This window comes from Ralstonia sp. Ralssp135, from assembly GCF_047304345.1.
GTDB classification, from domain to species: domain Bacteria; phylum Pseudomonadota; class Gammaproteobacteria; order Burkholderiales; family Burkholderiaceae; genus Ralstonia; species Ralstonia chuxiongensis.
This window is the reverse complement of the sequence record NZ_JBGLYZ010000017.1, coordinates 1-106,075: the sequence shown is the minus strand read 5'-3', so window position 1 is coordinate 106,075 and position 106,075 is coordinate 1. Positions and strand designations below refer to the sequence as shown.

The 106,075-nt window shown below is 63.1% G+C and carries 98 protein-coding genes and 1 pseudogene; 66 read left to right on the top strand and 33 right to left on the bottom strand.

Annotation, left to right across the window (positions count from 1 at the left end):
- The 19 genes from ACCD03_RS13800 to ACCD03_RS13710 all read left to right on the top strand — a co-directional run.
- Window positions 1-1,053 (top strand): amidase family protein (locus ACCD03_RS13800; RefSeq protein WP_413412004.1); only part of this gene is annotated, 1,053 nt, incomplete at its 5' end.
- Between the two features lie 39 nt (window positions 1,054-1,092).
- The gene (locus ACCD03_RS13795) at window positions 1,093-1,575 is read left to right on the top strand and encodes a hypothetical protein (RefSeq protein ID WP_024977055.1); all 483 of its coding nucleotides are present in this window, start codon (window positions 1,093-1,095) and stop codon (window positions 1,573-1,575) included.
- Window positions 1,575-2,537, top strand: a complete 963-nt coding sequence (locus tag ACCD03_RS13790; RefSeq protein WP_413412002.1) for a dienelactone hydrolase family protein — start codon at window positions 1,575-1,577, stop codon at window positions 2,535-2,537. Before ACCD03_RS13795 ends, ACCD03_RS13790 begins: the two co-directional genes overlap by 1 nt.
- Before the next feature lie 77 nt (window positions 2,538-2,614).
- Window positions 2,615-4,081: an Asp-tRNA(Asn)/Glu-tRNA(Gln) amidotransferase subunit GatB gene (gene gatB, locus ACCD03_RS13785; protein WP_413412000.1), complete on the top strand. Its 1,467-nt coding sequence runs from the start codon at window positions 2,615-2,617 to the stop codon at window positions 4,079-4,081.
- 8 nt (window positions 4,082-4,089) lie between these two features.
- Window positions 4,090-4,776: a DUF484 family protein gene (locus ACCD03_RS13780; RefSeq protein WP_260803820.1), complete on the top strand. Its 687-nt coding sequence runs from the start codon at window positions 4,090-4,092 to the stop codon at window positions 4,774-4,776.
- A 7-nt stretch (window positions 4,777-4,783) separates the two neighbouring features.
- The gene (gene xerC / locus ACCD03_RS13775; protein WP_253535887.1) at window positions 4,784-5,770 is read left to right on the top strand and encodes a tyrosine recombinase XerC; all 987 of its coding nucleotides are present in this window, start codon (window positions 4,784-4,786) and stop codon (window positions 5,768-5,770) included.
- Window positions 5,771-5,806: 36 nt separating this feature from the next.
- Window positions 5,807-7,009 (top strand): class I SAM-dependent rRNA methyltransferase, encoded by a 1,203-nt coding sequence (locus ACCD03_RS13770; RefSeq protein ID WP_325653113.1) that lies wholly within the window; start codon window positions 5,807-5,809, stop codon window positions 7,007-7,009.
- 78 nt (window positions 7,010-7,087) lie between these two features.
- A complete protein-coding gene (locus tag ACCD03_RS13765; protein WP_413412011.1) occupies window positions 7,088-7,606 on the top strand; it encodes a metal-dependent hydrolase in 519 nt (172 codons plus the stop codon).
- A gap of 132 nt (window positions 7,607-7,738) precedes the next feature.
- Entirely contained in the window at window positions 7,739-9,265 is a 1,527-nt protein-coding gene (locus ACCD03_RS13760) for an FAD-dependent oxidoreductase (protein WP_413411998.1), read from the top strand.
- A 12-nt stretch (window positions 9,266-9,277) separates the two neighbouring features.
- Window positions 9,278-10,516 (top strand): lactonase family protein, encoded by a 1,239-nt coding sequence (locus ACCD03_RS13755; RefSeq protein WP_413411996.1) that lies wholly within the window; start codon window positions 9,278-9,280, stop codon window positions 10,514-10,516.
- 96 nt (window positions 10,517-10,612) lie between these two features.
- Window positions 10,613-11,140 (top strand): Fur family transcriptional regulator, encoded by a 528-nt coding sequence (locus ACCD03_RS13750; protein WP_045205138.1) that lies wholly within the window; start codon window positions 10,613-10,615, stop codon window positions 11,138-11,140.
- Complete coding sequence (locus tag ACCD03_RS13745) at window positions 11,128-12,192, top strand: CobW family GTP-binding protein (protein WP_045205137.1); 1,065 nt, start codon at window positions 11,128-11,130, stop codon at window positions 12,190-12,192. The genes ACCD03_RS13750 and ACCD03_RS13745 overlap by 13 nt, the downstream gene beginning before the upstream one ends.
- 421 nt (window positions 12,193-12,613) lie before the next feature.
- A complete protein-coding gene (dksA, locus tag ACCD03_RS13740; protein ID WP_024977044.1) occupies window positions 12,614-13,033 on the top strand; it encodes an RNA polymerase-binding protein DksA in 420 nt (139 codons plus the stop codon).
- Window positions 13,034-13,133: 100 nt separating this feature from the next.
- The gene (gene zigA / locus ACCD03_RS13735; RefSeq protein WP_413411992.1) at window positions 13,134-14,441 is read left to right on the top strand and encodes a zinc metallochaperone GTPase ZigA; all 1,308 of its coding nucleotides are present in this window, start codon (window positions 13,134-13,136) and stop codon (window positions 14,439-14,441) included.
- 100 nt (window positions 14,442-14,541) lie between these two features.
- Window positions 14,542-16,143: an ABC transporter substrate-binding protein gene (locus tag ACCD03_RS13730; protein WP_325653104.1), complete on the top strand. Its 1,602-nt coding sequence runs from the start codon at window positions 14,542-14,544 to the stop codon at window positions 16,141-16,143.
- 157 nt (window positions 16,144-16,300) lie between these two features.
- Window positions 16,301-16,837, top strand: coding sequence for an ATP-dependent protease subunit HslV (gene hslV / locus ACCD03_RS13725; RefSeq protein ID WP_045205134.1), 537 nt, complete (start codon window positions 16,301-16,303; stop codon window positions 16,835-16,837).
- Window positions 16,838-16,863: 26 nt separating this feature from the next.
- Window positions 16,864-18,195 (top strand): ATP-dependent protease ATPase subunit HslU, encoded by a 1,332-nt coding sequence (gene hslU, locus ACCD03_RS13720; protein WP_045205133.1) that lies wholly within the window; start codon window positions 16,864-16,866, stop codon window positions 18,193-18,195.
- Window positions 18,196-18,409: 214 nt separating this feature from the next.
- Complete coding sequence (locus ACCD03_RS13715; protein WP_413411991.1) at window positions 18,410-19,024, top strand: hypothetical protein; 615 nt, start codon at window positions 18,410-18,412, stop codon at window positions 19,022-19,024.
- Window positions 19,025-19,104: 80 nt separating this feature from the next.
- Window positions 19,105-19,308, top strand: a complete 204-nt coding sequence (locus ACCD03_RS13710) for a CsbD family protein (RefSeq protein WP_024977038.1) — start codon at window positions 19,105-19,107, stop codon at window positions 19,306-19,308.
- Window positions 19,309-19,341: 33 nt separating this feature from the next.
- On the opposite strand, the gene ACCD03_RS13705 is transcribed toward ACCD03_RS13710, so the two are convergent.
- Together ACCD03_RS13705 and ACCD03_RS13700 are read right to left on the bottom strand one after the other, a co-directional pair.
- Window positions 19,342-19,920, bottom strand: a complete 579-nt coding sequence (locus ACCD03_RS13705) for a response regulator transcription factor (RefSeq protein WP_024977037.1) — start codon at window positions 19,918-19,920, stop codon at window positions 19,342-19,344.
- Between the two features lie 48 nt (window positions 19,921-19,968).
- Window positions 19,969-21,315, bottom strand: coding sequence for an ATP-binding protein (locus tag ACCD03_RS13700; RefSeq protein ID WP_045205131.1), 1,347 nt, complete (start codon window positions 21,313-21,315; stop codon window positions 19,969-19,971).
- Between the two features lie 145 nt (window positions 21,316-21,460).
- Here ACCD03_RS13700 and ACCD03_RS13695 point away from each other — a divergent pair, with 145 nt between their 5' ends.
- Together ACCD03_RS13695 and ACCD03_RS13690 are read left to right on the top strand one after the other, a co-directional pair.
- Window positions 21,461-21,955, top strand: coding sequence for a copper chaperone PCu(A)C (locus tag ACCD03_RS13695; protein WP_413412009.1), 495 nt, complete (start codon window positions 21,461-21,463; stop codon window positions 21,953-21,955).
- A 46-nt stretch (window positions 21,956-22,001) separates the two neighbouring features.
- Window positions 22,002-22,223, top strand: coding sequence for a hypothetical protein (locus ACCD03_RS13690; protein WP_045205129.1), 222 nt, complete (start codon window positions 22,002-22,004; stop codon window positions 22,221-22,223).
- A 216-nt stretch (window positions 22,224-22,439) separates the two neighbouring features.
- Here ACCD03_RS13690 and ACCD03_RS13685 read toward each other — a convergent pair whose 3' ends face one another.
- The gene (locus ACCD03_RS13685; protein WP_413411990.1) at window positions 22,440-22,652 is read right to left on the bottom strand and encodes a zf-HC2 domain-containing protein; all 213 of its coding nucleotides are present in this window, start codon (window positions 22,650-22,652) and stop codon (window positions 22,440-22,442) included.
- 42 nt (window positions 22,653-22,694) lie between these two features.
- Window positions 22,695-23,288: a sigma-70 family RNA polymerase sigma factor gene (locus ACCD03_RS13680; RefSeq protein WP_253535898.1), complete on the bottom strand. Its 594-nt coding sequence runs from the start codon at window positions 23,286-23,288 to the stop codon at window positions 22,695-22,697.
- A 171-nt stretch (window positions 23,289-23,459) separates the two neighbouring features.
- Between ACCD03_RS13680 and argB the strand changes: the two genes are divergently transcribed.
- From argB to slmA, 3 genes are read left to right on the top strand one after another with little or no spacing between them, the layout of a single operon-like run.
- Complete coding sequence (gene argB / locus ACCD03_RS13675; protein ID WP_045205126.1) at window positions 23,460-24,386, top strand: acetylglutamate kinase; 927 nt, start codon at window positions 23,460-23,462, stop codon at window positions 24,384-24,386.
- Entirely contained in the window at window positions 24,386-25,243 is an 858-nt protein-coding gene (locus ACCD03_RS13670) for a pyrimidine 5'-nucleotidase (protein WP_413411989.1), read from the top strand. The genes argB and ACCD03_RS13670 overlap by 1 nt, the downstream gene beginning before the upstream one ends.
- A gap of 45 nt (window positions 25,244-25,288) precedes the next feature.
- On the top strand, window positions 25,289-25,939 hold the full coding sequence (gene slmA, locus ACCD03_RS13665; protein ID WP_045205124.1) for a nucleoid occlusion factor SlmA: 651 nt from the start codon (window positions 25,289-25,291) through the stop codon (window positions 25,937-25,939).
- A gap of 63 nt (window positions 25,940-26,002) precedes the next feature.
- Here slmA and ACCD03_RS13660 read toward each other — a convergent pair whose 3' ends face one another.
- Complete coding sequence (locus ACCD03_RS13660; RefSeq protein ID WP_413412007.1) at window positions 26,003-27,517, bottom strand: PLP-dependent aminotransferase family protein; 1,515 nt, start codon at window positions 27,515-27,517, stop codon at window positions 26,003-26,005.
- Between the two features lie 153 nt (window positions 27,518-27,670).
- Here ACCD03_RS13660 and gabT point away from each other — a divergent pair, with 153 nt between their 5' ends.
- The 5 genes from gabT to ACCD03_RS13635 all read left to right on the top strand — a co-directional run bounded on the left by gabT (window position 27,671) and on the right by ACCD03_RS13635 (window position 33,435).
- A complete protein-coding gene (gabT, locus tag ACCD03_RS13655) occupies window positions 27,671-28,951 on the top strand; it encodes a 4-aminobutyrate--2-oxoglutarate transaminase (protein WP_413411988.1) in 1,281 nt (426 codons plus the stop codon).
- A gap of 4 nt (window positions 28,952-28,955) precedes the next feature.
- Window positions 28,956-30,458 (top strand): NAD-dependent succinate-semialdehyde dehydrogenase, encoded by a 1,503-nt coding sequence (locus ACCD03_RS13650; protein WP_413411986.1) that lies wholly within the window; start codon window positions 28,956-28,958, stop codon window positions 30,456-30,458.
- Window positions 30,459-30,738: 280 nt separating this feature from the next.
- Window positions 30,739-31,953, top strand: a complete 1,215-nt coding sequence (gene metX, locus ACCD03_RS13645; RefSeq protein ID WP_325655175.1) for a homoserine O-succinyltransferase MetX — start codon at window positions 30,739-30,741, stop codon at window positions 31,951-31,953.
- Window positions 31,950-32,585, top strand: coding sequence for a methionine biosynthesis protein MetW (gene metW / locus ACCD03_RS13640; protein ID WP_045205121.1), 636 nt, complete (start codon window positions 31,950-31,952; stop codon window positions 32,583-32,585). Before metX ends, metW begins: the two co-directional genes overlap by 4 nt.
- A gap of 103 nt (window positions 32,586-32,688) precedes the next feature.
- Window positions 32,689-33,435 (top strand): tetratricopeptide repeat protein, encoded by a 747-nt coding sequence (locus tag ACCD03_RS13635; protein WP_325655177.1) that lies wholly within the window; start codon window positions 32,689-32,691, stop codon window positions 33,433-33,435.
- A gap of 74 nt (window positions 33,436-33,509) precedes the next feature.
- On the opposite strand, the gene ACCD03_RS13630 is transcribed toward ACCD03_RS13635, so the two are convergent.
- The gene (locus ACCD03_RS13630) at window positions 33,510-33,704 is read right to left on the bottom strand and encodes a YbdD/YjiX family protein (RefSeq protein ID WP_325655179.1); all 195 of its coding nucleotides are present in this window, start codon (window positions 33,702-33,704) and stop codon (window positions 33,510-33,512) included.
- 8 nt (window positions 33,705-33,712) lie between these two features.
- Complete coding sequence (locus ACCD03_RS13625; protein WP_045205119.1) at window positions 33,713-35,767, bottom strand: carbon starvation CstA family protein; 2,055 nt, start codon at window positions 35,765-35,767, stop codon at window positions 33,713-33,715.
- Window positions 35,768-35,992: 225 nt separating this feature from the next.
- Between ACCD03_RS13625 and ACCD03_RS13620 the strand changes: the two genes are divergently transcribed.
- The gene (locus ACCD03_RS13620; protein WP_413411984.1) at window positions 35,993-37,432 is read left to right on the top strand and encodes a cache domain-containing protein; all 1,440 of its coding nucleotides are present in this window, start codon (window positions 35,993-35,995) and stop codon (window positions 37,430-37,432) included.
- Window positions 37,429-38,073 carry a response regulator gene (locus ACCD03_RS13615; RefSeq protein WP_045205118.1) on the top strand — a complete coding sequence of 215 codons (645 nt, stop codon included), beginning with the start codon at window positions 37,429-37,431 and terminating at the stop codon, window positions 38,071-38,073. The genes ACCD03_RS13620 and ACCD03_RS13615 overlap by 4 nt, the downstream gene beginning before the upstream one ends.
- Here the strand turns inward: ACCD03_RS13615 and denD are convergent.
- A complete protein-coding gene (gene denD / locus ACCD03_RS13610) occupies window positions 38,070-39,053 on the bottom strand; it encodes a D-erythronate dehydrogenase (RefSeq protein ID WP_413411983.1) in 984 nt (327 codons plus the stop codon). The genes ACCD03_RS13615 and denD overlap by 4 nt on opposite strands.
- Window positions 39,054-39,184: 131 nt before the next feature.
- On the opposite strand from denD, the gene ACCD03_RS13605 reads away from it, so the two are divergent.
- From ACCD03_RS13605 to otnI, 6 genes are all read left to right on the top strand, one after another.
- Window positions 39,185-39,901: a FadR/GntR family transcriptional regulator gene (locus ACCD03_RS13605; protein WP_253535909.1), complete on the top strand. Its 717-nt coding sequence runs from the start codon at window positions 39,185-39,187 to the stop codon at window positions 39,899-39,901.
- 15 nt (window positions 39,902-39,916) lie between these two features.
- On the top strand, window positions 39,917-40,828 hold the full coding sequence (gene ltnD, locus ACCD03_RS13600; protein WP_253535910.1) for an L-threonate dehydrogenase: 912 nt from the start codon (window positions 39,917-39,919) through the stop codon (window positions 40,826-40,828).
- A complete protein-coding gene (otnK, locus tag ACCD03_RS13595) occupies window positions 40,825-42,138 on the top strand; it encodes a 3-oxo-tetronate kinase (RefSeq protein ID WP_413411982.1) in 1,314 nt (437 codons plus the stop codon). The genes ltnD and otnK overlap by 4 nt, the downstream gene beginning before the upstream one ends.
- The gene (locus tag ACCD03_RS13590) at window positions 42,135-42,779 is read left to right on the top strand and encodes an aldolase (RefSeq protein WP_413411980.1); all 645 of its coding nucleotides are present in this window, start codon (window positions 42,135-42,137) and stop codon (window positions 42,777-42,779) included. Before otnK ends, ACCD03_RS13590 begins: the two co-directional genes overlap by 4 nt.
- A 63-nt stretch (window positions 42,780-42,842) precedes the next feature.
- A complete protein-coding gene (locus ACCD03_RS13585) occupies window positions 42,843-44,168 on the top strand; it encodes an MFS transporter (RefSeq protein WP_413411978.1) in 1,326 nt (441 codons plus the stop codon).
- 23 nt (window positions 44,169-44,191) lie between these two features.
- On the top strand, window positions 44,192-44,980 hold the full coding sequence (gene otnI / locus ACCD03_RS13580; RefSeq protein WP_413411977.1) for a 2-oxo-tetronate isomerase: 789 nt from the start codon (window positions 44,192-44,194) through the stop codon (window positions 44,978-44,980).
- Between the two features lie 69 nt (window positions 44,981-45,049).
- On the opposite strand, the gene ACCD03_RS13575 is transcribed toward otnI, so the two are convergent.
- The 3 genes from ACCD03_RS13575 to ACCD03_RS13565 all read right to left on the bottom strand — a co-directional run bounded on the left by ACCD03_RS13575 (window position 45,050) and on the right by ACCD03_RS13565 (window position 49,201).
- Complete coding sequence (locus ACCD03_RS13575; RefSeq protein WP_413411976.1) at window positions 45,050-45,511, bottom strand: DUF3617 domain-containing protein; 462 nt, start codon at window positions 45,509-45,511, stop codon at window positions 45,050-45,052.
- A 109-nt stretch (window positions 45,512-45,620) separates the two neighbouring features.
- Entirely contained in the window at window positions 45,621-46,463 is an 843-nt protein-coding gene (locus ACCD03_RS13570) for a winged helix-turn-helix domain-containing protein (protein ID WP_413411975.1), read from the bottom strand.
- 869 nt (window positions 46,464-47,332) lie between these two features.
- On the bottom strand, window positions 47,333-49,201 hold the full coding sequence (locus ACCD03_RS13565) for a phosphoenolpyruvate carboxykinase (GTP) (protein WP_413411974.1): 1,869 nt from the start codon (window positions 49,199-49,201) through the stop codon (window positions 47,333-47,335).
- A 426-nt stretch (window positions 49,202-49,627) separates the two neighbouring features.
- Here ACCD03_RS13565 and ACCD03_RS13560 point away from each other — a divergent pair, with 426 nt between their 5' ends.
- Entirely contained in the window at window positions 49,628-50,656 is a 1,029-nt protein-coding gene (locus ACCD03_RS13560; protein ID WP_024977009.1) for a D-2-hydroxyacid dehydrogenase family protein, read from the top strand.
- Window positions 50,657-50,687: 31 nt separating this feature from the next.
- On the opposite strand, the gene ACCD03_RS13555 is transcribed toward ACCD03_RS13560, so the two are convergent.
- The 4 genes from ACCD03_RS13555 to ACCD03_RS13540 all read right to left on the bottom strand — a co-directional run bounded on the left by ACCD03_RS13555 (window position 50,688) and on the right by ACCD03_RS13540 (window position 54,771).
- Entirely contained in the window at window positions 50,688-51,578 is an 891-nt protein-coding gene (locus ACCD03_RS13555; RefSeq protein WP_413411972.1) for a DODA-type extradiol aromatic ring-opening family dioxygenase, read from the bottom strand.
- 101 nt (window positions 51,579-51,679) lie between these two features.
- The gene (locus ACCD03_RS13550) at window positions 51,680-53,104 is read right to left on the bottom strand and encodes a dihydrolipoyl dehydrogenase family protein (RefSeq protein ID WP_413411971.1); all 1,425 of its coding nucleotides are present in this window, start codon (window positions 53,102-53,104) and stop codon (window positions 51,680-51,682) included.
- Between the two features lie 105 nt (window positions 53,105-53,209).
- The gene (locus ACCD03_RS13545) at window positions 53,210-54,103 is read right to left on the bottom strand and encodes a patatin-like phospholipase family protein (protein ID WP_413411970.1); all 894 of its coding nucleotides are present in this window, start codon (window positions 54,101-54,103) and stop codon (window positions 53,210-53,212) included.
- Window positions 54,100-54,771, bottom strand: coding sequence for a TetR family transcriptional regulator (locus tag ACCD03_RS13540; RefSeq protein ID WP_045205105.1), 672 nt, complete (start codon window positions 54,769-54,771; stop codon window positions 54,100-54,102). The genes ACCD03_RS13545 and ACCD03_RS13540 overlap by 4 nt, the downstream gene beginning before the upstream one ends.
- A 569-nt stretch (window positions 54,772-55,340) precedes the next feature.
- Between ACCD03_RS13540 and ACCD03_RS13535 the strand changes: the two genes are divergently transcribed.
- From ACCD03_RS13535 to ACCD03_RS13525, 3 genes are read left to right on the top strand one after another with little or no spacing between them, the layout of a single operon-like run.
- Window positions 55,341-56,612, top strand: a complete 1,272-nt coding sequence (locus ACCD03_RS13535) for an efflux RND transporter periplasmic adaptor subunit (protein ID WP_045205104.1) — start codon at window positions 55,341-55,343, stop codon at window positions 56,610-56,612.
- A 15-nt stretch (window positions 56,613-56,627) separates the two neighbouring features.
- Window positions 56,628-59,780, top strand: a complete 3,153-nt coding sequence (locus tag ACCD03_RS13530; RefSeq protein ID WP_253535918.1) for an efflux RND transporter permease subunit — start codon at window positions 56,628-56,630, stop codon at window positions 59,778-59,780.
- A gap of 2 nt (window positions 59,781-59,782) precedes the next feature.
- A complete protein-coding gene (locus ACCD03_RS13525; protein ID WP_413411969.1) occupies window positions 59,783-61,327 on the top strand; it encodes an efflux transporter outer membrane subunit in 1,545 nt (514 codons plus the stop codon).
- Between the two features lie 33 nt (window positions 61,328-61,360).
- Here ACCD03_RS13525 and ACCD03_RS13520 read toward each other — a convergent pair whose 3' ends face one another.
- Window positions 61,361-62,452: a DNA topoisomerase IB gene (locus ACCD03_RS13520; RefSeq protein WP_413411968.1), complete on the bottom strand. Its 1,092-nt coding sequence runs from the start codon at window positions 62,450-62,452 to the stop codon at window positions 61,361-61,363.
- Window positions 62,453-62,701: 249 nt separating this feature from the next.
- Here ACCD03_RS13520 and rpsU point away from each other — a divergent pair, with 249 nt between their 5' ends.
- A complete protein-coding gene (gene rpsU, locus ACCD03_RS13515; protein WP_003262970.1) occupies window positions 62,702-62,914 on the top strand; it encodes a 30S ribosomal protein S21 in 213 nt (70 codons plus the stop codon).
- A gap of 340 nt (window positions 62,915-63,254) precedes the next feature.
- Window positions 63,255-63,506 carry a hypothetical protein gene (locus ACCD03_RS13510; RefSeq protein WP_325651102.1) on the top strand — a complete coding sequence of 84 codons (252 nt, stop codon included), beginning with the start codon at window positions 63,255-63,257 and terminating at the stop codon, window positions 63,504-63,506.
- 16 nt (window positions 63,507-63,522) lie between these two features.
- Here the strand turns inward: ACCD03_RS13510 and ACCD03_RS13505 are convergent, their stop codons facing one another.
- From ACCD03_RS13505 to mnmE, 3 genes are read right to left on the bottom strand one after another with little or no spacing between them, the layout of a single operon-like run.
- Window positions 63,523-63,846 (bottom strand): low molecular weight protein tyrosine phosphatase family protein, encoded by a 324-nt coding sequence (locus tag ACCD03_RS13505; RefSeq protein ID WP_413411967.1) that lies wholly within the window; start codon window positions 63,844-63,846, stop codon window positions 63,523-63,525.
- A 4-nt stretch (window positions 63,847-63,850) separates the two neighbouring features.
- A complete protein-coding gene (locus tag ACCD03_RS13500; RefSeq protein ID WP_413411966.1) occupies window positions 63,851-64,240 on the bottom strand; it encodes an NUDIX hydrolase in 390 nt (129 codons plus the stop codon).
- Window positions 64,241-64,245: 5 nt separating this feature from the next.
- A complete protein-coding gene (mnmE, locus tag ACCD03_RS13495; RefSeq protein ID WP_413411965.1) occupies window positions 64,246-65,691 on the bottom strand; it encodes a tRNA uridine-5-carboxymethylaminomethyl(34) synthesis GTPase MnmE in 1,446 nt (481 codons plus the stop codon).
- 59 nt (window positions 65,692-65,750) lie between these two features.
- On the opposite strand from mnmE, the gene ACCD03_RS13490 reads away from it, so the two are divergent.
- The gene (locus tag ACCD03_RS13490; RefSeq protein WP_260798415.1) at window positions 65,751-66,149 is read left to right on the top strand and encodes a VOC family protein; all 399 of its coding nucleotides are present in this window, start codon (window positions 65,751-65,753) and stop codon (window positions 66,147-66,149) included.
- A 73-nt stretch (window positions 66,150-66,222) separates the two neighbouring features.
- Here the strand turns inward: ACCD03_RS13490 and yidC are convergent, their stop codons facing one another.
- From yidC to rpmH, 4 genes and pseudogenes are all read right to left on the bottom strand, one after another.
- Complete coding sequence (yidC, locus tag ACCD03_RS13485; protein WP_092974192.1) at window positions 66,223-67,884, bottom strand: membrane protein insertase YidC; 1,662 nt, start codon at window positions 67,882-67,884, stop codon at window positions 66,223-66,225.
- A gap of 147 nt (window positions 67,885-68,031) precedes the next feature.
- Window positions 68,032-68,328: pseudogene (gene yidD, locus ACCD03_RS13480) on the bottom strand (membrane protein insertion efficiency factor YidD); the annotation flags it as partial.
- Entirely contained in the window at window positions 68,325-68,747 is a 423-nt protein-coding gene (gene rnpA, locus ACCD03_RS13475; RefSeq protein WP_253536468.1) for a ribonuclease P protein component, read from the bottom strand. The gene rnpA and the pseudogene yidD, both read right to left, overlap by 4 nt.
- 62 nt (window positions 68,748-68,809) lie before the next feature.
- Window positions 68,810-68,944 (bottom strand): 50S ribosomal protein L34, encoded by a 135-nt coding sequence (gene rpmH, locus ACCD03_RS13470; protein ID WP_003262958.1) that lies wholly within the window; start codon window positions 68,942-68,944, stop codon window positions 68,810-68,812.
- A 629-nt stretch (window positions 68,945-69,573) separates the two neighbouring features.
- On the opposite strand from rpmH, the gene dnaA reads away from it, so the two are divergent.
- The 5 genes from dnaA (at window position 69,574) to ACCD03_RS13445 (ending at window position 77,581) form a co-directional block, all read left to right on the top strand.
- Window positions 69,574-71,160, top strand: a complete 1,587-nt coding sequence (dnaA, locus tag ACCD03_RS13465) for a chromosomal replication initiator protein DnaA (RefSeq protein ID WP_413411964.1) — start codon at window positions 69,574-69,576, stop codon at window positions 71,158-71,160.
- A 276-nt stretch (window positions 71,161-71,436) separates the two neighbouring features.
- The gene (gene dnaN, locus ACCD03_RS13460) at window positions 71,437-72,552 is read left to right on the top strand and encodes a DNA polymerase III subunit beta (protein ID WP_092974203.1); all 1,116 of its coding nucleotides are present in this window, start codon (window positions 71,437-71,439) and stop codon (window positions 72,550-72,552) included.
- 115 nt (window positions 72,553-72,667) lie between these two features.
- Entirely contained in the window at window positions 72,668-75,196 is a 2,529-nt protein-coding gene (gene gyrB / locus ACCD03_RS13455; RefSeq protein ID WP_316678698.1) for a DNA topoisomerase (ATP-hydrolyzing) subunit B, read from the top strand.
- A 221-nt stretch (window positions 75,197-75,417) separates the two neighbouring features.
- Window positions 75,418-76,290: a bstEII gene (locus tag ACCD03_RS13450; protein ID WP_413411963.1), complete on the top strand. Its 873-nt coding sequence runs from the start codon at window positions 75,418-75,420 to the stop codon at window positions 76,288-76,290.
- A gap of 1 nt (window position 76,291) precedes the next feature.
- Window positions 76,292-77,581, top strand: coding sequence for a site-specific DNA-methyltransferase (locus ACCD03_RS13445; RefSeq protein ID WP_413411962.1), 1,290 nt, complete (start codon window positions 76,292-76,294; stop codon window positions 77,579-77,581).
- A 260-nt stretch (window positions 77,582-77,841) separates the two neighbouring features.
- On the opposite strand, the gene ACCD03_RS13440 is transcribed toward ACCD03_RS13445, so the two are convergent.
- Window positions 77,842-78,747: a restriction endonuclease gene (locus ACCD03_RS13440; RefSeq protein ID WP_413411961.1), complete on the bottom strand. Its 906-nt coding sequence runs from the start codon at window positions 78,745-78,747 to the stop codon at window positions 77,842-77,844.
- A 99-nt stretch (window positions 78,748-78,846) separates the two neighbouring features.
- Between ACCD03_RS13440 and ACCD03_RS13435 the strand changes: the two genes are divergently transcribed.
- The 3 genes from ACCD03_RS13435 (at window position 78,847) to ACCD03_RS13425 (ending at window position 81,230) form a co-directional block, all read left to right on the top strand.
- Window positions 78,847-79,551: a hypothetical protein gene (locus ACCD03_RS13435; RefSeq protein WP_413411960.1), complete on the top strand. Its 705-nt coding sequence runs from the start codon at window positions 78,847-78,849 to the stop codon at window positions 79,549-79,551.
- Between the two features lie 202 nt (window positions 79,552-79,753).
- Entirely contained in the window at window positions 79,754-80,539 is a 786-nt protein-coding gene (locus ACCD03_RS13430; RefSeq protein WP_413411959.1) for a hypothetical protein, read from the top strand.
- Window positions 80,523-81,230: a hypothetical protein gene (locus ACCD03_RS13425; protein WP_413411958.1), complete on the top strand. Its 708-nt coding sequence runs from the start codon at window positions 80,523-80,525 to the stop codon at window positions 81,228-81,230. Before ACCD03_RS13430 ends, ACCD03_RS13425 begins: the two co-directional genes overlap by 17 nt.
- A gap of 89 nt (window positions 81,231-81,319) precedes the next feature.
- On the opposite strand, the gene ACCD03_RS13420 is transcribed toward ACCD03_RS13425, so the two are convergent.
- Complete coding sequence (locus ACCD03_RS13420; protein WP_413411957.1) at window positions 81,320-81,796, bottom strand: hypothetical protein; 477 nt, start codon at window positions 81,794-81,796, stop codon at window positions 81,320-81,322.
- A 761-nt stretch (window positions 81,797-82,557) separates the two neighbouring features.
- On the opposite strand from ACCD03_RS13420, the gene ACCD03_RS13415 reads away from it, so the two are divergent.
- The 3 genes from ACCD03_RS13415 (at window position 82,558) to ACCD03_RS13405 (ending at window position 85,190) form a co-directional block, all read left to right on the top strand.
- On the top strand, window positions 82,558-82,920 hold the full coding sequence (locus ACCD03_RS13415) for a hypothetical protein (protein ID WP_413411956.1): 363 nt from the start codon (window positions 82,558-82,560) through the stop codon (window positions 82,918-82,920).
- A gap of 690 nt (window positions 82,921-83,610) precedes the next feature.
- Window positions 83,611-84,303, top strand: coding sequence for a HipA family kinase (locus tag ACCD03_RS13410; RefSeq protein WP_413411955.1), 693 nt, complete (start codon window positions 83,611-83,613; stop codon window positions 84,301-84,303).
- A complete protein-coding gene (locus ACCD03_RS13405; RefSeq protein WP_413411954.1) occupies window positions 84,300-85,190 on the top strand; it encodes a hypothetical protein in 891 nt (296 codons plus the stop codon). The genes ACCD03_RS13410 and ACCD03_RS13405 overlap by 4 nt, the downstream gene beginning before the upstream one ends.
- A 63-nt stretch (window positions 85,191-85,253) precedes the next feature.
- On the opposite strand, the gene ACCD03_RS13400 is transcribed toward ACCD03_RS13405, so the two are convergent.
- The 4 genes from ACCD03_RS13400 to ACCD03_RS13385 form a co-directional block, all read right to left on the bottom strand.
- Complete coding sequence (locus ACCD03_RS13400) at window positions 85,254-86,132, bottom strand: plasmid partitioning protein RepB C-terminal domain-containing protein (RefSeq protein ID WP_413411953.1); 879 nt, start codon at window positions 86,130-86,132, stop codon at window positions 85,254-85,256.
- On the bottom strand, window positions 86,129-87,031 hold the full coding sequence (locus ACCD03_RS13395; RefSeq protein ID WP_413411952.1) for a ParB/RepB/Spo0J family partition protein: 903 nt from the start codon (window positions 87,029-87,031) through the stop codon (window positions 86,129-86,131). The genes ACCD03_RS13400 and ACCD03_RS13395 overlap by 4 nt, the downstream gene beginning before the upstream one ends.
- A complete protein-coding gene (locus ACCD03_RS13390; RefSeq protein WP_413411951.1) occupies window positions 87,028-88,587 on the bottom strand; it encodes a recombinase family protein in 1,560 nt (519 codons plus the stop codon). The genes ACCD03_RS13395 and ACCD03_RS13390 overlap by 4 nt, the downstream gene beginning before the upstream one ends.
- A gap of 716 nt (window positions 88,588-89,303) precedes the next feature.
- Window positions 89,304-89,858, bottom strand: a complete 555-nt coding sequence (locus ACCD03_RS13385) for a 5-carboxymethyl-2-hydroxymuconate Delta-isomerase (RefSeq protein ID WP_413411950.1) — start codon at window positions 89,856-89,858, stop codon at window positions 89,304-89,306.
- 184 nt (window positions 89,859-90,042) lie between these two features.
- Here ACCD03_RS13385 and ACCD03_RS13380 point away from each other — a divergent pair, with 184 nt between their 5' ends.
- Both ACCD03_RS13380 and xopAK read left to right on the top strand, forming a co-directional pair.
- Entirely contained in the window at window positions 90,043-90,588 is a 546-nt protein-coding gene (locus ACCD03_RS13380; RefSeq protein WP_413411949.1) for a hypothetical protein, read from the top strand.
- Window positions 90,589-90,768: 180 nt separating this feature from the next.
- Window positions 90,769-91,824, top strand: coding sequence for a XopAK family type III secretion system effector (gene xopAK / locus ACCD03_RS13375; RefSeq protein WP_413411948.1), 1,056 nt, complete (start codon window positions 90,769-90,771; stop codon window positions 91,822-91,824).
- A 323-nt stretch (window positions 91,825-92,147) separates the two neighbouring features.
- Here xopAK and ACCD03_RS13370 read toward each other — a convergent pair whose 3' ends face one another.
- Window positions 92,148-92,948 carry a hypothetical protein gene (locus ACCD03_RS13370; protein ID WP_413411947.1) on the bottom strand — a complete coding sequence of 267 codons (801 nt, stop codon included), beginning with the start codon at window positions 92,946-92,948 and terminating at the stop codon, window positions 92,148-92,150.
- A gap of 1,064 nt (window positions 92,949-94,012) precedes the next feature.
- On the opposite strand from ACCD03_RS13370, the gene ACCD03_RS13365 reads away from it, so the two are divergent.
- Complete coding sequence (locus tag ACCD03_RS13365) at window positions 94,013-95,077, top strand: hypothetical protein (RefSeq protein ID WP_316678683.1); 1,065 nt, start codon at window positions 94,013-94,015, stop codon at window positions 95,075-95,077.
- 151 nt (window positions 95,078-95,228) lie between these two features.
- Here ACCD03_RS13365 and ACCD03_RS13360 read toward each other — a convergent pair whose 3' ends face one another.
- A complete protein-coding gene (locus tag ACCD03_RS13360) occupies window positions 95,229-96,917 on the bottom strand; it encodes a hypothetical protein (RefSeq protein ID WP_413411946.1) in 1,689 nt (562 codons plus the stop codon).
- Between the two features lie 843 nt (window positions 96,918-97,760).
- Here ACCD03_RS13360 and ACCD03_RS13355 point away from each other — a divergent pair.
- The 8 genes from ACCD03_RS13355 (at window position 97,761) to ACCD03_RS13320 (ending at window position 104,545) form a co-directional block, all read left to right on the top strand.
- On the top strand, window positions 97,761-98,510 hold the full coding sequence (locus ACCD03_RS13355) for a FadR/GntR family transcriptional regulator (RefSeq protein WP_325651039.1): 750 nt from the start codon (window positions 97,761-97,763) through the stop codon (window positions 98,508-98,510).
- 30 nt (window positions 98,511-98,540) lie between these two features.
- The gene (locus ACCD03_RS13350) at window positions 98,541-99,368 is read left to right on the top strand and encodes a transporter substrate-binding domain-containing protein (protein WP_413411945.1); all 828 of its coding nucleotides are present in this window, start codon (window positions 98,541-98,543) and stop codon (window positions 99,366-99,368) included.
- Between the two features lie 68 nt (window positions 99,369-99,436).
- Entirely contained in the window at window positions 99,437-100,168 is a 732-nt protein-coding gene (locus ACCD03_RS13345) for an amino acid ABC transporter permease (protein ID WP_413411944.1), read from the top strand.
- On the top strand, window positions 100,165-100,818 hold the full coding sequence (locus ACCD03_RS13340; RefSeq protein WP_037031833.1) for an amino acid ABC transporter permease: 654 nt from the start codon (window positions 100,165-100,167) through the stop codon (window positions 100,816-100,818). The genes ACCD03_RS13345 and ACCD03_RS13340 overlap by 4 nt, the downstream gene beginning before the upstream one ends.
- A complete protein-coding gene (locus tag ACCD03_RS13335) occupies window positions 100,805-101,542 on the top strand; it encodes an amino acid ABC transporter ATP-binding protein (RefSeq protein ID WP_102064220.1) in 738 nt (245 codons plus the stop codon). Before ACCD03_RS13340 ends, ACCD03_RS13335 begins: the two co-directional genes overlap by 14 nt.
- 289 nt (window positions 101,543-101,831) lie before the next feature.
- Window positions 101,832-102,107, top strand: coding sequence for a fucose-binding lectin protein (locus ACCD03_RS13330; RefSeq protein ID WP_045205063.1), 276 nt, complete (start codon window positions 101,832-101,834; stop codon window positions 102,105-102,107).
- Window positions 102,108-102,378: 271 nt separating this feature from the next.
- Window positions 102,379-103,479 (top strand): hypothetical protein, encoded by a 1,101-nt coding sequence (locus ACCD03_RS13325; RefSeq protein ID WP_413411943.1) that lies wholly within the window; start codon window positions 102,379-102,381, stop codon window positions 103,477-103,479.
- Window positions 103,480-103,603: 124 nt separating this feature from the next.
- Entirely contained in the window at window positions 103,604-104,545 is a 942-nt protein-coding gene (locus tag ACCD03_RS13320) for a bestrophin family protein (protein WP_413411942.1), read from the top strand.
- Window positions 104,546-104,567: 22 nt separating this feature from the next.
- On the opposite strand, the gene ACCD03_RS13315 is transcribed toward ACCD03_RS13320, so the two are convergent.
- Together ACCD03_RS13315 and ACCD03_RS13310 are read right to left on the bottom strand one after the other, a co-directional pair.
- Window positions 104,568-105,257 (bottom strand): AraC family transcriptional regulator, encoded by a 690-nt coding sequence (locus ACCD03_RS13315; protein ID WP_413411941.1) that lies wholly within the window; start codon window positions 105,255-105,257, stop codon window positions 104,568-104,570.
- Between the two features lie 100 nt (window positions 105,258-105,357).
- The gene (locus ACCD03_RS13310) at window positions 105,358-106,056 is read right to left on the bottom strand and encodes a Crp/Fnr family transcriptional regulator (RefSeq protein WP_316678662.1); all 699 of its coding nucleotides are present in this window, start codon (window positions 106,054-106,056) and stop codon (window positions 105,358-105,360) included.
- Window positions 106,057-106,075: the final 19 nt, after the last annotated feature.

The following is a 106,075-nucleotide window of genomic DNA, read 5'->3' as shown; positions in this document are numbered from 1 at the left end:
TCGTCGGGCGGCTCGGCGGCGGCGGTGGCGGCCGATCTGGCGCCCGCTGCCACGGGGACGGACACGGGCGGCTCGATCCGCCAGCCGGCATCGTTCTCGGGCATTACGGGCATCAAGCCGACGTACGGCCGCGTGTCGCGCTACGGCATGATCGCCTTCGCCTCGTCGCTGGATCAGGGCGGCCCGATGGCGCGCACGGCTGAAGATTGCGCGCTGCTGCTGTCTGCCATGGCCGGCTTTGACCCGCGCGATTCCACGAGTCTGGAACCTGGCCGCGGGGGCGACGTGGAAGATTTCGGCCGCCTGCTCGGCCAGCCGCTGCAAGGCGCCGATGCCGCGCGCCCGCTGGCCGGCCTGCGCATCGGTCTGCCCAAGGAGTATTTTGGCGAAGGCCTGGCCGACGACGTGCGCACCACGGTGCGCGCTGCGCTGGCAGAGCTGGAAAAGCTCGGCGCCACGCTGGTCGACATCAGCCTGCCGAAGACCGAGCTGTCGATCCCAACGTATTACGTGATCGCCCCGGCAGAGGCGTCGTCCAACCTGTCGCGCTTTGACGGTGTGCGTTACGGCCACCGCGCGGCGGAATACCGCGATCTGGCGGACATGTATCGCAAGTCCCGCGCCGAAGGTTTTGGCTGGGAGGTCAAGCGCCGCATCCTGGTGGGCGCCTATGTGTTGTCCCACGGGTATTACGACGCCTATTACCTGCAGGCACAGAAGATCCGCCGCATCATCGCGCAGGATTTCCAGAACGTGCTGGCCGGTGCCAATCGCCAATGCGACGTGATCATGGGGCCGGTCGCCCCGACCGTTGCGTGGAAACTGGGCGAGAAGACGAGCGACCCCGTGCAGATGTATCTGGCCGACATCTTCACGCTGTCGACCAGCCTGGCTGGCCTGCCCGGCATGAGCGTGCCGGCTGGTTTCGGCGCCAACGGTTTGCCGGTTGGCTTGCAGATCATCGGCAACTATTTTGAAGAGGCACGCATGTTGCAGATTGCGCATGCGTTCCAGCAGGCGACCGACTGGCACAACCGCCAGCCGGCGGCCTGAGGCCCGTTCCGACGTATCCGTTCCACGCAGGAGGCACGCATGAACCACCGCATCCGCACTGCACTCGGGCTGGCGCTTGCCGCCGGCCTGCTGGCGGCGTGCGTGCCGATTCCGCTGCCGTCGATTCCGGGCATCAGCCGCCCGTCGAAACCGCCGCCGATCTCCGACCGCCGCATCGACATCAACGGCTACTGCAACCAGACCGAGGAAGACGGCTTCCGCGAGCAGGCGACGCTTACCGTGGCCGACAACAACGTCAGCGCAATGCAATGGCAGTTGTGGGTCGGCCGGCGCGGTTCGTGTCAGTTCGACCTGTCGACGTTCCAGCAGACCAAGCGCCGCCCCAGCATTGAGCTGCGCGAGCGCTACGGCAAATGCACGCTGATGGTCTGGCAGGACCCGCGCCGCGTCACGCTGGCACACGCCAACTGCGAGGCACATTGCACGCCCGGCATCTATGACGAAGCCTGGCCGGTGATGTTCGACCCGCAAACGGGCCAATGCGCCCGGAATGCCCGGTGATGCGTACATCGCTTCGTGTGTTGGCGGCGCTGGCAAGCGCCTTGGCGCTGCACGCTGCCGCGCAGCCGACGCCGGACGCCGAAGGCGCCTTGCCCGACATGCCGGCTGCGCGTGCGCCCTCGTCGGCGGAGCTGGGCGTGCAGACGGTGGAGATTCCGCGTGCGTCCATGAAGGATGCCGAGGATGCACCACAAACGCTGACCGCCTACTGGGTCGCATCGCCCGTCAAGGCACCTGCGACCGGCGCGCCGGTGGTGATCGCGCTGCACGGCTGCAGCGGCCTCTATACGCAGGCCGGGGCCGATGCCAAGGCGCTGGGCTCGCGGTATCGCGGGTATGCGCAGTGGCTGGGCGCGCGAGGTTATGCGGTCGTGTTTCCGGACAGCTTCGGCCCGCGCGGCAAACCGCACGGCATTTGCACTGAACGCACCGCGACGCGCGATATCAATGGCGCGGTGCGCCGCGCCGACGTGCTGGCGACGATCCGCTGGGTAGCCGGACAGCCGGGCGTGGATGCGCGCCGCATCGTTCTGCTGGGTTGGTCCAACGGCGCGCAGGCCGTGCTGGAGGCCGTGGACGCCAGCCGCGCCTGGCCCGCCGATACGCCCGCGGTCAATCGCGCGGTGGCGTTCTATCCGGGCTGTGCGTCGGCGCAGAAGCGGCCGGACTATCGGTTGAACGCACCATTGCTGCTGCTGGCCGGCGGCAACGACGACTGGACCCCGGTTGATCACTGCCAGGCGTTGCAGACGGCCGTTCTGGCGCGGCAGCCGCAGGCGCATTTCGAGCTGGACATGTTTGGCGGTGCGTATCACGGCTTTGACGGCACGGCGCCCGTCAAGGAGCGCACCGGCATCCCCAAAGGACGTCGCTATGGAACGGTCACCGTCGGTGGCGATCCGGCGGCGCGCGAAGCGGCGTTTGCGAAGCTCGCGGCGTGGCTCGATGCGCCGCACCCCTGATCGCAGCAACGCAAGAACACCTGAATACCTGAGTACCTAGACATTCACACCACAACAATCGACAGGACACACGCAACATGCAATGGGAAGTGGTGATCGGCCTCGAGACGCACACGCAGCTCTCGACGGTCTCGAAGATTTTCTCTGGCGCGTCCACCGCCTTCGGCGCGGCGCCCAACACGCAGGCGGCGCCGGTTGACCTGGCGCTGCCGGGCGTGCTGCCGGTGCTGAACAAGGGCGCCGTTGAGCGCGCCATCGTGTTCGGCCTGGCCATCGGCGCCAAGATCGCGCCCAAGAGCATCTTTGCGCGCAAGAATTACTTCTACCCCGATCTGCCCAAGGGCTACCAGATCAGCCAGTACGAAATTCCGGTGGTGCAGGGCGGCACGCTGACCATCCAGATGGAAGGCAAGAACGGCCAGCCTGGCTATGAGAAGACCGTGCAGCTCACACGTGCGCACCTGGAAGAAGATGCGGGCAAATCGCTGCACGAGGACTTTGCCGGCATGACCGGCATCGACTTGAACCGCGCCGGCACGCCGCTGCTGGAAATCGTGACCGAGCCCGACATGCGCAGCGCCGCCGAGGCCGTGGCCTACGCCAAGGCACTGCACGCGCTGGTGATGTGGCTGGGCATCTGCGACGGCAACATGCAGGAAGGCAGCTTTCGCTGTGACGCGAACGTGTCGGTGCGCCGGGGTCCGGATGCGCCGTTCGGCACGCGTTGCGAAATCAAGAACCTCAACTCGTTCCGCTTCCTGGAAGAGGCGATCAACTACGAGGTGCGCCGCCAGATCGAGCTGATCGAAGATGGCGGCACCGTGGTGCAGGAAACCCGCCTGTACGATCCGGATCGCAAGGAAACGCGCTCGATGCGCAGCAAGGAAGACGCGCAGGATTACCGTTACTTCCCCGATCCGGACCTGCTGCCGCTGGTGATCGGCGATGACTGGGTCGAGCGCGTGCGCGCCACGCTGCCCGAACTGCCGGCTGCCATGGCTGCACGCTTCGAGTCTGCCTACGGCCTGCCGAAGTACGACGCCAGCATCCTCACCGCCACCAAGGCGACGGCTGCGTACTTTGAAGCGGTTGTGGCCGATGCCGGTGCCGCGAACGCCAAGGCCGCCGCCAACTGGATCATGGGCGAGGTCGCCTCGAACCTGAACCGCGCCGACCTGGACATCGACGCCGCACCGGTCAAGCCCGCGCAGCTCGCCAAGCTGCTTGCCCGCATTGCCGACGGCACGATCAGCAACAACACTGCCAAGAAGGACGTGTTCCCCGCCATGTGGGCTGGCGAACACGGTGGCGATGCTGACGCGATCATCGCCGAGAAGGGCCTGAAGCAGATGTCGGATTCGGGCGAGCTGGAGAAGATCATCGACGACGTGCTGGCAGCCAACGCCAAGTCGGTCGAGGAATTCCGCGCCGGCAAGGAGAAGGCGTTCAACGCGCTGGTCGGCCAGGCCATGAAAGCCACGCGCGGCAAGGCCAACCCCGCGCAAGTGAACGATTTGCTGAAGAAAAAACTGGGCGCAGCCTGATGAGCACCATGAACGCACAAGACGTCGCCAACTACCTGCAGGCGCATCCGGCCTTTTTTGAAGAACATGCGGAGCTGCTGGCTGCCATTCAGCTCACCAGCCCGCACAGCCACCGCGCTGTGTCGCTGCAGGAGCGCCAGATGGAAATCCTGCGCGACAAGAACAAGCACCTCGAGCTCAAGCTGTCGGACCTGATGCGCCACGGCAACGAGAACGACCGCACGCAGCAGCGCGTGCACGCCTGGACGACGCGCCTGCTGGGCGAGGCCGACACGCATGCGTTGCCGTATGCCGTGCAGGATGGCCTGCGTGAAATCTTCGACGTGCCGGCCGTCGCGCTGCGCGTGTGGCAGGTGGGCGAAGAATTCGCGCACTTGGAAGTCGCGCAGGGGGTAAGCGAGGAAGTGCGCCTGTTTGCGGCCGGCCTGCGTGCGCCATATTGCGGCGCTAACGCGGGCTTTGAGGCCGCCGGCTGGCTCGATACGTCGGACAGCGGCGAGCCCATCGAATCGCTCGCCATCGTGACACTGCGCGTGCCCGTGCGGGGCGATGCCGATGCCAGCGCTGCGCCGGCATTCGGCCTGCTGGTGCTCGGCTCGCCGGACGCCCGCCGCTTCCATGACGGCATGGGCACGACTTACCTCGCGCAGATCGGCGAACTGGCCGCTGCCGCGCTCAACCGCCTGCGCGACTGAGCGCCGCATGCCGCAATCTGCACCCGCCGATGACCATGGCGCTCAGGCGCCGCATCCGCAGATTGCGGCGTACCTTGACGCGCTGAAGTTCGAGCGGCAGCTCTCCCCGCACACGCTCGAGAGCTACACCCGCGAGCTGGCCGTGCTGCAGCGCTTGGGTGCGCAGCACGCCGCCAATGTCGACTTGACGCAACTGCAGTCGCACCATATTCGCCGCATGATGGCGCAACTGCATGGCGACGGCCTGTCGGGCCGAAGCATTGCGCGGGCGCTGTCGGCGTGGCGCGGCTGGTTCAAATGGATGGCGCTGCGCGATGCCGCTGTCACCGCCAACCCGGTCGATGGCGTGCGTGCGCCCAAGAGCCCGAAGCGGTTGCCGAAAGCGTTGTCCGTCGAGCAGGCTGTCGCGCTGATGGAACAACTGCCTGGCGACGATGTCGAGACGGTTCGCGATCGCGCCGTCAACGAGCTGTTCTATTCGTGCGGGCTGCGGCTCTCCGAACTGGTCAGCCTGGATATGCGGCACGTGAAGGCCGGCGAGTATGAATCTTCGAGCTGGCTCGACCTAGAAGCGCGCGAGGTGCAGGTGCTTGGCAAGGGCAGCAAGCGGCGCACCGTGCCGGTGGGCACCAAGGCGGCCCAGGCGCTGGCCGCATGGCTGGCGGTGCGCGAGCAGCTGGCCAAGCCGGACGCGGCGCCTGAAGACGCGCACGCGCTGTTTCTCTCGCCGCGCGGCAAGCGGTTGGCGCAGCGGCAGATTCAATTGCGCATGAAGCGCAACGCCATCGCGGCAGGTGTGCCGGCGGATGTGCATCCGCACGTGCTGCGGCATTCGTTTGCCACGCACATGCTGCAGTCGTCGGGCGATTTGCGTGCGGTGCAGGAACTGCTCGGCCACGCCAGCATTGCCAGCACGCAGGTTTATACTTCGCTCGATTTTCAGCACCTGGCCAAGATCTACGATCAGGCGCATCCCCGCGCGAAGAAGAAGTAGCGCTGCCCGCTTTGCCGGGCGAACCATCCCAGTCGTATGCAAACCCTGATTCTCAAGCCCGGCAAGGAGCGCTCGCTGCTGCGCCGGCACCCGTGGATTTTCGCCAACGCCATCGATCGCATGGAGGGCAAGCCAGCGTCTGGTGCGACCGTCATCGTGCGGGCGCACAACGGCCAGTTTCTGGCGCGCGCGGCGTTCAGCCCCGTCTCGCAGATTCGCGCCCGCGTGTGGAGCTTTGATGAAGCCGAGCCCGTCGATCACGCGTTCTTCAAACGCCGCATTGCCGCCGCCGTGGCGTACCGCCGCGCGTGGGTGCACGACACCGACGCCGTGCGCCTCGTCATGGGAGAGGCCGACGGCCTGCCTGGCTTGATCGTCGACCAATACGGCACGGGCGAGGATGGTAACGGGGGCCAGCTTGTCTGCCAGTTCAGCGCGGCGGGCGTGGAGCACTGGAAGCAAGCGATCGTCGCCGCGCTCATCAAAGAGACCGGCTGCCCGAACGTGTACGAACGCTCCGACGTGAGCGTGCGCGAGCGCGAAGGCCTGGAGCAGATGACCGGCGTGCTGGCCGGTGCGGAGCCCGCCGCAGATCTGTCTGCCACCGAGCACGGCGTGCGCTATTACGTCGACGTGCGCGAAGGTCACAAGACCGGTTTCTACATTGATCAGCGTGACAATCGCGCACTGGTCGGTGCGCTGGCCAAGGATCGCGATGTGCTCAACTGCTTCTGCTACACCGGTGGCTTTTCGCTGGCGGCGCTCAAGGGCGGGGCACGCTCGGTGGTGTCGATCGACTCGTCGGGCGAGGCGCTGGCGGTGGCCGAGCGCAACGTTGCGCTCAACGGTTTCGATCCGGCGCGCGCCGAGTGGTTGGATGCGGACGTTTTCAAGTCGCTGCGCAACTTCCGCGCAGAAGGTCGTCAATTCGACCTGATCGTGCTGGACCCACCCAAATTTGCGGCGTCGGCGCAGCAAGTCGATCGCGCGGCACGGGCGTACAAGGAGATCAACCTGGTCGGCATGCAGTTGCTGCGCCCGGGCGGTCTGCTGTTTACGTATTCGTGCTCGGGTGCAATCGATGCAGACTTGTTTCAAAAGATCGTCGCGGGCGCGGCCGCCGATGCCAAGGTCACGGCGCGCATCCAGCGCAGGCTGGCTGGCGGCGTGGACCACCCGCTGCTGACAAGCTTCCCGGAAGGCGAATACCTCAAGGGGCTGCTGCTCCAGATCGGCTAGCAATTTGTCGCAATTTTTGGCTTGTCCCGGCAAGCCTCCATTGCGAAGATGCGGTCCTTCGTTTTCCGCATCACGTCGATGGCTTCCAATGCTGCCCATCATGCGACGGGCTGGGCGGCAGGTCTGATTGCCGCCGCCGCCGTCGCACAGGCTTCCCATACGTCTCTCGAACATCTCGGCAGCATCCTGGCGTTTTGCGCGGCGGTTGCCGGCAGCACCGCGCCTGACTGGATGGAGGTCGCCTGGTGGACGCGTGCACGCCGCCTCTGGATCACGCACCGCACCGCCACCCACTGGGGCATTGGCTGGGTGGCGGTGCTTGTTTTGTCACACCAGGCGCTGGGCCACGGCCATCTGTGGGCGCCGCTGCTGTTCGGCTTCGCCTGCGGCGGGCTGATGCACCTGCTGGCCGACTGGCCCAATCCGTTGGGCGTGCCCTGGATCTGGGGGCGCCATTCCCTGAACTTGTGGAAGAGCGGCCGCTGCGATCTGATCGTGGTGATCCTGGCCTGGGCCGCGGCATGCTGGCTGGTGCGGCCGCTGTGGGCCGCGACGGCAACCCGGGTGGTTGGATGGCTCGCCCACCAAGCGCGATGAGCCCGTTGTCGCGGTATTGTCTGATGGAAGCCGGGCTCGCGAACGACTAAGTTGGAACCGCCGGACGCCACGCGTCCGAAGCCAACTTCGTTTGCGCAACGCTTGCGCAAACGCCCTCACCGGGAGTCGTCGATGACACTGGATGTGACGCGCCAAGACCCTCGCTACAACACGCTCAAACATGGCTTCAACCTGCGCTGGCCGGCGACGGATGCGCAGGCCGCCAGCCGCATCGCCCTCATTGAAAAGCCCGACGATGTGGCGGCCGCCGTGCAGCGCATCATCAACGCGGGCCAGCGCCCGACGGTGCGCAGCGGCGGGCATTGCTATGAGGATTTCGTCTCCAACAACCCGGACGGCACGATCGTCGATCTGAGCTTGCTCGCTACGCCCGAGGTGCACGCCGACGGCACGGTGCGCATTCCGGCCGGTACGCAGAACTGGAACGGCTACCTGGAGCTGTACAAACGCCACAACGTGACGCTGCCCGGCGGCTCGTGCTATTCGGTGGGCGCGGGCGGGCATATTTGCGGCGGTGGTTATGGGTTGCTCTCGCGGCTGCAAGGGCTGACGGTGGATTGGCTCTCGGCCGTTGACATCGTCACCGTGGACAAGACCGGCAAGGCGGCTGCCCGCACGGTGGATGCTGCGCACGATCCCGATCTGTTCCGTGCGTGCCGCGGTGCGGGCGGCGGCAACTTCGGCGTCATCACCGGCTACACGTTCGCCAAGCTGCCCGCGGCGCCGCAGGAAGTCGCGCTCGCCACCGTGGCCTTCGACTGGGCCACCATGACGCCGCAGCGCTTCGCAGAACTGCTGCGCATCTACGGCGAATACTGGGAGACGCGCGGCAAGGACCCGGACACGTGGGGCATGTTTTCGCTACTCAAGCTCACGCACAAATCGTCGGGGCAGATCGTCCTGCTCACGCAGTTCTGCAACCCCGACGGCACGTGCCGCGATCTCTCTGTCCTCAATGATTTTCTGAACCGCTTCCAGGCCTGCGCGCCCACGCCGGTCAAAGGGCGCCCGCCCGGCTACGGCCCCGCGCACAAGCAGGGCGTGGGGCAACTGCTCTGCTCGAAGCCGCACACCATCGTGCAGTACGACTGGCTGACGGCCACGCAGTACCTGAACGGCTCGGGTGCCAATCAGCGCGGCAAGTACAAGTCGGCCTATATGAAACGCGGCTTAACGGCGCGCGAGGCGCAACGCATTTACGCCCACCTCACGCGGACGATGCCGGGCGTCGATCTGAGCCAATCGTTGCTGCAAGTCGATTCGTACGGCGGCGCCATCAACAAGGCCGAGCGCATTGGCGATACGGCTGTACCGCAGCGCGCGTCGATCATGAAGCTGCAGTACCAGACGTACTGGACGTCTGCCGCCGACGATGCAGGCCACCTGCGTTGGATCAGCGATTTCTACCGCGACGTCTACGGTGCGCCGGACGTGCCCGCGCCGCACAGCGGCACGCCATACCCCGGCGACCGGTACGAGGGCTGCTACATCAACTACCCCGACGTCGACATGCTCGCCTACCCGTTCTGGCCTCAGCTCTACTACGGCAGCGGCGACCTGTACGCGTTTCTGCAGGATGTGAAGCACCGGTATGATCCGAACAACATCTTCCACCACGCGATGTCCGTGCGTGTTTGATGGAGCCATCCCATGACCAATCGTCTTCGTCGAACTTTCATGCAGTGGACTGGTAGCTTGCCTTTGCTGGGCGCTCTTCCCAAAACCGTCATGGCCCAGGCGGGCGAGCAACCGGCTGCGTCGGGTGTGCAGCCTGCGGGCAATGCGCGCCCTCCCCGTTTCGCCTATGTCGGTACCTACACGTTCAACGCACCGGGCGGTACTGCCGGCGGCCCGGCTGCTCGCGGCATCTACGTGCTGGCGCCGCGCGGCGATGCGTGGACGCAGGTGCAGGTGGTCGAAAGTGCCAATCCGTCGTTCCTGGCCGTGCACCCGAATCAGCGATTCCTGTACGCCATCAATGAACTGGAGGTCTACGAGGGCCGCCCGAACGGCAGCGCCGAGGCCTATGCGATTGATCCGCACGACGGAAAGCTGACGCTGCTCAACCGCCAGCCGCTGTCTTTGTCGGGTACCAACCCTGCGCATGTGGTCGTGTCGCCGGACGGCAAGCATCTGTGCGTGTCGATCTACAGCGGTGGCGCGTACAACCTCCTGCCGATCGGCGAGGACGGCAAGCTCGGCACGGTTTCCGGCATCTTCAAGGACACCGGCTCCGGCCCCCGCCCCGAACAGGAAGCGCCGCACGCGCACATGATGTTGTTCGACACCACCGGTCAGCACGTGATCGGCACCGACCTGGGCACCGATCGCATCAACGTGTTCGCCATCGAGGGCGGCAAGCTCGCCCCGCGTGACCGCGCGCAGCTCAAGCCCGGCAGCGGCCCGCGGCACCTGGCGCTGCATCCCCAAGGCAAGCTGCTCTACGTCATCAATGAACTCGAGGGCTCAGTCGCCTGCCACGGTTACGACCCCGCCACCGGCCACGTGCAGGAAGAGCGCCAACGCATCTCCACCACGCCTGCCGACTACACCGGTCAGAAGAGCGGCGCCGAGCTGCTGATGCATCCGTCGGGGCGCTTCCTCTACGCCAGCAACCGGAAACTGAAGTCCGATCACCCGCTGGCCGACAGCGCGGCCGCGTTCAGCATTGACGCCTCGGGCAAGCTGGCTCCGCTTCAGTACTGGAGTGATGGCGTGCACTTCCCGCGCGCGATGACGATGGCGCCCGACGGTAGCCACCTGTACGTGCTCAACCAGAAGGGCGACACCATCCTGCGGCTGCATATTGACGGGCAGACCGGCAGGCTGGACCAGCCCACGGTGGTGGCAAAGGTGCCGACGCCGGTGTGTCTGGTGTTCGCGGCATAAGCGGTAGCGAAGCGCGAAAAGAAACCCCGGGCGGCGCAAGGCCGCCCAATTGCAACTCAATTGCAGCAACCTGCGCCCCGTGGGACAATCCAGCGCATGAACACCCCGGCCCCGCGCGACGATCTCGCCACTTCGCAATCCCATTCGCCTGAAGAGGCTGCCCGCGCACGCCTGCGCGGCCTGGGTAGCCGTGTGACCGAGCCCCGCGTGCGCGTGCTGGCCGTGCTGATGCAGGGCGCCGATCCGCTCTCGCACCAAGCCGTGTGCGACGCGCTGCCGGACGATTCGGGCATCGATCGCGTGACGGTCTACCGCGTGCTCGACTGGCTCGTGGCCGGCGGCATCGTCCACAAGACGGCAGGGGCGGATCGTGTCTTCCGCTTCAGCCTGGCCGAGCACGACGCCGCGCGCGAAGCGGCGCACCGCTCGCACAGCCACTTTCACTGCACGCAATGCGGGCGGGACTTTTGCCTGGAGGGCGCCGAGCCGCCGGCCATGCCGAAGGCCGGCCTGCCCGCCGGCTTCGCGGCCGACCATGCTGAACTCACCATCAAGGGCGCTTGCGCGGATTGCGCGCATCTGGCGGCCCATCACAAGACAGGAAACGCACCATGTCCAAAATGATCCCGGTCACCATCCTGACGGGCTTTCTCGGTAGCGGAAAAACCACGCTGCTCAAGCGCATCCTGACCGAACAGCACGGTATGAAGATCGCTGTGATCGAAAACGAGTTCGGTGAAGAAAACATCGACAACGACATCCTCGTGCAGGACGGCAACGAGCAGATCGTGCAGATGAGCAACGGCTGCATTTGCTGCACGATCCGCGGCGACCTGGTGCAGGGCTTGTCCGACCTGCTGACGCGCCGCGACAACGGCCAGATCCAGTTTGACCGCGTAGTCATCGAGACCACGGGCGTGGCCAACCCCGGCCCGGTCGCACAGACGTTTTTCATGGACGACGAGATCGCTAGCCGCTACCTGCTGGATGCCGTCATCACGCTGGTCGACGCCAAGCACGGCAACATGCAGCTCGACAAGCAGGAAGAAGCGCAGCGCCAAGTGGGCTTTGCTGACGCCATCTTCATCACCAAGAGCGATCTGGTTTCCGCCGACGATGTGGACGCACTGCGCCACCGTCTGCTGCATATGAACCCGCGCGCTCCGATCCGCACCGCCAATTTTGGTGAGACGCCGATCGACACGATTTTCGACCTGCGCGGCTTCAACCTGAACGCCAAGCTGGAGATCGATCCCGACTTCCTGCGCGAAGATGATCATGACCATCACCACGAGCATGATCACGACCACGCCTGCTCGGCAGACTGCGATCACGACCATGGTCACGGTCACCACCATCACCACGGCCATGCGCACCACACGGACCGCATCGCCTCGTTCGTCTTCCGCAGCGAACGGCCGTTCAATTACACCAAGTTGGAGGAATTCCTCTCGGGCGTGCTGAATATCTACGGCGAGAAGCTGCTGCGCTACAAGGGCGTGCTGTATATGGAAGGCGTCGACCGCAAGGTCGTGTTTCAGGGCGTGCACCAGCTCATGGGCAGCGACGTGGGGGGCAAATGGGACGGCGAGACCCCTTCCAACCGGATGGTGTTCATCGGCGTGGACCTGCCGCGCGAAACGATTCTGAAAGGATTGGAGAACTGCCTGGCCTGATTCCGGCGCTTTCCCCCTCCTTTTGGGTGGCCCCGCCGCGCGCTTTCAGGCAGAATCCGGGCCGGATTTCCTGTCCGTGTTTCTCCGATAGTTCAGTTAATATCGTTCAGCTACAATAGGTCGATTTAGAAGCACGTCGTCCGAAGCACGTCCGGTAGGAGAGCAGGCGATGGTGACTAAGACCAAGGAAGGACGCGGCGCCAACGGTGATGCCGGGCGGTCCGTAATGGAGTCGGCTGCAGCCCAGGCTGCGCCAGCCACCCGTAGAAAAGCGGCAGGGGGCGCCGCTGCGGGAGAGGCAAAAGGAGGCGCGCGGGGCGGCAAGTCCGCCGCCAGCCAGAACAAGTCCGACGCATCCCCGCGCAAGGACGACGCGATAGCCGAGACGGCGCGCGATTTACCAGGATCATCTGCAGCAACCATGAGCAGCAAGAAACTACTCACCGAAGCCGAAATCCTGAAGATGAGCGACAAGGATTACATGAACGAGGCGCAGCTCGCCTTCTTCAAGGACCGGCTTGTAAAAATGCGCGATGAAATTCTCGCGAACGCCAACCAGACCACCGAGCACCTGCGCGAGACTGTGATCGTGCCGGACCCGGCTGACCGTGCCACCATCGAGGAAGAGCACGCGCTGGAGCTGCGCACGCGCGATCGTGAGCGCAAGCTGCTCAAGAAGGTCGAACAGTCGATCGCACGCATCGATGCCAATGACTACGGCTACTGCGACGAAACCGGCGAGCCGATCGGCATTCCGCGCTTGCTTGCTCGCCCGACAGCCACGCTGACGCTGGAGGCGCAAGAGCGCCGCGAAAAGCGCCAGAAGTTGATGGGTGACTGACGTACGCGTCGCATTTGGTTGACGCATTCGTTTGAATTTCGCAGCCCGGTAACTCACCGGGCTGTTTGCTTTGTTGGGCCACAAACTGAGGCCACTGATCATGTCCCGTCCGCTTCCCGTTACCGTGCTGTCTGGCTTCCTGGGCGCCGGCAAGACCACGCTGCTCAATCACGTGCTCGCCAACCGCGAGGGCAAGCGTGTGGCCGTGATCGTCAACGACCTGTCGGACGTCAACATCGATGCGCAGCTCGTGGGCGACGGCACGGCCACCAGTGCGCAGCTCTCGCGCACCGACGAGCGCATGGTGGAGCTGTCCAATGGCTGCATCTGCTGCACGCTGCGCGAAGACCTGCTCGACGAGATCGCGCGCCTGGCCCGTGAAGACCGCTTCGACTATCTGCTGATCGAATCAACCGGCGTGGCCGAGCCGCTGCCGATCGCCGAGACGTTCACGTTTGAAGACGCTGAAGGCGAAGTGCTGTCCGACCTTGCGCGCCTCGACACGATGGTCACCGTGGTCGATGCCCAGCACTTCCTGGCCGACTACGATGCCGCCGATTTCCTGTCAGACCGCGGCCAGGCGCGGGACGAAGATGACGACCGCACCGTCGTCGACTTGCTGATCGAACAGGTCGAGTTCTGCGACGTGATCGTGCTTAACAAGATCGACCTCGTGAGCGATGCCGAGCGCGAGCGCTTGGCCGGCATCCTGCACTCGCTGAATCCGCGCGCGCACATCGTGCCGGCATCGTTCGGCAAGGTGCCGCTTGACGAGATCCTCAACACGCATCGTTTCGATTTCGATGCCGCATCCGCCGCGCCGGCATGGCTGGCGGAGCTGCGCGGCGAACATGTTCCCGAGACCGAAGCGCTCGGCATTCGCAGCTTTGTCTATCGCCGCCGCGTGCCGTTCCACCCGCAGCGCCTGTGGGATCTGATGCATACCGAATGGCTGCGCGAACACGGCCGCGCGCTGCGCTCGAAGGGTTATTTCTGGCTGGCCTCGCGCATGGAGACGGCGGGCAGCTGGGGCCAGGCTGGCGGCGTGATGCGCCATGGCGGTGCCGGAGCGTGGTGGGCTGCGGTGGATGAAGCCGAGTGGCCCGACGAGGAAGAAGCCCGCGCAGACATTTCCGACAAGATGCACGACAACGGTGCGCCCGCGCGCTGGGGCGACCGTCGCCAGGAACTGGTCTTCATCGGCACGGATCTGGATGAAGCCGCGCTGATTGCGCAGCTCGATGCCTGCCTGCTGACCGACGCCGAGATGGCTGCTGGCCCTGAAGCGTGGGCCACGCTGGCCGATCCCTTCCCCGCCTGGGCCTATGACGATCACGACGATGCCGACTGGGACGGCGACCACGATCACCAACACGGTGACGACTGCGACTGCGGGCACCATCACTGAGCACGCAGACCCCCCGCTTCATCGACGTTGACACCGGCGTCATCCGGTCCCGACAATCCCCGAACGTTTTGCTTTCGTCATAAACCATCGGGGAATCGTCATGCCGGTCCTGCGTCTGCTGCGCGCCGCGAACCTGGTCGCTGCGCTGTCTTTTGCCACGGCGCTCTCGGCGCTCACACCGATTGCGGCGCATGCCCAGCCGGCCTCCACGCTGGTGATTGGGCTGTCGGGCGACATCACTTCGCTCGATCCGCACTTCCATAACGTCACGCCCAATTCGAACGTGGCCGAGCATATGTTCGAGGCGCTGATCGCCAAGGACGAGAAGATGCGGCTCAAGCCGGGCCTCGCCACGTCGTGGAAAGCCCTGAGCGACACGGTATGGGAGGTCAAGCTGCGCCCTGGCGTGCATTTCCATGACGGCAGCGAATTCACCTCGGCCGACGTCGTCTATTCGCTGGCGCGCCCGGCTACCATCAAGAACAGCCCATCGCCGTTCACGATCTACACGCGTGGCTTCAAGGACGTGACTGCGGTCGACAAGCTGACCGTGCGCATCACCACGAACGGCCCGTACCCGCTGGTGCCGAACGACTTGTCGACCATCTACATGGTGTCGAAGAAGGCTGTCGAAAAAGCCGGCGCGGACGATTTCAACAACGGCCGCGCCATGATCGGCACCGGGCCGTACAAGTTCGTCTCCTTCAACCGCGGCGATCGCGTGGAACTCACGCGCTTTGATGGCTACTGGGGCAAGAAGCCGCAATGGCAGCACGTGACACTGCGCATCCTGACGGCCGACGCGCCGCGCGTGGCGGCGCTGCTGGCGGGCGACGTGCAGGTCATCGAGAACGTGCCGAGTTCAGACATCAAGAAGCTGTCGACCAACCCGGCGGTGACGGTGTTCAAGATGCCGGTGTTCCGCATGATGTATCTGCACATGGATTCGAACCGCGATGTGTCGCCGTTCGTGACCGACAAGGCCGGCAAGCCGCTGCCGAAGAACCCGCTCAAGGATGCACGCGTGCGCGAGGCGATCTCGCTGGCGATTTCACGCCAGGCCATCGTCGACCGCGTGATGGAAGGCGCGGCCGAGCCCACTGGCCAACTCGTCAACAGCGCGCTGTTCGGCCACGTGCCGGGCCTGAAGGCACCTGTGGCGGACCCGGCCGCAGCGAAGAAACTGCTCGCCCAGGCCGGCTACCCTGATGGTTTTGCCATCACGCTGCACGCCACCAACAACCGTTACCCGAACGATGACCGCGTCGCACAGGTGATCGCTTCGATGCTTTCGCGGGTGGGCATTGCCACTAAGGTCGAGACGCTGCCATCAGCGTCGTTCTTCACGCGGGCGAACAAGCTGGACTTTTCGTTTCTGCAAGCCGGCTGGGGTGCGGATACCGGCGAAGCCGGTTCGAGCCTGAAGGCGCTGCTGGCGACCTATGATCCGGCGCGCGGTTGGGGCGCGTCCAATCGCGGACGCTATTCGAACCCGGCGCTTGATGCCAAGCTGGCTGAAGCCCTGCAGACCCTGGACGACAGCAAGCGCGAGCGGCTGCTGCAGGAAGCTACGGAAATCGGTATGCGCGATTTCGGCGTGATTCCGCTCTACTTCAATATCAACGTGTGGGCGGCGCGTAAGGGCTACACGATGGTGCCTCGTCTGGATGAGCGCACTTACGCGTTCGATGTGACGCACTGAAATAGTCGGGAGCCAAGCGAGAAGCGATTTCCGACGCACAAAAAGTGTGCGCTGTGATGGAAATCAGGCTTGAAATCCTCGGGGCTGGCGTCAAGTATGAAGTTCTTTGGCCGGCCCGCTGGGGGCCGCGCCAAGCCGGACCCCTAGGAACAAGCGCATGGAACAGTATCACGGCACCACCATCGTCAGCGTGCGTCGCGGCAACCAAGTCGCGCTCGGCGGCGACGGCCAGGTCACGCTGGGCAATATCGTGATGAAAGGCTCGGCTCGCAAAGTGCGCGCCATCCACGATGGCAAGGTGCTGGTCGGATTTGCCGGCGCCACCGCCGACGCCTTCTCCCTGCTCGACCGTTTTGAAGCCAAGCTGCAAAAGCACCAGGGCAACCTGCTGCGCTCCGCCGTCGACCTGGCCAAGGACTGGCGCACCGATCGCGCCCTGCGTCACCTTGAAGCGATGCTGATCGTCGCCGACCGCGAAGCCACGCTCATCATCACCGGCAACGGCGACGTGCTCGACCCGGAAGGCGGTATTGCTGCCATCGGCTCGGGCGGCTCGTATGCGCAATCGGCAGCCAAGGCGCTGATGGAGAACACCGACCTCGCTCCGCGCGATGTGGTGGAAAAATCGCTGCGGATCGCCGGCGAGCTCTGCATCTATACCAACACCAATTTCGTGATCGAGACGCTCGAGTAACGAGCGCCCTCATCGACAGGATTCCCATGTCTGAAACCATGACGCCGTCGGAAATCGTTTCCGAACTCGACAAGCACATCATCGGCCAGCACAAGGCCAAAAAGGCCGTTGCCGTGGCGCTGCGCAACCGCTGGCGCCGCCAACAGGTGGGAGACCCGCTGCGCCAGGAAATCACGCCCAAGAACATCCTGATGATCGGACCGACCGGCGTGGGCAAGACCGAGATCGCCCGCCGCCTGGCCAAGCTGGCCGACGCACCGTTCATCAAGATCGAGGCGACCAAGTTCACCGAGGTGGGCTACGTCGGCCGCGATGTCGACACCATCGTGCGCGATCTGGCCGAGATGGCCGTCAAGCAGACGCGCGAATCCGAGATGAAGAAGGTGCGCGCCAAGGCTGAAGATGCGGCCGAAGATCGCATTCTCGACGTCCTGATCCCGCCGCCGCGCGACATCGGTTTTGCGCAGCCGGAAGAGAAGGACTCGACCGCGCGCCAGACCTTCCGCAAGAAGCTGCGCGAAGGCCAGCTGGACGACAAGGAAATCGAACTGGAAGTGTCGGCCGGCACGCCGAGCATGGACATCATGGGCCCGCCCGGCATGGAAGACATGACCGAGCAGATCCGTTCGATGTTCGCGGGCTTGGGTCAGGGCAAGAAGAACCGCCGCAAGATGAAGGTCAAGGAAGCCTTCAAGCTGCTGATCGACGAAGAGGCTGCGAAGCTCGTGAACGAAGACGAGCTGAAGCAGAAAGCGGTGGCCAACGTCGAGCAGAACGGCATCGTGTTCCTGGACGAGATCGACAAGATCGCCAGCCGCAGCGAATACGGCGGCGGCGAGGTGTCGCGCCAGGGCGTGCAGCGCGACTTGCTGCCGCTGGTGGAAGGCACGACCGTCAACACCAAGTACGGGATGATCAAGACCGATCACATCCTGTTTATTGCGTCGGGCGCGTTCCATCTGTCCAAGCCGAGCGACCTGATTCCCGAGCTGCAGGGCCGATTCCCGATTCGCGTGGAGCTGGATTCGCTGTCGGTGGAGGATTTCTGCGCGATTCTCACGCAGACCGACGCGAGCCTCACCAAGCAATATCAGGCGCTGTTGAAGACCGAAGGTGTCGACCTCGTGTTTGCCGAAGATGGTATTCGCCGCCTGGCCGAGATCGCATGTTCGGTCAACGAGAAGGTCGAGAACATTGGCGCACGCCGTTTGTACACGGTGATGGAGCGACTGCTTGAAGACCTGTCCTTTCACGCACACAAATCGTCGGGCGAGACCGTGACCATCGACGCCGCGTACGTCGACGAGCGTTTGAGTGAGCTGTCGGGCAACGAAGATCTGTCGCGCTACGTGCTGTAAGCGTGTAAGCAACGCATTCAATATGCCCTGCGGGCCGCATCGGAGACGATGCGGCCCGTTTTGTTTGGGTGCCCGCCAAGCCAGGCCTGGCAAGGGTTTGCTCAGGAACGTGCGTGGTCAGGTCCGTTATCTGCTGAAGAAGGTGGTGCCGCACAGACAATGCGCGCCGCGCACCTGGCGTGCGCGATTCCCACCACGACAAGGAGAGAAGCGTATGAAACCGATCCAACGCCTGGCCCTGTGTTGCGTGCTTGCCTGCGCCCCCCTGGGCATCGCCCACGCCCAGCTCACGCCCGCGCCAACCGGACCCGCCGGTACTTCAGCACCGAACGATGCCAAGCGCACCGCTTACGACAGTGCCGTCAAACAAGCCGATGCCAATTACAAAGCCGCCAAGGACAAGTGCGATGCGATGAAGGGCAATGACCACGACGTCTGCCGTGCGCAGGCCAAGGGCGATTACAACGTCGCCAAGGCCAATGCGATGGTCGAGCGCGACGGCACTGAAGCCGCCCGCAACCGCGCCGCCAAGGAAAAGGCCGAGGCCGATTACGACGTCGCCAAGACCAAGTGCGATGCCATGAAGGGCAACGCTAAAGATACCTGCGTGAAGGATGCCAAGGCCGCCTACACGCGTGCCAAGGGCGGTGACGAGGTGAGCCACGCCAAGGCCACGGGCACTGCCAAGGATGTCAGCGAAGCGCGCCGCGATGCCGTCAAGGACACCAACGACGCCAATTACAAGGCCGCCAAGGAGCGCTGCGATGCGATGTCGGGCGATGCCAAGACGAAGTGCCAGAACGACGTGGCCGCCAAGTTCAAGAAGTAAGCCGCACGGAAGTGTCTACACGGGCGGCCTGCGCGTCGCCCCTGCTTTGTCTCAATCTCGCAAATCGCAACGGAGGACGTATGAACTGGGACCAGATCGAAGGTAAATGGGATCAGGCCAAGGGCAAGGTCAAGGAAAAGTGGGGCCAGCTCACCGACGATGACCTCACGGTGATCCGCGGCAAGCGCGACCAGCTTGCCGGCAAGATTCAGGAACGCTACGGCTATACGAAGGAACGCGCCGAAGACGAACTCAAGGCGTGGGAGCGCGATACACGCTGGTGATGCAGCGGTGATGTAGCGCCGCGCGGCCGGCGTTTATTTGGCGACCGGCCGCTTGCCCAGCTTGCGTTGCAGCGTGCGCCGGTGCATGTTGAGCGCCCGCGCGGTGGCGGATATATTGCCGCCGTGCTCGGCCAGCACGCGCTGGATGTGTTCCCACTCCAGTCGTGCGACCGACAGCGGCGCCGGGTTCTCCATTGTCTGTTCGGCCACGGCTTCAGATACGCCCACCTGCAGCGCCAACAGAATCGAATCGACATTGGCCGGCTTGGCCAGATATTCGTCGGCCCCCAGTTTGACCGCCTGCACGGCGGTGGCAATGCTTGCGTAGCCCGTGAGGATCAGCATGCGCGCGTCGGGCAGGGCCTGGCGCAATGGGGCAATCCAGTGCAGACCGGAATCCGTCCCGCCATGGGGCATCAGGCCCTTGTCGCTCGCGGCCAAGTGCAGATCGACAGTGACATACGAAAAGCGTGTCTGGCGCGCCAGGGCCAACGCTTCCCCTCCCGTGTGCGCGATCTGCGGAGCAAAGCCGCGACGCGTGAGTGCGCGCGCCAGCGTCTGCGCAAAGACGTCGTCGTCATCGAGGATCAAAAAGGGGGCGGGCTGCTGCATGGTGTTCTCCGGGGCCGTACGTGCGCGGGGCTGCGTCAGGCCGTCTCGTTATGTGAAGAGGGTGGGTGCGCCAATGATGGGGGCGGCCGCGTGTTCCATCGGACCGCCAACCGGCAGTCGGAGTTCGGCAATGGCGCCTTGGGGCGGGTTCGGACGAAGCACCACGGTACCACCCAGGCGGCGCGCCGTGGTGGAGGCCAGATACAGCCCGATGCCGTGACCGCCATGCCGGCTTGGCACCGGCGTGCGGCCGAGCGACGTCCGCAGGTCTTCCGGTAAGCCCAACCCCGTATCGACGATGGACAGCACGATCTGCGGCGGCATATCGCGGAGCACATCCGGATTGGCGTCGATCTTGGCGGTCAGCAGCAGCGGCACCAGGTCGCGCCCGGCGTGGTGCTGGCTGCGGGCTGCGTTGTCCAGCAGGATGGTGAGGATCTGGCCGACATTCACTGCGTCCAATTCCACCGCTTGCGCCGCGGGCGACGTCTCCGTGTGGAGGCGGATGTCCGGATGCCGCAGCTGCCACGTCTGCGTGAAATCGGGCAACCATTGGCCGAGTGGCTCGGGCGCACCGTCGTTGGGTTTGCGCTGCAGGCGCGCGAGGGCGGCGCGGCACAGTTCGAGTTGCTGCTCGATGGCGCGCAGGTCTTCGCGATACGGGCCGAGCGGGGAATCGGGCTGCTTCGCGTCGTGCTGCAGCTCGCCGGTGATGACTGCTACGGTAGACAGCGGTGTGCCCATCTCGTGCGCCACGCTCGCGCCTTGCGACATCAGGGCTTCGATGCGTTGCTCGCGCAGCAGTCGCTCGCGCGCTTCGGTCAGTTGCGCATCGCTTTCGCGCAGCGCGGCGGACAGGCGCGCCGTAAATCCGGCGATCATCGCGCTGCTGGCCACGAAATCGATCCACATACCCGCCAGGTGATATGCCACCGCATCGGCCTGGTTCGCCAGCTTCAGCGGGATGTAGTTGCCGAGCATCATGCTGTAGGCGGCCAGCGCGTAGAGCGTCAGGCCAACCACGTGTGCGATCGGCAGCATGGCCGCCGCAATTGCCAGTGCCGGCAGGTAGAACGAGACGAACGGATTGGTCGCGCCACCTGTGAAATACAGCAGGGCGGACAGTGCGGTCAGGTCCACCAGAAGTTGAATGGTGATCTCAATATGCTGCACGGGCCGGTTGCGCCGCACGCGCCATCCGGTGAGCAGGTTGAACAGCGCATGCAGGCCCATCACGCTGAGCAGCGGCACCACCGGTAGTTGCACGCCAAATACCAGCGGCGCGAGCAGCATCAGGACTAGTTGAGTGGCCAGCAGACTCCATCGCAGCCAGAAGAGGCGGCGTAAACTGGATGCGTCCAGCAGTGGCGCGGCAAGAGACAGGGTGAAAAGCATGGTGGACAAGTGTAAACGTGCGCACCGCGCGGTTCTCCGCGCGGCGATGCCTCAATCAGCCGCACAATTGTGCACCCAACCTATCTCCCCACAGACGCTGTGCTTTAATGCGCAGCACGTTTGTCCCCGACAGGAGCCCTTGATGATGACGTCCCGATCGATCCGTTCTTCCGCTTGCCTGGCTGTGCTCACGGCAGGCTTGCTCGCCAGCGCCGCCGCTTTCGCACAGGTCACGGTGCAGGACGCCTGGGTGCGCGGCACCGTGCCGGGCCAGGCATCCAGCGGCGCGTTCATGACGCTGCAATCGGCCGACGGTGCCAAGGTGGTTGGCGTATCGACGCCCGTGGCCGGCACGGCCGAGATCCACGAGATGAAGATGGAGGGCGACGTGATGCGCATGCGCGCGATGCCGTCGCTGGACTTGCCCAAGGGCCAGACCGTGCAGCTCAAGCCGGGCGGCTACCACGTGATGTTGATGAACTTGAAGCAGCCGCTGGTGAAGGACACCACCGTGCCCATCACACTCAAGGTGGAGCTGGCCGACAAGCGCGTCGTCGAGCAGAAGGTTGAGGCCCGCGTGCGCGACCTGACCGCCGGCAACATGCCCGCCATGAACCATGGCGGCGAACACAAACATTGATGGCTTGCGGCGAGTGTCGCTTCAAGCCACGCAAGGGAGCCTTCCCATGGCTAACAAGACACTGGGCACTCGCCAGAAACTGACGTTTCGCATCGAGCCATCAACGAAGGCTGGCACTGCGCGCCCGCGCAACTTTCTCGTGCCGCTCGCCCGCGGCCGTAAATCCGGCGCCCATACCGAAGGCGGCCACGCTGAACGCCAGCGCGGCCGAGCCGACGTCCGTCGCGCACTGCGCACGCTCGACGACGACAGCAAAGACAAGGACTGATCAGTCAGTTGGATTCAGACGCTGCCCTTGCCTGCGCAATCGCTTCGCGCAGGCAACGCTGGCAGCGGCAGCCCTGTCCCGGGCGCCGCGCGCTGGCAGGCAGCGTTTCTTCGGTCGTGCACCAGCATGTTGTGTCGGGCTGCTTGCCGTCGCCGATGGCTCCGCAGCGCATCTGCGCGGCGCAAATTGCACAGACGGCGTTGGCGGCCGACGAGGTCACGCTTGGCTGCTCCCGTCGTCGTCTTGCCCGAGCTTGTGCATCGCCTGGCGCAGAAACCCCATCTGGTGCGAGAACCGCGTACACGCATCGCAGGCAAACAGATGCACGCGCAGGCGTAGCCGCTCGCCCGTGGACAGGTCGCGGTCCATTTTCAACACCAGCATGCGGTGGGCTTCTTTGCAGGTGGGCAGTCCCCAGCGGTTCGGCATGGTTGTTCTCTGTGATGCGGCTCAGGTGCGCCTATGTGCGATTCAGGCGGCGGCGGGCTGATTGCCAAACCAGTGCAGGTCAAGGCACTCGCGCAGGCGCATGCGGGCACGGTAGAGCAGCGCCCAGGCATTGGTCGCCGTGATCTGCAATTCCTGACAGATTTCGTCGGTTTCCAGCTCCAGCCATTCGCGCATCATGAAGACGCGGCCAACGCGCGGCGGCAGGCGATCGACGCACATCTGCAGCACGTCGAAGAACTCCCGCCGCGACAGCGCGGCATCTGGGTCCCCCCAGTCGGACGGCGGGCTGTTGTAATGGCCGTCGGCGGCGAAGAGGCTATTGAAGACGTCCTCGTCGGAACGCATGCCAGCCTCGTCGGATTCACCGCCCGCAAGCAGCGAGACGCGCACTTCGCGCCGTCCTGAGCGGATCGCGTCGATGATCTTGTGCTTGAGGATGCCAATCACGTACGTCTTGAGCGAGGCGTTGCCGGCAAAGCGCTCCGGGTGTTCGAGCACCGCCAGGATGGTGTCAGCCACCGTGTCTTCAGCCAGGGCCGTGTCACGCAATTGAAGTTGCGCAAAGCGCAGCAGGTGAGGGCGCAGCGCGTCGAGTTGGTCGGGTGCGATGGCCATGTTTCCCCAGGGTGTTCTTTCGTGGCAACGGTATGGCAGGCACGCAAGGTGCGCCATCAGACCGTAGCGCCTTTTCTTGTAAAATCGCGCCTGCCGAAAATGGGCTGCTTCGTTTTTGTAGCACGCGACATTCGGCGTTCCATCATACCCGCCCAACCGGATGTCACCGTCATGACCGCTTCTGCTGCCCCCGACCCTGCTGGCCTCGCCCCCGAACTCGCGCACGTTGCGCCGGCGTTGAAGGCTGAAATTCTCGCGCAGGCCCTGCCTTACATTCGCAAGTTTCACGGCAAAACCATCGTCGTCAAGTACGGCGGCAACGCCATGACGGAGGAAAAGCTCAAGCACGGCTTCGCGCGCGACGTGATCCTGCTCAAGCTGGTCGGCATGAACCCGGTGGTGGTGCACGGCGGCGGCCCGCAAATCGACGAAGCCCTGAAGAAGGTCGGCAAGCAAGGCACCTTCATCCAGGGCATGCGTGTGACCGATGAAGAGACCATGGAGGTGGTCGAATGGGTGCTCGGCGGCGAAGTTCAGCAGGACATCGTCATGCTGATCAACCAATACGGCGGCCAGGCGGTCGGCCTGACCGGCAAGGACGGTGGCCTCATCCGCGCCAAGAAGCTGAAGATGCCGGACCGCGAGCGCCCGGGGGAGTTCATCGATATCGGCTTCGTGGGCGACATCGAGACGATCAATCCGGCCGTGGTCAAGGCGCTGCAGGACGACGCATTCATTCCGGTCATTTCGCCCATCGGCTTCTCTGACGAAGGCCAGGCCTACAACATCAACGCCGACGTCGTGGCCGGCAAGATGGCCGAGATTCTGAAGGCTGAGAAGCTGGTCATGATGACCAACATTCCCGGCGTGATGGACAAGCAGGGCAACCTGCTGACCGACCTGTCGGCACGCGAGATCGACGAGCTGTTTGCCGACGGCACGATTTCGGGCGGCATGCTGCCGAAGATTTCGTCGGCGCTGGATGCTGCCAAGAGCGGTGTGAACTCGGTGCACATCGTCGATGGCCGTATCGAGCACTCGCTGCTGCTGGAAATCCTGACCGAACAGGCGTTCGGCACGATGATCCGCTCGCACTGATGCGAACCACTCGGGCGGTGCGGGTGCGCCATGCTGCGCGCGCCTTCCCGCGCGAGGTGCCGGCGGGCTCCCCACCCGCCCGGCAGCCGGTCTGGCTGTTCGACCTCGACAACACCCTTCACCACGCATCGCACGCGATCTTTCCGCAGATCAACCGGCTGATGACGGAGTATGTGGCGCGCGTGCTCGGCACGGACGACGCCACAGCCAGCCAGGTGCGCGTGGATTATTGGCGCCGCTATGGCGCCACGATTCTGGGCATGGTCCGCCATCACGGCGTCGACCCCGCTGATTTCCTTGCCGAGGCCCACCGCTTTGAAGACCTGCGCGCCATGGTGCGCGCGGAGCGCGGCCTCGCCCAACTGCTGCGCGCCCTGCCGGGGCGCAAGATTCTGCTGACCAACGCGCCGGCCGCCTACGCGCGCGAGGTGCTGCGGCTCATTGGCCTGAAGCGCGCGTTCCTACGCGAAATTGCCGTCGAGCACATGTGGGTGCACCGGCGCTTGCGCCCGAAACCTGACCCGCTGATGCTGCGCCGATTGCTCGCACGCGAACGTATTGCGCCATCGCGCGCCATCCTCGTCGAAGACACGCTTTCTCACCTCAAACGCTATCGGCGCCTGGGGATTCGCACGGTATGGGTGACGGGCTATTTGCGGCGCGTGCCGCCCGGCGTGCAGCCGACTTCCGCTGCAGATGCATTGCACCCAATGCAAGCTGAGGCGATGGGCGCGCGTGCAAATTCACCACATCAACCGGCTGCCACACCGATTTTGTTCGCCAACCGGCCCGGCTATGTGAGCGTGAAAGTAAAATCGGTGCTTCAACTAAAACGAAGGCTTGTTCGACGCGGCTAGGCAGTGGTAACTCCGCGCTCGGAACGGGAGAGGGGCCAGGAAGTCATGAGCAACGCGCAAACGGAGTTTCCGACCGCCGAGCCGGTCGCGGACGTCGCCATAGAAGCACCGCCGGTACGCAAACGCCCCCGCCCGGGCGAGCGCCGCGTGCAGATTCTGCAGACGCTCGCCGGCATGCTCGAGCATCCGCGTGGCGAAAAGATCACAACCGCGGGCTTGGCTGCACGGCTGGATGTCTCCGAAGCGGCGCTGTATCGCCACTTCGCCAGCAAGGCGCAGATGTTCGAAGGGCTGATCGAATTCATCGAACAGACCGTCTTCGGCCTCATCAACCAGATCACCTTGCGTGAAGAACACGGCCTGCGCCAAGCGCATGCCATCGCGCACATGCTGCTGTCGTTTGCCGACAAGAATCCGGGCATGACGCGCGTGCTGGTGGGCGACGCGCTGGTCGGCGAAGACGAGCGCCTGCCCGAGCGCATGGCGCAGTGCCTGGATCGCATCGAAGCGTCGCTCAAGCAGAGTTTGCGCATGGCGGTCACGCAGGGTGCCTGGCCGGCGGATGCCGACATCGCTTCGCGCGCCAACTTGGTTGTGTGTGCGGTGCTGGGGCGCTGGCATCGGTACGCCAAGAGCGGCTTCCGAAAGTCTCCGGTGGAAGGTGCGGATGCGCAGTTGCGGGTGCTGTTGGCCTGAATGTGCGTCACCCCCAAAAAAAAGCCCCGAATTGCGGGGCTTTTTTGTTGCGCGCAGCGTTGGTCAGCCGATGGTGCGTACCGCCTCCGCTAACGTGTGGAACCGCGCTGCGATCTGCTCGGTTTCCACATGGCCATAGCCGAGCAGCAGCCCAGGCAGGCGCCGCGCATCGTCCTGGTAATAACGTGAGAGCGGGCGCGTGACGACGTCATTGGCGAGTGCCAGATCAGCAACGGCCACATCGTTGGTGCCGGCCGGCAAGCCCAGCACGAGATGCAGGCCCGACGCGCCGTCATGCACGGGCAGCGCGTCGCCAAACTCGTGGGCGATGGACGCCAGCAGCGTTTCGCGCCGTTCCGCATACACCCCGCGCATGCGCCGGATGTGAGAGACGAAATGCCCCTCCGCAATGAAATCTGCCAGCACGGCCTGCGTGAGAATCTGGCCGCCGCGGAACATCTCCGACAGCCCCGTCGTAAACGCATCGGCCAGCGCGGGCGGCACGACCAGATAGCCGATCCGCAAACTGGGGAACAGCACTTTCGAGAACGTGCCCATGTAGAGCACGCGCCCGCCTTCATCCAGCCCTTGCAGTGAGGGCAGCGGGCGGCTGCCGTAGCGGAATTCGCTATCGTAGTCGTCTTCGACGATCCATGCATCGGTGGCGTGGGCCGTGGCCAGCAGCGCCCGGCGCCGCGCGAGGCTCATCACCGAACCGAGCGGGTATTGGTGCGATGGCGAGACCACCATGAGCTTCGGCGGCTTGCTGCGCTGACGCCCGCGCGTGGGGATGTCAAAGCGCATGCCTTCATCGTCCACCGGCAGTGGCACGGTGCGCACGCCCGCAGCGGTGAGTACGCTGCGCACGCCCCAGTAGCCGGGGTCTTCGATCCATGCGCTGTCGCCGGCGTCGCACAGCAGTTGCGCGATGAGTTGGAGCGACGGATGGATGCCTGCAGTGACGATGATCTGCTCGGGCTCGCAGCGCACGCCACGCGCGGTGCGCAGGTAATCGGCCAGCGCGGTGCGCAGTGGCAGGTAGCCCGCGCCAACGGGATACGTCAGCAGCGCGGGTGAAGGCTTGCGCAGCAGCCGGTTGTGCAAGCGCGACCAGATCCGCGCCGGAAACATCCGCACCTCCGGCACGCCCGGCATGAAGGCGCCCCATTGGCGCGAGCTGGCGCCCGCATCGCGCACCAGCGCCCGGCCGCGCGTAGAAAGCATCGGCGCAGACGGCGTGACCGCTTCGGTGATCGGCGCGGGCGCCACTGCGGCAACCGCTGCGGCCGGTGCGGGGGCGGCGTCCAACCGGTCTGGCGCGGTATCGGCGACGAAGGTGCCACTCCCCACGCCTGCCGACACGTAGCCTTCCACGCTGAGTTGCTCATAGACGTGGATGACCGTGTTGCGCGCAATGCCCAGCTCGGTAGCCAACTGTCGCGATGACGGCAGACGCGTGCCCGGCTGCAGCTCGTCGCGCAGGATGCCTTCCTGCAACACGCGGTACAGGCGGCGGTGGTCGGGCTCGCCGCCCGGCTCTGCACGGTCGAAGCGGCGTTGCAGGTAGTCGACCAGCATGCTGGCGCGGTGGGTGGGTGAGTGGTCGGCCATGGTGCGCGATGGAGCCAAAGTGGTTCCAAAAGAAAAACCTGATTGGGTCTTATTGTACAGAGCCAATGAGGACACACTGGCTCGCATCGCCTCTTTCTTGACCCAACGCACACGACCGCCATGAACGCCCGAGACCCGCAACAGAACGCCCAATGGAATGCCCGCCGCCTGGCAGCTACGCCGCGCGGCGTTGGTGTGATGACCGACCGCTACGCCGAGCGCGCCGAGAACGCCCTGTTCTGGGACGTGGAAGGCCGCCGCTACATTGACTTCGCGGCCGGCATTGCCGTGGTCAACACGGGCCATCGCCACCCGCGTCTGGAGCAGGCCGTGCGCGAGCAACTGGATCACTTCACGCACACTGCTTTCCAGATCGTGCCGTACGGTTCGTACGTCGAGCTGGCCGAGCGCCTGAACGCGATCACGCCAGGCTCGCACGCCAAGAAGACCGCGTTCTTCACCACTGGCGCCGAGGCTGTGGAAAACGCCATCAAGATCGCACGGGCGCACACGGGCCGCCCGGGTGTGATCGCGCTCACGGGCGCGTTCCACGGCCGCACGTTCATGGGCATGTCGTTGACGGGCAAGGTGGTGCCGTACAAGACGGGCTTCGGGCCGTTCCCGGGCAGCATCTATCACGTGCCGGCGCCCGTCGCGCTGCATGGCGTGAGCACGCAGGATGCGCTTGACGCCATTCAGCGCCTGTTCAAGGCCGATATCGATCCGCGCCAGGTGGCAGCCATCATCTTCGAGCCGGTGCAGGGCGAGGGCGGCTTCTACCAGATGCCCGCCGATTTCGTGCGCGCCGTGCGTGCGCTGTGCGATGAACACGGCATCGTGATGATCGCCGACGAAGTGCAAACCGGCTTTGCTCGCACCGGCAAGCTGTTTGCCATGGAGCACACCGGTGTGCTGCCGGACATCACGACGATGGCCAAGGGCTTGGCAGGCGGCCTGCCGCTGTCTGCCGTCACGGGCCGCGCAGAAATCATGGACGCGCCGGCTCCGGGCGGGCTCGGGGGCACCTACGCCGGCAACCCGCTAGCGGTGGCGTCCGCACATGCGGTGCTCGACATCATTGCTGACGAGAAACTCTGCGAGCGCTCCGCCGCGCTGGGCGCACGTCTGGTTGACGCACTGAATGCTGCCAAGGCCAAGCAGTCGCGCATTGCCGAAGTGCGTGGCGTGGGCGCGATGGTTGCTGTCGAATTCAATACGCCGGACGGCAAGCCGGACGCCGATTTCACCAAGCTCGTGCAGCAGCGGGCGCTCGAAGCCGGCCTGCTCCTCCTGTCGTGCGGCGGGTACGGCAACGTGATCCGCTTCCTGTTCCCGCTCACGATTGAAGACGCGGTGTTCGAAGAGGGTCTTGCCATCCTGCAACGCGCACTGGAGGGCTGACACTATGACCCGCACCGATCTGCCGAGCGCGCCGGTTACGCCACCGATCGCACTGAAAGACCCCGGCCTGTGGCGCACGCAGGCGTTTCTCGCCGGCACCTGGGCCGATGCCGATGACGGCGCCACGCGCGACGTGACCGACCCCGCCACCGGCCGCAAGATTGGCACCGTGCCCGGCATGGGCGCCGCCGAAACGCGCCGAGCCATCGATGCCGCACAGGTTGCGCAACGCGCCTGGCGCAAGGTGAGCGCACGCGATCGCGCCAGGATCCTGCGCAAGCTGGCCGATTTGATGATGGAGCACCAGCAGGATCTCGCCGCCATCCTCACGGCCGAGCAAGGCAAGCCGCTTCCGGAAGCCGCCGGCGAAATTGCCTACGCTGCTTCGTTCATCGAATGGTTTGCGGAAGAAGCACGCCGGATTTATGGCGACACGATTCCCTCGCCGCAGGGCGATCGCCGCATCGTCGTGCAGAAGGAGCCGATCGGCGTGAGCGCGGCCATCACGCCATGGAATTTCCCCATCGCGATGATGACGCGCAAGGTCGGCCCGGCGCTTGCAGCCGGTTGCTCGATGGTCGTGAAGCCCGCGCTGGAAACGCCCTACTGTGCGCTCGCATTTGCCGAGCTGGCCGTGCGCGCTGGCGTGCCGGCGGGCCTGCTGTCCATCGTCACGGGCGATTCGCAGGCGATTGGTGGCGAGCTGACATCCAACCCGATCGTGCGCAAGCTCAGCTTCACGGGCTCCACTGCGGTCGGCCGCTTGCTGATGCGCCAGTGCGCCGACGACATCAAGAAGCTGTCGCTCGAACTGGGCGGCAACGCGCCGTTCATCGTGTTTGACGATGCCGACGTCGATGCGGCGGTGGAAGGCGCGATGATCGCCAAGTACCGCAACGCAGGCCAGACCTGCGTGTGCGCGAATCGCTTTTACGTGCAACGCGGCATCTACGACACGTTTGCTGCCAAGCTGGCTGACGCCGTGTGTGCGCTGCGCGTCGGCAACGGCACGGAGCCCGGCGTGCAGCAGGGCCCGCTGATCCACATGCGCGCGATGGATAAGGTGCAACAGCATCTGGACGACGCCGTGCGCCAAGGTGCGCGCGTCCTGGTGGGCGGCAAGCCGCATGCGCTGTCCGCACAGGGCGGTGCGTTCTTCGAGCCGACCGTCGTGGTCGATGCGAAGCCGGGCATGCTGGTCGCGCATGAAGAAACGTTCGGCCCGCTGGCTGCGCTCATTCCCTTCGACACGGAAGACGAAGCCGTGGCGGCTGCCAACGACACCGAGTTCGGCCTGGCTGCGTATTTCTACACGCGCGATCTGGGCCGCGCGTGGCGCGTTTCGGACGCGCTGGAGTCCGGCATGGTCGGCGTCAACACGGGGCTGATTTCGACGGCCGAAGCGCCGTTTGGCGGCGTCAAGCAATCGGGGCTCGGCCGCGAAGGCTCGAAATACGGCATCGACGAATACCTGGAGATCAAGTACATCAATATGGCCGGCCTTTGACCCCGCGTATGGTCGGGGATCGGACGCATCACGATGCGGTGATGCGTCCGCCGCCGCTTGCTCTATAATCACCTTCCTCTGGCGCGCCGATTTGACGACTGGCTTGCGGGCGCGCGGGAGTTCAGACATCCACGAATGTGGCTCTGGGCTCTCATTACAAATGCGGCTAAAGAGGTTCGGTCAGAGCGGGGGCGGTGAAAGCAAGCGCCCCACGTGCGCCACATGAGAACCCGATTGGTTGCGTGAACAGCGTTGCCGGTCGGGTTTTTTCTTTGGTGCCATGACAGACATCCAGGCTGACACCGCGGTCACCGCAGCCGATGCGGCGCAGGCCGATTCATCCTCTCCGAAGGCACATCAGGGTAAGCCGGCCAACGCCATCGGCCTGGTCGTGCCCGAGCGCATGCATTTTGCCGAGCCGCTGCAACTGCGCAACGGCTCGCAGATCAGCGGCTACGACCTGATGGTCGAAACCTACGGCACGCTCAATGCCGACCGTTCCAACGCCGTGCTCATCTGCCACGCGCTCAACGCCTCGCACCACGTGGCGGGCGTGCACGCCGAGGGCGAAGTCGGCTGGTGGGACAACATGGTCGGCCCCGGCAAGCCGGTCGACACCAACCGCTTCTTCGTCATCGGGGTGAATAACCTGGGCTCGTGTTTCGGCTCGACCGGCCCCATGAGCCCGCATCCGGAAACCGGCCTGCCCTACGGCGCGCGCTTTCCCGTGGTGACGGTGGAAGACTGGGTGAACGCCCAGGCACGCGTGGCTGATCGCTTCGGCATCCAGCAATTTGCGGCAGTGATGGGCGGCAGCCTCGGCGGCATGCAGGCGTTGGCTTGGAGCCTGATGTATCCGGACCGGCTGCGGCACTGCGTGGTGGTGGCGTCCACGCCCAAGCTGTCGGCGCAAAACATCGCCTTCAACGAGGTGGCGCGCAGCGCGATCCTGTCCGACCCTGACTTCCACGGCGGCGATTACTACGCGCACAACGTCAAGCCCAAGCGCGGCCTGCGCGTGGCCCGGATGATCGGCCACATCACGTATCTGTCGGATGAAGACATGGCTGCGAAATTCGGCCGCGAGCTGAAGGCGGACGACATCCGTTTCTCGTTCGACGTCGAGTTCCAGGTCGAGAGCTACCTGCGCTACCAGGGCGACAAGTTTGCCGAGTACTTCGATGCGAATACGTATCTGCTGATCACGCGTGCGCTCGACTACTTCGACCCCGCACTGGCCTACGGCGGGAGCCTAACCAAGGCTGTCGCGCATACCAAGGCGAGCTATCTCGTCGTCAGCTTCATGACCGATTGGCGATTCGCCCCCGCGCGCAGCCGCGAGCTGGTCAAGGCGCTACTCGACAACAAGCATCCCGTCACCTACGGCGAGATCGACGCGCCGCACGGTCACGACGCTTTCCTTCTGGAAGACGCGCGCTACCACGCGCTGGTCCGCGCCTATTACGAACGTATCGCGCAGGAGATCGGCGCATGACAACGCAAACGCTGAACCCCGCTGCGCCGTCCGCAGTGCCGAACATCCTGACCGACCGCGCGGACTTTCGCGCCATCGCCCGCTGGATCGAGCCAAACTCCACCGTGCTCGACCTTGGCTGCGGTGACGGCAGCCTGTTGCGCGTGCTGCAGGACGAGCTCGACGTGCTGGCCTACGGCATCGAGATCGACGATGCGGGCGTGCTGGCCTCCGCGAAAAAGGGCGTGCACGTGATCCAGCAGAACATGGAAGGTGGGCTGGCACTGTTCGAAGACAAGAGCTTCGATACGGTCATCCTTTCGCAAACGCTGCAGACCATCCACAACACGGCGCAGGTGCTGCGCGAGATGCTGCGCGTGGGCCGCGAGTGCATCGTGTCGTTCCCGAACTTCGGCTACTGGCCGCATCGGCTATCGATCTTCCGCGGGCGCATGCCGGTGTCCAAGTCGCTGCCGTACGAGTGGTACAACACGCCCAACGTGCGCGTGCTGACCATCCGCGACTTTGAAGCGCTGGCGCCCAAGGTGGGGCTGGTGATTCTCGATCGCGTTGTGCTGCACGAAGGCAGCGTGGTGCGCTGGGGGGCCAACTGGCGCGGCAGCGTGGCGGTGTACCGGGTGCGCGCGGGCTGATTGCCTCGGCAGCTGCGGGCGCCTCTGGTGTGCTGGTTTGTGCGCACCCGCACGTAGCAGGATGGCGCGTTACACTGGGCCATCTTCCGTTGAGGAGCGCGCGATGAGCAGACAGGACCGGCGCAGAAGTCCGCGCATGCTGCAGGCGGTGTTGGCGGTGGCGATGAGTACGGCGATGTCGTTGGCAGCCGCAGCAACGTCACCTGCCGACACACAGGGCGATGCCGCCGCCCTCACCCAGATCGCCATCGCGCATTACGAGAAGAACGATTTCGGCCACGCCTTCGACGAGTTTGCCGAGGCTGCACAGCGCGGCAACCGGCTCGCGCAATTTAACTACGCGATGATGCTGATGCGCGGCGAAGGCACCGTCGCCCGTCCAGAAGAGGCGGTCAAATGGCTCCGCCGTGCCGCCGACAACCACATGACCCACGCGCAGTTTGCCTATGGCGAATTGTTTGAGCGCGGCGAGCTGGTACCGCGCTCCCTGGAAGAAGCCAACAAGTGGTACGAGCGTGCTGCGGCGGGCGGGCATGTCGAGGCACAGCGTGCGCTGGCCACCAACTACTTCACCGGGCGCGGTTTGCCGCGTGACTACGGGCGTGCGTTCAACTGGTACAAGAAGGCGGCCGAGGGGGGCGATGGGCCTTCGCAGTACATCGTCGGCAGCTATTACGAGCGTGGCGAACCCGGCGTAGTGGCGCAGGATATCGAGCTGGCCAAGAAGTGGTACGGCCGGGCAGCTGCACAAGGGGATGTGGGGGCGCTCGGCAAGCTGCGCGAACTGGTGGAGAAAACCTACCGCGCCAAGCACGGCGACCCGCCCACAACGGCACGCCAGTCCATGTAGCGCACGCAAGCAAAAACCGCCGGGCATGGCTGCATGCACCGGCGGTTTTGCTTTGGAGCGCGTTCAATCGTCCATCAACAGCAACGACCCACGCGTCCGGCGTAGCGCGCGTCCTGGCGTTCGCGGAAGAAGTCTTCGTACGTCATGACGGCCTGGCCCGGATGGGTCTCCAGCATGTGGCGCACATAGGTGTCGTAGTCCGGCACGCCAACCATCAGGCGCAGCGTCTGGCCCAGGTAGCGGCCGAAGTTTTCGAGTTCTTCGCGCATGCCCGTGCTCATGCGCCCAGCGCTTCGTACGGCGTTTCGTTGGCAGTCGGGCGACTTGCCGCGCGCGCCTTGAGTACCGTGCGCAGGCCATACCAAGCGATGCTCACCACCACGAGAATGAACAGACCGCACAGGAATGCGTCGATGCGGTCGTTCAGCACAACCTGCTGCATCTGCGCCATCGACTTGGCCGGAGCCAGCAGCTTGCCTTCGGCTATCGCGCTGGCGTACTTGTTGGCGTGCGCCAGGAAGCCGATCTTCGGGTCCGGATCGAACAGCTTCTGCCAGCCGGCGGTGAGCGTGCAGATCAGCAGCCAGATGGTCGGCAGCAACGTCACCCACACGTAGCGGTCGCGTTTCATCTTGACCAGCACGCAGGTGCCCAGCGTGAGCGCAATCGCGGCCAGCATCTGGTTAGAGATGCCGAACAGCGGCCACAGCGTATTGATGCCGCCCAGCGGATCGATCACGCCCTGGTACAGGAAGTAACCCCACAGTGCGACGGTCGCGGCCGTGGCAATGAGGTTGGCGACGAGCGAATCCGTGCGCTTGAGTGCCGGCACAAAAGTGCCCAACAGATCCTGCAGCATGAAGCGCCCGGCGCGCGTACCTGCGTCCACGGCGGTGAGGATGAACAGCGCCTCGAACAGGATCGCAAAGTGGTACCAGAAGGCCATCATGGCCTGGCCGCCCACCACCTGATGCAGGATGTGCGCCATGCCCACGGCCAGCGTCGGTGCGCCGCCTGCGCGGGCGAGGATGGTGTTTTCGCCGACGTCCTTGGCGGTCTGGATCAGAACGTCAGGGGTGATGACGAAGCCCCAGGTGGACAGCGTGTGTGCCACCGTATCGGGCGTAGCGCCCACCAGCGCTGCCGGGCTATTCATCGCGAAGTAGACGCCAGGGTCGATGACCGAAGCAGCCACCAGCGCCATGATGGCGACGAACGATTCCATCAGCATCGCGCCATAGCCGATGAAGCGTGCTTGGCGTTCGTTCTCCAGCAACTTGGGTGTGGTGCCCGACGAGATGAGCGAGTGGAAGCCCGACACCGCACCGCACGCAATGGTGATGAACAGGAACGGGAACATGTTGCCCGACCACACGGGGCCACCGCCGCCTGCAAACTGCGTGAGCGAGGGCATCTGCATCTGCGGCGCGACGATCAGGATGCCGATGGCCAGTGCCATGATCGTGCCGATCTTCAGGAACGTCGACAGGTAATCACGCGGGGCAAGCAGCAGCCACACTGGCAGCACCGAAGCGACAAAGCCGTAGCCGATCAGCATCCACGTGAGTGCCTTGCCGTCGAATGTGAACAGCGGCGCCAGCGCGGCGTTTTCGTGCACCGCCTGACCGCCGATGATGGCCAGCATCAGCAGCACGAAGCCGATGATGGAGATCTCGCCGATGCGGCCCGGACGGATGTAGCGCACGTAGATGCCCATGAACAGCGCGATGGGAATCGTCGCGGCGACCGTGAAGGTGCCCCACGGCGAGCCAACCAGCGCCTTCACCACGATCAGCGCCAGCACGGCCAGGATGATGATCATGATGAGGAACGCGCCAAACAGCGCGATCACGCCGGGCACCGTACCCATCTCACTCTTCACCAGGTCGCCCAGCGAGCGGCCGTCGCGGCGCGTGGAAATGAACAGTACGACGAAATCCTGCACCGCGCCGGCAAACACCACGCCGGCCAGAATCCAGAGCATGCCAGGCAGATAGCCCATCTGTGCGGCCAGCACGGGGCCGACGAGCGGGCCAGCGCCGGCAATGGCCGCAAAGTGGTGGCCGAACAGCACGTGCTTGTTGGTGGGAACGTAGTCGAGCCCGTCGTTGTAGCGCCAAGCGGGCGTCTTGCGGGTGCCGTCCAGGCCGAGCACCTTGTCGGCAATGAAGCGGCTGTAATAGCGATACGCGATCAGATAGATGCATACGGCGGCCACCACCACCCATAGCGCGCTGACTGCCTCGCCGCGCGCAAGCGCAACGGTGGCAAAGGCAGACGCGCCAAGAATGGCAACGACCAGCCAGATCAGGTGTTGCCTGACGAAGCTCATGTCGGTCTCCTCGAACCTTGGTCGAAGTTATTTGCTGAACGCGGGATGTGGGTTCATCCCTGCAGTAAGTCCTACCCCGTGACAGGGGCGTGTAGTATTTGCCAGCCTCACCCCGCGCCACAAGCGGAGGACTACGCAGCACACGTCCGTAGTTCTACGCAGCCCCACACCTGACGGGGGCTGCTCCGCCACCTTGCAATGCCGCAACGCACGCCGCGTTTTGCCATGAAGCTCCGCCAGAAGATCCTGCTCCTCGCCGTCGCACCGCTGACCATCGCCATGCTGGCGATCATGCTGACCGTGCGGCATCAGTCGATTGCGCTGGCGCGGCACGAGCGACAGTTGGTGGAATCGGCGTACCTGCAGGCCAAGGAAACCGAGCTGCGGTCTTACGTCAAGCTTGCGCAGAGTGCCATCGCCCCGTTGCTTGCGTCCGGCCAAAGTGGTGACCCAGCCCGGGACGAAGCCACGCGCGACGAAGCCATGCGCACCCTCGCCCGCCTCGACTTTGGCACCGATGGCTACTTTTTCCTCTACGACTTGCGCGGCCGCAACCTGATGCACCCGCGCCAGCCCGAACTTGTCGGACGCGACTTGTGGGACCTGACGGACTCGGGCGGCCAGCCGACCATCCAGAAACTGGTGGCTGCCGCGCAGGCCGGTGGCGGTTTCGTGCGCTATATGTGGGACAAGCCATCGACGCACCAGAGCGTGCCCAAGCTCGGTTATGTCGAGCCAATTCCGCAGTGGGGCTGGATGGTGGGCACCGGTCTGTACCTGGATGACATCGAGCAGACCCTGCGAGAGATTGACCAGCGCGCGCAGGCCAACATCGACCAGACGCTGGCGTGGGTCGTTGGCATTGCCGCGATCAGCATCCTGCTGGTAGCCGGCAGCGGTTTGGCGCTGAACGTGAGCGATCACCGCCAGGCCGACGCCAAGCTGCGCCAGCTCGCGCAGCAAGTGGTGAAGTCTCAGGAAGACGAGCGCGCGCGCGTCTCGCGCGAGTTGCACGACGGCATCAGCCAGGTGCTGGTGTCGACCAAGCTGCTGCTCGAAACCGCGCATGGTCATCTCGAAGCGTCACCTGTGTCGCCGCCGTCCATCGAACGGGCCGACAGCATGTTGCGTCGCGCGCTTGATCGGTTGAACGGCGCGCTGGGCGAGGTGCGGCGGGTGTCGCACAACCTGCGTCCCGCCCTGCTGGATGATCTCGGCTTGGCGGCTGCGCTGGAGCTGCTTGTGCGCGAAACGCGCGAAGCGCACGAAGACAGCCAGCCGGGGTTTGCGATTGCGCTCGAAGTGGTCGGGCCGCCCGTGCAGCTACCGGACGCGTGCAACACCGCGCTGTTCCGCATCGCGCAGGAGGCTGTCTCGAACATCGAGCGCCATGCCACGCAAGCCACGCGCATCGGCGTACTGCTTGAAAACGATCTTGATGCCGTGCGCTTGTCTGTTCGCGACAACGGGCCCGGCTTTGATGTGGAATCCGTGCAGGTGGACCCGCAGCACGGCATCGGCTTGCGCAACATGCGTGAACGCATGGCCGCGCTGGGCGGCACATGTACCGTCGCCTCGGGCCCGCACGGCACCGAGGTGTGCGCTGTGCTGCCGCATATCGTCATCGCTCAACTGGCTTCTGCTCCTTCTTCTTCCCTCGTATGAATATGCGAACACCCGCGCCCGTCAAACTGCTTCTCGTCGACGATCACCCGCTCGTGCGCGATGGTGTGCGCATGCGGCTGGAAGCTGTGCCGCATTTCGAAGTGGTGGGTGAAGCCGGTGACGCCGATGCCGCCCTGCGGGCCGCGCGCACCTTGTCCCCCGATCTGGCACTGATGGACATCGGCATGCGTGGCATGAACGGCATTGCGTTGACCGAGAAGTTTGCCGAGGAATTTCCCGAGATTGCCGTGCTCGTCCTGTCGATGCACGACAACCTGGAGTACGTGCGGCAGGTGATCCGTGCGGGCGCGCGTGGCTACGTGCTCAAGGACGCGCCTGCCAGCGAGCTGGTTGAGGCCATCGACGCCGTGCTGGCCGGCCGACCGTTTTACAGCGCGCAGCTGGCGATGCGCATGGCCGAGCAGGCTGTCATGCCCACGCCGGTCGAGGCGCTCACGCCCCGCGAGCGCGACATTCTCGATGGCATCGCCAAGGGCTATGCCAACAAACGCATCGCCGACGAGCTGGGCCTATCCGTGCGTACGGTGGAATCGCACCGCCTGAACCTCAAGCGCAAACTCGGCATCGAGGGGCAGGCGGAGCTGGTGAAGTTTGCGGTGGAGTTGGGAAAGGGCCGTTAGACGCCCTTCGTGCCTTCCACGTAATCGCGCACCATCGCCTCGAACGAGGTGTCGCGGCCAAAGCCCATCGTATCGGCGCGAGCGGTATCGAAGCGCGCCGGCCAGCTTTGCACGATGGCCTTGATCCGTGCGTCCGGCTCCCAGCGGATGCGCGATACCGGCGCATCGCCCGCCACCCTGCGCAGCGCTTCCACCATCTCGCCCACACGGACCGTAATGCCCGGCAGATTCAATGAACGGCGATTGCCCCATGCCGACGCCGGCAGCGTGTACGCGTGCAGCAGCGAGGCCACCACCTGGCGCGGCGACGCGAGCCACAGTTCGGTCTCGGCTTCGACCGGGCAGATGGCGTCTTCGCCCGACAGTGGCTCGCGGATGATGCCGCTGGCAAAGCTCGATGCCGCGCCATTTGGCTTGCCTGGGCGCACCGACACCGTCGGGATGCGAACGGCGCGGCCATCAACGTAGCCCTTGCGCGAATACTCGCCCACCAGGAATTCGCCCATCAGCTTTTGCACGCCATACGAAGCCTGCGGCGTGGCAGCCGTGTCATCGGTGACGATGGCCGGCAACTGACCGCCGAACACCGCCACTGAACTGGCGAACAGCACGCGCGGCGCCCGGCCGGTCTTGGCGTGCTGCGCGCGTAGCGCATCAAGCAATGCGCGCGTGCCGTCCAGGTTCACGCGCATGCCAAGGTCGAAATCAGCCTCGGCGGTGCCGCTCACCACGGCGGCCAGATGGAACACGCCGCCCACGTTTTCGTCGATCACCTGGGCGATCAGGGCCGGGTCGGAAGCATCGCCTGTCACATAGCGCACGCGCGCATCGGCAATCTGGCCGGCCACCTGGTCCAGCACGATGAAGGTCTCGATCGGCTGCACCGCGCCGTCCGCGCCGGGCAGACCGGGTTGCTGGAGCAGTGCCGCCAGCACGCGCTGGCCGAGGAAACCGGCGCCGCCGGTGATGACGATGTTCATGGTGTCTCCTTGTTGCCTGACGTAAGCGCCCGGCGTTTTGTCGATGCCTAGGGTAAACAGGGATGAAGCTCTGCGACTCAACTTGTATGATGACACGACGAATTTACGCTTGCCAAGACATCCCTGCCACCATGTTTGAACGACTCGACGCCACGCCTTCCCTGTCCGACCGCGTGGCCCAGACCCTGATGGACAAGATCGACGCCGGGGAACTGCGCCGCGGCGAACGCATGCCGTCCGAAACCGTGCTCGGACAAGAATTCGGCGTGAGCCGCACCGTGATCCGCGAAGCCATCTCACGTCTGCGCCACGAAGGCGTGGTCGAAGCGCGCCAGGGCAGCGGCGTGTACGTCACGCAGCAGGCGGGTCTCAAGCCCTTGCGTATCGACGCGGCCCAGGCCGGCTCGATCGATGCCGTGCTGCACATCATCGAACTGCGCCGCGCCCTGGAGGCCGAGGGCGCCGCCCTGGCCGCCCAGCGCCGCACCGATGCCGAGATGATCGAGATCGACGCCGCACTCGACAGCATCGACGCCGCAGTGGCAGCGGGCGGTGACGGCGTGACCGAAGACCTGCGCTTTCACCACGCCATCGCCGCCGCCAGCGGCAATCCGTTTCTGGTGCAGGCACTCGGCTTTTTCAGCCAATACCTGGAAGAAGCGATTGGTGTGACGCGCAGCAACGAAGCGCGCCGCGAAGACTTTGCACGCCAGGTCCGCGACGAACACCGCGCGATGGTCGAGGCCATTCGCCACCGCGACGCACTTGCTGCGCGCAATGCCGCGCAGACCCACATGTTCAATGCCGCACGTCGCCTGGCCGAGGGCCGCGATACGGCGCAAGACTGATTTCAGGAGCAATTCATGACGCAAACGGCGGCTGACCGTAAGGTTGGCGTGATCGGACTCGGCGCCATGGGCTTGGGCATTGCCAAGACCCTGCGCAATCACGGCTACACCGTGCATGCCTGCGACGCGCGCCCGGGTGCCGCTGCGGATTTCGCCAAGGAAGGCGGTGTGGCCTGCGCAACGCCCGCTGACGTTGCGGCGGGTGTGGATGTGGTGGTCTCGGTGGTGGTCAACGCCGCGCAGACCGAGGCCGTGCTGTTCGGCGAGACCGGCGCAGCGGGCGCCATGCGGCCGGGCGGCACCTTCGTCATGTGCTCGACGGTGGATCCGAACTGGTCCATCGCGCTGGAGGCACGCCTCGCGCAGCAGGGCATCCTGTATGTGGATGGCCCGATCTCGGGTGGCGCTGCCAAGGCCGCGTCGGGCCAGATGACCATGATGACCTCGGCCACGCCCGAGGCGTATGCGGCGGCGGGCCATGTGCTCGACGCCATGGCCGGCAAGGTCTATCGCCTTGGCGACAAGGCCGGCGCGGGCAGCAAGGTCAAGATCATCAATCAGTTGCTGGCCGGCGTGCACATTGCAGCGGCTGCGGAAGCCATGGCCCTGGGCCTGCGCGAAGGTGTGGCGGCGGATGCGCTGTATGAAGTCATCACCCATAGCGCGGGCAACAGCTGGATGTTCGAAAACCGCATGGCCCACGTGCTGGCCGGCGACTACACGCCGCTGTCCGCCGTCGACATCTTCGTCAAGGACCTGGGGCTCGTGCTCGATACCGCGCGCGCGACCAAGTTCCCGCTGCCGCTGGCGGCTACTGCCCATCAGATGTTCATGCAGGCGTCGACCGCCGGCTACGCCCGGGAAGATGATTCCGCCGTGATCAAGATCTTCCCGGGGATCACGCTGCCGGAGGGCCAGTCGAAATGAGCGCAGCGCCCACGCCCCGCCCGGTCCTCGGCTGCATCGCCGATGACTTCACCGGTGCGACCGACCTTGCCAACATGCTCGTGCGTGCCGGCATGCGCACCGTGCAGACCATCGGTGTGCCGCCGGCAGGTGAGGAAGCCATCGCTGCGGATGCCGATGCCATTGTCGTGGCACTCAAGTCGCGCACGATTCCGGCGGCCGATGCCGTGGCGCAGTCATTGAGCGCACTGCGCTGGCTGGGTGCGCAAGGCTGCTCGCGCTTCTTCTTCAAATACTGCTCGACCTTTGATTCCACCGACGACGGCAACATCGGCCCCGTGGCAGAGGCATTGATGGCCGAACTGGGCACCGATTTCACGTTGGCCTGCCCTGCGTTTCCCGAGAACGGCCGCACGATCTTCCGGGGCCATCTGTTCGTGGGCGACGTGCTGCTCAACGCGTCGGGCATGGAGCACCATCCGCTCACGCCGATGCGCGATCCGAACCTCGTGCGGGTGCTCGCGCGCCAGAGCGCGGGCAAGGTCGGCCTGCTGCGTTACGACACCATCATGCGCGGCGCCCAGGCCGCTCGCGATCAGGCCCAGCAACTGCGCGCCGATGGCGTGAAGCTGGCGATTGCCGATGCCATTTCCAACGATGACCTGATTGTGCTGGGCGAGGCGTTTGCCGACCTGCCCCTGCTCACGGGCGGCTCGGGCCTGGCGCTTGGCTTGCCCGCGCAATACCGCCGGGCGGGGTTGATCACCGAACATGGCAACGCGGCGCAACTGCCGGCGGTAGCCGATTCGGCGATCGTGCTGTCGGGCAGCTGCTCACGTGCGACGAACGCACAGGTGGCGCATTGGCGTGCATCGCGCCCGGCGTTCCAGATTGATCCGCTGGCGCTGGCCGAAGGCAAACCGGTGATGGTCGACGCGCTCGATTTCGTGCACCGCCATGCCGGTCAGACGGTTCTGGTTTACGCCACCAGCGCGCCCGAGCAAGTCGCCCACGTGCAGCAAACGCTGGGTGTGGAGCGCGCCGGCAAGCTGGTTGAAGATGCACTGGGCCGCATCGCTCGCACGCTGCATGCCGATGGCGTGCGCCGCTTCGTGGTAGCCGGTGGTGAAACATCGGGCGCGGTGGTGCAGGCGCTCGACGTGCGCGCGCTGCGCATCGGCCCGCAGATCGACCCAGGCGTGCCCTGGACAGCCACGATCGACAACGATCCGGTTGCACTGGCATTGAAGTCGGGCAACTTCGGGACGGTGGATTTCTTCGAGAAGGCGCTTGCGCAACTGGCGCAGGCTACAGCGGAGGCGGCGGTATGAGTGCGTCCACCGAAACAGCGCTGCGTGAAGAGATCGCCCGTGTCGGGCAGAGCCTGTATGCGCGTGGTTACACCGTCGGCACGGCAGGCAACATCAGCGCACGCCTGCCTGACGGCTGGCTTATCACGCCAACCGATGCCTGCCTTGGCACGCTGGACCCGGCGCGTATCGCCAAGGTGCTGGCGACGGGCGAGTGGGTTGGCGGCGACAAGCCTTCGAAAACGCTCGCTCTGCATCGCGGCATCTACGACCGCAATGCCGACGCGCATGCCGTGGTGCACACGCATTCGACGCATCTTGTGGCGCTCACGCTTGCCGGCGTCTGGAACGAAGCCGATGTGCTGCCGCCCATCACGCCGTACTACGTGATGAAGGTCGGCCACGTACCGCTCATCACGTATCAGCGCCCGGGGCATGCGGATGTGGCTTCGCAGATTGCTGCGCTGGCCAATGACGTGCGCGCCGTGCTGCTCGATCGACTCGGGCCCGTGGTATGGCACGGCTCGGTGTCGAATGCAGCCTACGCGCTGGAAGAACTGGAAGAAACCGCACGGCTTTGGTTGATGACCGAACCCAAGCCTGCACCGCTGTCCGACGCGCAGATCGACGAGCTGCGCCAGACGTTCGGGGCTCGTTGGTAGCAACCGATAGCAAATCGGTAGCGCCCGCTGCACGGCCCACATAAAACCTATACCGGAGACCACATGAACACCTCGACCGCCACCACGGCGGCGTTGCCTTCGCACGCCGTTTCAAAAGAGGACAGCGTTTATGCGCGCGTGTCGCGCCGCATCGTCCCGCTCATCATGCTTTGCTACGTGGTCGCGTACCTCGACCGTGTGAACGTCGGCTTTGCGAAGCTGCAGATGTCGCAGGCGCTGAATTTTTCCGAGACGGTCTACGGGCTGGGAGCCGGCATCTTCTTCATCGGTTACTTCCTCTTCGAGGTGCCGAGCAATCTGCTGATGAACAAGATCGGCGCGCGCATCTGGATCGCGCGAATCATGATCACATGGGGTTTGATCTCGGGCGCATTCGCATTCGTGCAGACGCCCACCCAGTTCTACGTGATGCGGTTCCTGCTGGGTTTGGCCGAAGCGGGCTTCTACCCCGGCGTCATCTTGTATCTGACGTACTGGTATCCGTCGCATCGCCGCGCGCGCATTGTGGCGATGTTCATGGCGGCCATCCCCATCTCGGGCATCTTCGGCAATCCGCTGTCGGGCTGGATCATGAGCGCCTTCCACGGGACGGGCGTCGGCGGCGGCTGGCAGGGCTGGCAGTGGATGTTCGTGATCGAAGCCATTCCTGCCGTGCTGGTCGGCTTGCTGGTGCTGTGGAAGTTCGATGACAGCATCCGCAAAGCCAAGTGGTTGTCGGAAGACGAGAAGCAGATTCTCGAAGCCAACATTGCTGCAGACAACAAAGGCAAGACCGAGCACCACGGCATCGGCAAGGTGTTCTCCGATCCGCGCGTGTGGATGATGAGCCTGATCTACTTCACCTTCGTCATGGGCCAGTACGGGCTGACGTTCTGGATGCCGACGCTGGTGAAGAACGCCGGTGTGAAAGACACCTTCATGGTGGGCGTGCTCTCCGCCATCCCGTACGTATGTGCGGCGATCACCATGGTGCTGATCGGCCGCAGCGCCGATGCACGCCGCGAGCGTCGCTGGCACCTGGTTGTGCCGGCGCTGATGGGCGCAGTCGGTTTTGCCGTGGTGGCCACGGCTGGGCACAACGTAGCCCTGTCGATCGTGTTCCTGTCATTGGCAGCTGCGGGTGTGCTGACGTGCGCGCCGCTTTTCTGGTCCCTGCCGACGGCTTTCCTGCAAGGCACGGCTGCCGCTGCCGGCATTGCCGCCATCAACTCGGTCGGCAACTTGGCCGGCTTTGTGAGCCCCTATATGATCGGTGCGCTCAAGGACATGACGGGCAGCACATCCGCCGGCATGTATGCGTTGGCGGGCGTGCTGGTGCTCGGCTGCATTGCCGTGTTGCGCACGCCGTCGAAGTTGGTCAATAAATAAGCAATCGTATTCAGAGGTCTGCCATGCCGCGCTTTGCCGCCAACCTGTCCATGATGTACCAGGAGCACGCGTTCCTCGACCGCTTTGCCGCTGCGGCAAAGGATGGCTTCGAGGGCGTGGAGTTCCTATTTCCCTACGACTTCGACAAGGCGGATATCCGCGCCCGTCTTGACGACGCTGGCCTCACGCAAGCACTGTTCAATGCTCCGCCGGGCGACTGGGCTGGCGGCGAGCGCGGCATCGCCTCGCTGCCCGGTCGCGAAGAGGAATTCAAGCGCGGCATTGCGACAGCGCTGGAGTATGCGCAGGTGCTGGGCAATACGCGCCTGCACGTGATGGCCGGCCTGCTACCCGCAGGTGCAGACCGCGCACGACATCACGCTACCTACGTGAGCAACGTCGCCTACGCTGCGCGCGAGGCTGCCGGCGCGGGCGTCACCATCGTGCTGGAACCGATCAACACGCGCGACATGCCGGGCTTTTTCCTCACGCACCAGGCGCAGGCACATGCGGTGTGCAAGGAAGTCGGCGCGACCAACGTCAAGGTGCAGTTCGACCTGTACCACGCGCAGATCATGGAGGGCGATCTGTCGGTCAAGCTCAAGCAGTACGTCGATGGTGTGGGTCACGTGCAGATTGCCGGCGTGCCCGATCGCCACGAACCGGACGAAGGCGAGCTGAACTATCCGCACCTCTTTGCATTGCTGGATACGCTCGGCTATGACGGCTGGGTCGGCTGCGAATATCGGCCGCGTGCCGGTACGAGCGAAGGGCTCGGCTGGCTTAAACGCTGGCGAGAAGGCCAACGCTGATCGGCATTGCTTCAAACAAAACGGCCGGAGCCGCACGCGCAGTCCGGCCGTTGTCTTTTGGGGCACCGCTTACGACTTGCAGGCGCCGAGGTAGTGCCCCTGGTAGTGAAAGCCGCTCTTCATCGGCCCGAACTGCGGATGCTGATACTGGCCATTGCCGCTGATGTTGTACGACGTGGGCGTAAGCGGGCCGCTGGCTTCGAGCACGCCCTTGCCGCCCTGTGGGTCTTCGCACGACAGCGTGACCTTGAGCTTGCCCAGCGTGTAGTTCCAGCGCGTGAGCTTGCAGCCTTGCTGGTCGCGCTGGATGGAGCGCTCGAACATGGCGCGCACATCGCCGGCATCGTTCGCGCTCAGGCAGCCGCGTTCGGGGCGGCTTGGCACTTGACGGCCTTGCTCGTCAAAGTGCGGCAACGGCTTGCCGTTCAGCGTTACGCTCGTCGTGCTTTCCCATAGGCCCGGCGTGACTTCCTGCGCGTGCGCGCACAGCGCCAGTCCAGCCAGCAGCACACCGCTGCACCGCAGCTTCATGTTCGATTCCTTGATGGGGGATGACGCAACCATCCCGCCGCCGCGCGGCATGCGCGGCGACGGAATGGTCGTCAGGGATGAGTGACGCGGGCGCGAATCGGCCCCGGGCTCAGGCGCCCAGGCGTACCGGTTCCTTGGCCAGCGAACGCGACGTCGGCATATGACCGTACGATGGCAGTTCAGCCTTGCGGCTTGCGGCTTCCAATTGCATGCCGATCGCGTCGGCAGCATATGCGGCCGTTGCGCCGCTGGTGCCGACCACGAGGCGATAGCCGCCACCGCGCACGGTCTGGATCAGGCCATCGCAGGGCGTGCCTGCCAGCGCCACGCGCAGCTTGCGCACGTGCACATCCACCGTGCGCTCACCCACGAAGACGTGGTTGCCCCATACGCGGTCCAGCAGTTGTGTGCGCGAGTGCACGCGTTGCGGATGCGCGACGAGAAAGTGCAGCAGGCGGAATTCGAGCGGACTGAGCGGAATGGCGCGCGGGCCGGTGTCGGTTTGCGCAGTCACGCCCAGTGTGAGCGGATCGAGGCGCAGGCCGTTGACCTGCAGGATGTCGTCGCCGTGCTGATGCGGCGCGCGGCGGCGCAGTACGGCGCGAATGCGGGCATGCAGCTCGCCCGTGTCGCACGGTTTGACGACGTAGTCGTCGGCACCGGCGTCGAGCGCGGCAATCTTGGCACGCGCATCGCCATGACGGGACAGCACGATGACCGGCAGACCGCGCGTCTGCATGTTGGCGCGCAACGCCAGCAGCATGTCGATCGACTCCCGCTCGGGCCATGTCCACTCCATCAGGAGCAACTCAGGCATGGCGGCCAGGATGGCTGCCTGCGCCTGGCCCGGATGGCTGACCCGTTGAACGTCGTGTCCACCATCACGCAGGGAAAACGACAGACGCTCCCCCTCTGCCTGGTCTTGTTCGACCAGCAAGATCTGAATACCCACTTTGTGATACCTCCCGTCTAACCAGCCGACACACTCCGGCGAGCAGCCTCGCGGCTGCGCTCTGCTGTCTGCGGTGCGCGTTGTTATGAGTGCCATGCGGGCAATTGCGCGTGTGCTCGCATGTCATTTCTTGCGGGCGCTGTTGTCCGGCCGTCGGCCTTGTGCGGATCGTCATGTTGCTATTCCCGTCGACGATCGCCAGCGGAGCCTCCTGGGTGTGGTGTCCAGGGTGGTCCTGAGAAAGGTCTGCAAGCCCCTCGGTGCCTGCCGCAGCGTGCCGAACCATGCAATCGTTTGCATAGTTTGCGGCGTTGCGTGCGCGCAATCCGAGCCGGCGCCCCCCCGAGCGCCGGTGAAGTAGGGATCCCCCACCTCCGTTGGCATAAGGCTTGTTAGCCCTCTCCCGTTTCCTCTAGTCATGAACCCCCCTTCTGGCTCAGAGAAAAGGGATTCCGTTTTGCCGGATTATAAGAATCCCGTAGGGATTCGTCACGCAGGAATTTTAAAATTTGGAAATTCATTCAATTCGACACGCATTGGGGTGGCGCGGTTGACATGCATTCTTCATAAAGCTATGCCAGGCAACGTTCTTGGCCGATACCATGCGTGTAATGATTCAAGCTTGGCATAAATGCATGACGATTATGCTCGCGCCGGCATAATCACCAATCTCATGTGTGGGCAGGTATTTTTTACAAAGCAATTCGATTTCCTAAAAATCAATTGATCTGTTTTGTTGGCAGGGGTAATTCGCGCGATTTAAAACTTTAGGATTACTGCTCGTTGTTTGAGCAACCTTCTTCGGGCAGACACAAAAAAAGCCCGCGCGAGGCGGGCTTCTTGTCCTAGTGTCGAGGCGGTGGCGGGCGTTAGCCCTGCAGGCGTTCTTCCAGGCGGGTCTTGGCGTCGGGCAGCGCTTGCGGCAGACCGTGTGCCAGTTTCGTGAACAATTCGTCGTGCAGGGCCAGTTCCTGCGTCCAGGCGTCCGCGTCCAGCGAGATCACCTTGGCGAACTGCTCGGCCGTGAAGTCCAGCCCGTCCCAGCTCAGTTCTTCGTAGCGCGGCGATACACCAAAGGCGTGCTCATCGCCCTGCGCGTGGCCTTCGATGCGATCGATCATCCACTTGAGCACACGCATGTTTTCGCCAAAACCGGGCCACACGAACTTGCCGTTCTCGTCCTTGCGGAACCAGTTGACGCAGAAGATCTTCGGCAGCGTGGCGCCACTTTCGGCCAGCTTCTCGCCCAGGTTCAGCCAGTGCGCAAAGTAGTCGGCCATGTTGTAGCCGCAGAACGGCAGCATGGCGAATGGGTCGCGGCGCACCACGCCTTGCTGGCCAGCAGCGGCGGCAGTGGTTTCCGAGCCCATCGTGGCAGCCATGTACACGCCTTCGGTCCAGTCGCGCGCTTCGGTCACGAGCGGCACCGTGGTCGAGCGGCGCCCGCCGAAGATGAACGCATCAATGGGTACGCCTGCCGGGTTGTCCCATTCCGGATCAATCGAGGGGCATTGTGCTGCCGGCGCGGTGAAACGCGCGTTCGGATGCGCTGCCTTGCGGCCGGTTTCCTTGGCGGTCTCGGGTGTCCAGTCCTGGCCTTGCCAGTCGATCAGGTGGGCGGGCGGCGTGTCGGTCATGCCTTCCCACCACACATCGCCGTCGTCCGTGAGCGCAACGTTGGTGAAGATGACGTTCTCTTTGAGCGTGGCCATCGCGTTGAAGTTGGTCTTCTCGCTGGTGCCCGGGGCCACGCCAAAGTAGCCGGCTTCCGGGTTGATGGCGTACAGGCGGGTCTTGCCGGCGGCGTCCTTGCGGGGCTTGATCCAGGCGATGTCGTCGCCGATGGTCGTCACCTTCCAGCCGTTCAGACCTGCGGGCGGGATCAGCATTGCAAAGTTGGTCTTGCCGCAGGCCGACGGGAAAGCCGCCGCCACGTGATACGTCTTGCCTTCCGGTGACGTCACGCCCAGGATCAGCATGTGCTCGGCCAGCCAGCCCTGATCTCGGCCCATGGTCGAGGCGATCCGCAGGGCGAAGCATTTCTTGCCCAGCAGCGCGTTGCCGCCGTAGCCCGAGCCGAACGACCAGATTTCGCGCGTTTCCGGGAAATGCACGATGTACTTGGTCGGGTTGCACGGCCACGGCACGTCCTTCTCGCCGGCGGCGAGCGGCTTGCCGACGGTGTGCACGCACGGCACGAAATCGCCGTCGGTGCCAAGCACGTCGTACACCGCGCGACCCATGCGGGTCATGATGCGCATGTTGACGGCCACGTACGGGCTGTCCGACAGCTCCACGCCGATGTGCGCGATCGGCGAGCCCAGCGGGCCCATCGAGAACGGCACGACGTACAGCGTGCGGCCGCGCATGCTGCCGTCAAACAGGCCGTTCAGCGTCTGGCGCATCTCGGCCGGGGCCGTCCAGTTGTTGGTGGGGCCGGCATCTTCCTTCTTCTGCGAGCAGATGAAGGTGCGGTCTTCCACGCGCGCCACGTCCGAAGGGTCCGACAGTGCCAGGTAAGAGTTCTTGCGCTTGGCCGGGTTGAGCTGCTTCATCGTGCCGGCGGCCACCATTTCGGCGCACAGGCGGTCGTATTCCTCTTGCGAACCATCGCACCAAACAATGCGCTCCGGCTTGGTGAGTGCTGCCACCTCGCCCACCCACGCGACGAGGCGCGGATGTTTCACGTAATCGGGCACGTTCAATGCAGGCACGCCCTGCATCACGGGTTGATTCATGACCAAAACTCCAATGAAAGTGAGAAAGAAATCGGTGGCGGATCAGCACGGTGGCCACGCCCAGCGGCGGGTTGGAAAGCGATCGACGGCGCATCATGAGCAGGCCGGATCAGCGATTTCCAGAGGGGGAGGTGAGGCAGGCGGAGGGACGGTAGCCGTGCTGGTTTCACATTCAGTTACAAAGCGGTGCGCTGGCGGAACGTGGGTTTTTCCGGGCAGCGGGGGCCGCGTGCGCTAAAGTGGCGGGACCGAGGTCAACAGACCATAGAACAAGGACTCGTCACCAGCGGGGCAGCGCAAATTGCGTGCCCGCGGCGGGCAATTCCAAACGTCGACACAGATTGTCGTGCGACGAGGGATGGGAAGAATACCACCGCGAGGGATCGCTGTTTTTTGCTGCGCACCATTGTTCGAAGTGAGATGTCGATGAAGATTGCCGTACTGGACGACTACCAAGACGCTGTTCGCAAGCTGGATTGCTTCAGCCTGATGCAGGACCACGAAGTCAAAGTGTTCAACAATACCGTCAAGGGTGTGGGGCAATTGGCCGCACGCGTGGCGGACGTTGAAGCCATCGTGCTGATCCGGGAGCGCACACGCATAACGCGTCAGCTGCTCGACCGCCTGCCCAAACTCAAGATCATCAGCCAGACTGGCCGGGTGTCGCGCGATTCGGGCAGCCATATTGATCTGGATGCCTGTACCGACAAGGGCGTTGTGGTGCTGGAGGGCAAGGGCTCGCCGGTGGCGCCGGCTGAACTGACCTGGGCGCTGGTGATGGCTGCTCAGCGTCGCATTCCGCAATACGTTGCGAGCCTCAAGCACGGCGCGTGGCAACAGTCGGGGCTGAAATCCACCACGATGCCGCCCAACTTTGGCATCGGCCGCGTCCTGAAGGGCCAAACGCTGGGCATCTTCGGCTACGGCAAGATCGGCCAGCTCGTGGCCGGCTACGGCCGCGCCTTCGGCATGAACGTGCTGGTGTGGGGCCGCGAGGGCTCACAGGAACGCGCACGCGCCGACGGCTTTGCCGTAGCGGAATCGAAGGATGCGCTGTTCGAGCAGTCCGACGTGCTGTCCGTCCATCTGCGGCTGAACGACGAAACGCGTGGCATCGTGACGGTGGCCGACCTCACGCGAATGAAGCCGACCGCCCTCTTCGTCAACACGAGTCGCGCTGAATTGGTGGAAGAAAACGGCTTGGTGACGTCGCTCAATCGTGGGCGTCCGGGCATGGCTGCCATCGACGTGTTTGAAACGGAACCCATCCTGCAGGGCCACACCCTGCTGCGCATGGAGAACTGCATCTGCACGCCGCACATCGGCTACGTCGAACGCGAAGGTTACGAGCTGTACTTCAGCATCGCGTTCCAGAACATCCTCGATGTCCTGCAGGGTAACGTCGACAGCGTGGTCAATCCGACGGCGCTCGCGCCAGCGCTGATCCGCGCATAACGCCAGCGTTCTGTCCGCCGTTTTTGGTCAATCAAGCCGCGGCACGCAGCTGCGGTTGGTTGGCGCCGGCGCCGTCAAACCGGAAGCTGTCCATCGCCAGTGCCCCGTACGTCACCGTATCGACCACGTGCTGAGCCTGCACGCCGCCCGGCGTGGCTTGGCTCGGCTGGCCCATCGCGGCGCCCAGTGCCACGTACAGCGGCATGAGGTGTTCGTCGGTCGGGTGGGCGTGGGCGGCGTTCGGGGCTTGCGCGCGGTAATCGCAGAACTGGGTGAAATCACCGCTGCGGATGCCCTCGGTCATTGACTCGATCATCCACTCGCGGAACGCCGTCACCCAAGGCTCGGCCGGCACGCCATGCTGCGCCATGTCGGGGCCGCGCATCAGCGCGCGCAAGTTGTGCGTGAAGCTGCCGGAACCGACGATCAGCACGCCTTCGTCGCGCAGCGGCGCGAGCGTGCGCCCCATTGCCATCTGGCAAGCCGGTGACAGGCCCGGCATCAACGACACCTGCACCACGGGAATCTTCGCCTCGGGAAACATCAGCATCAGGGGCATCCAGGCGCCGTGGTCCAGCGGCTGGCGCGGGTCCAGCACGGTGGAGGCCTGTTCCTCCAGCCCGGGGACGATGTTGCCGTCGATCAGCGCACGGATGCGTTCGGCCAAGTCAGGCGCCCCCGGCGGCGCGTATTCCAGGGCGTACAGTTGCGGCGGGAAACCGCCGAAGTCGTGCCACGCTTCCTGCTGGGCGCGGGCGGTGACGGTCGGCCGGCGAGTCATCCAATGCGGCGAAACCACAACGATGGCGCGCGGCTTGAGGGCGGCCATTTCTTGCCCGAGCGCCGCCAGCATCTTGCCGACAGGGCCCGGATCGGCCGCCAGCATGGGCGACCCATGGGACAGATAAAGCACGGGGAGCATGTCAAATTTCCTGAAGAATATATTTCCTATTCTGCGCCGACCCAGCACCAGTAACGTGCATGGATTTGCAGACCGGGATCAGGAAAATTGAACGAGTGCGCTTACATGCTCAGCAATTCCTCTGCCACCGTTGGGTGCAGGCCGACGGTCGTATGCAGGTGCTTGAGCCGGACGCCCATGCGCACGGCCACCGCCAGCGCCTGGATGATCTCTGGCGCGGCGTTGTCGACGATGTGAGCGCCCAGCACGCGTCCGCTGCGCGCATTGCACACCAGCTTGATCAGCGATTCCATGCCTGAGCCTGCAAAACGCTGCTCCAGCGAGACGAAGCGGCGGACCACCACGTCGATGCGATCTGCCAAGGCGCGTTTGTCGGTGTCCGGCCCGCGTTTGCCCAGTTCGGGCCAGCGCGTGCGCGCCTCGGCTTCGGTCAGGCCCACGCTTGCGATGGCCGGATCGCAAAACACAGCCATTGGCACGGTGTCCATGTCGGGCAGCTTGGTGCCTTTGCCGAATAAGCGTTCGGCCACGTAGCGGCCTTGCGCGGCGGCCACGGGCGTCAATTGCAGACGGCTGGCGCCGCAGATGTCGCCCACGGCATGCACGCCGCGTGCGCGCGTGCGGAAATGGCGGTCGACCGCAATGCGTCCGTGCGTATCGAGCGTGACTCCGGCCGCGTCCAGGCCAAGGCCCGCGATGTTCGGCGTTCGGCCGATGGCGCTTAACACTCGCTGGGCGCGTAGCGCGCGGGGAACGTCGCTGCCGTCGATGCTCGCGTAGACGGCCACGCCGCCGCCATTCACGGCATCGCGTTCGACGCGGACAACATCGGCGTTCGGGATCAGCTCGACGCCGCAGCCGGCCAGCGACTGCGCGGCGGCCTCGGCCACCGTGGCATCAAATTCAGGCAGCACGCGCGCATCGCGCGTCAGCACGGTCACCCGCACGCCGAAGCGCGCCAGCGTGGACGCCATTTCCACCGCGATGACGCCGCCGCCCACGATGATGAGCGATGCGGGCAGCGTGTCCCAGCCGAATACGTCGTCGGAGGTGCAAGCCAGGTCCGCGCCGGGTGTGGGAAGCGGTGTGGGGCGGGCGCCGGCAGCCAGCACGATTTGGCGCGCGCGCAGCGTAGTCTTGCCGGTATCGGTTTGCAGCCGCACGATGCCGCGGCCGCGCAGGGATGCGGCGCCGCTCAGCCATTGCACGCCCGCCTCGGCCAAGTGGGCGAAATGCGCTTCGTGCAGCCGCGCGACCTCGGCACGCGTGCGGGCGATGGCGTCGGCCCAGGCATCCGCGGCATGCGCGGCGCGCAAACACCGAACCGTCGTCTGCGACCAGGCGGCGCCGTAGCCGAGCAGTTTCTTGGGCACGCATCCGCGGTTGACGCAGGTGCCACCCACTTGCGCGCTGTCGATCAGCAGCGTTCGTGCCCCCAGTTGCGCAGACCGGCGCGCAGCCGCGAGCCCGGCCGAACCGGCGCCGATTACGATCAGGTCAAACGCATGTGCAGGGTTTGCGGGCATGAGGTGTCCGTCGAAGAAGCATCGGCCGGACGACCTCGGTGGCACGCCGGCGGGCGCGCCATGTGCAGCAAGCGGCGCGCCCGCCGCCTGTTTTAGAGGAGGTGGCTACGCAGCCACCGCCGTGGCAAACCCGCGTGGAAGTTCGCGCAGGAAGGTTTCGCCGTCATGACGGCCGAGCGCATAGGCGTCGCGCATGGCGCCCGGGCGGGTGTAATCCCAGCTTGAAATGGGAACCTTGCGGGAAGGCTGCACGTAAAAGCGGCGCTGCACGCCGCCGGCCACGGGCACATCCATGCGGAAATACGTTGGCCGCGGGTACAGGCGCGTGACCAGCACCAGCGCGTCGCCAGGCGTGGCGTCCAGCGCGTGCACGGGCACGTTGTCGACCATGCCGCCATCGAGCACCGGCCGCCCCTTGCGCCGCAGCACCGGCGTGAACGGCGGGGTGGAGGCCGATTGCAGCAGAAGATCTGCAAGTTCCTCAGGTGTGGCGCAATCCTGCGCGCGCACGATTTCCGGCGTAAAGCCGAGGCGTTTGCCCAGCGTCGGGTGCAGCGTCTTGCGGACGTGCTTTTCGATGTTGTAGGCAATCAGCCCCGCCGCCACCGCCGACCGTGCGCCCAGCCAGCGCGGGATGTGCGCCACGCCGATGCGGATCTCGGGCGCCTGTGCCAGCCGCCCGAAGCGGCCCTCGCCGAACACCGTCAGCAGCGCCGTGCGGTACATGCCGTAATGCGGAAACACGCGCTCACCGCGCAGCAGGTTGCCCCAATGGGCGTTGCGGGTGTTCTGGCGCAGGGCTTCGCCGTAGTAATCCATCAGCTCGGCTGAATTCCATGCATGCAGCATGCACGCCGTCGATGCGCCGGCCGAGATGCCGGCAATCACGCGTGGCGCCAAGCCCAGTTCAGGCTGCACGACGTCCCACCATCCAGCCTGCCACCAGCATCGGTTGCCGCCGCCGGCAAAGACCATCTGGTCGAACTCGGGCATGTTCATGCCGAGGCCCCGGCGTGGGCCGCAGTGGGCGGCGCCGGCTCCAGCCGCAGCGACGGCGCGTATTTGAGGGTGTCAATGCACGCATCCAGCAGGCGCTCGCGCTTGGTGGCGAGGCTGGAGGCGTCCGGGTAGAAAAGGTAATCACCCATGATGCCGTTGAAGGTGGCATGGAAATGCGCCACGGCCAGCGGGATGTCGAGGTCGGCCGGCAACTGCCCGCGTCGCGTCGCCTGCTCGATGATGCTCGTCAGGTGGGTCATGCCTTCTTCAAACGATTCTTGTTGGCGCTTGAGGATGGGGCTCGTGTCCTCCACGAACTCGCACTTGTTGAACATGATCTCGAAGACCTTGCGCCAGTGCGCATCTTCCACGAGTTGCCGCAGCAGGAAGTTGCCCACCGTGCGCAATTCGCCGAGCGGATCATCGGCTTCCACCCCGAGCGGGGTGCACATGGTCTCCATGGGCAGTTTCACGCGCTCGCACATGGCGGCAAATACGTCGGTCTTGTTGCGGAAGTGCCAGTAGATGGCGCCGCGCGTAACGCCTGCGGCCTGCGCGATATCCGATAACGATGTGCGTGCCACGCCGCGCGCATAGAACACGTCTTCCGCCGCATCCAGGATGCGGTTACGTGTTTCCAGTGCTTCTTCCTTCGTTCGTCTAACCATGATCTTCCAGAGGAACGCCGTGTCACCTCGGCCGGCGTTCTTTCGATTGGCTTTTGTGCGGCGCACAATTTCCGGCAACGCACCATTGCGCTTCGCACAACGCGGTAGCGGGTCCGTTGGCTGACAATGCTTGTCGCAGCGCGGTATCTGCGGCATGTTCGTTTGATTGCCGTCATTGCTACGAACTCCGGAAAGGTGTCAACGGAGTCCCTATTGTTCAATGGCGTGACTTACATACATACGCGAACGTATCTATAATAGCGCGCACTCCGTCGCTTGCCCATGGCCGTATGCGCCACATCCATCCCGGGCACGTGGTCTGGGGCCGACTTTGCGTCTGTCGGTGGCCAGGTCGGAGATCGACTGCCGATCGCTCCCGCGTCTTAGCATTCTGGTCCGAGTTGTTGCGAGTTCGTCGCAAAGGCCATATCGCATGCCGCGAGATGCAGCTAGCATCGGACGTTTTCGTTTTGTGTTTTTTTGGTTTCGCTGACGGTTTGCCGGCGTCGCACTCGTTTGCGCGGCGTGGCGGCACCCGGCATTCCGCTTATCGCCACATGGGGTCATCTATGACGAACACCCGCCGTTATCACCAACTCGCTGCCGCCGCATTCATGGTGGTGGCACTTGCAGCCTGCGGCAACAAGCAGGCACAAGGGCCGGGCGGCGCCGGCATGCCTCCGACCGAAGTCGGTGTTGTGACCGTGCAGCCGCACTCCGTTGGTCTGACCAGCGAGTTGCCGGGCCGCCTGGAGGCCACGCGTGTGGCACAGGTGCGAGCACGGGTCGCGGGCATCGTACTCAAGCGCACCTACGCTGAAGGCAGTGACGTGAAGGCCGGCCAGCAGTTGTTCCAGATTGATCCGGCGCAGTACAAGGCGTCGCTCGACAGCGCCAAGGCGCAGCTGGCGCGTTCGGAAGCCACGCAAACGCAGGCGCAACTGAAGGCGGAGCGCTATAAGCCGCTGGTTGCCACCAACGCCATCAGCAAGCAGGACTACGACGACGCCACCGCCGCCGCCAAGCAAGCCACCGCTGACGTGGCCGCCGCCCGCGCTGCCGTGGAAACCGCCAAGCTGAACGTCGGCTACGCCAGCGTGACTTCGCCCATCTCCGGCCGTGCCGGTTTGGCGCAGGTCACCGAAGGCGCGCTGGTGGGCCAGGGCGAGGCGACGCTGCTGACGACCGTGCAACAAATCGACCCGATCTATCTGACCTTCACCCAGTCGAGCACCGAAGTGCTGCGTCTGCAGCAAGCGCTTAAGGACGGCAAGCTGGCCAAGGCCGGTGGTGACGCCGCCAAGGTCACGCTCGTGACGGAAGACGGCCGCGCTTATGCCCAACCGGGCAAGCTGTATTTCTCCGACCTGACGGTGGACCCGGCCACGGGCACGATCACGCTGCGCGCGATTGTTCCGAACGCCGACCGCACGCTGCTGCCGGGCATGTACGTGCGTGCCCGCCTGGAGCAGGCCGTGGACGAGCAGGCGATCACGGTGCCGCAGCAAGCGGTGACGCGCAGCCCAGACGGCGCCTCGGTCATGGTGGTTGATGAGAAGGGCATGGCAGCCGTGCGCCAAGTCCAGGCCGATCGCTCGACCGGTACGGAATGGATCGTTTCCAGCGGCCTGAAGGCAGGCGACAAGGTGATCGTCGACGGTCTGCAGAAGGTCCATCCGGGCGCGCCGGTCAAGGCTGTGCCGTGGCAGCCGATGGCGGCAGGCCAGGGCAAGGGCCCGCAAGGTCAGGGCGGCCAGGGTGGCGGCGCCGCACCCGCACCGGCGGCCAGCGCCCCTGCTGCAAGCACTCCCGCTGCCAGCGCACCGGCAGCCAAGCAGTAAACAAGGAGCCATCGCATGGCAAAGTTTTTTATCGATCGCCCGGTCTTTGCCTGGGTGCTCGCGCTGTTCATCATCCTTGCTGGGGCGATCTCGATCACCCAGCTGCCGATCTCGCAGTACCCGACCATCGCGCCGCCGTCCGTCATCATTACGGCCACGTACCCGGGCGCAAACGCGAAGACGCTGGACGAATCCGTCACCAGCATCATTGAGCAGGAAATGAACGGTGCGGACGGCCTGCTCTATATGGAGTCGGTCAGCCAGGGCGGTAACGGCCAGGCGCAGATCACCGTGACGTTCAAGGCCGGTACTGATCCGGCGCTGGCGCAGGTGGACGTGCAGAACCGCTTGAAGCGCGTGGAAGCGCGGTTGCCATCTGCGGTGACGCAGCAGGGTGTGCAGGTCGACAAGGCCCGCTCGAACTTCCTGCTGTTTGCCACGCTGGCATCCACCGACGGCAAGATGGACCCGGTGGCACTGGGTGACTACATCTCGCGCAACGTGCTAAATGAAATCAAGCGCGTGCCGGGTGTGGGCCAGGCCATCCTTTTCGGTACGGAACGCGCCATGCGCGTCTGGGTCGATCCGGCCAAGCTGGTCGGCTACAAGCTGACGCCCACGGACGTCTACAACGCCATCCGCGCCCAGAACGCGCTGGTCTCGGCCGGCACGATCGGCGATCTGCCGTCTGTCTCCGATCAGCCGCTCGCGGCAACGGTCGTGGTGGAAGGCCAGCTCACGACCACCGAGCAGTTCGGCAACATCGTGCTGGTGTCCAAGCCCGATGGCTCGCTGGTGCGCGTGAAGGACGTTGCACGCCTTGAATTGGGTGGCCAGACCTACTCGACGTCTGCGCGGATCAACGGCCAGCCGATCTCGGCCATTGGCGTGCAGCTCTCGCCCACGGGTAACGCGCTGGGTACGGCCAAGGCCGTGAAGGCCAAGCTGGAGGAACTCTCGAAGTACTTCCCGGCGGGCGTGGAATACAAGGTGCCGTACGACACCTCCAAGTTCGTCCAGATCTCGATCGAGGAAGTGGTCAAGACGCTGTTCGAAGCCATGGCGCTGGTGTTCCTGGTGATGCTGCTGTTCCTGCAGAACATCCGCTACACGCTGGTGCCGTCGATCGTGGTGCCGATCTCGCTCTTGGGCGCGTTCGCCACCATGAACGCGATGGGTTTCTCGATCAACGTGCTGACGATGTTCGGCCTGGTGCTGGCCATCGGTATCCTCGTTGACGATGCCATTGTGGTGGTGGAGAACGTCGAGCGGATCATGGCCGAAGAAGGCCTGCCGCCGCGCGAAGCCACTCGCAAGGCCATGGGCCAGATCACGGGCGCCATCATCGGTATTACGCTGGTGCTGATGGCCGTGTTCATCCCGATGGCGTTCTTCTCGGGCTCGGTGGGCGCGATCTATCGCCAGTTCTCGTTGTCGATGGTGTCGTCGATCTTCTTCTCGGCACTCATGGCGCTGACGCTCACGCCGGCACTGTGCTCGACGCTGCTCAAGCCGATCGAGAAGGGTTCGCACCACGAGAAGAAGGGCTTCTTCGGCTGGTTCAACCGCATGTTCAGTACCACCACGAACCGCTACCAAAGCTTCGTGGAGCGCATGCTCAAGAAGACCTTCCGCTACATGGTCATCTACGTTGCGCTGATCGTTGCGGTGGTGTTCCTGTTCCTGCGTCTGCCGTCTTCGTTCCTGCCGACCGAAGACCAGGGCTACATCGTGACCAACATTCAGTTGCCGCCGGGTGCATCGGCCAACCGCACGCTGGAAGTGATCAAGCAGGTCGAGAACTACTACAAGCATGAAAAGGCGGTCGAGAACATCGTGGCCGTGCAGGGTTTCAGCTTCTCGGGCAACGGGCCGAACGCCGGTATCGTATTCACCCCGTTCAAGGACTGGAGCGAACGTAAGGGCAAGGATCAAACCGCTGATGCCGTGGCTGGCCGTGCCTTTGGTGCGCTGTTCGGTGGTATTCGCGATGCGATCGTGTTCCCGCTGAACCCGCCGCCGATTCCGGAACTGGGCAACGCCACTGGCTTTACCTTCCGTCTGCAAGATCGTGCTGGCCTGGGGCATGACGCCCTGATTGCAGCTCGCAATCAACTGATGGGGATGGCGGCGAAAAGCAAGATCATTACTGGCATGCGCCCGGAAGGTCTGGAAGATTCGCCGCAGTACCAAGTGGATATCGATCGCGAGAAGGCCAATGCGCTGGGTGTGTCGTTCACCGACATCAACGCCGTGCTGTCGACGGCGCTGGGTTCGGCGTACGCCAACGACTTCCCGAACTACGGTCGTCAGCAGCGTGTGATCGTGCAAGCGGACAAGATCAACCGCATGCAGCCCGAAGACATCATGAACCTGTACGTGCGCAACGCGCAGGGCAACATGGTGCCGATGTCGACGTTCGCGAAGGGCCATTGGATCGTCGGCCCGGTGCAGCTCGTGCGCTACAACGGCTATCCGGCTGTTCGCCTTTCGGGTGCAGCCGCGCCGGGTGCCAGCTCGGGCGACGCCATGGCCGAGATGGAACGTCTGGCCGCCAAGCTGCCGGCTGGTATCGGCTACGAGTGGACGGGCCAGTCGCTGCAGGAAAAGGCCTCGGGCTCGCAGGCGCCGGCGCTGTATGCGCTGTCGCTGCTGGCGGTGTTCCTGGTGCTGGCGGCGCTGTATGAAAGCTGGTCGATCCCGGCGGCGGTGATTCTGGTGGTGCCGCTGGGCGTGCTTGGCGCACTGCTGGGCGTGACCCTGCGCGCGATGCCCGATGACGTGTACTTCAAGGTCGGCCTGATTGCGGTGGTGGGCTTGTCCGCCAAGAACGCAATTCTGATCATCGAGTTTGCGAAGGACTTGCAGGCGCAAGGCAAGAGCCTGATCGACGCGACGCTGGAAGCCGTGCACCTGCGGTTCCGCCCGATCATCATGACGTCGTTCGCCTTCATCCTGGGTGTGCTGCCGCTGGCGATTGCCACCGGCGCCAGCTCTGCCAGCCAACGCGCCATCGGTACCGGCGTGATGGGCGGGATGATCACCGCGACGGTGCTGGCCGTGGTGCTGGTGCCTGTGTTCTTCGTGGTGGTCCGCCGCATCTTCAAGGGTAGCGAGCGTCAACGCCGCCTGGATGCTGCGCACCGTCCGCTGGACGAGGAAATCTGAACATGCAGAAAACGATGACCTTTCGAACCCCTGCGCTGCTACCGGCGCTCCTGCTGGCTGCGGGCGTGCTGTCCGGCTGCTCGCTGGCGCCGACGTATGAGCGCCCGAATGCTCCGGTAACGAGCGCCTATCCGCAGGTACCGGCTGGCTATGCCGTGCCGGCAGACTCCGCCAAGCCCGGCGAGAACGCGCCCCGCGCGACCGAACTGGGCTGGCGCGAGTTCTTCCCCGATGCGCGCTTGCAGAAACTGATCGGCCTGGCGCTTGAGAACAACCGCGACCTGCGCGTGGCCATGCTCAACGTCGAGGCGGCGCGTGCGCAGTACCGCCTGCAGATCGCCGACCTGCTGCCGCCGGTCAATGCGTCTGCCACGTACACGCGCAGCCATACGCCGCCGTCGATCTCGACAACCGGCGGCGACATCTACACCAAGCAGTACCAGCTTGGCGTGGGCATCAGCAACTACCAGGTGAACCTGTTCAGCGTGGGCGACGTGACGTCGTCTGCGCGTGCGAGCTATCTGGCGACGGACGAGGGGCGGCGCGCCGCGCAGATCAGCCTGATCTCGCAGGTCGCCAAGGCCTACCTGAACGAGCGCGCCTATGCCGAGCAGCTAGACCTGGCGCAGCAGACCCTGAAGGGCCGCGAGGATTACTACAAGCTCGCCAAGCAGCGGTTTGACGTCGGCGCTTCGTCGGCGCTGGACCTACGCCAGACCGAGACGCTGGTGGAGTCGGCCCGCGTGTCGGTGGCTCAGCTCACGCGCCAGTACGCGCAGGCGACCAACGCCCTGGTGGTGCTGGTCGGCGCTCCCTTGCCGGCCGACCTGCCCGCGCCGACCACGGTGTCGTCGGAAAAGATCGTCGCTGACATTCCGCCCGGTGTGCCGTCCGAGCTGCTGGAGCAGCGCCCCGATATTCGTCAGGCCGAGCAGAAGCTGATTGCCGCCAACGCCAACATTGGCGTGGCGCGTGCGGCGTTCTTCCCGAGCATTGGGCTGACGTCGAATATCGGTACGGCCAGCACGGCGCTGCACGATCTCTTCAAGAGCGGAACGGGGCTGTGGTCGTTCGTGCCGAACTTGACGCTGCCGATCTTCAACTGGGGCACCAACATCTTCAACCTGGACTTGACCAAGACCAACCAGAAGATCGCGGTTGCCAACTACGAGAAGACGATCCAGACCGCGTTCCGCGAAGTGTCCGACGCCCTCGTGGCGCGCGGCACGCTGGAAGAGCAGGTGGCAGCGCAGAAGCGCTTCCGCGATGCGACGGCCGATCGCCTGACGCTGTCTGACCAGCGCTATCGCAACGGCGTGTCGAGCTTCCTCGACGTGCTTGACGCACAGCGCGATCTGTTCAGCGCCGACCAGACGTTGGTGCAGACGCGCCTGGCGCGCCTGACCAACGCCATTGATCTGTACACGGCGTTGGGCGGCGGTCTGCAGGAACACAGCACCACCGTGGCCGCACAGCAGGCTCAGCCGACGGCTGCGCCGGGCGTTGCACCCGCCACGCCGGACATGACGCCGCAGCAGTCGAAGTAAATTCGCGTCTGTTCGCTCGAAAGCCCGCCTTGTTCAGGCGGGCTTTTTTTCGCCCTTGCCCTTTGCGCCGGCAGTGTGTTCGAGAAATCGAAGCAGGGCCACTTCTTCGCGTCGCAGGCCCTTGCGCGCGCGGGTTGGGGGAAGTGCTTCCCGCTCGCCGGCCAGGAAGGCGTCCACCACGGCCGGATGAACATAGCACTTGCGACAGACGGCCGGCGTGTTCCCCAGGCGTTGGGCCACGGCAGCAACAGCTTCCACCACCTGCCGGCGCGCCTCGGTAACGTTCGCCGACGTGTGCCCGCGCAGCAGATCCAGCGCGAGCACGCTGCCGGCCCAGGTGCGGTAGTCCTTTGCCGTGAAATCCGCGCCGGTAATCTCTTGTAAGTATGTATTCACATCTGTGGAATCAACCACGCGGCGTTCACCCGCTTCGTCGATGTACTGGAACAACTCCTGCCCCGGGAGATCGACGCAGCGCCGAATGATGCGAGCCAGGCGCGGGTCCGATACCGACACGTCGTGCTCCACGCCACTCTTACCGCGAAACTGAAAGCGCACCGTGTTGCCGTGCACCTCCACGTGGCGATTGCGCAGCGTCGTGAGCCCATAGGAGCGGTTGTCGCGTGCATACGCTGCGTTGCCCACGCGCACTAGTGTCACGTCCAGCAGAAAGACCACCGTCGCAAGCATCTTCTCGCGCGATAGGCCCGGCGCCGCCAGGTGGGCGGTAATCGCATCACGCACGCGCGGCAGCGCTGCCCCGAAGGCCAGCAGCCGCCCGTATTTGTCGGCATCGCGAAAGGCGCGCCAGTCGGCGTGATAGCGATATTGCTTGCGCCCACGCGCGTCACGCCCTGTCGCCTGCAAATGGCCGCCCGCGTGTGGGCAGATCCACACGTCGGTGTAGGCCGGCGGAATCGCCAGTTTGTTGATGCGTGCAATGACGGCGGGATCGCGGATGCGCTCGCCGCGCGTATCGAAATAGACGAAGCGGCCGCGCAGCCGGCGCCGGGTGTAGCCCGGACGCGTGTCGTCCACATAGCGCAGCCGTTCGGGCAGCGCTTCGGCAGCGGGCAGTGCGCTCGTGGCAACCAACGCAGGCGCAGACTTGGGAACGCGTTCCACGATAGAGATCAGGAGAGATGCTCGCTCTGAGCAAGCGGCGTTCCTCTTCCGTGCGTATTCCGGTGGTTGGCCGCCCCATGGCGTAGTATCGAGACCACGCATCTGCACAAAATTGCGGCAGGAAATGGTCTTTCCGCCACAATCGGAAGTGCCTTGCATCGGTAAACAGATTCAACTACACTGCACGCCCTCTGGGCGGTATATAATCCGCTGTTTCGCCGTCCATCCGAATACTGAGCAAGGGACCCGATGACCACCATCCGTCTGAAAGAAAACGAGCCGGTCGAAGTTGCGCTGCGCCGCTTCCGCCGTGAAATCGAGCGCACTGGCCTGATCAAGGAACTGCGCGCCCGCACCGCTTACGAAAAGCCGACGACCGAGCGCAAGCGCAAGAAAGCTGCTGCCGTGTCGCGTACGCGTAAACGCCTGCGCTCGCAAATGCTGCCGAAGAAGCTCTACTAAGATCGCGCGATTGTTTCGGTAGCACCAATCGGGTGCTGCCGCTGGCGGTGTGAAGTCAATCGACCTCCGTTCCGCCGAGCTTGGCTTGTAGCGCCTTGCGCGCACCGGAAGCCTTTCCGGATTCAACCAACGCTCCACTCCCCGATACAGAAGCTAGCAAGATGCGGTTGATGGCCTGTGCGCCATTGTCCGCCGCTTCGGTGCGCTCAGCGCGTGCCCTTCCTGTTTCAAACGACATCCGCCAGCGGTAATTGACCGGCTGGCTGTTGGCGTTTGTCGCGCCGATTCTGCGTGGGAGTACAGTGGCGTGCGTCCTTTGCACGCGCGCTCTCAGACAACGATGCCTACCAATTCCAACGAGTACTGGTTTCCGGCCAAGCGCTACGGCTGGGGATGGGGCTTGCCTTCGCGTTGGCAGGGCTGGGTGGTGCTCACCATCTATGCCGTACTGCTGGCGGCGGGCATCGTCGGGTTGCACCCAGGGCACACGCAGTCGAGCTTTGCGTTGTACGTGCTGGGCGTGACAGCGCTGCTGGTGCTGGTTTGCTGGTGGAAGGGCGAGCCGCCGCGCTGGCGTTGGGGACGGGACTGAGCGGTCTACTTGCCAATCAACTGCGCAGATACGGACCGCCCCGTTTCTCCAGCAAGGTGACGAGTTCCGGCTGCATGAACACGTAGTCGTCGGAAATATCGAGACACACCACGCGCTTGCCGCGTAACCGCGAACCAAACCGTTGGGACAGGCGTCGCTGGTGGCTGCGTTCCATGACAAAAATCACCTCAGCCCAGTCGAGCTGATCGGCATCGAGTTGCACGTCTGCGTCGGGAGCCAAGCCCGCCGAATCTGTCTCGACGTTTGGCCACCTGGCGAAGACCGCTTCCGCCGTTGGGCTGCGCAGCCGATTGCGGCTGCAGATGAAGAGCACACGCATCGGGCTAAACCGACGCCTCCAGCGTCGCCGCAATCGATGCCCGATAGCCCATCGGCAAATTCACCGGCAACACATCAGGCGCAAACAGCCCAAGGCGCTTGTGCTCATGACTGACGATGGGTTCAAACGGGCCCACCAGCGCGCACGCATACGTAGCAACGAACACATGCTTGCCCGGCACGACTTCAAACAGATACGTGTCGATCGGAGCGCGCACCTCCACCTGCAGGTTCAGCTCTTCAGCAATCTCACGTGCAAGGCATTCGACGGGGGATTCGCCGAGTTCAATACGGCCGCCGGGCAGCTCCCATTCTTCGCGCTCATTGAGCAGCAAGACGATCTCGCCGGTGGGCGCGTGCAGGACGCCCTTGATGGAGACGGGGTAAGCAGACATGGTGCTCACTTGCCGATGCAAAACCGACTAAAAATCACCCCCAGCAAATCATCACTCGAAAACGCCCCCGTGATGCTATTCAGCGCCTCCTGCGCAAGCCGCAATTCTTCGGCAAACAAGTCCAGCGATTGCGCTTGCTGATCTGCGTGCTCCGCGGCCGTGGCCAGATGTTCGCGGGCCGTGCGCAGCGCCGCTAGATGACGCTCGCGCGCAAGGTAAAGCCCCTCACCGCCGCCCTGCCAGCCGGCAATCTCCAGTAACGCCGCGCGCAGCAATTCAACGCCCAGGCCCTCGCGCGCCGAGAGCCATACCTCGGGCGTCTCTGAATCCACGCGGCCCGGTACGGCCACGCCCGAGAGGTCGATCTTGTTGACGACGCGCAGGGTCGGCACGCCGGCGGGTACGTGCTCGGCGATACGGGCGTCGATGGTGGCGTCTTCGGGTGAGAGGCCGTTGGCGCGATAGTCCGCTGCGTCCAGCAGATGCAGGACGACATCGGCGCGGGCGATGGCGGCCCAGGTGCGCTCGATACCGATGCGCTCGACTTCGTCTTCCGTGTCACGCAGGCCTGCCGTGTCGACGATGTTCAGCGGGATGCCTTCGATCTGGATGGTCTGCTGCACCTTGTCGCGCGTGGTGCCGGCAATGGGCGTGACGATGGCCAGTTCCGCGCCGGCCAGCGCATTGAGCAGCGACGACTTGCCGACGTTCGGCTGCCCCGCCAGCACCACGTGCAGGCCTTCGCGCAGCAGCGCACCCTGGCGCGCCTGCGCCAGCACGCCATCCACGGCCGCGCGAATGTCGGCGAGTTGACCGCGCGCGTCGGAGGCTTCCAGGAAGTCGATTTCCTCCTCGGGAAAATCCAGCGTTGCTTCCACCAGCATGCGCAGATGGATCACGCGCTCGACCAGCGCATGTACCGCCTGCGAAAACGCGCCATCGAGCGAACGTGCCGCCGAACGTGCGGCAGCTTCGGTGCTGGCCTCGATCAGGTCGGCGACGGCCTCGGCTTGCGCCAGATCCATCTTGTCGTTGAGAAAGGCGCGGCGCGTGAACTCGCCGGGCTCAGCCACGCGCAGGCCGATCTCGCGGCCGGCGGCCAGGCAGCGTTGCAGCAGCAGTTGCATCACGACGGGGCCGCCGTGGCCCTGCAGCTCCAGCACGTCTTCGCCCGTGTACGAATGCGGCGCGGGAAACCACAGCGCGATGCCGCGGTCGATGGCGTTACCGTCGGCGTCGAGGAAGGGCAGGTAAGTTGCCTGGCGCGGCGTCAGCAGGCGTCCGCACACGGCTTGCATGACGGTGCGTACGTCAGGCCCCGACACGCGCACCACGCCAATGCCGCCCCGCCCAGGGGCGGTGGCAATCGCCGCGATGGGGATCGTGAGGATGGGGGCGCGCGGCGCGGCGGAAGCGTTCGGCAAGGCGGTGGGGTGGTCAGCAGCGGTCATGGGCGGTATTGTGCGGCAGCCGCACAGTTGCGCGCCAGTTTCCAACCAAGGAGATTCGGATGATCGATCACACCGGCGTCGTCGTCAGCGACTTCGAGGCCAGCAAGCGGTTCTACGAACAGGCGCTCGGCGCCATTGGCCTGGCTAAGGTGCTGGAGTTTCCGGCGGCCGTCACGGGCCACACCGATGTGGCCGGTTTTGGCCCACCCGGCAAGGCGGAGTTCTGGATTTCAGCAGCAATGGCTGGGCAGGGGCCGAACAAGCCGCCGCTGCACGTGGCCTTCCGCGTTGATACGCGTGCCGAGGTGGAGGCGTTCTACGCTGCGGCAACGGCCGCAGGCGGCACCGACAATGGCGCACCCGGCGTGCGCGCGCACTATCACCCGAACTACTACGGCGCTTTCGTGCGCGATCCGGATGGCCACAACATCGAGGCCGTCTGCCACGCTCCCGTTTGAAGCGCTTGAAGCGTTTCAGGGAGGCGTAAAAAAGGGCACCCGGAGGTGCCCTTTTTGCTGAAGCGCATTCGCCTTACTTGGCGGGTGCCGCCTTCTTGTTGGTACCCAGCATGCGGTTGATCGACCATTGCTGCGCGATCGACAGGCAGTTGTTCACCACCCAGTACAGCACCAGGCCGGCCGGGAAGAAGAAGAACATCACCGAGAACGCGATCGGCATGAACATCATGACCTTGGCCTGCACCGGGTCCGGCGGGGTCGGGTTCAGCTTGGTCTGCACGAACATCGACACGGCCATCAGCACCGGCAGGATGTAGAACGGGTCAGGCGCGGACAGATCGTGCACCCAGCCGATCCAAGGCGCACCGCGCATTTCCACCGACGACAGCAGCGCCCAGTACAACGCCATGAACACCGGAATCTGGATCACGATTGGCAGGCAGCCGCCGAGCGGATTGACCTTCTCGGTGCGGTACAGCGTCATCATTTCCTGGTTCATCTTCTGCGGATCGCCCTTGTGGCGTTCGCGGATGGCCGTCATGCGCGGCTGCAGGTCCTTCATCTTGGCCATCGACCGGTAGCTTGTGGCCGACAGCGGGAAGAACACCAGCTTGATCAGCACCGTGAGCGCGACGATCGACCAGCCCCAGTTGCCCAGCAGCCCGTGGATCTTTTCGAGCAGCCAGAACAGCGGCTTGGCCACGATGGTCAGCCAGCCATAGTCCTTTACCAGATCCAGGCCCGGCGTGATGGCCTCAAGCATGCGTGCTTGCTGCGGGCCGGCAAACAGGCGGGCCGTGGCCGACACACTGGCGCCGGGTGCGATCGTGCCCAGCGGCTCCTGGAGTCCGATGCGGTAGAAGTTGGTGTCGACGCGGTTGACGTAATACTCGCGCTTGACGTTATCAGCCGGAATCCAGGCCGATGCAAAGTAGTGCTGCACCATCGCCACCCAGCCGCTGTCGGTCGGGGCCGGCACGTGCGCCTTGCCCTTGTCGATGTCGGCGAAGGTGATCTTGTGGAACTTGTCGCCGTCGGTGTACACGGCCGGGCCGGTGAACGTGCTGTAGAAGCGCGATTGCTCCACAGCGCCGCCGTCACGGGCCAGTTCCAGATACAGCGTCGGGTTGATTGGCGCGGTGCCGTCGTTCGTCACGTCGAAACGCGTATCGATCACGTAGCTGCCGCGCTTGAAGACATACGTCTTGGCCAGCTTGGCGCCGCCCTTGTCGGCCGTCAGCGTGATGGAGACATCGTTGCCCGTGCCCAGGTCACGCGGGCCCGCCGATGCCGTGAACACCGTCGTGTGATTCGGGAAGTCGCCGCCAATGATGCCGGAGCGCGCCAGATAGGTGCGCTCGACGCTGCGGTCGAACAGCACCATCGGGTTGCCATCGTGGTCCTTCTGGTCAAGCAGTTCGAGCTTGGTGACGATAGCGCCGTCGGTGTCGATGGTGGCGCGCAGCAGGTCGGTCGAGATGACGATCTTTTCCGAAGCCGGTGCCTGCGAAGCAGCGCCCGTGGCCGGGGCGGCCTGCGATCCGGCGGCGGCTGCCGTGGTGGCACTGTTCGGCACGTCGCCTGCGGGCGTGCTGCCCGGCGCGGCGGCCGTCGTGGCCGTTTGCGGCGTCGGGAAGAACATCGACTGGTGGCCATTCGCGCGTTGCCAGTTGTCGAACAGCAGGACAACCGCCAGCGAGAAGATCACCCAGAGAATGGTGCGTTTGATATCCATGTCGGATTACGGTCTGGGAAGGTGAAGCCAGCGCCGAAAAACGGCTGCGCAGCCCGATCTTGAACCTGCGATGCTCTCCGTACCCTTGTACGGTTGCGCTTCTCGGTCCAACCTCGGGCTGCTCGCTACGTTTTCCGGCACTGCCTGGATCGACGGCCGCGCAGGCTGGGAGTCAGCTGCGGTCGCGTCGGTCGATGCGGGATCGTTGGAGCGGGGCACAGCGTCGCCAGCGGCGGGCGGCACAGGATCATACCCGCCTTGTGCGAACGGATGGCAGCGGCATAGACGTTTTGCCGCAAGATAACTGCCGTAACCCGGCCCGTGAGTGAGCACGGCGTCGCGCGCGTAGTCAGAACAGGTCGGGAGGAAACGGCATTGCGCGCCCACAAACGGGCTGAACGCCACTTTGTAGATGCGCAGCAGAAACAGCAGCACGCGCGTCATGGCGTGCTCCCAGCGGTGGGCTGGGAGGGTGCGGCGGCAGGGGGCGCCGGCAGCGGGCGCGTGGCAATCTCAAAGAGATGCACCAGCTCTTCGCGGCAGATGCGCTTGAAGGCGGCCACGGTGGGCACGTCCTGGCGCGGAAACTTGGCCTGCAGACGGATCAGCACGTCGCGGCCGCCCAGCAAAGGCTGCCGCAGGCGGAACAACTCGCGGCACTGCCGTTTGATGAGGTTGCGCTCGACAGCGCGCTTGGCGAATTTCTTGCCGATTACCACGCCCAGGCGCGCTTGGGGGGCGCCGTTGGCGCGCACATACAGCACGAAGTGACGACTACGCCGGACAGGCCGTAAAGCAAAAACGGATGAAAACTCATCCGTTTTTGTCAGCCTCGCGGCCTTGGGGTAGGCGTGCAGGCCCATCGCCAGCGTGCCGCAAAGCCACAGGTAACGGCTATGAGCCGCCACCCTCGGCGCGGCCGTCTTTAGATGGCCAGGCGCTTACGACCCTTGGCGCGGCGTGCGTTCAGCACGGCACGGCCACCGCGGGTCTTCATGCGGACACGGAAACCGTGGGTGCGCTTGCGACGGGTAACGGAAGGTTGATAGGTACGCTTCATGATGCACTCTCTTGTTAATGGGTGGTGCGGACATTGCCGCACGCGCCGGGCCTAGGGCTACCGCCGCGGCCTGGTGTCGATTCAGTCAGAGAAATCGCCCACGCAGACTGCCGTGCGCTATGTTGTTCAGGTCTAGGGTGTCACCGGAACATCGGGCACCGAGAGCATCGGGCCTAAGCCGGATCAGTCGCGACGAAGTGGTTCTCGCCCCGCATCTGACACGAACAAGCGTGCGCTCCCCTGCTGCGCATCGCAGAACCCGGCATTTAAACGGCATTTTCCGCATCTGTCAAGCCTTTCTGACTGGGGATAACGTGCGCTCGGGGCCCGAAATTCACCCTGCGATGAGTTGTCCCCATCGCCTTGTGCGGCTTGGTGTGCTCTGCGCAAAGCCTTGTCGTAGCTGGGTTTGCGGCGAGTCAACAAAATCGGTTGTCCACCGCTACTCACAGCAGGTCCACAGGTTATCCACAGACTTATCCTTTGTGGATAACTTTCCGCCGGGGGTACAATCCCGTTCCAATAACGAAAGCCACCCGGTTTCTGGCCTGCGCCAGGAGCCCGGCGGCCGGCCCTCCCGGGGACGTCAACAGACGCGTGTGGCGCCGGTCAAACACCTAACGATAACGATGCAGGATTTCTGGCATGCGGCGTCCGCTCAGCTCGAGAGTGAGCTGACTCCGCAACAATTCAAGACGTGGATCAAGCCGCTGACACCCCTGTCGTTTGACGAGCAGGCGTGCACGCTGCGGATTGCCGCGCCCAACCGCTTCAAGCTCGACTGGGTCAAGAGCCAGTTCTCTGGCCGCATCCAGTCGCTTGCGTGCGACTACTGGGAGGCGACGGTCGACGTGCAGTTCGTGCTCGACCCGACCGCCGGCCAGCGCCAGGCGGCCTTGCAGCCGTCGCTCGCGCCGGTGCCGATGCAGCCTTTGGGCGCGCAGCAGATTCAACCGCGGCAGGTTATGTCGGCCGGCAACGGTGCCGCGCATGACGCGGCTAATCTGCGCGCCGCGCCGGCCGTGTATCGCGAAGCCTCGCTTGCAACGGCCGGCCATGCTGCCGCCGATATCGACATGCCCGTGATGGATGCCACCGAGGTCAGGGCCCAGTCGTACCGCATGCCGCAGGCGCCCGCCGTGGTCACCAGCCAGGCCGCGCCGCCGCAGGTGCCGGTGGATGATTCCGTGCACGAGCGCTCTCGGCTGAATCAGATCCTGACGTTCGACAACTTCGTCACCGGTAAGGCAAACCAGTTGGCGCGCGCTGCGGCTATCCAGGTCGCCAACAACCCGGGCAAGTCGTACAACCCGCTGTACCTGTACGGCGGCGTGGGCCTGGGCAAGACGCACTTGATCCATGCCATTGGCAACTTCATGCTGATGGAGAACCCGCGCGCGCGCATCCGCTACATCCACGCAGAGCAATACGTGTCCGATGTGGTGAAGGCGTACCAGCGCAAGGCGTTTGACGATTTCAAACGGTACTACCACTCGCTCGACCTGCTGCTGATCGATGACATCCAGTTCTTCTCCGGCAAGAACCGCACGCAGGAAGAGTTCTTCTACGCGTTCGAAGCGCTGATCGCCAACCGCGCCCAGGTCATCATCACCAGCGATACGTATCCGAAAGAGATCACCGGGATCGATGACCGCCTGATCTCGCGCTTCGACTCCGGCCTGACCGTGGCCATCGAGCCGCCCGAGCTGGAGATGCGCGTCGCGATTCTGATGAAGAAGGCGCAGGCCGAGAATGTGATCGTGCCGGAAGAGGTGGCTTTCTTCGTGGCCAAGCACCTGCGCTCGAACGTGCGCGAGCTGGAGGGCGCGCTGCGCAAGATCCTGGCGTACTCGAATTTCCACGGCAAAGAGATCACGATCGAGGTCACGCGCGAGGCCCTGAAAGACCTGCTGACCGTGCAGAACCGCCAGATCTCGGTGGAAAACATCCAGAAGACCTGCGCGGATTTCTACAACATCAAGGTCGCGGACATGTACTCCAAGAAGCGGCCGGCCAACATCGCGCGCCCGCGTCAGATCGCCATGTATCTGGCCAAGGAGCTCACGCAGAAGAGCCTGCCCGAGATTGGCGAATTGTTCGGCGGACGCGACCACACCACGGTGCTGCACGCCGTGCGAAAGATCGCCGACGAGCGCACCAAGGACGCCCAGCTCAACCACGAGTTGCACGTGCTGGAGCAAACGCTCAAGGGTTGACCGCACGATGGTCAGCAGAGCGCATGGCAACGCCATTCGCCCTGAATCAAGCCTCGACAGACGCCCGCTCGAATGCGGGCGTCTTTTCATGCACAATAGACATATTTGCCGCGCGCGTGACGCTATCCAGCGCCCCCTTATTTGCGGTATAATTTGTGATTAACCCCTTGATTTACAACAACTTTGGGTTAATCGCGAATGCTCCTGCAGGCACCGGCCCGTGTGGCCTAGGCTGGGGCGCGCGCGGTGTCACCTCTCAAGCCAAGGATCGCCTTCATGCAATTGGTCAAAACCTCGCGAGACAACCTGCTGCGTCCGCTGCAAATCGTGAGCGGCATCGTGGAACGCCGACACACGCTGCCCATCCTGGCCAATCTGCTCATCACCAAGCAAGGTGAACGGGTTTCCTTCCTGTCCACCGACATCGAAATCCAGATCACCACGCACGCCGATTGCGGCGCCGGCACCGGCGATGTGGCCACCACCGTGGCCGCCCGCAAGCTGGTCGACATCCTGCGTGCCATGCCCGACGGCGAAGTCGCCCTCACGCTCAACGACAAGCGCATGACCGTGCAATCCGGCAAGAGCCGCTTTGCGCTGCAGACGCTGGCCGCCGAAGAATTCCCGACCGTCGCAGAGGCAACCGATTTCGGTGCCCGCATCACGGTGCCGCAGAAGACGCTCAAGCATCTGCTGGCGATGGTGCACTTCGCGATGGCCCAGCAAGATATCCGCTACTACCTCAACGGCATGCTGCTGGTGGTCGATGGCAAGCAAGTCATGGCAGTCGCCACCGACGGCCATCGCCTGGCCTACTGCGGCGTTGAAACCGGCGAGCAACCGGCAGGCGCCGGCGGCCGCCAGGAAGTCATCATCCCGCGCAAGACCATTCTCGAACTCCAACGCCTGCTGGAAGACGTGGACGATCCCGTCTCGGTGCAACTGGCGTCGAACCAGGTCAAGTTCACCTTCGGCAATATCGAACTGATCTCCAAGCTGGTCGAAGGCAAGTTCCCGGATTTCCAGCGCGTGATCCCGAAGGGTTACCGCAACAGCTTCACGATCGACCGCACGTTCCTGCAGAGCGCACTGCAACGCACGGCCATCCTGACGACTGACAAGTTCAAGGGCGTGCGCTGCATGCTCGACACCAACGTCCTGAAGATCAGCTCCACCAACGCTGACCAGGAAGAAGCGCAGGAAGAACTCGAAATCGACTACCAGGGCGACGCGCTGGATATCGGTTTCAACGTCACCTACCTGCTGGACGTGCTGGCCAACCTCAAGGCCGAAAAAGTGCAGGTGAGCCTGGGCGACTCCAACTCGAGCGCGCTCATCACCCTGCCGGACGACGACACCTTCAAGTACGTCGTCATGCCGATGCGCATTTGACGCACCGCTGCACCCAGAGCAAGACGAGGGGCTGGATCGTGACGATCCGCCCCTTCGCCGTTTTTAAGCAACCCCGCTGTGTGCGCAAAACGCCCATGGCTGCGAGCAGAACGACATGACCGAAGAGCAGAAACCGCAATCCACCCCCGCCGAGGCCCACAGCTATGACGCCGCCTCGATCCAGATCCTGGAAGGCCTGGAGGCGGTACGCAAGCGGCCGGGCATGTACATCGGCGACACCTCGGATGGCACCGGCCTGCACCACCTCGTGTTCGAGGTGCTGGACAACTCCATTGATGAGGCGCTGGCCGGGCATTGCACCGAGATCCAGGTCACCATCCACACGGACAACTCCATCTCCGTGATCGACAACGGTCGTGGCATCCCGACCGGCATCAAGTTTGACGACAAGCACGAGCCCAAGCGCAGCGCGACCGAAATCGCCATGACTGAGCTGCACGCCGGTGGCAAGTTCAACCAGAACAGCTACAAGGTGTCGGGCGGCCTGCACGGCGTTGGCGTGTCTTGCGTGAACGGTCTGTCGAAGTGGATGAAGGTCACCGTCCGCCAGGGTGGCAAGGTGCATTACATCGAGTTTGCCCAGGGCGTTCCGCAAAACCGCCTGATCGAAACGGTGCAAGCGCCGGACGGCCAGATGGTCGAAGTCTCGCCGCTGCGCGTGTCGGGCACCACCGACAAGCGCGGCACCGAAGTGCACTTCCTGGCCGACGAAGAGATCTTCACCAACGTCGAATACCACTACGAGATCCTCTCCAAGCGCATTCGCGAGCTCTCGTTCCTGAACAACGGCGTGCACATCAGGCTGACTGACCAGCGCACCGGCAAGGAAGAAGACTTTGCCTTCTCGGGCGGCGTGAAGGGCTTTGTTGAGTACATCAACAAGAACAAGACCGTGCTGCACCCCACCATCTTCTTTGCCGCGGGTGAGAAAGACGGCGTGGCCGTAGAAGTGTCGATGCAGTGGAACGACGCCTACAACGAGCAGGTGCTCTGCTTCACCAACAACATCCCGCAGCGCGACGGCGGCACCCACCTCACGGGCCTGCGCGCCGCCATGACGCGCGTCATCAACAAGTACATCGCCGACAACGAGATCGCCAAGAAAGCCAAGGTCGACACCTCGGGCGACGACATGCGCGAAGGCCTGACCTGCGTGCTGTCCGTCAAGGTGCCCGAGCCCAAGTTCAGCTCGCAGACCAAAGACAAGCTCGTCTCGTCTGAAGTGCGCCTGCCGGTGGAAGAAGTCGTGGCCAAGGCCCTGAGCGACTTCCTGCTGGAAACGCCCGTCGACGCCAAGATCATCTGCGGCAAGATCGTTGAAGCTGCCCGCGCGCGTGAAGCCGCCCGCAAGGCCCGCGAAATGACCCGCCGCAAAGGCGTGCTCGACGGCATGGGCCTGCCCGGCAAACTTGCCGACTGCCAAGAGAAAGACCCCGCGCTGTCAGAACTCTTCATCGTCGAGGGTGACTCCGCAGGCGGCTCTGCCAAGCAAGGCCGCGACCGCAAGTTCCAGGCAATCCTGCCGCTCAAGGGCAAGATCCTGAACGTCGAGCGCGCACGCTTTGACAAGATGCTCTCCAGCCAGGAAGTGCTCACGCTCATCACCGCCATGGGCACCGGCATTGGCAAAGACGACTACAACCTCGACAAGCTGCGCTACCACCGCATCATCATCATGACCGATGCTGACGTGGACGGCTCGCACATCCGCACGCTGCTGCTCACCTTCTTCTACCGCCAGATGCCCGAGATCATCGAGCGCGGCCACGTGTACATCGCCCAGCCGCCGCTCTACAAGATCAAGCACGGCAAGGAAGAGCGCTACATCAAAGACGACGTCGAGATGGCCGCCTACCTCGTGCGCCAGGCGCTGGACACCGCCGTGCTCGTGCGTGCCGACGGCACCGAGATTGCCGGCGACGCCCTGGCCGAACTCGCACGCCAGTACCAGCTCAGCCGCGGCGTGATCGAGCGCCTGTCACGCGTGATTGACGCCGACGCCCTGCGCGCCATTGCCGAAGGCGTGGCCCTGGACCTCAGCAGCGAAGCCGCAGCCGAAGCCAGCGCCCGCGCGCTCAAGGCCCGCCTGCTCGAAATGCAAGGCAACGCCAGCAACGCCAACGGTGGCGCCACCGCAGACGCATTCATGCAGTACGACGAGAAGAGCGAGAAGTACCGCGTCATGGTGGTGCGCCGCCAGCACGGCAACCAGCGCCTCAGCCATATCGACGCAGACTTTGTGGCCGGCGCAGACTACGCCGCCCTGTCGGGCACCGCCGCCACCTTCCAGGGCCTGATTGGCGACGGCGCCAAGGTGCGCCGCGGCACTGGCGACAAGGTGCGCGAGCAGCACGTGACCGACTTCCACGCCGCCATGACGTGGCTGCTGACCGAAGCCGAGCGCGGCGTGAGCCGCCAGCGCTACAAGGGCCTGGGCGAAATGAACCCCGAGCAGCTGTGGGAAACCACCATGGACGTCACCCAGCGCCGCCTGCTGCGCGTGCAGATTGAAGACGCCATTGCCGCGGACCAGATCTTCACCACGCTGATGGGCGACGACGTGGAACCGCGCCGTAACTTCATTGAGAGCAATGCGTTGGTGGCGCGGAATATTGATGTTTGATGTGTGGTTGTAACTCGAGACAGTAAAACGCTGCTCTACGCTCCACTATTCTATTAATGCAAAGGCGGTAAATCTTCACGGAAAAGGCCCAGTTAATGGGCCTTTTTGCTTCAGTGTAAATTGAGCAGGCCGGGCGAAGTTTTGTCTGGAGATCCCGCAGCATGGGGTTCGTAACGACGACATGACAAAAGTGGCCTGCGAGCTGAAAATTAGGAGGCGGAGTGAACGAAGAGAAGAAATTTAGAGATTATAAGGATGAAGGCGAGGCATGGATCACGCTTGCTACTGGTGAGTACTATCCTGATATCTTGCCTGATGCTTGTCGACTCTATGAGCCCGTACTGGTGGAATTTGGCCGACTTTTGAAGACTTCGCATTCTTCAACGAACTTCTTCTCCTCCATCATGGAGACGCAAAGTCAATGGATGCGAACCCAACTCTGCCGGGTATTTAAGAAGTATGTTAGCCCGCAGACACCTGTTGAAATGCTAAAGCGAAAAACTGATGTCGCAAAAATTTGCGCTCAGTTTGGTGACGCATTCCGCGACATCGTTGCCGTTCAACAAAGGTTTAACGCACGACCCATGCCAGATGAGGCATTGTGTGCTGTGCTGTGGGAATACAAGGATCGCGGTAAAAAAGGCTATGACCTCACCGAGCGGCTCTTTGATGTTCTCAGAAGCCAACACATTGGCTGTGTTGTGACGGGGCCGGAGAGAGCTGGGAAAGATGTTCTGCTTGGAAGCGTATTCAAAAACTATCCGAAACCCGATCGACCTGTTGATTTTGTGATTTATGAAGATAAGAAAGTGCTTGCTATTGGTCTAGCTCGTTATGATTCAGACAGAGGTGGGGCGCAGGAAGACGACCGTACTGGACAGTACCGGGAAGTGGCTCAAGAGATTTTCGGCTACGCGGATAAAAACGGTATGCCGCACATTAAAGTTATATATGTGAATGATGGCCCGGGCCTATTGCTTGGTTCAATGTGGAATGACTATTCATACATCGAAGACCAATGGCCCGGGCGAGTAAAGGTAGTTACCCTAAGGATGGTGCCGAGTCGCATCTCCGGAGAATGGCTGAGGTCCTAATATGGCGGTTCCTATTCCAAGTAGAGAAAAGCGCGTCAGCGAAGGGTCGGTTTTGCCGGCGGGCACTCAAGACTTTCGGCTGGAATATGCGGGTAAAAAGTCACGCGCTGAAATTCTTGCGACCCCTCCCGGGAGCTATGCACCCAATGCCGCTTATGAAGAAAAAGAGGCGGAAAATAGGCTGTACCATGCAGACAATTTAGGGGTGCTGGCGGCGCTTGCCCGTGACAAAGCCGTTGTAGGCAAGGTGAAGCTTGTCTATATCGACCCACCCTTTGCGACTGCAGCTGCATTCGAGTCGCGCAAGCAAATGCACGCTTATGATGACCACTTGGTGGGTCCGGCTTTCGTTGAGTCGCTACGTGAACGTCTAATATTGATCCACAATTTACTAGCTGATGATGGATCGCTTTACCTGCACCTTGATGAGCGCATGATATTTCATATGCGCGTGATTCTTGATGAAATATTCGGGGTAAAAGGCTTTAGGAATTGCATAACGCGGAAGAAGTGCAATCCGAAAAATTACACTCGAAAAACTTACGGAAACGTTGCCGATTACATCCTGTTCTACACAAAAGGGGATACTTACGTTTGGAATCGATCAGTCGAAGCCTGGGATGACGAACGTGCAAAGAGGGAGTATCAATACGTTGATTCTGACGGGCGTCGTTATAAGAAAGTGCCCGTTCACGCGCCTGGAATTCGAAATGGGGAGACCGGTAAAGAGTGGCGAGGGAGGTTGCCCCCTCCGGGTAAGCACTGGCAATATACCCCTGCAACTCTAGATGAAATGGATTCGCGGGGTGAAATTTACTGGTCCCCCACTGGCAATCCCCGTAGGAAGATTTACCTCGAAAACAGTATGGGTATCCCGGTTCAAGATATTTGGATGGATATGCGTGATGCCCATAATCAAAATGTCCATATTACAGGTTATCCAACTGAGAAAAACCCTGCGCTTTTAGCGAGAATTATTGAGGCTTCTTCCAATCCAGGGGATTTGGTTATGGATTGCTATTCCGGTTCCGGGACTACGCTGGCAGTTGCTTCAAGCTTAGGGCGGCGCTGGATTGGTGCTGACCGCAGTGACGAGGCGATTAGGACAACGTTGCATCGTTTTGAGCTTGGGACTGAGCGGATGGGCGATTTTGTCAACAATAAAAAGCAAAGCAAACTCCCGTTGCACAACCCCATTACTGATTTTGTCTTGTACGAGCCTATAGTGGAAAAGGCAAAAAAAAATGCTCCACGTTCGAAAAAGAAAGTGGAAAAAGCTTTGGAAGGGTGAAAATCAGAAATCGCTCATGCTGCAGTGCGGTGAGGCGTGTTGCAGTGGTATGCTGGTATTATGTAAGACCATATTTCTTCTTGTGAAAAAGCCGCCTTTGGGCGGTTCTTTTTTTTCGCGGCAACAATCACCTATCCATGCGGTCTTTTCCATATTGTCTTGCTCACCGCACTCACAACGCGTTCTACGCTGCTTCAACCCTTTCCCTTGCTTACCATCCAAGTTTAAGCCAACCGAGCGTCGTGCACTTTTTTAGCGCGTCACGCTCCTGCGGCTAAAAAATAGATCGGCGTGAGGGGGAACCGTGCTCGTCCTTTGTCGTCGAGCTTCCCGTAAAACTTAATCCACAGATCAACTAATTGCTCCAGATCGATAAGCGTAACTTTCTTGCGCTCCTGGTTTCGAGCGTACGTTTCCGCGTCACGCGTGAAACCTCCAGTGGAGACAAAGATCCCTACATCCACGTCTCCAACAACTCCTGCAAACGCTCGGACGTTGTCCACATCTACGCGAGTCCCTAGCCGTTTCACCTGAACTTTGATGCGTGGCGATTGAATGCCAAGCGGATCAGGGGTGGCAACAATATCGACTCCCCCATCCTTACCCCGTGGCGAAATCCAGCCGACGTAGTGCCCCATGGCACGAAGCAGATCGGCAACTAGGTTCTGGAAGTCGTATGGGGGCATCCCATGTAGATACTGTTCGATTTCAGCCCAAGCTTGCTCTTCCGCTTGTTCCAATGTAACGGTGACGAGTTTGTCTTCGTCGGACGTGGCTTCATCGGCCGTCTCAATTACCGCTGCGGCTTCCTGACCCGACTGAGATGCTTTCCATTGGCGGTAAAGCCTGACTGCTTCCTTGTAGAAGGAGGCGGGATCGGGAAACGCGTCGTATGCGGCTAATCCAGCGTCAGTAGCAGTCCAGATGCCCTTGTGCTTAACCAGCCAACCCGCCTTTACGCAGTCAACCGTGCCAAAGCGCACGATCTTCTCGAAGCGTCGCCCACCGCTGCTGTCGTAAACACCGGCCTCATACGGGCTAAGTTGCTCGGAGGCCGCTAGAGCTTCAAGCGCTTTATTCGCTGGCATGCCCTCGGGATGTGGTCGGAGTATGTCAAACAACTTCCGCAGGAGGGCACCACTACGCTCACGGGTAATCTCGGCCATTGTGAGGATTGACGACTGTCAGTGAAGGGACGCTGAATACTACCGCAGCAGTCTCGAATATCAATCCTGGTGTGTTTGCCAAAATCATCATTGCCAAATATGACCGAAGACCACGGCTTCTCACGAATTCAACCGTGCGATTCGCTTAGAGCAATCGATACGCTGTGCGAGCCCGACCCTCGCAGTGCAGGTCGTGGATTGGTCGACGAGGCTGGCAACGTTCGGGCGATCGAGTTGCTAGACCACCTCGAAAGCGTTACGCAACTCTCGCTTAGTGAGGATGTTCCCGACACAGTGAGGGTTCATTTCGATACTGCGAGAAACGTGTTGGTCTACACATGGTTTGTATATCGCTTCTATGCGGTAGCGGAGCAACAGGCGCTCACGTCGTTGGAGTTTGCTCTGCGCGAGAGACTGGAGTCCGGTAGGTTCGCGACACCTGCGCCGCTCTCAAGGAAATTGCGGGGACTGAGCGATAGACTGGCTGAGGCGCGCAAACAAGGGCTAATAGATAGCGCGACCTTGCCAAGAGCCGCCGATTGGGCACTCGAAAGAGCCCGTCACCGCTTCCAACTCGAGCAAGTTGATCGCATGACGAGATTGGGATTGTGTTCTCTTGAGGTGGACGATTCGCGCGTGCAGCCATCGCCGGAGGATTTGCAGCATGACTGGATAGAGACGTTCATTCTCTATCTGCCCAAAGTTCGCAATATGTATGCCCATGGCACAGAAACACTGCATCCCGGAGTTCTGAGGACGTTCGAAATTGTCCGTGACCTTATTGGCCAGCTGTTCTCAAAGTAGTTGGCCGACTGTTGGTGTGCATCTACCGAGTGAAAGTTGACGCTGCCCCCCCCCGTGAGGGGTGCCCGCACACTGTTTTTGCGATAACTATTGCGAGGATTATTTATTCAGGGTGCCGACTCTTGACGGTAATCGCCTTACTGAGTTCGGCTGCGCTAGCTGCGCGCGTCACGGCGCTACATACCGGGGGGGGCAGATGACCATGCCAGAAGATTCGCCGGCAGGAAATATTGCTGCGGCATTTGATTTAACTCTTCAACAGCGAAATTTTGAGATTTCTCAACTTACGCAGCGCAATAATTTTTTCATGATTTTCCAAGGTGTAGTCATTGCTGGCCTGATTCAGTCGGGTGGGGTGGCCGCACCGATACTCACATTTGCTGTTTGTCTCCTTGGATTTGGCGTCTCACTGTGGCAAACCTGCATGGCTGCAGGAGCAAAGTTCTGGCAGGTCAGGTGGGAGCGAGCGAACAGGACGCTTGAGATATGGCTCCTAGAGGAGCTTAAGAATCACGATAAAGTCTTTCAGGTCTTTACTTCCGACACAGATTTTTTGACGCAAGCCCAGGAAACTAAACTGAAGAATATGAGCAAGTTGGGTAAGCGCGTGAATGATCCGCTGGAGATGTCTAAAGGCGCGATCACTGCGTGGGTTGCAGAAGATCTAGGCATGGAAGGTACGCGCAAATGGTGGCTCTGGTTTACTCGTTTCCCAACAATGCTCATTGTGTCGAAGCCTTCGGTTAGCCGCCTCCCCATATATGTGGGTATGGGGTTGATGGCCTTTTGGCTGTTGTTGCTTCTGCACACTGTCTCCGTGGGGCCGGAGCGGCTGCATGGGCTGGTTACCGAATCCTTGAGATTGGTGCCATTGGCATCGAAAGACCGGCAAGGGGGAAATGACGCTCAAGCTGCTCCCACATGTCGGCCTGACGCGGCATCAATGATGAGTTGTTCATCGAGTCCCTCGCATGCAACTAGCCAGTGAAACATCAAGCCTGCTCTCCGTTGAGTCGCCACTGGCGCCGCTACTGAGCACGCTTGCCGATAGTGGCGACGAGAAGTCGCAGCCCTCGCGCCTGCACCAATATAGCCAGTGGATTGCACTCACCAACCTGGCTTTTTGTGCGCTTTCACTGTGGGTCTATGTGCAATGGAAGATCGCTACCCTTGCGTGGGTCGTCGGCGCCACTCTCGTGATAGGAGTGACGGCTACCTCCGTGTTTGTCTTGGTAGGCGTAAAAGCTACGTGGATGGAGATGAGAAGCTTCGAGCGTGCATTCATCACGTCGGTCTCTTCTCGCATTCTTGAGCGGCGAGCTCTGGTTCAGCGAATCGGATCAGGGTTCAGTGAAGATGACATCCTCTTCGCGCGCGATTACCTCAAGTCCGTAGCGGCACAGCTTCGCTCGCGCATCAGCCTGATTGTTGGGGCGATCGACAAGGTTGGTGTGCTGCCCCTAGCGGCTTCAGCCGGCGTCACGTTGCTGAAGCTTAAGGAGCCAGGGGCAGTCACAGTGGTCTGGGGAGCGGGCACCGTTGTTCTGGCCTATTTCTATATGCTTTCCGTGCACATGCTAGATGCCGCCTACACGGTAGAGCGCTTTATTGTTCTTCTAGACCATGCCGCCGTACATGCTGCACGTCGCTCCGAGTCTAAGCCAACAGGCGTGAAGTAATCGGATGTCGACGGTTGGATATACGTAGTCCCGCGCATGCAAGGCCGCCCTCGGGCAGCCTTGTTCCTAATCAACATCCATCAATCAAATCACGAAGCCTCAACCTCCTCCGTCTTCCTCTTCGGTCCATTCTTACTAAACCGCGCCCCCAAGGCCTTCCGAGCCATATCGAGACCTTCTCCCTTGCCCGAAATCTTCAGAAGGGCATACCCCTCCAGCGATGCACTCATCAGGTCGCTACCCAACGCAAGCTGCGAATCCCGCATCCGCTCATAAATCTTCTCTAGACGGTTCAGACGCGGCCGCAGGGCATCGAACGCCGCCAGGTCACGCCGCATCTCCGCAAGGCTGAAGTTTCCGGGCAGTACGGCGGGGTTGTTCCCCAACACTTCCACTGCCTTACGGCAGAACGCTTCCGATTTGTCGCCCATCTTCACCACGCCGCTGCGCTGTTCTGTAGACAGGTCGATCAAGCCGCTAAGTTTGTCTTCCAACGACTTCAAGGCTGAGTCGACTGCAGCCAAGTCAGCCGTGCTGATCTGAAGCGAGATCAGGTTCTGTGCCATTACTTTCCTCAATTTGATGTTGCTTGGTCATGCCGACTGGCACGACGGCCTCAGATTGGTTGCGGCAAAGGCGTCTCGCAAGCGAAAGGCCGATTCTTGACGTTATTTGACGGAAGTACCGGGTAAGTTCATATTCGAATGGACCTTCGAGCTCCATTCATGGACCTCAAAGCTCCATGAGAGGAGATCAAAGGTCCATCAATGCACCTCTGAGCTCCAGCAGTGGGGCAAAAAGGTCCACTCTTGAACCTCGGAGCGAGACCAATGGGCCAAAAGGCTCGACGCGCGCACCTCTGACCTCTGCGAGTGAGACCAAAAGGTCGACCTTTGGACCTCGCTAGGTCCACTAGTGGAGCAAAAAGGTCCGCCCTTCAGGCTCCAACCTCCATGAGCGGATAAAAAAGCTCGAGGCTTGGACCTCTGTGCTGCATGAATGGACCTTGAGGCTCCCCGAGAAAGGCGTGGAGGTCCACTCCCAAGAATCAGATTTTTCTGGCGGTCCGCATCGCTATAATTGCCCCGCTGCCGCACCAACGGTAGCCGGGTCTGGCGATCCGACCGCGCAACACTCAAAGAAGACGGATAACTGCTGATGCGGTTGCGTCCGTACACGCTCGCGCTAGCTTTATGGCAGGCCGGGTGGGGAGACCTTCGCGTCTGCCGGTTTTCTTTGGGGGCCGGTTCGCCAGCCCCGCCGTCGGGCCTGCCACCCTCGTCTGGCGACGGAGTGGTGAGCCTCCTGCAACCCCAAAGAGGCCATCATGCCAAGCACCCAAAGCGGGCATCGCCCCGCGTCTTATCCATCTCCACCCGAGCCACCCACGCCCACGTCGTCCGACACAGGCAGGCTCACCAAGAACCGCACCTACCTGAACGGCGCAATCGCAGCACAGGCGTATCTCAAGCGCACACGCACCGCCATGTGCACGCATGGGCAATGCCGGCCGGGCATGCTGCGGGAGCAGCTTCAGCAGTTTTCGGAACACGCATTCCCGCCGGCATTCATCAAAGGCTTTGTGGATGCGATTGATGCGTACGTATCAATGTCGCTCGCGGGCCGCGATGTCGATCCGCAGACGTGGGACGTGCTAGCCGCCATAGAGCGGCGGGGCTACAGCCAATAACAATGGATTGACGCATTCCCGTGACGGGCGGGGATGCCAACAGCGGCGGTGGTTCGGGTGCGCTCGCTCCGAGCCGAGGACAGCGGTTCCAGGAGGTTTGCTCTCCTGGCTTCCGCCAATGTGGAACGCGTCTACACGCGGTCATCTCGGTCCCACAAGCATCTGCTCTCGTCCAACGAGTTTTCTCATGAACTGAGCTTCGCAACGAGATGTTCGTTCTCTGGCGGCGCCGACCTTTGGATCATGCAGGTGCTCGTCTAGGCACTTTCAGAGGGCGTGACTCCATATTTAGTGCAAAAAGCAGGAAATCGCCTATATTTAGTAGTAGCGGTGCGTCTGCACGTTTTCACTGGAGCGGTTATGGCCAAAAACACAGGTAAAGACTATCGAGTCGGGTCTGTCGATAAGCGTTCTCAGGTGCACAATCCGCGCACCCAGCAATGGGTGAAACGCGACGATGAAACGGGCCGATTCGTTGGCCAGAAAGCCGACGGAACTCCCTATAAGGGGGTTGCGAAAGAACGGGACGGCCGGAAACGCTAAGGGGCAAAGTTGCCTGCCCTGTCAAATCCGCCGTTCACGTGGGGGACGCTGCTCTATCGCCCGATAGGGCGAGCGGAAGGCTCGTCGCATGTGGTGCTTACCGGGCGAGTCCAAATCCCCGTACGTGCCTCCTCGGTGTCGGCTTACGTGAAGTTGCTCAGTCCGCGCGAGCACGCCGCGGAATCTGTCTGTGCATGGCTGGCCAAGGCCCTGAACCTGCATGCTCCGGAACCCTTGTGGGTCGATGTCCTGCGCAATCGAATTCCCGCTTCCGTCAGTTGGCCATTCGGAGACAGTGAGGTTCAGTGCTGTTTCGGGACGGTTGCGGTTTTAAACGCTCGTAGGCTCAACATCGGTCAACTCCAGCACGGGGTGTTGCAACAGCAGCTAGCCTCGCACATCTTGGCGCTGTCACGTATTGCCATCTTCGATGAGCTAGTCGGCAACGAAGACCGGCACGAAGGGAATATTCTGCTGTCGGCGACGGGTTTGCCATTGGTCATTGACCATGAGCGAACTCTTGGCGCTGGCGGCGGTGGCCTTTTCTCCGGCCCTCTCCTCCGCACGCCGGGTAGCCTCCTAGGACTGATTGAGCAACTTCCAATCCGGCATAGGTTTGAGATGAAGGGGCCACTCCTGGCATTTGTTGCTGCTTGCCGCGAGCAGGTGTATCGGATACCGTTTGAACAGCTCGTCCCGGAAGACGAGGCGCTACGTCACAGCATCGGGCAGTTTCTTGAGCAACGCGTCGAGCAGCTGGCCGATTTTGTGAACAAAATCCTTGGGATGTCTGACCTTCCAGGCATTAATGATGGTCTTACCATCCCCCTAGACCTATGAGCCAGATTACGGAACTAGAGCTGCCAGCCGCTTCCGCCGAAATTGTTAGGGGATACGTGCGCCTCGCGAAGCTCGTGATGAGTGCTTCCGGTGAATCGCTCGCCATAGCAGTCTTGGGCGAGTACGAGAGTGGCCAGCCGTTCGCCCGGACCGTAACGTCGCGGGTTCTTAGATGCTTACCGCACGAATTGGGCTACGCATGTCATACCTTTGGCAACCTGCTTGTTGCCGACTACTTGGCATGGGGCGAGCGGGGTAAGAGGCCAGAGGCGTGGCGGCCACCTCTGAGTGATATCGATTTGGGCCCTGCCTTTGTAGTAGAGGCGGAGACGGCAGAAGACGTCATTGCTGTTGCACTCGAAGCGTGCGCACTGTATCCCGGAAGCTCAGCTCCCCGACTTCACGAAGACGATGGTTTGACAGGTCGTCCTGTTGATGAGGCACGGTTTGCAAAATCGGTAAGGGATGAGGTTCTTTCTGTGTCACCGTCGTTGGTCGGTGGCTTCAATAAAAAATTCAGTCTGACCGGTTCGGCGAGTGGGTTTGCGATCGACTATATCGGCCACGCCTATGCAACCTGCTATGCGGCAATTAACCCAAAAAGCAAAGCCTCCGTGCGACTGAGAGCAGCGTCCGCAGGTCTTTGGCGCTTAGCACGCGCCCGCGACGCGTTCGGGTTCGCGTCTCCTGAGCATATTGAACTGACTGCCTGGGTCCCAGCTCCCAGTCTTCCCATCTATTCGGATAGTGAATACGCAATCGTGCAAGACACTCTTGAAGAGTTGCAAGCGCAGGCTAAGAGAGAGGCTTTGCAGATTTTTTCTACCTACGACTCTCGCAGTGCGTCGAGAAGACTTCTCAAGGAAGAGATTACGGTGCTCAACTAGGGAGGGCCATGCCGAGGACTTCTATGCAAAAAGCGCTCTAGCGAGTCCTGTCCTGCGCCACACTCAGACTTCCAACGACACTGACCGCGTCAAGGTCTCAAACTCACGTAAAACATCAGGGTGCTTCTGGGACAGGAACCGAAATACCGCTTCGTTGCTCACCAATTTGGTGAGGTATCCCTTCGCTAGGACCAGATTCAAGACGTCTTGTCCGTAGGACTGCTCGACCAATTTGAGCTGGCCTTGCAGGTTCCCCATCTCGCGCTCCATCTTCGCCATCTGCTCTGCGGTGATACCGCCCAATTTGCGTGGCTTGCTCTCATGTAGCAGCAGATTGCTCGGCGTGGCCGCGACTAGCGCCTGCGCATACGAAACCGTGATGTTGTTCGCCGCGATCATCAGTTCGACGCACTCGATCTGACGGGTGGGCTTTAACTTTCGAAGCACGGCACCTAAGTTCGGCGAGAAGTGAAAGTCCTTAAGCAGTTCTGCGGCTTCCGGACAAACACCATTGAGCAGCCCCGCGTGCATGATGATGTGTCGAACATCGACGTTCAGTGCCTTGGCCAATTTTTCGCGAGGCACACCGCGCTCCAGGGCGCGTCGAATCATGAAGTGCACCTGAATCGTGCTCACCCGATTCAGTCTGTTGTTGTACGTATAGCCTTCGTCATCGGTGGCAACAAGACAGGGCGCATCCGCGAACTCCAATTCCCTCAACGCAGCGAGTCGGATATGTCCATCAAGCAAGATGTGCAGTCCGCTGGCTTTGTCAGGTTTGCCAACGCTCAACGGCTCGATCATGCCGATCGACTCGATAGACGACAGAATCTGTTTGAACTTCGCAGATTGCTGGAGGCCCTCGGGAGTCTTGCGCGACGGCAGAATGTTCTCAAGCGGCAGCGTCAGTGGCCGAGGGATGAACCCGAGCAGATCGGTCATGAGGTATGGCCTCCTGGCCAGACTCGATCCGAGAGGTACTTAGGAAGCGTGTCCAAACGCTCGGCGCGGAGCAACACCGTGAAGTTCTCATCGAGCATTAATTCCCGCAGGGCTTCAACGACGAAGAGGAGACGTTGTTGTGCTGTCTCAGCCTTTCTAACAAGCAGCTTCTGCCGTTCGACTTCTTTCTGGTAGTTGCGCACCAAACTGGATGTCGTTACGTCAGCCGGCTTGCGTGGCGCGTTGCGCGCCAAGGTCTTTCCAAGTGCCTGCCGCCTCTCTATGACGCGCCGCGCGTGCAGCAATTGGTGACCTCTCAACTGGCCGGTCTCGTAGGCTTCCTGCAACGCAACTTGTACGGCACGGTCATTGTTGCCGGCCCCCGAGATGACAAGCGCTGCTGTCAACGGGATGCGCCCCGACTCCACCGCCACAAGTAGACGCTCCTCGCCGCTGCTGAGTAGCTGCAGGATGCCGTGTACATAGTCCAGTGTCAGGCCAGTTTTCTCCGCGATCGCCTTCTTGTCATAGCCTTGCTCTTGGAGTCGGCCAATACCTGCCAAGAGCTCTAAGGGGCTGCACTTTCGGCGGGCGATATTTTCGGCCAAGCTCATCACGAACGCGTCTTCATCGCTGGCCTCCACCACCAGCGCAGGGATAAAGCTCTCCCCCAACGCTCGGAAGGCCTTGAGCCGTCCCTCACCACAGATCAACAGGTAGTGCTCGGCGCCGTCTTGCCCAGGGCGAGAGGTGACAGTAATCGGCTTCTTTAAACCGATGGTCTGGATGTTCCGGACGATATCTTCGAACTTCTGTGCGTTGCGGTCGCGGGGGTTGAGGACTTCGATACTGTCGAGCGGGATCATGCGCAGGTCAGGCTTGGGGTGTTTCCTCGTCATGCGGCCCTCCTGATGCGGCTGCGCTCCGCCATGCCATAGAGGTAGTCCAAGTTGTCGAACCGATAGGTATCCAGTTCGAATCGGTTGTGGTCGGCCAAGCTGATGCGCGGCAGACCAAAGTCCAACCGTGGCAACAGGTAGTAGTCCAGCGGCCCTTGGTTGGCCGTGTCGAGTCTCACAGCCACTGTGATGTCGGGAAGAAGGCCGGCATCAAAACGCACCTTCCACCGATGACTGCCCGTCTCCAGAATCTGGCAGCGTGACAGGACGATCGAAACACTGAATTCTCGATTGACGGTGAGCAAATCGGTTGCCGAGTCCCGGTCCACCGAGCCACCTAGCTCTGCGATCATCCGTTCCGTACGCGCGATGATCTGGGGATGTAATCGCCGCAGGAAGCGATTGATTTCGACGTAGTGATAGTCGCGATCTGGCGTGAAGCCCACTGCGTGATAAGCCCGAACGAGGCTGCCAAAGCGATGCGCATAGGCCGCGGCTGAAGGCATGCCTTCCGTCTCATCGATGATCAGGCCCGACAAGAAGCCCCGAGTGCGATAGAGGTTACGCAGCTTGTCCAGGAGTTCTTCGTCGCTGAATCGGCGTGCCCGAGCGCGCAGGATGCCTTGCGCTGTATAGAACAGCTCGGGTGACACGATGGCTTCGAAAGCCCCGTCCCTGCGAATCCACATTTCAGGGCCGTTGACCACGTGATGCTTCTTGAGCTTGAAAGACGTCCGGTTGTAGACGTTGTTGCCAATGTACTTTTCGTTGGACAGCACTTGGCGCACCGTCGCGCGTGTCCATTCGCGGCCGAGGTCTGTGCGAATGCCGCTGGCATTGAGCCGGCAGGCGATTTCGGCCTCCAGTAAGTTGCTGTCAATAAACCATCGATAAATCTGATTGACCGTTGTCGTCTCTTCGTCCGGCCCAGGCATCAGGATGACGCGATCGGTTTGCAGGCTCTTTTGTTGGCCGCGCACAAGCTCAGCTCGTACGGTACCCAGCTGATCGACCAGGACGCGTCGCAGGCCATATCCCGCCGACCCGCCCTGTCGATACCCTAGTTCGATCAGCCGACATTGGCCAGCGAACACCTTGGCAGATAGCTCGCGGCTGTACTCGCCAGCCATAGCGCGCTTGACGCCTTTGACGATAGTCGAGACAGGAGAACCGTCGTTCTCGAATTGCTCCGCGCAGTAGGCCACCTGGATGCCGGCACGGCGGCAGATGTATTCGTAATAGGCACTCTCATCGGCGTCCTGGAATCTGCCCCAGCGACTGACGTCGTAGACCAGAATGACTTGGAAGTCGGCAGTGCCGGACTCTACGTCCTTGATCAGTTGCTGTAGCGCTTGGCGGCCGTCGAGTCGCAGGCCGCTTTTACCCTCGTCGGCATAGGTCCGCACAATTTGGATACCGCGACGCTGGGCGTACTCGCGAATCTTGTCGGCCTGATTCTGTGTCGAGTACTGCTGGTGCTCTGTCGACATCCGAACGTACTCGGCGCCACGAAGCAGGATCGGCTCGTCGGGAGGTCTCGAAAAGGTTTCGGCCATACGTCCAACCGCGTAGTTTTTTTTCCGCCAGTGCCGGCTAACGGACGTGGGCGCTTGTGGATTCAAAGGCCCAATTGCCTGCCCTGCAGGATGGCCAAGACTCACATGGACGAACGGTAATGGTTGTTCGGTGCGCTGCCTATGACGTCCTATGTTTGCACACGTCCTTTTTGCATCAGTGGTCGAGATACACGGGCGTAATACGCACGATCCACGCGTCCATTGTTGCGCCGCTTGGTTGGAGAACAGGTTCGATTCGGTATAGGCCCGCTAGGAGCTTGGCTTGGAGCGAGTCGGGATACGAGGAGTCTTGGCTCTTCTTTTGGGGGTCCTTTGTGCTCTCACCTTTAGCTGCCGTATTCCGGTACTGCTGCCAGTAGTCCGGATGGCGCTCATGCCAAGCGCGCTGGCTGCGCTTTTGGTTTTCCCGGTAATCCGGATCGCTCTCCATCTTCTCGTGCTGCCAACGCCGTCGCCGCGCTCGTTGGCAGGCTGGCATGGAGCAGTAAGTCTGATTCGGGACTTGAGAGCGCGGGACGAAGGATTGGCCGCAGCATGCGCAAGTCCGAATAGTTGCCATGGCGTTCTTCCTGACGAGGCTCGGATATTCCTCGCAGTATCCCCGCCGTTAGCTAGCTACCCACGTTGCCGCAGCGTCAAAGGGTTGGCGGTGCCCAGGGGAGCGCGGCCCCCAAGGCGGGCGGAGCGACCATCTATCAACCGTGCGCTTCGACGCTCACCTTCGCATACGAATCGCGCTCAATTTCAAGCACTTGCACAGAAAGCTGAAGGTGCACGCCTGCCGGCGCGCTGCACTGCGCTTGCAAGACCGCCAGCACACTTGCCGACAGTTCACGCCGGGTATCGAGCGATCGCCCGCTCAAGATCGCAAGATCAGCGTGTACGAATGCGCGCGGCTCACTGGCGGTGCCCACGGCAAACGTGTCGCACCGGTGGCTTCGGCTTTTGATGTCGGCCTCAACAAAATGCCCGGTCGCGGCAAGGGCTGTGTTGATGGCGAGTAGGGTCGCTTTGGCGTCAAAGGTGTTGAGGTTGGCGGAGTATTCAAGTGTGAGATGGGGCATGGCGGGGCCGTGCTGCACGGCGGTTGTTGGGGGAATGCGGTACAGATTGTGATGCAAGCCGCAGCCCCCTGGGGCCAACGCTAATTTCCACAGTGGGTGATTCAGAAAACGGCCATCTCGCCAGCCGCTTACCGATATCGCAACAACAATTCGGGTTCCAGTGAGACGCGCTTTGCCTCGGTGCATAAGCTGCCTTCATTTGCAGAAAGGGCAGGCGTGTATGGGGTTGTGTGGTTTAAAGAGCGTGGCGAGATCGACTTACCACGAGTCATCGCAAGTCTCCTCCGCTGGTGTGCCTGCAGGCCCGTCTGCGCCACCGGCACCGGGGCCGCGTACCGCGTCGGCCTCGCTGCTATGCGGGCTTCCGCGATTGGGCCGTAAGCCCCGGTCGGCTGTGCCTTTGAAAGGGGCTGCGGCAGATGCGCTATCGGTCCGTTTTCGCAAGCCGAGTCCCGCCGCGGCACGTGCCGCTGCCGCCCAGATTGCGCGCGACGCGGCCAATCCCAATCATCCGCACTACCTGGATCTGTCTGCAGCCATGTGCTGGGATGCGGTCAAGCATTGCGCAGTCGTTGCGCACCTTCTGGATGCCACCGTCGATGCCCAGCATGGACTCGTTTCGTCAGCCGATGCGCAGGTCCACGGGCGTGAAGCAATCGCAGCGCTCCCCGAGGGCCATGCCATCGGTTTCTTTGACGACCAAAGGCTGGTCCATGTGATGCTTGGCGTCGGTAACGGTCGAGCCGCAGGTAACAAGAACGACTGTGTCGGCATCGGGGCCCCGATTGGCTGGGAAGCGCTGAACCTGAACCATTTGGCATGGAACGCAGATGGCTGCGTCACGGCACCCGGGCTCCACCAGGCAACGCGGTCCCTTGTGGTGCGAAGTCGTTTGCTGGGCAGCGCAACAACGTGAAAGTGTTGCCCGCAGCAAGCGGGGGCCGTTGGCTGCGCTTGCGCGCTACGGACATGACAGCGCCACAGCGTCGCTAGCCAGCTTGGGCCTCCTAAGCTCAACACACCGACATGGCGGGCGGGCCGGGCAAAGCGCTTGGCCTCTCGAAACGATCGGGCACTCTTGCCAACGAGGAATCCTATGGATGGCCGCGACATTGTTGGCCGCAACGCGGCGTACCTGAACACCCTCTCGACGGCGTCGTCACCCGTTGCCTCTCCAGCCCCTGAGCGAACCAACGCCCCGCCAGCCGGCCGCCGGGCAACTTCCGGGGCGCTGGCGCCGCTGAATGAGCTGCGGGCGCAACGCGCCGTCAGAGGCGCCTCCTCTTCTGCGTCTTCGGGTGACCGGCACGACATATTCGATATCCGTCGAACGCCTTCCGATGAGCTCTTCCGACTTGGGGAGAGCATCCGATTACGCACGGCAGCGTCCGCGTCGGCTGCCGCAGCGGCCTCGCAAAGCCGGCCCTCGGCAGCGCATGGCGATGGTCCGGCCAGACCGCACACTTGCGCTCAGCCGCTCGGGCAACCGATGCGGCCAGACGGTCGTCCAAGCGCACCGGATGCTGGGCACACATCCCAACCCTCGGGCAGTGCCGACTTCTACTTCACGCATGACGGCCCACTCACAGAAAGTGACCGGCTTCCGTATCGGCTGCTGGAGGCCTTGCATCAAGACCTGTTTTCGAGCCCCGAGATTCGACAAGTGGCGAGCAGGCGGGGGCTGCCTATCGGCAAGGTCTTGGATGTGGACCTCAACGAGTTCGAGGCAATCAATGCCACCGCTGGGGAATATGCGTCTATCGGAACGAAAGCGCTGTCGACCTGCATTGCGGTCTGCGCGCGCGGGCGGAATGCGCGCGGCGAAAGCATCCTGGGGCTGCATCACTACGACGGCAGGAACAGCGCCGACGCGGCACTTGCCGAGCTTGACGCCAAGATGAAGAGTCAAGGCTCAGTGCAGAACCAGTTCTACCTGGTTGGCGGGCTGATTTTGTCAGCAGACTCCGGTCTCGGCAGCTATCCGGCAGAAGCCGATTTGCTCGCAATGCGTGACCGCTACGATATTCGCGGGGCAAAACTGCATGTCCTGGAAGGCGAATACGATGCCAAGGGGAACGAGAACATGCTCAATGTCGTCGTGACGCCCAACCACATCTTTTTCTCGCGTCGCGATTTGTACCAGAGCGATTAGCAAGCTGCCTTGGCGACGCGTCTTCCGGCTCTTGAGCGCTGCGTTGACGTACACCTGGGCCCCACGAGATGCCACGTACAACATACGTTCCCGCTGGAGGCCGATGGGATCGAAATGGAAGGATCGAATGACAAGAGTTTCGAGCCTTACACCGCCACACCTCTCAATTTGCGCGGCACGCTCGCGTGTACTGGCAGATTGCTCGGCGTGGCGGCACGTAGCGTCTGCGCATACGAAACTGTGATGTTGTTCGCCGTAGTCGTCAGTTCAACGCACTCGATTTGACGGGCCGGTTTTCCTGACCGCATCTGCGGCCCGTGCGTTCACGTCGGCCGCTTCAAGAATACGGCTTCAATATGCGCGCGGTCGGGCGTACCGAACTGGTCGGTAAAGAATTTGGCCGTGTCGCGAAACTCAACGGCCGTGCCGTGAAACGGGTCGCGTATCGATAGATGAAACTGTCCGTTCGATTCCCGAATGCCGTCCAGCATCACCATGTGCCCGGCTTTTCGGAGCATGCATGGCCCCATGCCATTGATCTTGCTCGCAAGATCCCGCCACGCCTGTTTGCGGCTCGGGTGCGCGGCGCCAAACAGGCCCGTCTTGTAGTTGAGGTCGTGCTCCACCAGGATCGGGGTCCATCCAGTCTGGTGGTGTAGCGAAGCCATCAGGTTGGCGGTTTCGCGGGTTTTGCCAAGGGCTGCTTCGTAACCGTGGGCGGTATCACGGTTGATGTGCCCATGGTCAAACATCATCATCAGTTCGCAGGCGCCCGTGCAATCACGAAAACCCGGCTGCGGCACCACCACCTTGCCGTTCCCAAGCGGATAGGCCTTGAATTGCCAGCCGACTTGAATGGGGCTGACCGTATTGCCGTTCACCTCAAATGCTGCGTGCTTGGCATCGGCGGCTAGCTTGATGCCCCCAATGCGCTTGGTGACGTATTTGGCGGGAATGTCGTAGATCTGCCCCTTCCCCAACTGCGAGAAGTAGCGCTCGTTGTCACCCTCTGCGCGCGGGAACCGCCGGACGGCACCATCGCTGCAACGGACCATGGGCTCCGCCATTGGCGCGTATTTGATATCGGGCGGAATGCCATAGGCAGCGGGCGGGCGCTCATACATGGCCCCGACAACCGTCGAGATACTCCTGAAGTGCGAGAACTCAGCAGCCGGATACACCGACCGATGTGGCCCTTCTGGCAACGCCGGAGAACCGGGCGGGCTCTGCCGTGACGACGATGCTTCGCCAACGGTCGCACGGCTGCTGCTCGGCGCCGTGGCGCTGATCGGGCGTCTCGGCAAGGGTGCGCGGCGGCGCATGGGTCCATCGGCGTGTGAACTGGTTCCCGCGCGCCGCGCAGCCGGCATGCCATCGGGGCGCTGCAGCACGCGCGTAGAGCGCTGCGGTGAATCCGTTGAAGCAGCCTGCCTTGCGGCACTCGCGTCCTGTTCCTGCTGAAGGCCGCTGACTCTCTGATGCAGCTCTGCGTATGCAGCTGGATCGTGCGGCACATTGTTGAACTTGGTGTCCATACGGGGTTCGCAAAGCATGATTGGCAGCCGATGCTGCCACGCAGGCAAGACACCCGCCCCGCTGGCTGGCGAAGCAATGAAGTCGTGTGCGAAGCAAGAGGTTCCCCATACCCGCCCAATCGCAACGCAGAGCGACTGGCCCCAACAGGCCTCATCAAATAGCGGGGCAATTCACTTCACGCTGGCCCATTCGAACGGCCCGTAAAAGGCGCAATTCCGACCTTCAACTTTCCTCATGGTCATCTTTAAGCGCGCGCACGGATGCTAATTTGATTCAGCGTGATAGCACGCATGTAGGCAAAAGGCACCGGCCCAAGCAGATTGCTTTGCCGGGCCGCGATGCCCCTCAGCGCGAAGGTGCCGCTGAGTCGGGTGCTTTCTCAAATAAGCATGAAAATTGACGAGGTCGGGAAATGACAAACGGTAGTGTGGCAGCGGACACGCGTCGGCAAGAAATGCACGCGCGCGGAAATCGCAGTCGGTTCTCTCATCGGCATGTGGCGGCAGCTTTGATGGCACTTGCCTTATTCGGCTGCGGCGGCGGAAGCGATGATGCATCCACCAGCGGCACGACAACGCAAAGCAGTAGTGGCAGCGCACCAGGCACGGCACAAACGGGCACCGGCTCCGGCGCTGGCGACGTTAAGCGGGTCATGGGTACGGACACCAACGCTTCCGCCGCGATTCTCAGCAAGATGGGCAGAACGGGGCGTGTGCAGATCGGCTTGGGTTCGGGGCAGTCGATCGCCGATATGCAGGCCCAGGGCATTCGTCCTGACATTGTCGACGTCTACCTCGTAGGTGTTGGGTCAGGCGCCTGGACTTCGTGGAACAGCCCCACCGGCGCGTACGTGACCTATCAGGCCAAAAACGCCATCAGCTATGGCGCGACCCCGATGTTCACGCTCTACCAGATGGCCCAGCGCGGCGACAGTAACCTGAGCGGCATCAGCGATGCGAGCTTCATGAATGACTACTGGTCGCAGGTGCGCACGATGTATGACCGCATCAACGAGCTCGACACTGCGGTGCTGGTCAACCTGGAGCCGGACTTTTGGCCTTACGTCTATGCACAGGCGCCCAACCACGACATGACGCAAATGCCTGCCGTGCTCAATAACCAGCCGGAATGCAGTTGGATGGCGAACACCGCCGCCAACATCGGCAGCTGTCTGGTGTCGATGGCGCGTTGGCATGCGCCCAAGGCGCTGATTGGCTTTCCCCCGGCATTCTGGAATGCCACGCCAGACGTCTTCGCAAAGCAAATGCAGCTCGTTGGTGCGGATCGTGCCGATTTCATCGTGGCGCAGACAAGCGACCGCGACGCCGGCTGCCTCGAAGCCGCGGCCGTTGGGGAATGCATGGGCCGCAGTGGTCCGTTCTACCTGGACGAGAACAACGTCAACACGCCCAATTTCCACCAGCAGCAGAACGCGTACTCGGCCTATCGTGACGCACTGGGCAACGGGCTGCCGATTCTCTGGTGGCAAACGCCGTTGGGTGTGCCTTCCGACACCCCTGGCGGCACGCCTGGGCACTACCGAGACAACCACGTTGACTACATGCTGCGCAACACGTGGGAGTACGGCGGCATGCACACCTTTGCCATTGTGTTTGGCGGCGGCGGTACCTATTCGACGAACATCAACACCGACGGCGGCCAGTTCGCGCGCCTCTTCGGTCAGTACCTGACGTCGGGTGGCGTTGCAGCGATGTAACTGTCGGTCGGAGGGGCGTATTGGCGCCCCTTTTTATTACCGAGGAAGTTGGCCAACAGGCCGGCGCCAGTGGTGGAACTGCCGGCGCCAACCGTGCCAACGGTGAGGTATCGGCAGCGGGTGCCAACCCAACCCGCGCCCCTCAATCCCCCTAATTCACCAACGTAGTGATGCTCTTCGCCGGCAGCGTAACGGTGAACACATTCCCGCTCACGCTTAGCGGCTGCTGCTGCTCAAACGTGGCAGTCGCAGTCGTCCGGTACGGAGTCAGGCTGGTCACCGTGCGCCCCGCAGGGTTGATCGACGTCGTCAGGGTGACGTCCGTGGCGTTCTCGTTCACCAGCACCACCACGGCCTTGTTGACGCTCGCACCTGCAGGCGTGCCAAACGCAGAAACACGCACGCCCTTCTGAGGCAACGCGGTGGTGTCGTAGCGCACGTAGCCGGGGCGGATGAAATACGCAAAGTGCTTCAGGCCAATGCCAAAGTAGGTGGGCTTGTTGTCCGAGCCGATCAGGCCGGTGGGCTGGGCATCGTTGGAGTTGACCAGCCACCAGTAGACATACGCGTTGTACTGCCCCAGCGTAAAGCCGTCGTGGATCTCCTTCGCAATGGCAATGGCATCGTCAATGCTGGTCAGCCAGGCCGTCTTGTTGTCGGCCTTGTTGACGGAGTCCAGAAAGTGTTCGGTCATCCATACGTCTTTGCCCAGCTTCCGGGCAGAGGCCGGGTAGGCGGGCACGCCGCCGTACAGATGCCCGCCAATGATGGAGATGTTGCCGGCCGCATTGGCATCACCCAGCAGCGTGTCCACCGTCGCCTGAGAAAAGTAGAAGGATTCCGGTGCCATCAGCTTGGCCGTGGTGCCGGCAACGGCCTCGGCGCCATGGCCGGCGGCCCACACTCGCATTTCGTCGGGGCTCCACAGGCAGGATTCGTAGGTCGCCGGGTCCCAGTCCGGCTCGTTCTGCAGTGACACGGCGTAGAGGTTCACGTTGCGCGTGGCGGCATACCGGACGTAGCTGTTCAGGTATTTGGCGTAGTCGGCGTACCGCGCAGGGTCCAGGCGTCCGCTATAAAGCGGGTTCGTGCGGTCTGTGTTGACGATCTTCATGCTGGCCGGCGGCGTCCACGGCGATGCAAAGACGAGTGCACCGCGTGCCTGGGCGGCGGCGCCGTTCGCAAGCTCCGCCGTCCATTGGGTGGTGTCGGCCGTCTGGGTCGTGGTGTTCCACTCAGCGGGCGCAATGCGCAACCGCAGGATTGACAGCCCTAGGCTGTCGGTCAGGCTGCTGCCGAACAGCGCGTTCACGCGGTCGTCCGCCATCTTTGTGTAGTACCAGGCCGCCGAGCCGCCGAACCCCTGGATGGTTTGTTTCGCACTGCCAAAGTTGATGGCTGCGGCCGTGGCGGCGGGTTTGATGCTCAGCGTCGTGCTGACCATGGCCGTGCGGTAGTGCGCGCTGTCCCTCGGCACGAACGTGGCCTGCAGGGTCACGCTGCCGGCGGTGCTGGTGGTGGCGGAACTCAGCGGTGCGCCATCCGCTGTGGTGTATGAAGCTGGGTCTACCGTACCCCCAATGCCGTACAGCGCATAAGGCGCGGTGGAAACCTGCGCAGGCGTCAGGGCAGAACCCTGCAGCACGGCGGCCGGCAGATCCCACCGCACCGGCGGCTCGGCCTTGTTGACGGTCAGCGTCCGCACGGCGGTGGTGGTGGCGTACTTGGTCGTGTCCTGCGGCGTGAATGTCACCGACAGGGTTTGCGTGCCCACCTCCGGCTTGGTGCCAACCGCGGGTGAATAGGCGAAGGTGCCGGGCACGTTGGCAGTCGCGTTCAACTGCGCGGTGCTGAGCGCCGTTCCCCATGCAATCGATGCGGGGTTGAGCCAGGTGATCGTTGGTGTTGGGGTTGGGGTCGGCGTGGGTGTAGGCGTAGGGCCCGGCGCAGGAGTGGGTGTTGGCGCAGGCGTCGGTGTCGTGGTCGGCGCGGGCGTCGGCGCTGGGCTGGCTCCAGGGGTTGACGCAGACACGGGCGCAGTCGTCCCCGTAGTGGGCGAGTCAGCAGGCGTGTCGGCCGAGCCGCCACCACAAGCCGCCAGCCACAGGCTCAGCAAACCGACCGCCATGCTCCGCGCGAAGGGGTGATGCCGGTCTTGCGGCGCGCTCGTTCTTCTCAACGTCAACAACATGTCTTGGCTCTTTTTTTGATGGGTTACGCGCGGCAGCCACCCCCTACGAAAGTGGGGTGCTCCGTTTGGCACACGCGGTATCCCACGTCGCCTCGGCGCGCGTCAAGGCAACGGCGGGGTTGGTGAGAGTTCTTGAACATCTCCATGGCTTGTCGTTGTGATCAAGCGGGCCACGCGCACCAAACCTGCGCTGCCCGCAAAACGGCCTTGGCGGTCTGCAACCCGGCCTGCGCATTCATCTGACGTGTGGCCCTCGCTGTTGCGCTTGGCACTGGTGCGCGGGCAGGGCATCCCAAATCGGTGCGCTCCGCACCAACTCCAAGCGGCGGACGCCCGCATCCAGTAGCGCATGCCTTGTTCAGGCGCACAGCCCAGGCAATCAACCTCCCCCAGCACAGCCAAGAAAGCGGTTTGATGCTGCATGGCACAAAACTCGCATAAGCCGTGGGCGACCGGTCAGACCACGACCGTGTCTTTCTCCAACTTCGGCCCATGCACAGCATTCCTTCCTCCGTCGCACAAACGCTGCAGCAACGCATCCTGAGCGGCGATTACCCCAGTGGCAGCCGCCTGCCGCCGCAGCGTGAGCTGGCGGAAACGCTGGGCGTGAGCCGCGCGTCGTTGCGCGAGGCGCTGACGGTGCTTGAGACGCTGGGCCTGGTCGACATCCTCCCGAGCCGGGGCGTGGTGGTGCGCGGTACGCAGGCCAGCGCCGAGCGCATGCATCGCCCGTTTGCCACGCCGGCGCTGGGCACCTTGTCGCCGCGTCAGTTGATTGAGCTGCGTCTGGTGCTGGAGCCCGGCTGGACGGCGCTGGCCGCCGCGCGCATGCATGCCGCCGGCCTGCGCCACCTGCAATGGCTGCAGCAGCAGTTGGCCCACGCGCTGGAGCGCAATGACTTGCTGAGCGCGGCAGAGGCGGACTTGCACTTCCACGTGCTGCTCGCACAGTTGTCCGGCAACCCGGGCCTGATGGCGATGGCGGGGCAGTTGGAGCACGCCATTGGTCACAGCCTGCGCCTGCCCTTTGCCCGCAACGGTGCAGACGACCACCCCGCGCACGAACACGACGCCATCGTGCAGGCCGTTGCCGCGGGTGATGCCGTCGCCAGCGCAGAGGCCATGCGCGCGCATCTGTTGTCGGCCGCGCGCCGCAGCGGCATCGACTTGAGCGCGCCGCCTGCCACGCCCGAACCCATGCAGCACGAACCGGTTTCGTTTCGCCTCGCCTCGATTTCCTGAGTTTCCTGAATTTCTTGAAGGAGTTTTTGAATGATCCGCACCCTTGCTCTGCAGCTGTCGCGCCACACCTCGCGCCGCACCTTCTTCCACGCCGTCATGGCGGCCAGCGCGCTCGTCGCGTTGTTGCCGGGCCGCCCGGCCCATGCCGATACGCTGGCCAACATCCAGAAAGCCGGCGTGATCCGCGTGGCCATCCCGAATGACTTCCCGCCGTTCGGCTCGCTCGGTCCGGACCTGAAGCTGCAGGGCTATGACATCGACATGGCCGGCCTCATCGCCAAGGAACTCGGCGTCAAGGCCGAGCTGGTGCCCGTCACCAGCACCAACCGCATTCCGTTCCTGACCACGGGCAAGGTGGATGTTGTCATCTCCAGCCTGGGTAAGAACGCCGAGCGCGCCAAGGTGATCGACTTCTCGCAGGCGTATGCGCCGTTCCCCAAGAGCGTGTACGGCCCGAAGGATGTGTCGATCAAGGCGCCGGCTGACTTGGCCGGCAAGACGATCGGCGTCACGCGCGGCTCAACGGAAGATCTGGCCCTCTCGGCGCTGGCCCCGGCCTCGGCCACCATCAAGCGTTATGAAGACAACAACGCCACCGCACAGAGCTACCTGATCGGCCAGGTGCAACTGGTCACGCTGGGCAACATCGTTGCCAACGCGGTAAACGAGCGTACGAAGCTGCGCCAGCTCGATGTGAAGTTCCCCGTGGAAGACACGCCTTGCTACGTGGGTGTGGCCAAGGGCGAGCCCGCGCTGCTGGACAAGGTCAACGCCATCATCACCAAGCTGAAGACGGATGGCCGCCTGAACGATCTGTCGCAGCGCTGGATCAAGATGCCGCTGCCGGCCAAGATGTAAGAACCGCGCACGCCTTCGCAACACAGGCCCGGCGCGCGCTTAGGTGTGCTGGGCCACGGATGACCTCCATGGCTTATCAATTCGACTTTGGCGCTGTCTTCAGTTACAGCGGCCAGCTCGCGCAGGGCGCGGCCTTTACGCTCGCGCTCACGGCGGCGGGCGCGGTGCTCGGTGGCGCCATCGGCATTGCTGGGGGCGTGTGTCGCGCCTGGCGCATCGCCCCGTTCAACGCGCTGTTCAAGGTGTATGTGGAGGGCATCCGCAACACGCCGTTTTTGGTGCAGTTGATGTTCGTGTTCTTCGGTTTGCCGTCGCTGGGCGTGCAGATCAACGAATGGCAGGCGGCATTGCTCACGGCGGTGGTCAACCTGGGCGCGTACATCACCGAGATCGTGCGTGCGGGCATTCAAGAAACGCCGCGCGGCCAGTTGGAAGCGGCCAATGCCTTGGCGATGAGCCGCTGGGCCATCTTCCGGCATGTGGTGCTGCGCCCGGCGCTGCAGAAGGTGTGGCCGGCGCTGAGCAGCCAGATCGTGATCGTGATGCTGGGCACGTCGGTTGTCTCGCAGATTGCCGCGCAGGATCTGACCTTTGCCGCCAACTTCATCCAGTCGCGCAACTTCCGCGCGTTTGAAACTTACCTGGTGGTGACGGCGCTGTACTTTGCGCTGGCGCTGTTGCTGCGTCAGTTGCTGGCCTGGATCGGGCAGCGCTTTGTCGTGGGGCGCCGCGCGCCTGCAACATCGGCCGCACCGCTTGCCACCACCAACGCAGCCGCCCCAACTGGAAACGCAGCATGATCTCCGACATCCCTCTGTTGCCCATTCTTCTCAAGCTGGGGGAAGGGCTGCTCGCCACGCTCATGCTGTCGCTCATGGCCTTTGCGCTGGGCGGCACGGCGGGCCTCGTGGTGCTGTTTGCCCGCGTGGGGCGCAACGCCACGCTGCGGCGCGTGAGCAAGGCGTACATCCAGCTCTTTCAGAACACGCCGCTGCTCATGCAGATGTTCATCGTGTTCTTTGGTGCGTCCATGGCGGGATTCGATATGTCGCCCTGGACTGCCGCCGCCATCGGCCTGACGCTGTACACCAGCGCCTATCTGGCCGAGGTCTGGCGCGGCTGTGTCGAGGCCATTCCGCGCGGCCAGTGGGAGGCGTCTTCCAGCTTGGCGATGGGCTACTTCCAGCAGATGCGGCACGTGGTGCTGCCGCAGGCGGTGCGCCTGTCGATTGCGCCCACCGTGGGGTTCTCCGTGCAGATCGTCAAGGGCACGGCGGTGGCGTCCATCATCGGGTTTGAAGACCTGTCCAAGCTGGGTTCGGTGCTGGCCAATGCCACCTTCCAGCCGTTCCTTATCTACGGGCTGGTGGCCGTTGCGTACTTCGCGCTGTGCTGGCCGCTGTCTCTCTGTGCCTCTCATCTGGAAAAGAAGCTCTATGCCGCTCGTTGATCTCTGCGCCGTACACAAGCATTACGGCAACAACCACGTTCTCAAGGGTGTGGACCTGCGCGTTGAAAGCGGCCAGGTGGTCGCCATCATCGGGCGCAGCGGCTCGGGCAAGAGCACGCTGCTGCGGTCCATCAACGGGCTGGAAGCCATTGACGACGGCCAGATCGTCGTCGACAACGCGGTGCTCAAGGGCTCGCAGGCCACGCCCGCGCAACTGCGCGCGCTGCGCCTGAACGTGGGCATGGTGTTCCAGCAGTTCAACCTGTTTCCGCACCTGACGGCGGGCGAAAACGTGGCGCTGTCGCCCGTGGTGGTCAAGGGCATGAAGAAGGCCGATGCCCAAGACCTCGCGCGCCAGATGCTGGTCAAGGTGGGCCTGGCCGATAAGTTCGATGCCTATCCCGATCAGCTCAGCGGCGGCCAGCAGCAGCGCGTGGCCATTGCGCGGGCGCTCGCCATGCAGCCGAAGGTGCTGCTGTGCGACGAGATCACCTCCGCGCTCGATCCGGAACTGGTGAACGAAGTGCTGGCCGTGGTGAAGCAGCTCGCCGCCGAAGGCATGACGCTCATCATGGTCACGCACGAGATGCGCTTCGCGCGTGACGTGGGCGATCAGCTCGTCTTCATGCACCAGGGCCTGATCCATGAAAGCGGCCCGGCCAAGGAAGTGTTTGCCAGTCCCAAGACGGCGGAGCTGGCGGCGTTCATTGGCGCGGTGCAGTAAGCGGGGCCTATGCCACCTCTTGCAGCTATTTAGGATTAGGCAGTTTCTCATCATCCCATCTGGTGCCTTCTGACTATTTTGTTGGTGCGCTCAACATAATGGTTAGGGGCGCCAAATCGGTCATCTGTTCAGTAAGTTTTCTCTCCATCTGTGCTTCTTATCTCTCAGCGGCGGCCGGAATTTTATTTGCTTATGCTACCGAAGCCCTGAATTTGGGTCGAAGTAAATGCCGTGAAAATCGCACCGCATTTGCTGCGTTGATATTGAAATCACATTCTGGAGATAAAACATGTCGAACGTTCAGACCGCTGCCACGTCGTGGGGGACAGTGCCGTCGATCCGTGTGTACACGGCCAATGGGGGCAAGATCACCGAGCGTTGCTATGACGGGAAGGGGTGGTACACGGGCGCTTTCAGCGAGCCCGGCGATAACGTCTCCGTGACCAGCTGGCTGGTCGGCAGCGCTATCCATATCCGCGTGTATGCAACCAGCGGCAGCACCACCACGGAGTGGTGCTGGGACGGCAACAGCTGGACCAAGGGCGGCTACACTGCCACCAACTGATTTTCTGCAGGCTTGATGGTGCGGAATCCGGAAAATGGGGTTCCGCACAGGTTGGCGTAAAGCGAGAGCGTTCGTTTTGCGCCGATTTGTGTTTTTTTAATGTGCCAGATTTTTAAAATCTGGATCGATCGGTTTATAAAAATAACGCACTTATTGACGGTATGCGTGCCGGGCGTGGGTTCGTTTGTCCGGTCATGCTTTCGTGCGGGGCAGCCCTGCGCGCTATCGTAATAATGCACGCTCCCCCTTTTTCAGCTGTTCAGGAGTTGCCGTGCCGCGTGTAGACGGTTCCAGTTCTTCGGCGGTGCCGCCATCCACAAGCCAGCCATCGGCCAGCCACGCCACCCCGCAGCCTGACGTCAACTTGCACCCGCGCCCAATGCGTGCGCGTACGGGCACGTTGGCCGATCTGCCGGTACCACGTGCAAATGCACCTCGCGTGCAGGCAGGTGGCATTGCCGTGGCGGTGCCAGCGCGCGGCCGCGTTGCTGCCACGCTTGATCGTGTGCGTGGTGCTGGTCAGGCGTTGGCCAATGTGGGTGCGCAGGCCGCGCGTGCGGGCGCTGCCGTGGGGCAATACGCGCTCCACAGTCCGTTGGTGGCGGGCGGTGTTGGTGTCATTGCCGTCAGCACCTACAACATGCATCGCGCGGAGCAACGCAATGACATGCAGGCCTTTGCGGATTCGCAGGCCATGGCGCGGCTGGCCGCGTTGATGCTGGGCGTGCGGCTGGCTTATGTCACGGTCAACCGGCTGTTCCGAACGCCGGCCCCCAGCCACGCCAACGCGCAAACGATGTCCGATGCTGTCGACATGCTCAACGGCCTGGACGGCGTAGACATGACCGCAGAAACCGGCCGCCACACGTTGTACGTTATCGACCATCTGCAAGACATTGCGTTGCTGCCCCGCTATGACTTGCACCCTGCGGTGCGCGCGGCAGTGCGGCAGGCGGGTGACAACCCGCAGCAACTGATTCGCAATCTGGTGGGGGTGCTGACAGCCAATCCGCCGGTGTATTCGTCGCGTCGGCCACCGCCGGGTGCGCCCCAGGCGCCAGCGCCGTTGGTGCCGCCGCCGGCGCTGGCACCGCGGGGCGTGAGCCGTGAGACGCTGCACCGCGCGGTCGACATGCTCATCGGCTTTGCGGGAGCAGAAGAAGACATGACCGCTGAAACTGGGATCCACACCCAAGACGTCATCGACCACCTGCAAGACATTGCTGCCCGCCCGGCATCGCTGCACCCGACCGTGCGCGGGGCAGCCCTGGCGGCCGGCGACGATGCTCAGCAATTGGTGCGCAACCTGGTGGCGATGATGCGGCAGGACCCGTCCATCCTGCCTGCGCGTCGGCAAGCGCAGACGCAATAGCCAGGCGGCAATACGGCAGCAACAGGGCGGCAACAGCGCGATAACAGGGCGGCAATACGGCAAGCGGCTCGGGGTGTCTGCGATAATTCCGCACCCCCATCTCCCCGCGCGTTCGCGTCGTCCCATGGTTGTCCGCCCCCATCTGCACTGGTTCCGCATGCTTCTGGCATGGCGCGGTTCGGTGCTGCCGCAGCTTCTGCCGCGCCTGTTCTTGATCTTCTGTGTGTCGTTGGTGGCCATTGCGGTGCATGCGCACCTGCTGCCCATCTCGGTCAACCTGAGCACCACGCCGTTCTCGCTCATTGGCATCGCGCTGGCGGTGTTCCTGGGTTTTCGAAACAACGCCAGCTATGACCGCTATTGGGAGGCGCGCAAGCTCTGGGGCCAGTTGCTCAACACGGCGCGCTCGCTCACGCGCCAGGCACTGACGTTGCCGCGTGGCGATGGTCCGAACGGTGCCGTGGCCGATGCCGACGTGCGCGAGTTCGCACAGGTGCTGGGTGCGCTGCCGCACGCGCTGCGCCATCAGTTGCGCCATACCGATGCGCGCGAAGACCTCGCCGCCCGTCTGCCCGCACCGTTGCTCGAACGCGCGATGGCCTCGCGCTACCAGCCCATCGCCATCGTGCAGTGGTTGAGTGAATGGGTGCAGCGTCGCGCGCAAGCCGGTGCCCTGGATGCGTATGCCGCCCTGGCGTTCGATCGCAACCTGAACGAACTGTCGAACAGCATCGGCGGGTGCGAGCGCATTGCCGGCACGCCGCTGCCGTTTGCGTACTCCGTCATGATCCACCGCACGGTGTACTTCTTCTGTGCGGCACTGCCGTTCGGGCTGGTGGAAAGCATCGGCAGCTTCACGCCCGTGTTTGCGGTGTTCGTGGCGTACACCTTCATGGCGCATGAGGCCATCGCCTCGCAGCTCGAAGACCCGTTCGGCACGGAAGACAACGACCTCGCGCTCAATGCGCTGTCCAACACGATTGAAGATGCCGTGCGCGACATCATGGGCGAGCCCAGCCTGCTGCCGCCGCGTGCGGGTGTGCGACGCGGGGTGATCTTCGATTGATGCCGCGGTTGCGCCGCAGCGCTTAAAGGGCCATCGCCAGCGGCTGCGCCCACCGCTCCAACGTGGTGGCGCTGCCGTGCACCGCACCGCCAGATGAATCCGCGTTGCCCGCCAGCAGGGCGCTCAGTTCCACCCCGAACAGGCTCGCGCATGTGTCGTTCAGCGTGCGTACGTTGCGCAGGCCAGCCCGCCGGGCCACCGCGTGCAGCGCTTCGGCGTCCACTTCGGCTTCCGCTTCGGCATCGGCACTGCAGCGCATCTGCGCCAGTTGGTACAGCGCCCACGCGGCGCGTTGCTCGCGCACCAGGGCATGCAGCGCTTCGCCTTCTGCAAACAGACGTGCACGCACCTGGCGCGGGCAGGCCTGCCAGCACTCGCTGAGCAAGGCCGCTTTCCACGCCTGCGCGGGGTGTTCGAACACCAGCGTGGCCAGTGCGCGCGCCCAGGGCTTGTCATGCTGAATGGCGACCATGCGCGGGCAGCCGGCGTCGGGCACGGCCTTGAAGCTGATGGCGCATGGCTGCCATACGGTGCCCGGTATCTCGCAGCCGAAATGCGCGAAGGCGGGCACAACAAATGGATCACCCGGGCGCACTTCACGCCGCCCGTTGGCATCGCGCAGGCACGCGCTGCCCCGCTCGGCCTGCACGCGCACCGCGAACGGAAAGCGCAGGCGCGAGAGACGGACATGGGCACGGCTGATGAGTGGCATGGCTGACCGATAAGGCGGCGGGTGAAGCGCGACTGTCGCAGGATTCTAAGACTGCGTGCAACAGGGGCAATGTCGCTCGGGTGACAGAGTCGGGTGGCGCTTACAGCTCCGACAGGCCGAAGAGCCGCAGCCGCTCAAGGTCGGTCACGCGGATGGTCTGATATGACAGCGCGATCATTCCGCCTTCGGCCAGGCGTTGCAGCGCGCGGTTGACGCGCTGGCGCGACAGCCCGGTCAGCAGCCCGATCTCTTCCTGCGACAGTTCCAGCACGCTGCTCGTGCGCGGGTACAGCGCCGGGTGGAACAACTGCGCAATCGCTTGCGCCACGCGCGCATCGGCGCTCAGCAGGCGGTCGTTCTGCACGGTGGCAATGAACTGGCCCATGCGTTCGTTGAGCTGGCGCACGACAAAGCTGGCAAATGGCAGGCTCTGCGCAAGCAGCGTGTTGAACACGGGTTCGGGCACCAACAGCACTTGCGAGGTGCGGATGGCTATCACGTCATAGCGGCGGTCTTCGCGCTTGATGACGCTGCCCTCGCCGCACCAGCCGCCCGCGGGCACGCCTGAGAACGTGCAGCCGCGCCCGTCGGAGGTGTACACCGCCAGCTTGATGAGGCCGGTGTCGACGCCGATCCAGTAGCGAGACGGCTCGCCGCGCCGGGCAATGAAGGCGCCGGGCTCGAATGCCTGCAGCAGGGTTTCTCGCGCGGCCAGGGCCTGGTGTTCAGGCGCCAGCGCGGTGAACCACGCGTGGCCTTCCAGTTGTGTGGCGGGCGTGGGGGCGCGGGTTGCATTCATGGCAGGCGTTGCACTCGGT

Excerpts from the sequence above, each read along its gene's own strand:
- ACCD03_RS13510 (WP_325651102.1), top strand. The coding sequence starts at position 63,255 with ATGCCTACCAATTCCAACGAGTACTGGTTTCCGGCCAAGCGCTACGGC.
- ACCD03_RS13585 (WP_413411978.1), top strand. The coding sequence starts at position 42,843 with ATGAACACCTCGACCGCCACCACGGCGGCGTTGCCTTCGCACGCCGTT.
- ACCD03_RS13320 (WP_413411942.1), top strand. The coding sequence starts at position 103,604 with ATGGTTGTCCGCCCCCATCTGCACTGGTTCCGCATGCTTCTGGCATGG.
- ACCD03_RS13335 (WP_102064220.1), top strand. The coding sequence starts at position 100,805 with ATGCCGCTCGTTGATCTCTGCGCCGTACACAAGCATTACGGCAACAAC.
- yidC (WP_092974192.1), bottom strand. The coding sequence starts at position 67,884 with ATGGATATCAAACGCACCATTCTCTGGGTGATCTTCTCGCTGGCGGTT.
- ACCD03_RS13765 (WP_413412011.1), top strand. The coding sequence starts at position 7,088 with ATGGCTTCCAATGCTGCCCATCATGCGACGGGCTGGGCGGCAGGTCTG.
- argB (WP_045205126.1), top strand. The coding sequence starts at position 23,460 with ATGACCGCTTCTGCTGCCCCCGACCCTGCTGGCCTCGCCCCCGAACTC.
- rnpA (WP_253536468.1), bottom strand. The coding sequence starts at position 68,747 with ATGGGCCTGCACGCCTACCCCAAGGCCGCGAGGCTGACAAAAACGGAT.
- ACCD03_RS13695 (WP_413412009.1), top strand. The coding sequence starts at position 21,461 with ATGACGTCCCGATCGATCCGTTCTTCCGCTTGCCTGGCTGTGCTCACG.
- xerC (WP_253535887.1), top strand. The coding sequence starts at position 4,784 with ATGCCGCAATCTGCACCCGCCGATGACCATGGCGCTCAGGCGCCGCAT.
- ACCD03_RS13680 (WP_253535898.1), bottom strand. The coding sequence starts at position 23,288 with ATGGCCATCGCACCCGACCAACTCGACGCGCTGCGCCCTCACCTGCTG.
- ACCD03_RS13625 (WP_045205119.1), bottom strand. The coding sequence starts at position 35,767 with ATGAGCTTCGTCAGGCAACACCTGATCTGGCTGGTCGTTGCCATTCTT.
- ACCD03_RS13565 (WP_413411974.1), bottom strand. The coding sequence starts at position 49,201 with ATGAATCAACCCGTGATGCAGGGCGTGCCTGCATTGAACGTGCCCGAT.
- ACCD03_RS13650 (WP_413411986.1), top strand. The coding sequence starts at position 28,956 with ATGACCCGCACCGATCTGCCGAGCGCGCCGGTTACGCCACCGATCGCA.
- ACCD03_RS13700 (WP_045205131.1), bottom strand. The coding sequence starts at position 21,315 with ATGCTTTTCACCCTGTCTCTTGCCGCGCCACTGCTGGACGCATCCAGT.
- ACCD03_RS13505 (WP_413411967.1), bottom strand. The coding sequence starts at position 63,846 with ATGCGTGTGCTCTTCATCTGCAGCCGCAATCGGCTGCGCAGCCCAACG.
- rpsU (WP_003262970.1), top strand. The coding sequence starts at position 62,702 with ATGACCACCATCCGTCTGAAAGAAAACGAGCCGGTCGAAGTTGCGCTG.
- ACCD03_RS13365 (WP_316678683.1), top strand. The coding sequence starts at position 94,013 with ATGGGTACGGACACCAACGCTTCCGCCGCGATTCTCAGCAAGATGGGC.
- gabT (WP_413411988.1), top strand. The coding sequence starts at position 27,671 with ATGAACGCCCGAGACCCGCAACAGAACGCCCAATGGAATGCCCGCCGC.
- ACCD03_RS13620 (WP_413411984.1), top strand. The coding sequence starts at position 35,993 with ATGAAGCTCCGCCAGAAGATCCTGCTCCTCGCCGTCGCACCGCTGACC.
- ACCD03_RS13500 (WP_413411966.1), bottom strand. The coding sequence starts at position 64,240 with ATGTCTGCTTACCCCGTCTCCATCAAGGGCGTCCTGCACGCGCCCACC.
- ACCD03_RS13345 (WP_413411944.1), top strand. The coding sequence starts at position 99,437 with ATGGCTTATCAATTCGACTTTGGCGCTGTCTTCAGTTACAGCGGCCAG.
- ACCD03_RS13420 (WP_413411957.1), bottom strand. The coding sequence starts at position 81,796 with ATGGCACAGAACCTGATCTCGCTTCAGATCAGCACGGCTGACTTGGCT.
- ACCD03_RS13710 (WP_024977038.1), top strand. The coding sequence starts at position 19,105 with ATGAACTGGGACCAGATCGAAGGTAAATGGGATCAGGCCAAGGGCAAG.
- ACCD03_RS13545 (WP_413411970.1), bottom strand. The coding sequence starts at position 54,103 with ATGAACATGCCCGAGTTCGACCAGATGGTCTTTGCCGGCGGCGGCAAC.
- ACCD03_RS13705 (WP_024977037.1), bottom strand. The coding sequence starts at position 19,920 with ATGCAGCAGCCCGCCCCCTTTTTGATCCTCGATGACGACGACGTCTTT.
- ACCD03_RS13615 (WP_045205118.1), top strand. The coding sequence starts at position 37,429 with ATGAATATGCGAACACCCGCGCCCGTCAAACTGCTTCTCGTCGACGAT.
- ACCD03_RS13630 (WP_325655179.1), bottom strand. The coding sequence starts at position 33,704 with ATGCGCGAAGAACTCGAAAACTTCGGCCGCTACCTGGGCCAGACGCTG.
- otnI (WP_413411977.1), top strand. The coding sequence starts at position 44,192 with ATGCCGCGCTTTGCCGCCAACCTGTCCATGATGTACCAGGAGCACGCG.
- ACCD03_RS13770 (WP_325653113.1), top strand. The coding sequence starts at position 5,807 with ATGCAAACCCTGATTCTCAAGCCCGGCAAGGAGCGCTCGCTGCTGCGC.
- denD (WP_413411983.1), bottom strand. The coding sequence starts at position 39,053 with ATGAACATCGTCATCACCGGCGGCGCCGGTTTCCTCGGCCAGCGCGTG.
- ACCD03_RS13440 (WP_413411961.1), bottom strand. The coding sequence starts at position 78,747 with ATGGCCGAGATTACCCGTGAGCGTAGTGGTGCCCTCCTGCGGAAGTTG.
- ACCD03_RS13445 (WP_413411962.1), top strand. The coding sequence starts at position 76,292 with ATGGCGGTTCCTATTCCAAGTAGAGAAAAGCGCGTCAGCGAAGGGTCG.
- ACCD03_RS13390 (WP_413411951.1), bottom strand. The coding sequence starts at position 88,587 with ATGGCCGAAACCTTTTCGAGACCTCCCGACGAGCCGATCCTGCTTCGT.
- ACCD03_RS13310 (WP_316678662.1), bottom strand. The coding sequence starts at position 106,056 with ATGAATGCAACCCGCGCCCCCACGCCCGCCACACAACTGGAAGGCCAC.
- ACCD03_RS13350 (WP_413411945.1), top strand. The coding sequence starts at position 98,541 with ATGATCCGCACCCTTGCTCTGCAGCTGTCGCGCCACACCTCGCGCCGC.
- hslU (WP_045205133.1), top strand. The coding sequence starts at position 16,864 with ATGTCTGAAACCATGACGCCGTCGGAAATCGTTTCCGAACTCGACAAG.
- slmA (WP_045205124.1), top strand. The coding sequence starts at position 25,289 with ATGAGCAACGCGCAAACGGAGTTTCCGACCGCCGAGCCGGTCGCGGAC.
- ACCD03_RS13525 (WP_413411969.1), top strand. The coding sequence starts at position 59,783 with ATGCAGAAAACGATGACCTTTCGAACCCCTGCGCTGCTACCGGCGCTC.
- ACCD03_RS13315 (WP_413411941.1), bottom strand. The coding sequence starts at position 105,257 with ATGCCACTCATCAGCCGTGCCCATGTCCGTCTCTCGCGCCTGCGCTTT.
- ACCD03_RS13355 (WP_325651039.1), top strand. The coding sequence starts at position 97,761 with ATGCACAGCATTCCTTCCTCCGTCGCACAAACGCTGCAGCAACGCATC.
- ACCD03_RS13425 (WP_413411958.1), top strand. The coding sequence starts at position 80,523 with ATGCAACTAGCCAGTGAAACATCAAGCCTGCTCTCCGTTGAGTCGCCA.
- ACCD03_RS13690 (WP_045205129.1), top strand. The coding sequence starts at position 22,002 with ATGGCTAACAAGACACTGGGCACTCGCCAGAAACTGACGTTTCGCATC.
- ACCD03_RS13400 (WP_413411953.1), bottom strand. The coding sequence starts at position 86,132 with ATGACCGATCTGCTCGGGTTCATCCCTCGGCCACTGACGCTGCCGCTT.
- ACCD03_RS13780 (WP_260803820.1), top strand. The coding sequence starts at position 4,090 with ATGAACGCACAAGACGTCGCCAACTACCTGCAGGCGCATCCGGCCTTT.
- ACCD03_RS13575 (WP_413411976.1), bottom strand. The coding sequence starts at position 45,511 with ATGAAGCTGCGGTGCAGCGGTGTGCTGCTGGCTGGACTGGCGCTGTGC.
- ACCD03_RS13760 (WP_413411998.1), top strand. The coding sequence starts at position 7,739 with ATGACACTGGATGTGACGCGCCAAGACCCTCGCTACAACACGCTCAAA.
- ACCD03_RS13530 (WP_253535918.1), top strand. The coding sequence starts at position 56,628 with ATGGCAAAGTTTTTTATCGATCGCCCGGTCTTTGCCTGGGTGCTCGCG.
- ACCD03_RS13330 (WP_045205063.1), top strand. The coding sequence starts at position 101,832 with ATGTCGAACGTTCAGACCGCTGCCACGTCGTGGGGGACAGTGCCGTCG.
- gyrB (WP_316678698.1), top strand. The coding sequence starts at position 72,668 with ATGACCGAAGAGCAGAAACCGCAATCCACCCCCGCCGAGGCCCACAGC.
- ACCD03_RS13635 (WP_325655177.1), top strand. The coding sequence starts at position 32,689 with ATGAGCAGACAGGACCGGCGCAGAAGTCCGCGCATGCTGCAGGCGGTG.
- ACCD03_RS13540 (WP_045205105.1), bottom strand. The coding sequence starts at position 54,771 with ATGGTTAGACGAACGAAGGAAGAAGCACTGGAAACACGTAACCGCATC.
- dksA (WP_024977044.1), top strand. The coding sequence starts at position 12,614 with ATGAGCAGCAAGAAACTACTCACCGAAGCCGAAATCCTGAAGATGAGC.
- ACCD03_RS13715 (WP_413411991.1), top strand. The coding sequence starts at position 18,410 with ATGAAACCGATCCAACGCCTGGCCCTGTGTTGCGTGCTTGCCTGCGCC.
- ACCD03_RS13405 (WP_413411954.1), top strand. The coding sequence starts at position 84,300 with ATGAGCCAGATTACGGAACTAGAGCTGCCAGCCGCTTCCGCCGAAATT.
- ACCD03_RS13660 (WP_413412007.1), bottom strand. The coding sequence starts at position 27,517 with ATGCTGGTCGACTACCTGCAACGCCGCTTCGACCGTGCAGAGCCGGGC.
- ACCD03_RS13370 (WP_413411947.1), bottom strand. The coding sequence starts at position 92,948 with ATGTATGAGCGCCCGCCCGCTGCCTATGGCATTCCGCCCGATATCAAA.
- ACCD03_RS13755 (WP_413411996.1), top strand. The coding sequence starts at position 9,278 with ATGACCAATCGTCTTCGTCGAACTTTCATGCAGTGGACTGGTAGCTTG.
- ACCD03_RS13340 (WP_037031833.1), top strand. The coding sequence starts at position 100,165 with ATGATCTCCGACATCCCTCTGTTGCCCATTCTTCTCAAGCTGGGGGAA.
- metW (WP_045205121.1), top strand. The coding sequence starts at position 31,950 with ATGACAACGCAAACGCTGAACCCCGCTGCGCCGTCCGCAGTGCCGAAC.
- ACCD03_RS13555 (WP_413411972.1), bottom strand. The coding sequence starts at position 51,578 with ATGCTCCCCGTGCTTTATCTGTCCCATGGGTCGCCCATGCTGGCGGCC.
- rpmH (WP_003262958.1), bottom strand. The coding sequence starts at position 68,944 with ATGAAGCGTACCTATCAACCTTCCGTTACCCGTCGCAAGCGCACCCAC.
- dnaN (WP_092974203.1), top strand. The coding sequence starts at position 71,437 with ATGCAATTGGTCAAAACCTCGCGAGACAACCTGCTGCGTCCGCTGCAA.
- hslV (WP_045205134.1), top strand. The coding sequence starts at position 16,301 with ATGGAACAGTATCACGGCACCACCATCGTCAGCGTGCGTCGCGGCAAC.
- mnmE (WP_413411965.1), bottom strand. The coding sequence starts at position 65,691 with ATGACCGCTGCTGACCACCCCACCGCCTTGCCGAACGCTTCCGCCGCG.
- ACCD03_RS13605 (WP_253535909.1), top strand. The coding sequence starts at position 39,185 with ATGTTTGAACGACTCGACGCCACGCCTTCCCTGTCCGACCGCGTGGCC.
- ACCD03_RS13385 (WP_413411950.1), bottom strand. The coding sequence starts at position 89,858 with ATGCACCGAGGCAAAGCGCGTCTCACTGGAACCCGAATTGTTGTTGCG.
- ACCD03_RS13435 (WP_413411960.1), top strand. The coding sequence starts at position 78,847 with ATGACCGAAGACCACGGCTTCTCACGAATTCAACCGTGCGATTCGCTT.
- zigA (WP_413411992.1), top strand. The coding sequence starts at position 13,134 with ATGTCCCGTCCGCTTCCCGTTACCGTGCTGTCTGGCTTCCTGGGCGCC.
- ACCD03_RS13395 (WP_413411952.1), bottom strand. The coding sequence starts at position 87,031 with ATGACGAGGAAACACCCCAAGCCTGACCTGCGCATGATCCCGCTCGAC.
- ACCD03_RS13590 (WP_413411980.1), top strand. The coding sequence starts at position 42,135 with ATGAGTGCGTCCACCGAAACAGCGCTGCGTGAAGAGATCGCCCGTGTC.
- dnaA (WP_413411964.1), top strand. The coding sequence starts at position 69,574 with ATGCAGGATTTCTGGCATGCGGCGTCCGCTCAGCTCGAGAGTGAGCTG.
- ACCD03_RS13560 (WP_024977009.1), top strand. The coding sequence starts at position 49,628 with ATGAAGATTGCCGTACTGGACGACTACCAAGACGCTGTTCGCAAGCTG.
- ACCD03_RS13490 (WP_260798415.1), top strand. The coding sequence starts at position 65,751 with ATGATCGATCACACCGGCGTCGTCGTCAGCGACTTCGAGGCCAGCAAG.
- ACCD03_RS13795 (WP_024977055.1), top strand. The coding sequence starts at position 1,093 with ATGAACCACCGCATCCGCACTGCACTCGGGCTGGCGCTTGCCGCCGGC.
- ACCD03_RS13415 (WP_413411956.1), top strand. The coding sequence starts at position 82,558 with ATGCCAAGCACCCAAAGCGGGCATCGCCCCGCGTCTTATCCATCTCCA.
- otnK (WP_413411982.1), top strand. The coding sequence starts at position 40,825 with ATGAGCGCAGCGCCCACGCCCCGCCCGGTCCTCGGCTGCATCGCCGAT.
- xopAK (WP_413411948.1), top strand. The coding sequence starts at position 90,769 with ATGGATGGCCGCGACATTGTTGGCCGCAACGCGGCGTACCTGAACACC.
- metX (WP_325655175.1), top strand. The coding sequence starts at position 30,739 with ATGACAGACATCCAGGCTGACACCGCGGTCACCGCAGCCGATGCGGCG.
- ltnD (WP_253535910.1), top strand. The coding sequence starts at position 39,917 with ATGACGCAAACGGCGGCTGACCGTAAGGTTGGCGTGATCGGACTCGGC.
- ACCD03_RS13670 (WP_413411989.1), top strand. The coding sequence starts at position 24,386 with ATGCGAACCACTCGGGCGGTGCGGGTGCGCCATGCTGCGCGCGCCTTC.
- ACCD03_RS13790 (WP_413412002.1), top strand. The coding sequence starts at position 1,575 with ATGCGTACATCGCTTCGTGTGTTGGCGGCGCTGGCAAGCGCCTTGGCG.
- ACCD03_RS13685 (WP_413411990.1), bottom strand. The coding sequence starts at position 22,652 with ATGCCGAACCGCTGGGGACTGCCCACCTGCAAAGAAGCCCACCGCATG.
- ACCD03_RS13535 (WP_045205104.1), top strand. The coding sequence starts at position 55,341 with ATGACGAACACCCGCCGTTATCACCAACTCGCTGCCGCCGCATTCATG.
- ACCD03_RS13550 (WP_413411971.1), bottom strand. The coding sequence starts at position 53,104 with ATGCCCGCAAACCCTGCACATGCGTTTGACCTGATCGTAATCGGCGCC.
- gatB (WP_413412000.1), top strand. The coding sequence starts at position 2,615 with ATGCAATGGGAAGTGGTGATCGGCCTCGAGACGCACACGCAGCTCTCG.
- ACCD03_RS13730 (WP_325653104.1), top strand. The coding sequence starts at position 14,542 with ATGCCGGTCCTGCGTCTGCTGCGCGCCGCGAACCTGGTCGCTGCGCTG.
- ACCD03_RS13430 (WP_413411959.1), top strand. The coding sequence starts at position 79,754 with ATGCCAGAAGATTCGCCGGCAGGAAATATTGCTGCGGCATTTGATTTA.
- ACCD03_RS13745 (WP_045205137.1), top strand. The coding sequence starts at position 11,128 with ATGTCCAAAATGATCCCGGTCACCATCCTGACGGGCTTTCTCGGTAGC.
- ACCD03_RS13750 (WP_045205138.1), top strand. The coding sequence starts at position 10,613 with ATGAACACCCCGGCCCCGCGCGACGATCTCGCCACTTCGCAATCCCAT.